Source organism: Actinacidiphila bryophytorum (assembly GCF_016916835.1).
In the GTDB taxonomy this organism is placed as follows: domain Bacteria; phylum Actinomycetota; class Actinomycetes; order Streptomycetales; family Streptomycetaceae; genus Actinacidiphila; species Actinacidiphila bryophytorum.
In genome coordinates this window covers 56,597-171,939 of the sequence record NZ_JAFFIX010000014.1, presented here as the reverse complement: position 1 = coordinate 171,939, position 115,343 = coordinate 56,597, and the positions used below count along the sequence as shown (strand labels likewise).

Sequence of the window (115,343 nt, the reverse complement as noted above, 5' to 3'; positions counted from 1 at the left end):
CAAGAAGGTCGAGGCGCGGATCGCCCCGCCCGGGGGCGCGGCGGCGCCGTACTACACCTCGCCGTCGGAGGACTTCTCCCGGCCCGGGCGCACCTGGCTGCCCACGATGGGGCGCACCCGCTTCCCGGTCTTCGACCTGGTCTCGACCTGGTATCACGAGGGTGTCCCCGGACACCACCTGCAGCTCGCCCAGTGGGTGCACGTGGCGGGCGACCTGTCGCGCTACCAGGCCAACGTCGGCCTGGTCAGCGCCAATGCCGAGGGCTGGGCGCTGTACGCCGAGCGGCTGATGGACGAGCTGGGCTTCCTGTCCGACCCCGAGCGCCGGCTGGGCTACCTGGACGCGCAGATGATGCGGGCGGTGCGGGTGATCATCGACATCGGCATGCACGCGGGCCTGGAGATCCCCGCGGACTCGCCCTTCCACCCCGGTGAGGTGTGGACCCCCGAGCTGGCACGGGAGTTCTTCGGCCGGCACAGCGGCAGGCAGCCGGAGTTCATCGACAGCGAGGTGACCCGCTACCTGGGCATCCCCGGCCAGGCGATCGGCTACAAGCTGGGCGAACGCGCCTGGCTGCTGGGCCGGGAGGCCGCGCGCACCGCGCACGGCGATGCCTTCGACGCGAAGGCCTGGCACATGGCTGCGCTCTCGCTGGGCTCGCTCGGACTGGACGACCTGGTCGCGGAGATCTCCGCGCTGTAGCACCCGCCGCGCCGCGCCCGGGTGGGCGCGGCGCGGTTCCCCCTCCACTCCTGCGCATTCCCGACAAGGCGGTACGGCTGGATGACCCTGCACGCTTCCCTCGACGGCGGACGACTGGTCCTGACCCAGGGCCGGTTGACGCTGCGCGAGCAACTGCCGCAGGACGCAGCGCAGTTGGCGGACGGCAAACCGGCCGGGCTGCGCTGGATCGACGAGGTGCCCGGCGAGGGCACGATAGGTGCGGCCTCGATGACGGTCGCGGCGGCCGCCGCCGGGCTCTACCGGCCCGGCTGGGGCGTCTTCGCGATCCAGCGCACCCTGGACGGCACCGCGCTGGGCGGCGCCGGCTTCCACGGGCCGCCGGACGCCGGCGCCGTGGAGATCGGCTACGACCTGTCGGCGTCGGGCCGCGGCGCCGGATGGGCCACGGACGCGGCGCGCGCGCTGTGCCAGTGGGCGCTGGGCCAGCCCGAGGTGGACATGGTGCTGGCCACGACGGAGCCGGCGAACTCCGCCTCCCAGGCGGTCCTCACCCGGGTCGGCTTCCGCCGGGTCGCCGACCGCGGCGAGCTGTGGGCGTACGAGCTGCGCCGCCTGCCGACCTGAACGGTCAGGCGGCGGAGCCGCGCCCGAGCATCCACCGCCAGCGGCGGAACTGCAGGGCGCAGGCGACCACCGACAGGGCGACGACCACGTAGGCCGCGGCCGGCGGCCATGCGGCGAAGGCGGCGGTGCAGGCGGCGGCCGGCTGGAGCAGTTCGAGGGCTATCGCCGGCCGGGCGGTGATCGCGACCGGCGGGCTGTGCTTCTTGGCAGCCGGCATCCCGAAGGCCGTGGGCAGGCCGATCAGCAGTACGACGGACAGCAGGGCGAGCACGACCGAGTGGCTCCACAGCGCCCAGGGGGCGCCGGCCCAGGCGACGATCTCCACCAGGAAGCGCGGCACGGAAGCGCTCAGCGTGTCCTCCGCGACGGCCGCCCGGGTGGCGGGTGCCTGCTCGTGCGCCGGCGCCGGCACGGGGGCTTGTGTGTCCGACACCGCGTACTCCGCTTCTGTCCGCCTCGCCGGGCACCTGTCCGGTGCCCGTGGCGTGATCAGTACACCGGGCCGGACGGTGATCGGTCCAGCCCGGTGGCGGTTCCGCGTCCCGCGAGGGCTGTCAGCAGCCGCAGTCGTCGGCGGCGAGCGGGGCGGTCAGCGGGTCGGGGTCGCGGCGGGCCGGGCCGTCGGCGGTCTCGTAGCCGAAGCCCTCGCGGATCCAGTACTCCATGCCGCCGAGCATCTCCTTGACCTGATAGCCGAGGCCGGCCAGCAGGGCGGCGGCGCGCGTCGCGCCGTTGCAGCCGGGTCCCCAGCAGTGCACGACGACCGGGACGCCGCGGTCGAGGAAGGCGCCGGCGAGTTGGGGGATCTGCGCGGTGGGCAGGTGGACCGCGCCGGGGATGTGGCCCTGGTCCCAGGCCTCGGTGCTGCGGGTGTCGACCAGGACGAAACCGGGCTCCGTGCCCGATTCCGCGGCCTGCAGCGCCGCGGCGACGTCCGAGACGTCGGTGTGGAATGCCAGGCTGGCCGTGAAGTAGGCGGCGGCCTCGGCGGGAGTGGCCGGGGGCACCCGCAGGACGGCGTTGACGCTGGCCGGAGCGGGTGCGGCGGGTGCGGCGAGGTGCGTTGTCATACCGCAGAATCTACGGTCGGCCGCGGCGGCCCGGAAGGGGAGATCCCCGGGGTTCGGCTTGATCCGCCGGGCTTTCCCCTGGTATCTGTCGGGGATGACCGCGTATTCCCTGGACGCCACCGACTGGCGGCTGCTTGAGGCCCTGCAGAGGGACGGCCGCGCCAGTTACGCCGAGCTGGCCCGTACCGTCGCCATGTCGCCGAGCGCCGTCACCGAGCGGGTGCGGCGGCTGGAGGAGGCCGGGGTGATCAGCGGCTATTCGGCGGTGATCGACCACGAGCGGATCGGCCTGCCCATCCTGGCGCTGGTCAGGCTGCGCTATCCGCACGGCAACTACAAGCCCTTCCACGACCTGCTGGCCGCCACCCCCGAGGTGCTGGAAGCGCACCACGTCACCGGCGACGACTGCTTCGTGATGAAGGTGGCCGCCCGCTCGATGCGGCACCTGGAGGAGACCACGGGACGGATCTCCGGGCTCGGCGCGGTCACCACCAGCATCGTCTACTCCTCGCCGCTGGAGCGCCGCCCGCTGGTGCTGTGAGGGCGGTCAGCGGGTGCGCATCCTGACGGCCGAGCCGTCGCGGCCCTTGGTGACGTGCAGCTGGGCCGGGATGCGGTCCCGCAGGTCGGCCACGTGGCTCACGATGCCGACCGCGCGGTCGCGTTCGCGCAGCCCGTCGAGGACGTCCAGGACCTCGTCGAGGGTCTGCTCGTCGAGGCTGCCGAAGCCCTCGTCGATGAAGAGGGTGTCCAGGCGCATGCCGCCCGCCTCGTCGGTGACCACGTCGGCCAGGCCCAGCGCCAGCGCGAGCGAGGCGAAGAAGGTCTCGCCGCCGGAGAGCGTGGCGGTGTCGCGCTCGGTTCCCGTCCAGGCGTCGACCACCATCAGGCCCAGGCCCGACTTGGTCCTGCCGCCGCCGCGGGCGTCGCTGTGCACGAGGGTGTACCGGCCGCCGGACATGCGCTGCAGGCGTACGCCCGCCGCCGCGGCGACCTCTTCGAGGCGGGCGGCCAGGACGTAGGTCTCCAGCTCCATGCGGTAGCGGTTCTCCGCGGAGGTGGCCGAGGCCAGATCGGAGAGCCGGGCGACCCGCTCGTACGCGGTACGGGCCGGGGCGAGTTCACGGACCAAGGCGGTCGACTCGGCTCCCAGCCGGTCGAGTTCCGCGCGGCGGGTCGCGGCGGCTGACTCGGCGGCGGAGGCCCTGCGCAGCCGCAGGTTCGCCGCGTCCAGGGCGGCCTGCGCCGCGACCGGGTCCGCGGCGGGAAGGGCGGCGGCCGCGGCGGGCTGCGGGGAGGCCAGGTCGGCTTCCGCGGCGGCCTCCTCCTTGTCCCAGGCCGCCACCTCGGCTTCCGCCTCCCACAGCCGCTGCGGCGGCAGCACCGCAGCGACGGCCTCCTGCGCGGAGCCGAAGCCCGCGCGGGCGGCGGCCTCGGCCAGAGCCGACTCGGCCTCGGCGAGCCGCAGTTCGCTGTCGGTGCGCTCCCTGACCGCGTGGGCGGCGCGCTCCAGCAGGCCGACGGCGGCGGCCAGTTGCGCCCTGCGGGCGGCGACGCTCGGGTGCCCGTCGCGTGCCCTGGCCAACTCGTCGCTCAACTGCTCGTACTGCGCGTCGAGTTCCTCGCGGCGCGAGGTGCGGGCCGCGGCGCGGTGCAGGGCGTCCTGCTGCTGCGCCGTACGCCGGTCGCGCTCGTCCTCCGCGCGGGCCAGTGCCGCCCGCGCCTCGGGCGCGGTGGCCGCAGCGCGGGCCGCCCCGTCGTGGGCCGCCCGCACCGCTTCGTGCGCGGCGGCGAGTTCGGCCTGCGGGATGCCGCCCGCGACGGCGGTGGCCGCGTCCAGGGCGGTACGCAGCCGGGTGACCCGCTCGCGGGCCGCGTCGTGGTCGGCGGACCTGCGCTGGAAGCGGGCGTAGGCGGCGTCCTCGTCCGCGCGGGTGACGCGGTCCCGTGCGGGCCGCGCCGGTGCGGGGTGCTCGGCGGACCCGCACACCCTGCAGGGCTCGCCGTCGGCCAACTCGGCGGCCAACTCGGCGGCGATGCCGGTGATCCGGCTCTCTCTGAGGTCCTGCCACGCCTCGCGGGCGTCGCCCGCGCGGTCCCGCGCGTCCCGGGCCGCCTGCTCGGCCGGGGCCAACTCCTGGGTCAGCGTGTCCCGTTCGACCCCGGCGTCACGCCGCTGCCGGGCCTGCGCCAACTCCCCTGCCAGGTCGCCCGCGCGCGCCGCGGCCTCCAGGGCGCCGTCGAGCCGCGCCTGCAACCCGGCCCGCAGTGCGGGCCACTCGGCGAGCCAGCCGTCCGCGTCCCGCACGGCCTCCTCGTCGTCCCGCTCCTCACGCTCCAGCCGCTCCCGCCGCGCCCCGACCTCAGCAACCCGCGCCTCGACCTCCCCACCCGCAGCCAGCCCCCCGACGACCTCCCGCAACTCCCCGGCCCACGCCAGCAATTCCGCCACGCGCTCACCCCCGCGACCCGAACCCGCACCAGCCTCCCCTGCGAGGCCCGCACCACCATCACCCGCCTGCACACCGTCGCCCCGGCTGCGCCCCGGGCCACCAGCCGCGGCACCCGGCAACGGCAGCTCACCCTCACCCGCATCCGCCGCGGGCTGCACGCCCGGGCCGGCGCCACCTCCCGCCGCGCGACCGCCCCCGGCCTGCGACGGCACGGCGGCCGTACCCACGTCACCGCTGACGTCCCGCCCAGCACCACCGGCCACGGCACTCCGGCCGGTGTCCGCGGCGGGCCGCCCGCCCGGGCCTGCGTCACGCGCGCTGCCACCCGCCGGCGACGGCACGGCGGCCGTACCCACGCCGTCGAGTGGGGGCCGCCCGGGGCCACCGGCCACGGCAGCCTGGGCCGGGTCCCCACCGTCGGCCATCGCACCCGGCACCGAGCGGCCACGCGGCACGCCCGCGGACGAGTCTTCGCCGCCCGCCGCGGCCTGCCCGGCGCCGTCGGGCGCCCCCTCCCCCGGTCCGCCCCACTGGCGCGGGAGGGTGGTGGTGGCCAGGGCCGCCAGGGCCTCGCGCTCCGAGGCGAGGGATTCGGCGTGGTGGGAAACGAGTTTGTCGCGGTGGGTCAGGGCCGGGTCGATGGTCGTGGCGCGTCGGGCGCGGGACAGGGTGGTGCGGGCTGCGGCGCGGGTCTCGTGGAGTTCGGCCAGGGACGCGGCGCGGCGGACGGATTGGGCGTGGCGCTGCTGGAGGGCGTACAGCTCGCGCGCCTGGGTGGCCGCGGCCTGGGCGGCGGCGTGGGACAGCTCGGCCTGGTGCAGGGCCGCGCGGGCGATGTCGTGCTGCTCGCGGGCGGTGCAGCGCAACACCGCGGCCTGGGCCAGGAATTCCCCGGGCGCACCAGCGCCGGCATCGGCGTAGGCATCGGTGTCGGCGTCAACCACCGCGTCGCCGGCCGCCTGCCGCATCCGGGCGGCGAGGGAGGCGATCTGCCGGTCGCCGTCCACGAGCCGCTGCGCGGCGGCGTGCTTGCCGTCGCGCAGCCGGTTCTCGACCGCCTTGAAGCGGCGGGTGTCGAAGAGCCGGCCGAGCAGCGCGGCCCGTTCTGTGGCGGTCGCCCGCAGGAAGGTCGCGAACTCGCCCTGCGGCAGCAGCACCACCTGGCAGAACTGCTCGCAGCTCATCCCCACCAGCTGCCGGATCTCCTCGCCGACCTCCTGGTGGGACCGGGACCTGGCCTGCCACTCGCCGTCCCGCTGCTCCCGCAGCAGGGTGACCGCCTTCTCCGTCGTCACCCCGATGCCGCGCAGCTTGGCACGGGGCTGCTCGGGCCGCCGGGTGATCTCCAGCCGCCGTCCTGCGAGGGTGAGTTCGAGCACCACCTCGGTCGGCGTGCCGGCCCGCGCGTGGTCGCTGCGCAGCCGGGTCGCGGGGCGGGCGCCGGGCACCTGGCCGTAGAGGGCGTAGCACACCGCGTCCAGGACGGAGGTCTTGCCGCCGCCGGTGGGGCCGTGCAGCAGGAAGAGCCCGGCGGCCGACAGTTCGTCGAAGTCGACGTCCTGCTCGGCGGCGAAGGGGCCGAAGGCGGTCAGCCTGAGCCGGTGCAGCCGCATCAGTCACGCTCCCCCGCCGCCGCTGCGGCGCGCACCGCGTCGAACGCCTCGCGCAGCACGCGCTGTTCGTGCGCGTCGGGCGCGCTGCCGCGCACGTGACCGACGAAGTCCTCGGCGATCTGCTGGTCGCTGCGGCCCGCGAGCCTGCGCGCGTAGGAGGCGGCGGGGTCGTCGACGCGGCCTTCCGGTTCGAAGCCGAGGCTGAGGATGTGCGGGAAGCGCTCGGCGAGCGCGGCCATCGGCTCGTAGGGGCGCACCGGGTCGGTGAGGACCGCCTCGACCCACGCGCCGGTGTGCTTGTCGTGGGCCGGGTCGGCGAGCAGGTCGGCGAGCCGGCCGCGGAGCCGGGCGAGCCGCCGCGGCACCGGGGTGTCGACGCGTTCCGCGGTGATCTCGCCGCCCGCCCCGAGGTCGACGAGCCACATGCTCTTGCGGTGGTGCTCCTCGGAGAAGGAGTAGGCCAGCGGTGAGCCGGAGTAGCGGATGCGTTCGGTGAGGGCCTGGCAGCCGTGCAGGTGGCCGAGCGCGGTGTAGTCGATGCCGTCGAAGAGGGTGGCGGGCACCGAGGGGACGCCGCCCGCGGTGATGTCGCGTTCGCTGTCGCAGGGTGCCGCGCCGGTGACGAAGGCGTGGGCCAGTACGACGCTGCGGGTGCCGGCGGGGCGGGTCGCGAGGTCGGCGCGCACGCGGTCGGCGGCGGCGCCGAGCACCGCCGGGTGGTCGGCCCGCTCGGCGCCCAACTCGTCGCGCACCAGGGCGGGTTCGAGGTAGGGCAGCCCGTAGACGGCGACGTCGCCGTGTGTGTCGTGCAGGACGACGGGCCGGTCGCAGGTCGCCGGGTCGGTGCGCAGGTGGACGCCGGCCCGGCCCATGAGTCCCGCGCCGACGCCGAGGCGGCGGGCCGAGTCGTGGTTGCCGGAGATCATCACGGTGGGCACGCCGAGTTCGGCGAGCGCGTGCAGCGCCCCGTCGTACAGCTCGACCGCGGCCAGCGGCGGTACGGCCCGGTCGTAGATGTCGCCGGCGACGAGCACGGCGTCCACGTCCCGGTCGCGGACGGTGGCGACGAGGTGGTCGAGGAAGGCGCGCTGGGCGTCGAGCAGGCTCACCCGGTGCAGCGAGCGGCCCAGGTGCCAGTCCGATGTGTGCAGCAGTCTCACTCGGCCGCCCCGACGTGCACGTTCGCCCTCGCCGTTCCTCGATGTCCGCGGTGAGCGGTGGTCCACCGCGGAGTCCGGCCGCTGCGGCCGGCCCGCGGTGATCGCCCCGCGGTGATCCGGATTCTAGGCGGTGGCGGTGTCCCCGCGGGCCGGACCCCGCCAAAGCACGGCGTCGAACCTTTCGTCGGAGGTCTCGAAAACTACCGGTCCCCATGGTTGCCAACTCACCGTATATTCCTGGCATATCACCTGATTCGACGAGGCCTTCGACGGCCTTCGCTCCGATCTCCCGCGCTCCGCGGGCACGTCGGGCCGGCCGATCGCCGCCGGGCCGGCGGTGGCGCGCGGGCGCCGATAGAGCCTGGCCATTGACCGGTTAGCGGGCGCAGCCTAGAGTCCATGAGTATTCGCATTCATGATGAGCGTTCATGTACATGGACAATGTGAGGCTTCAGTGCTCGACGGCGTGCTCTTCTTCCCGGTGACCCCGTTCACCTCAGAAGATTCGGTTGATCTTCCGATTCTTTCGGAACACGTACGGCGGGGAGTGGCCGCCGGAGCCGGCGGCGTGTTCGTCGCGTGCGGCACCGGTGAATTCCACGCCCTGGAGCCGCGCGAGTACGCCGACATCGTGCGCACCGCCGTCGCCGCGGCCGCCGGCCGGGTGCCGGTCTTCGCGGGCGCCGGCGGATCGCTGCCGCTCGCCCGGCAGTTCGCCCGGGCCGCGGCCGAGGCCGGCGCCGACGGGCTGCTGCTCATGCCGCACTACCTGGTACAGGCCCCGCCGGCCGGCCTGGTGGCGTATGTGACGCAGGTGACCGCGGCCACCGAGCTGCCGGTGATCGTCTACCAGCGCGGCGGCGCCCGCTTCGACGTGGCCTCGGCCCTCGACGTGGCGCGGCTGCCGCGGGTGGTCGGCTTCAAGGACGGCCTGGGCGACCTCGACCAACTGTCCCGCATCGTGACCGCGGTCCGGGCCGAGACCGCGGCGAGCGGCAAGGACTTCCAGTTCTTCAACGGCATGCCCACCGCCGAGTGCACCGTGCCGGCCTACCGCGGCATCGGGGTGGAGCTGTACTCCTCCGCGGTCTTCTGCTTCGCCCCGGAGATCTCGCTGGCCTTCCACCGGGCGGTGACCGCGGGCGACGACAAGGCGGTGCAGCGGCTGCTGGCCGGCTTCTTCCACCCGCTGGTCGCGCTGCGCGAGCGTACGCCCGGCTATGCGGTGGCCCTGGTCAAGGCGGCGGTGCGGCAGAGCGGCCTGGACGTCGGCGGGGTGCGCCCGCCGCTGACCGACCCGACACCCGGGCATCTGGCGGAGCTGGCCAGGATCGTCGAGGCGGGCCGGGCCGTCGTCGCCGCGGAGGCCACCCGATGAGCGGCGGGATCCGGATCACCGGTGTGGACATCACCCCGGTCGCCTTCCACGACCCGGCACTGCTGAACGCGGTCGGCGTCCACGAGCCGTACGCGCTGCGGGCGATCGTGGAGGTGCACACCGACCAGGGCATCAGCGGGCTCGGCGAGACCTATGCCGACGAGGGGCACCTGCGGCGGCTGCGCGCGGCCGTGGACGTGATCACCGGCATGGACGTCTACACGCTGGGCGGCATGCACCGAAGGATCTCCGAGGCGCTCGGCGGCGACAGCGGCTCCGACGGGCACGGCCTGACCGGGATGATCACCAGCAGCAGCACCGCCGACCGGGTCTTCTCGCCCTTCGAGGTCGCCTGCCTGGACATCCAGGGCAAGGCGGCGGGGCTGCCGGTCAGCGACCTGCTGGGCGGCGCGGTGCGCGAGCGGGTGCCCTTCAGCGCGTACCTGTTCTACAAGTGGGCCGGCCACCCCGGCGCGGAGCCCGACGCGTGGGGCGAGGCGCTCGACCCGGACGGCATCGTGGGGCAGGCGCGGTGGATGACCGAGCAGTACGGCTTCGGCGCGATCAAGCTCAAGGGCGGGGTGATGCCGCCCGAGGAGGAGATCGAGGCGGTGCGTGCGCTGCACAAGGCCTTCCCCGGGGTGCCGCTGCGGCTCGACCCCAACGCCGCCTGGTCGGTGGAGACCTCGGTCCGGGTGGCGGGTGAGCTGGACGGCGTCCTGGAGTACCTGGAGGACCCCACCCCCGGTCAGCGCGGCATGGCCGAGGTGGCGCGGCGCGCGCCGATGCCGCTGGCCACCAACATGTGCGTGGTCGCCTTCGACGAGCTGTCCTCGGCGGTGGCCCGCGACTCGGTGCAGGTGGTGCTCTCCGACCACCACTACTGGGGCGGCCTGCAGCGCTCGCTGCTGCTCGCCGGCATCTGCCGCACCTTCGACCTGGGCCTTTCCATGCACTCCAACTCCCATCTGGGCATCAGCCTGGCTGCGATGACCCATCTGGCCGCCGCCACGCCGAACCTGACCTACGCGTGCGACACGCACTGGCCGTGGAAGTCGGAGGAGGTCGTGGTGCCCGGGGCGCTGGAGTTCGCCGACGGGGCGGTGCGGGTGCCGACCGCGCCGGGGCTCGGCGTGGAGCTGGACCGCGACGCGCTGGCCCGGCTGCACGAGCAGTATGTGCGCTGCGGGCTGCGCGAGCGGGACGACACCGGCTACATGCAGCGCATCGACCCGTCCTACGAGCGCAGGTCGCCGCGCTGGTGACCGCGGGCCGCCCGCGCCTCACATGTCGACGTAGGCGCTGCCCGCCGCCTCGCAGCGGGCGGCCCCCGAGGTCACGTCGGCCAGCCAGGAGGTGAAGGCGGCGACCTCGCCCTCGGGCACCCCGAGGGCGAGGGTCACGTCCGCCCCGTAGCGGACCTCGCGCAGGACGTGCCCCGCCGAGCGCAGGTCGTTCTCCAGCCGGCCGGCCCTGGCGTGGTCGACGGTGACGGTCAGCAGGGCCAGCCGGCGCCGCTCGACGGTGCCGATCTCGTCCAGGGCGGCCGAGACCGCACCGCCGTAGGCGCGGGCCAGGCCGCCCGCGCCGAGCTGGATGCCGCCGTAGTAGCGGGTGACCACGGCGACGGTGTCGCGTACCTCCCGGCCGAGCAGCACCTGCAGCATCGGGGTGCCGGCGGTGCCGCCCGGCTCGCCGTCGTCGCTGGCCCGGTGCAGCCGCACGTCGGGGCCGATGACGTACGCGAAGCAGTTGTGCGTGGCTGCCGGGTGCCCGCGGCGTACCGCGCGGATCACTGCCTGTGCGGCCTCCTCGTCCGCGGCGGGGGCGAGGGTGCACAGGAAGCGGGAGCGCTTGATCTCGCTCTCGTGGACGCCGGTGCGCGCCACGGTCAGGTACCGGTCGGCCATCGCCCCAGCCTAAGGCGTGTCCGCGGCCGTCTTCCCGGGGGAATGAGCGCGGGCTTGCGCCGGTTGCACCGGACAGGACGAGAGGGCGGAGGACAGCGTGTACGGCGACGCGGCTGCGGTGCGGAAGATCCTGGTCGACAGCGGTGACACCTGGGCGGTGGTCGGCCTGTCGAACAACACCTCGCGGGCGGCGTACGGCGTCGCCGCGGTGCTCCAGCGGTTCGGCAAGCGCGTGGTGCCGGTCCACCCGAAGGCGGAGGTGGTGCACGGTGAGCAGGGCTACGCCTCGCTGGCCGACATCCCCTTCCCCGTCGACGTGGTGGACGTCTTCGTGAACTCCGACCTCGCCGGTCCGGTCGCCGACGAGGCGGTCGCGGCCGGTGCGAAGGCGGTGTGGTTCCAGCTCGGCGTGATCGACGAGGCCGCCTACGACAGGACCAGGGCCGCGGGCCTGGACATGGTCATGGACCGCTGCCCCGCGATCGAGATCCCGCAGCTGGACTGACGCGCTCCCGGCGCCGGCTCAGACGCCGAGGCCGTCCACGACCACCGCGCCGGGCAGCGCGGCGAGCACCTTGCCCGGCACGATGAGCTTGCCGCGGCGGGCGCCGCTGCCGACCAGCACCCACGGGGTGTCCGCCACCGCGGCGTCGACCAGCAGCGGCCAGTCGGCGGGCAGGCCGACCGGGGTGATGCCGCCGTACTCCATGCCGGTGGCGCCGACGGCGGTGTCCATCGAGGCGAAGGACGCCTTGCGCGCGCCCAGGTGACGGCGCACCGCCCCGTTGACGTCGACGCGGGTGGTGGACAGCACCAGGCAGGCGGCCAGGGTGACCTCTCCGCCGCGCTTGCCCGCGACCACGACGCAGTTCGCCGACTGCTCCAGCAGTTCTTCGCCGTAGGCCGCGACGAAGACCGCGGTGTCGGCCTTGGCCGGGTCGGTGTCCACGTGGACCATCTCGGCGGTCACGGCGGCGGCCACGGGTGGCGGCAGCAGCTCGCGGCACTCGGTGGCGGGCAGGGCGTCGTCGAAGTGTCCGATCGGGGCGCGCATGAGCCGAATCTAACAAACCCCGCGGGGCCGCCCGTCTCAGGCCTGCTGCTCCAAGTCACCGGTGTCCAGCAGCTGTTCCGGAGAGGCCTCGGCCGGGAAGGGGACGGGCGCCGGGGTGCGCAGCGGCGGCTGCCAGGTCTCGGCGGCGGCGTCCCAGCGGCGTACGACCCTGGCCGGTGCGCCCGCGACCACCGCGAAGTCCGGTACGTCGCCGCGGACGACGGAGCCGGCCGCGACCACCACGTTCCTGCCGAGCCGGGCGCCGGGCAGGATCACGCACCCGGCGCCGAGCCAGCTGCCCGCGCCGATCTCGACCGGCGCGGTGCGCGGCCACTGCTCGCCGATGGGCCGGGAGACGTCGTCGTAGGAGTGGTTGATGCTGGTCAGGTAGACGTACGGGCCGCAGTAGACCTTCTCGCCGAGCGTGATCGGGGCGAGCGCCACGACATGGCTGCCGCGGCCGAGGACCACCCCGTGGCCGAGCCGCAGCACCGGGTCGGGGCCGAAGCCGGCGCCGGGGTCCTCGGCGTCCGGCCGGGCGTCGGTGGGCATCAGGCCGACGGTGAGGGTGACCTGTTCGCCGATGATGCAGTGGTCGCCGAGGTGGATCCAGCGCTCGCCGAAGACGGTGCCCAGCGGGTGGGCGAGCCGGGTGCCGGGGCCGATGCGGGCGAAGTGCAGCAGCCCGGGCCGCTCGGCGGTGACCGCCCCGGCGTCCTGCGCCCAGCGCCTGGCCCGGTGCACCAGCCGGGACGCGGCTCGGCGCCGCCAGGCCGCGGCGGCGCCCGCGGCCGCGGTCACGGCCCCGGTGGCCGCCCCGGCCACGGAAAAGAACACGTTCTCGTTCCTGGGCACGCAGCCACCGTATACGGTGCCGGAGGACAGCGGCGGACCGGCATGGAGGCGTACAGCGATGACAGACCGTACGGGTGAAGCGGCCGGCCCACAGCATGCGGCGGGCGCCCTGGTCGCGGGCATCCTCGGCACCCGACCGGAGATCGACCCGGCTGCGTATGTCGCCCCCACCGCGGTGGTGCTGGGCCGGGTGTCGCTGGGCGCCGGGGCGAGCGCCTGGTATCACGCGGTGCTGCGCGGCGACTGCGAGTCGATCGCGATCGGGGCGGGCTCCAACGTCCAGGACAACTGCTCGGTGCATGCCGACCCTGGCTTCCCGGTGGTCGTCGGGGAGAACGTCACGGTCGGGCACAACGCGGTGCTGCACGGGTGCGTGATCGAGGACGGCGTGCTCGTCGGCATGGGCGCGACCGTGCTGAACGGCGCCCGGATCGGTGCCGGTTCGCTGGTGGCGGCGCAGGCGCTGGTGCCGCAGGGCATGCAGGTGCCGCCGGGCTCGCTGGTCGCCGGGGTCCCGGCGCGGGTGCGGCGGGAGCTGACCGAGGAGGAGCGGGCGGTGGTCCGGCTCAATGCCGAGCACTACGTGGCGCTGGCCGAGGTGCACAGGGACGCGGTGGGCGACGGCCGGGCCTGAGCGCCCGTCGCCATCCCCGGAGGCGGCCGTCCCCGCGGCTCACTCGCCGGGCTGGGCGACCGCCACCTCGACGTCGTCCGGCGCGGGCTCGGCCATCTCGGCCTGCACCTTGGCGGCGCGGCGCTTGACGAACACCAGCGAGCCGATGCCGAAGAGCACCGCGATCCCGAGCCCGAAGTAGCCGAACCGCTTGAGCCACGGTTCGGCGACCTGGCCGACGTAGTAGATGACGGCGGTGATGCCGCCGGCCCAGACGATGCCGCCCAGCGCGTTGGCGGTCAGGAACCTGCCGTAGGGCATCTTCAGCACGCCCGCCAGCGGCCCGGCGAAGATCCGCAGCAGTGCCACGAAGCGGCCGAAGAAGACCGCCCACATGCCCCAGCGCTGGAAGGAGCGCTCGGCGGTGGCCACATGCCCGGGCGAGAAGTGCGAGGGGAATCTCCTGCCGAGCCGGTCCAGCAGGGGTTTGCCGCCCTTGTGACCGATGGCATAGCCGATGGAGTCGCCGCCGACCGCGCCGGCGATCGCACAGGCGGCGACCAGCCAGGGGTTGGCGTGTCCCTGCGAGGACATCAGGGCCGCGGTCATCAGCACGATCTCACCGGGCAGCGGGATGCCCAGGCTCTCCAGGCCGACCACCAGACCCACCATCAGGTAGACGGCGACCGGTGGGACGTCGTTGAGCCAGTCCTGGACGTGCACAGCCGGTCCCTCCCCACGACGACGCTCGGGCGGCGCGCACCCGGCGCGCCCTCAGGAAGCGTAACCGACCGGCCGGACAAAGCAGTCCGGCCGGTCGCGGCGCCCGTGGCCGGCCGCCGGTGCAGGTCAGCTGTTGGGGCGCAGCGTCCACACGATCGTCATGTGCGAGGTCTCGGCGCCGTCCTCGCGCCGCACGGAGACCTCGACGGGGAACTCCGGGCGGGTGCCCGCGTCCAGCTCCGCGACGACCTCGGCGGCGGGGCGGCCGAGCACGGCGGTGGCGGTGAGCGGGCCCCTGGCGAGCTTGGTCCAGCCGATCTCGGCGCGCACCGGCAGCGGCACGGCCCGGCCGAGCTGGTCGCCGAAGGCCGCGGCCACGACGGCGCCGCTCGCGGACTCGGCGAGGGTGAACATCGCGCCGGCGTGCGGCCCGGCGACGTGGTTGTGGTAGTCGGGGTCGTCGGGCAGCGCGAGCACCGCGCGTTCCGCCGTGGTCTCCCGGTACTCCAGGCGCAGGGTGCGGACCATGGGCACGGTGGCCGTGAGGAATTCGCCTATCGAGGGCAGCGTCTCGGACATGCCCGCATGTTACCAGCCAGTAAGCCGATCCGGCGTGGAACCGCCGCAGCCGCTCCCCTAGTGTTTCCAGCCATGTGGCCAGGAGAGCAGCAGCCCGGGGACCAATCCGGGGGACAGCAGTACCCGTCGGGCAATTCGCCGCAGCAACCGCAGGGGCCGTACGGACCGCCGCCGGGACCGTACTCCCAGCCCGGGCAGCAGCCCGGCTACCAGCAGCCGGGCTACCCCCAGCCCGCGCAGCAGCCGCCGGCCCCGCCCGGGCAGCAGCCGCAGCAGCCGTACCAGCCGACGCAGCCGTACGGGACGGGATCGCCCTACGCGCAGCCCGGCTACCAGGCCCCCGGCCAGGCGCCCGGCGGCTACCCGACCCCGCAGGCGTGGGGTCCGCCGGTGCCCGGCGGGCCCGACGGCGGCCGGCCGCCCGGCGGCCGGAACAAGACGACCGTCGCGGTCGCCATCGGCGCGGCGCTCGCGGTCATCGCCGCCGTGGTGGTCACCGTGGTGCTGGTCTCAGGCAAGGACAAGAAGACCGACGCGCACGACACCACCTCGCCGAGTGTGACGGCCACCACGTCCTCCCCCACCGCCACCCCGACGGCGGCGCCCACGACGCAGGACACCGGCGCGGACGGCGGCTCCGACGGCGGCGAGGACGACCCGCGCGGCCCGGCCGGCTCGAACGACGTCACGCCGGTCATCCCCGGCTGGCAGGCGGTCAAGCGCCAGGAGCGCAACTCGGTCTTCGACGTGCCGCCCGACTGGACGCTGGACAGCGAGAGCATGAGCATCGGCTACGCCGACGACGCCGGCAAGCCGCAGGTCGCGGTCGGCGCACCGGCGTACTACAAGAAGGGCGTCTGCACCGACGGCAAGAACAGCGTCGCCAGTGCGACCGCCGGCACCAAGGGCGGTGCGGGCGCCTCCAGCATCCAGGCGGCAGCCGAGAACGAGGCCAGGGCCTGGGCGAAGTGGGCCTTCCAGGAGAACGGCAAGGGCACCGTCTCCAAGGCGCTGAACAGCAAGGCCTTCCACAACGCCTACGGGATCACCGGCTGGCAGGCGCAGGCCACCATGACCGCCGTCCCCAAGGCCAACAAGTGCTCGTCCAACGGCATCGCCTACGCCGTCGCCTGGCTCGACCCGGCCCAGGCCAAGCCGACCCCGGTGGTGTGGGTGCTGTGGGCACGGCAGGGCGTGCCCGACCAGATCACCCAGTCCGTGATCGACAAGATCAAGAGCTCCATCCGGCCCATGAAGAAGTGAGCGGGTGCGGCCTCCCCGCGGTGGGGGCCGCCGCCGCGCGGGCGCCCGCGTGCGCTGGTGGGCCGACGGCGTCCGATAACCGGTTGGCACGACGCCGGGTGTCGGCGATAGTCCCCTGGTGAGAGAACACGACGACAGGCGCGGGCTGCGCCTCCCGCCGTGGGCCGGGCGGAACTTCCGGCTGCTGGTGGGCGCGTCGTTCGTCACCGGCATCGGCAATTCGGGCGCCACCATCGCCGCGGCCTTCGCGGTGATCGAGTCCGGCGGCAGCGCCACCGACGTCGGCTTGGTGGCCGCCGCCCGCACCCTGGCGATGGTGGTGCTGCTGCTGGTCGGAGGCGCGGTCGCGGACCGGCTGCCGCGGCAGCGGGTGATGGCCGTCGCCAACACCGCCAACGCCGTGTCGCAGGCGCTCTTCGCCGCCCTGGTGCTCACCCACCGCGCCACGCTGTGGGAGATGGCCGCGCTGACGGCTGTCGGCGGCGGCGCCGCGGCCTTCTTCTCCCCCGCGGCCCAGGGCCTGGTCATGTCCACCGTCGACCCGGCGCACGCGGGACCCGCCTTCTCCCTCTACCGGCTGGCCACCAACGCCTCGAACGTCGGCGGGGCGGCGCTGGGCGGGGCACTGGTCGCCGCCTTCGGCTCCGGCTGGGTGCTCGCGCTGGACGCGGCGGGCTTCGCCGCGGCCGCGGCCATGCGGGCCGCCATCGACGTGCCCCACGTCCCGCGGGAGTCCGTGCCCGGCGGCATGCTCGGCGAACTGCGCGCGGGCTGGCGGGTGGTGGCGGCCACATCCTGGCTGTGGGGCATCGTGCTGCAGTTCTCCGTCGTCAACGGGATGTTCGGCGCGGTCGAGGCGGTCTACGGCCCGCTGGTGTCCAGGGAGCAGCTCGGCGGCGCCGGGCCGTGGGGGCTCGCACTGGCCGCGGGCGGCGTCGGCACCGCGTGCGGGGCGGTGCTGATGATGCGCTGGCGCCCGCGCCGGATGCTGCTGGTCGGCACGCTCGGGGTGCTCCCGCTGGCGCTGCCCGCGGTGGCACTGGCCCTGGTGCTGCCCGCGTGGGCGCTGGCCGCGGTGATGTTCACCGGGGGCGTGGCGATCGAGGTCTTCGCGGTGAACTGGATGCTGGCGCTGCACCAGGAGATCCCCGAGGAGTTGATGTCCCGGGTGTCCGGCTTCGACTGGCTCGGCTCGGTCGCGCTGTCCCCGGTCGCGCTGGCGCTCGCGGGGCCTGCGGCCTCGGCCTTCGGGCGGGCGGGTGCGCTGTGGGGTTCCGCCGGGCTGATCGTCCTGCTGACCCTGGCGGTCCTGCTGCTGCCCGACGTCCGGCGGATGGAGCGGGCCGCAGCACCGCCCGTGGCGGCCCCGGTGCCCGCCCCGGCCCATGACGGCACGGTGAGCGGCCCGGCGCGGTGAGCCCTGCCGCGGTCAGCCGACCGTGAAGGCGCCCTGCGGGGGCGCGGGCGAGGCGGTCGCGGAGGCGTCGGTCACCGCCTGCGCCCGGCCGGTCAGGCGTACGAGGTCGGCGCCGTGGACGACGCGGGCGGGGAAGGCGTCGGCGGCGCACAGCCGGGACAGCGCCTCGACCGGCAGTGGGCCGCGGGCGGCGGCCAGCACCGCGTTGCCGAAGCGGCGCCCCCGCAGCACCCCGGGCTCGGCCAGCAGGCACAGGTCGCCGTCGCCCAGCGCGGCCCGTGCCGTGGCCAGTTGCGAGCGCAGGAAGGCGAAGGGTGCGGCGTCCGCGACGTTCGCCAGGTAGAGGCCGTCCGGGCGCAGCACGCGCAGCGCGTCGCGGACGAACTCCACCGACGTCAGCGCGGCCGGCACCCGGGAGCCGCCGAAGACGTCGGCCACCACCAGGTCGGCGGACGCCGCCGCCGCGTCCGCGAGCCAGCCGCGCGCGTCGGCGGTGTGCACGGTCACCGCGGGATCGGGCAGCGGCAGCACCTCGGCAACCAGCGCGGCGAGCCCCCGGTCCGCTTCCACGACCTGCTGGCGCGAGCCGGGGCGCCGTACGCCCAGCCAGCGCGCCAGCGTCATCCCCCCGCCGCCCAGGTGCACCGCGTCCAGCGCCTGTCCGGCCGCGAAGGCGGTCTCGACGGCGTAGGCGATGCGCCGCACGTACTCGAACTCCAGGTGCGCGGGCTCCGCGAGGTCCACGTACGACTGCGGCGCCCCGTCGACGGTGAGCAGCCAGGCCCGGTCGCGGTCGATGTCCGGCAGCAGCCTGGCCGTACCGAAGTCGACGGTCCGCACCACCGGGACCGGCTCGGGCCGGTCGTCGTCCTGTTCCACCCGCCCATTGTCGCCTGCCCCGCGCCCACCGCCCGCCGCTGCCCGGTACGTGACAACGTACCGGGCAGCGGCGGGGCTCAGAGCAGCGCGGTCACCGTGCCCGCGCCGACCGTGCGCCCGCCCTCGCGGATGGCGAAGCCGAGCCCCGGCTCCAGCGGCAGCGCCCGGCCGAGGTCGACGGTGACGTCGGCGGTGTCGCCGGGCAGCGCCATCGCCACCGCGCCGAGGTCGACGTCGCCGACGACGTCCGCGGTGCGGATGTAGAACTGCGGCCGGTAGCCGGTGGTGACCGGGGTGTGCCGGCCGCCCTCGGCCGCGGGCACGATGTAGACGCGCGCGGTGAAGCGGCGGTGCGGGGTGACGCTGTCCGGCGCCGCGACGATGTCGCCGCGCCGCACCTGGCCCCGCTGCACACCGCGCAGCAGCAGCGCCACGTTGTCACCGGCCTGCGCCGAGTCCATCGGCCTGCCGAAGGTCTCAAGGCCGGTGACCACGCTGGTCAGCACCTCCCCCGCGGCCGTGTGCAGCTGCACCCGGTTGCCGGGCGCCACCGTGCCGCGCTCGACCGCACCGGTCACCACCGTGCCGCGCCCGGTGATGGTCAGCACGTTCTCCACCGACACCAGGAACGGCGCGTCGGTGTAGCGCACCGGCACCGGCACGTACGCGTCGACCGCGTCCAGCAGCTCACCGATCGCGGCGGTCCACCGCGGGTCGCCGTCCAGCGCGCGCAGCCCGGAGACCCGTACGACCGGCAGCTCGTCGCCCGGGTAGCCGTGGGCACTCAGCAGCTCGCGCACCTCCAGCTCCACCAGGTCGGTCAGCTCGGGGTCGCCGGCGTCCGCCTTGTTCAGCGCCACCACGATGTGCCGCACCCCGATCTGCCGGGCCAGCAGCACGTGCTCCGCGGTCTGCGGCATCACGCCGTCCAGCGCCGAGACGACCAGGATGGCGCCGTCCAGCTGGGCCGCGCCGGTGATCATGTTCTTGACGTAGTCGGCGTGGCCGGGCATGTCCACGTGGGCGTAGTGCCGGGTCGCGGTCTCGTACTCGACGTGGGCGATGCTGATGGTGATGCCGCGGGCCGCCTCCTCCGGCGCCCGGTCGATCCGGTCGAACGGCACGAAGGTGCCGCTGCCGCGGTCGGCCAGGACCTTGGTGATGGCCGCGGTGAGGGTGGTCTTGCCGTGGTCGACATGACCCATGGTGCCGATGTTCAGGTGCGGCTTGGTGCGCACGTACGCCTGCTTGGACATGACGGTGTCTCCTCCTGTGACGCCGGTTCGGTCGCGGACCCCTGGGCCTGGCCGACCCTCCCCGTGCGGGGTCCTGCCGGACGTCGGTCCGGGGAGGGTCAGCGTCGGGCGCCGTCGAAGGATGCGTTCCGGGCTGCCGGGGCGGCGGATGCGGCCGCGGCAGCGGTTGCGGCCCGGGCGGCGGTTGCGGCCGGGGCGGCGCAGGCAGCCTTCGACGCGACCGCTGCTGCGGTGGCGTCTGCGAGGAAGGCGAGCCGGAACATGGCACTGATCATGCCGGGCGGCGGGGGCGGCGTCGAAGGGTTTTCCGCGCCCGCGGGCGGCGCCCTGCTCCCGCCACCTGGCGGACACCTGCCGGTGACCTGGCGGAACCGGGGAGGTGAGAGTATTTGTTCCGCGGATGAACTTAGATCGCCCGACCGGCGGCCCGCCGTCCCCACCAGCCCGAAGGAAGCTCCATGCCCCTGGCCATCCTCGCCCTCGCGGTGAGCGCCTTCGGTATCGGCACCACCGAGTTCATGATGATGGGCCTGCTGCCCGACGTCGCAGGCGACCTCGGCACGTCGGTGCCCACCGCGGGATATCTGGTCTCGGCCTACGCGCTCGGCGTCGTCGTCGGCGCCCCGCTGCTCACCGCGCTCGGCGCCCGCATCCCGCGCCGGCGCATGCTGCTGCTCCTGATGGCGCTGTTCACCGCGGGCAACGCCTTCTCCGCCGTCGCCCCCGGCTACGGCACGCTGCTGGCGGGGCGCTTCCTCGCCGGACTGCCGCACGGCGCCTTCTTCGGCGTCGGCGCGGTCGTGGCGGCCCGGCTGGTCGCCGAGGACCGCAGGGCCAGGGCCGTCGCCTCGATGTTCCTCGGCCTGACCATCGCGAACATCGTCGGGGTGCCCGCGGCCACCCTGCTCGGCCAGCACCTGGGCTGGCGGGCCACCTTCCTGGTGGTGACCGCGATCGGGCTGCTGTCGCTCGCCGCGCTCGCCCTGCTGGTGCCGCAGGAGCCCGACGAGGAACGCACCGGCGTCGGCCAGGAACTGCGCGCGCTGCGCGAGCCGCAGGTGCTGCTCGGGCTGCTCACCGCGGTGTTCGGCTTCGCCGGCGTCTTCGCCGTCTACAGCTACCTCGCCTCGATGATGACCGAGGTCACCGGTTACGCCGACGGCACCGTCACGGTGCTGCTCGCCCTCTTCGGCATCGGCATGACGCTCGGCGCCCTGGCCGCAGGGCCGCTCACCGACCGCGCCCTGCGCCCCACGCTGTACGGCTCGCTTGCCGCGCTCGCCGTCGTCCTGGTCGGCTTCCACTACGCCGCCCAGTCCAAGGCGACCGCGCCCGTCGCCGTCCTGGTGCTGGGCGCGGTCGGCTTCATGACCACCACGCCGCTGACGATGCTGGTCATGAACAAGGCCCGCCGCGCCCCCACCCTGGCCTCCGCCTCCAACCACTCGGCCTTCAACCTCGCCAACGCCGGCGGCGCCTGGCTGGGCGGCGCCGCGATCTCCGCCGGGTGGGGCTGGACCTCGCCCGCGCTGGTGGGGGCGGTGCTCGCCGTGGTGGGCCTGGCCATAGCCGTCGTCGCGGGTGGGCGCGACCGCGCGGCGCCGGCGGCGCCGGTCGCCGCTGCCCCGGCCGCCGCACACCGGGAGTCGGCGGCGGTGGAGGGGCCGTAGGGGGTACGCAGGTTCGGTCCGGGTGCCGACGCACCGGTACGGCAGGTTCCGCCGCGCGCCGGGCGCCGGGCGTGCCGGTGGGCCGCGCCCCGGCGATCCGTTCTCCGGCGCCGCCCCCGGGCGGTGCGGCCGCGCTGCGGTGGTCCCGGTGGGGGTCGGGGGCGCCTCGGGGCGCCCGTTCAGGAGCGGGGGCGGCCTCGGAGCGGTTACGCTCCCGGGGTGCCGCACCGCGCAGGTCTCGCCGTCCGCTGCTCACGCGCTCTGCTGTCGCCGTGGGCCAGGTTCGCGCTGCTCGTGCTGCTGCTCGCGGCGGCCGGGGCGGCGGTGCTCGCCTGGCACCCGCAGCGGCTGCTGACCGCGCACGGCTGGCAGCCGCACACCTCGGGCGGCACGGCGGTGCTGCTCTTCGCCGTCGCATACGGCCTGGCCACCGTCGCCTTCGTACCGCGCCCGCTGCTCAACGCGGCCGCCGGTGCGCTCTACGGCATCCACGCCGGGCTGCCGGCCGCGATCGGCGGCACCGTCCTCGGCGCGGGCCTGGCCTTCCTGCTCGGGCGCTTCCTGGGCAGGGACGCGGTACGCCCGCTGCTGCGCGGCCGGGTCGCGCTGTCCCTGGACCGGCAACTGAGCAGGCACGGCTTCCGCAGCACCCTGGCGCTGCGGCTCTTCCCCGGGGTGCCCTTCGCCGCCGCGAACTACGCCGCCGCCGTCTCCCGGGTACGGCTGCTGCCCTTCCTCACCGCGACGGCCGCGGGCAGTGCGGCCAACACCGCCGCCTACGTGGTGGCCGGCAGCCGCGCGGCCTCCCCGACCTCACCGGTCTTCCTGCTGGCGCTCGGCTTCCTGGGCGTCACCGGGGTGGCCGCGGCCGTCGTCGCCCGGGGCGCCCGCGCCCGTTCCCGTACCGCGGCGGGCACGGGCGCCCCTGACGACCCGACGGTCAGCGACGCCGGCCCTCCTGCCACTCCTGCACGGAGATCCGCTTGATCTCCATCACCTCGCCGAGCGTGCCCCACTCGTCCTTGCCCAGCCGGGCCAGCGGCCGCAGCTTGTGCACGTCCGGGTGCCCGTCGGTGAGCACGGCCTCCGACACCGCCGCGTGCACGACCCGCCCGAAGACGACGGTGGAGTCCCCCAGCCTGACCGTGCTGTGCAGCTCGCACTCCAGCGCCACCGGCGAGGCGGCCACCCGCGGCGGCTTCACCCGCAGGCTGGGCTCCCTGGCCACCCCCACCTCGTCGAACTCGCTCACCCCGTGCGGGAATTCGGTCCCGGTGGCGTTGATCTCCTCGAAGAGGTGCTCGGGCGCCAGGTTGACCACGAACTGCCCGGTCTCCTCGACATTGCGCACCGAGTCCTTGCGCCCCACCGAGGTGAACTGCACCACCGGGGGGCTCACGCAGGAGACCGAGAAAAAGCTGTGCGGGGCGAGGTTGTCCGTGCCCGCCGCCGACGTCGTGGACACCCACGCGATCGGCCGCGGCACGACCGTCGCGGTGAGCAGCCGGTAGAAGGTGTTGCGGTCCAGGGCGTCCGGATCGAAGTCGATTCGCATGCCAGCCAGTATCCACGCGACGGCGACGGACCCCAGCGGAGGATCGCGGCTCCACCGAACCCTGAGTTCCGCGATCCCCCGCAGACACGGCGCGGCGCCCCGGGGCGTACCTGCGCATCTCCTCGGACCCCTTCGGCCTGGAAGCAGGGGTCGACGGGGAGAAGGACACCTCGGCGTTCAAGAAGCGCAAGGTCATCCGACCGGACGGGTCGATCGACTGGGTCGTCATCCGGCCGAAGTTCCGCCAGTTGCTCGCAGACCTGGCGTCGGGCGTCATCGACGGGGTGAGCTTCTACACCCTGGACCGCCTCGTCCGGCAGCCGCGTGACCTGGAAGACCTGATCGACATCATCGATTACGTCCAGCGCCCAGCGATCGGTGCCACCGGCGGGCGGATGAACCTGATCAACGACAACGACCGGCACATGGCCCGCATGATGTGCGTGATGGCCCTGAAGTCCTCAGAGGACTCATCCCGCCGCGTCGCCCGCATGCACCTATCCGCGGCCCAGCAAGGCAGCATCCAGGGACGCATGGCCTACGGCTGGATCTGCAAAGGCCCGGACAAGGACAAGCTCCTCCACACCGAAGCGGCAATCGTGCGCGACATCTTCTCCGGCTGCCTGAACGGCGAGACCGCCTACAGCCTCGCCACCGACCTCAACCTGCGCCAGGTCCCTCCGCCCGAGGCCCGCACCTGGTCCTCGATCATGGTCAACAAGATGCTCCGCAACCCCCGCTACGCCGGCATGGTCTCCTACGGCGGCAAGCACCGCGTCGACCCCGCCACCGACTGGGAAGGCTGGTCCCGCGTTCCACGTCCCCGTCGACGGAGGCGTCTACCGGATCCGCACCCGCGAGGAACAGACCGCGTTCAACATCGGCCTACCGAGCGGACCCACCTGGTCATGTCACTGTCCGAGACGGAGCAGTAGCGCTCTCCCGAGAAACCTCGTCATCTTCACTTGGTCGACCTGGCGCTTGCAGCTGCACTTGTGCGGGCGAACATCCCTTGCCCGTGACGTGGGGCGTCAGCAACGGATCACCGGTCACCGCATAGAGGGACGTTCGGTGTGAGGCGTCCGGTGAGTTATCGAACCTCTGCCATCCTCAGGCGAGGGGGTCCCGGCGCTACTCCCCCGGAGCGCCGGGGTCTTCCCCGCCGGCAACATCGGGCGTCGGCTGCTGACGGCGTCCGCACCCGTCGGCGGATCGGCCCAACCGCCGATCGGGTGACGCAACAGCCCCGCATCAAGCTGCCGGTGCCCCACCGATGACGACGGTTCCGCGGTCTCGGCGTGCGCTTAGGATGGCGAGGGTGATGGCGGGAACTGGTGACATCGAGAAGGCGGCCGGGGTGCTGCGCGCCGGGGGGTTGGTGGCTCTCCCGACCGAGACCGTCTACGGTCTGGGGGCGAACGCCGAGGATCCCGTGGCTGTCTCGCGCATTTTCCAGGTGAAGGGGCGCCCCCCGTCCCACCCGCTGATCGTCCATCTCGGCGGCGCGGAGATGCTGGATGCCTGGGTCGAGGAGGTGCCGCAGACGGCTCGCCTGCTGGCGGAACGCTTCTGGCCGGGGCCGCTCACGCTGGTCCTGCGGCGGGGTCGCCGGGTGCCCCTGGAAGCGACCGGTGGTCTGCAGACGGTGGCGGTGCGGGTGCCCGACCACCCCGTCGCGCTCGCGCTGCTGGCCGCCTTCGGCGGCGGTGTCACCGCCCCGTCGGCCAACCGCTTCGGCGCCGTCAGCCCGACCACCGCCGACCACGTCCATGCGGAGCTCGGTGATGCCGTCGACTTCGTCCTGGACGGCGGCCCCTGCACAGTCGGCGTGGAGTCGACCATCGTCGATGTCACGGGCGATGCCCCGAGCATCCTGCGGCCCGGCGGGGTCACGCGCGAGGACCTCGAAGGAGCACTTGGGCGCCGGCTCGCGGTCCCGTCGGCGGGTCCTGTCCGGGTGCCCGGACAGCACCCGTCGCACTACGCGCCGCGGGCGCGGGTCGTCCTCGTCGAGCCCGCGAAGGTCGCAGCCGAGGCTGAGCTGGCGCAGCAGTCCGGGCACCGCGTGGGTGTCCTTCTCCCTGCCTCCTTCGCCGGGGCGGCGGTGAAGGTGCACGCCATGGTGACAGTGCCGGGCTCCATGGCCGCCTACGCGCGCGGGCTGTACGGGTTCCTGCGCGACCTCGACCGGCAAGGGTGCGATCTGATCGTCGCGTCCTTGCCGGACGAAGAGGGCCTGGGGTCGGCGATCGCCAACCGGCTCCGCCGTGCCGCGGGTCCCCGGCACACCGGGTGACCGGCGGGGGGCTTCCGCTGCCCTGGGTGCGAGGGCCAAGCGGATCCCCTGCGGTCAGGAAGCGGCGGGTACTTTCGCGTCGAGGCCGTGGCTGGCGACGAGCTGGGCCTTGCCGTCGGCCAGGCGGTAGCGCAGTCCGACGACGGCGGTCTGCCCGGCGGCGACCTTCTCGGCGAGCACGCGGGAGCGGTCCAGCAGCCGGTCGGCGGTGTTGCGTACGTGCTCGGCAGCCCTGGGGAACTTCGCTTCCAGGGCGTTCAACACGTGCGTCATCTGGGCTTTCACCGCGTCGGCGTCGGGTTGTTCGAAGACCGTCCGCAGCAGCGTGGCCACCCAGGGCTGGGCGGATTTCGGAACCTGGGAGAGCAGGTTGCGGGCGTAATGCGTGCGGCAGCGCTGCCAGGACGCGCCGGGCAGCACCGCACCGATCGCGGCCACCAGGCCGGTGTGGGCGTCGGAGACGACGAGCTGGACACCTGCCAGGCCGCGGGCGGTCAGGGATCGCAGGAACGCCAGCCACCCGGCACCGTCCTCGGCGGTGGCCACGTCCAGGCCGAGGATCTCCCGGTGCCCGTCGGCGTTGACACCGACCGCGACCAGCGCGTGGACATTGACGATCCGGCCGCCCTCGCGGACCTTCTGGGTCAGGGCGTCGACCCAGACGAACGCATACGGTCCGGCGTCCAGCGGACGGTTACGGAAGGCCGTGACCTGCTCGTCCAGGTGCTTGGCCATCGCGCTGACCTGCGACATACTCAGCTGCGTCACGCCGAGGGACTCCGCGAGCTTTTCCACCCGGCGGGTGCTGACGCCCAGCAGGTAGGCGGTGGCGACCACGCTGATGAGGGCCTGCTCGGCCCGGCGGCGGCGTTCCGGCAGCCAGGCCGGGAAGTAGCTGCCGGTCCGCAGCTTGGGGATCGCGAGCTCGATCGTGCCGGCGCGGGTGTCCCACTCCCGCGGGCGATAACCGTTGCGGTGGTTGACCCGCTCGTCGCTGACCTGCCCGTACTCGGCGTTGCACATCGCGTCGGCCTCCGCCGACATGAGCGCGTCGGTGAACGTCTTGACCATCGCACGCAGCAGGTCAGGACTCGCCGAGGCCAGGTTGTCCTCGGTCAGGGCGTGCAGGGGCAGACTGTCAGGTGCGGTCATCGTGCTGATCTCCTTCGAGGCTTGACACTTCGAAGATCAGCCGGTGGCCGTCTTGCTATACGGGCACCAACCCGGACGCCGGAGCAAACCCCCGGATCAGGTCCCACCGCTACACCACTTCCAAGGACTCAATCCCCGGCCGGTCACACGGCAGCGGCCCGCAGGTCTGCGGCCGTCAGCAGCGACAACAGTCCGATGCCCTCGGCCGCGAGGGCATCGGCACCGCCCTGCTCACGGTCGATCACGCACAGAGCCTCCTGCACCTGAGCCCCCAGACCCCGCAGGTCCGCGGTCGAGAGCACGATCTGTCCACCACTGGTGACCACATCCTCAACGACCAGCACCCGGCGGCCTTCGACGTCGGCGCCCTCGGCGAGGCGGCAGGTGCCATACGGTTTGGCCTGCTTGCGCACGAAAGCGCAGGGGAGCCCCGCGTGTCGGCCGAGTGCGGTCACCACCGGGATGCCACCCATCTCCAGGCCGGCCAAGACCTCGGTGCCCGGCGGCACCAGCGGAACCATCTCCCGGGCGATCTCGTCCAGCAGGACCGGGTCGCCCTCGAACCGGTACTTGTCGAAGTACTCCATGGCAGTACGTCCGGACCGAAGGGTGAACTGCCCGGTCAGATGGGAGGCAGCATGGATACGGCGAGCGAGATCAGAGTGAGTCACAGGCAGCCAGTCTTCCAGCCCTCCCTCCCAGCCAAGACACCGGTTCTCTCCACGACACCGTGAACACCAAGCCGACACCGTGAACACCAAGAACCCCTGCGGCCTGCGGTCGCAGGGGTCATTTCACACCCGCACGTCATCAACGCCAGTGTCGCCGTCGTGCTCATCCAGCGCGATGATCGTCATTTCGACGGAATACTCCAGATCGCCGTCGCGTCCTGCTTGTCGGAAGTGCGCCAGGACCAGGACCAGGACGCCGTCCAGATCGACCGTCACCTCACCGCTCTGGTCGGGAGCGTCTGTGCCGGCCAGCGACCGGGCGCGGGAGCGGACTTCGGCCCGTGCCCGATGGAGGGCCTGCAGTGCCTTCCCGCCCGAGGCGGCGGAGGTGTCGATCCGGCGGGAGACGGTCGGGTCCGAGGCGACTCCGCCGCAGACGCCGCGCTCGCTCTGCCCGCACGGCGTCTGCGGCGGAACCTCCTGCCTCGCGATGGCGGCGCCGACCCGCCAGGTCAGCGCCCGCCGTGCGCGGCCGCGCACGGCGCCCGCAGAAACGCGATGCCGTAGGGACGACCGCCCGTGCCCGAGGTGCCGCTCGCGATCCACGTAGTGTTGCCTGGGCGAAGGACAATGGTTCCCTCCCGGACAGTGCCGCTGTGGTTGCTCACGACCGAGGAGGTAGTTCCCAGTCCCATTCCTAGTACGTGGCCCGGCAGACCCGGCGGCGTCCTGAACGACGCCGGATGACCCCCCTCTCACTGACACAGGTGGGGGGCGGACGCGTCGACGACCACGTTGATGCCTGCCGCACGGAGTTCGGTCTCCAGTGCCCCCATCTTGGCCCGGTCATCGATGACCTTCAACGCGTCGTGGAAGGTGATCTTCACGGTGCCACCCTTCTGCGCCTCGACCGCGTACGCCGGGGTAGAGCTCCCACCGGGCACAACGGCAAGGATCGCGCCGGCCGCCGCTGCGGCAGCAGGGGCGGGGGTCGTCCCGTCAGGAGACGCGACGGCGCTGCGCAGCCAGGCCCGCTCGTTCCGCGCGGCCGACCGATAGGCATAGTCGCCGGAGTCGACGACAGCGAGGAAGACGTCTGCAACAACGTCGGCCACCGTGTGCGGTTCATCGAAACGACGGCTCACGAAGCGAGTCACATCCTCGACGTGCCGCCGGTAGAACGCCTCCAGATCCCCGAGGTCTCTCTCTGGGGCGCCCCGGCGACGTGCGGATATGTTCACTGAGTCACTCTCCCGACTCGACTGCCCCTCCCGGGCCTACGCCCTTTACGTGGGAGTCAGGACAGAAGGCGTTACACCGCGATTTCATGCCGCACCAAGCACCCCCCGGCTCAAGTGGTCAGCGGGTCGACCGCACCCGGGCCGGACGTCGTGCCCGCGGGGTCGAAGGCGAGGGTCGAGGGGCGGCTGGTGGCGTACAGCCTGCCCGCCGAGGCGCTGCTGACCGGATCGTGCAGGTCGCGGACGTGGCGCTCCCGCGGCCGAGGGCGCAGGACGATTCCCTGTCCCACCTTGCGACGCATGCTTGCACATGCTCCCGGACGACCCCAGGGGACTGCGGGTTGGCCGGCGCCCACATGACCGGCATGCCCGTCGGCGTGCACACCAGGTACAGACGCAGGCCCCAGAAGAAGCGGGAGCGGACCGCGCAGTAGCCGTAGCCGGCCCAGCCCGCCAGGTCAGAACGCTGGACGGTCAGGCGCGACATGCCGCACAGGTGCTTGCGGGCGTAGCGCAGCCGGCGGGCCTCGGAGTGGTAGCCGAGGAGTGCCTGCGCCAAACGAATGGCTCTGACCTCTGAAAATGCTTCAGCGGCACCAGCTGGCGGACGATAGCGTGCCCCCCATGGGGATCAGCGTTCAGGTTCGAACATTCACAGGCGCGGTCGAAGCCACGTGCGTGCATCCATCCATCGCTGACCTGTGCAGACGGGCGGCGAGCCAGAACCTGCCCCTGCTCGGATACGTCGATCCCTACGACGACACCGTGTTCAACCGATCGCAGCTCAGAGTCCTCATCCCCGAACTCCGGGGGCTGGCGAACGGCTCCGCTGCCGAGGAAGTCGAGGCGGTACACCAGATCCTTGCGCTGACCGCTCACGTCGAGCGCAAGGCCCACCGGTATCTCGTCTTCAACGGCGACTGACGGTGTCGAGCCGGCCTACGCCGACTTGAGACCCCGATTGGCGCTCAACCGTGACAGCTGACCTGGCGAGCGCAGGTTTCAGGCGTAGTCCCAGCAGCGGGTGCAGAGGCGCGGTATGCGGAAGACAGAATGGGTGTGCGCTGGATGGCCACCCTGCCGGCGGGTTCCGTACGGCGGAACCGCTCCACAGGATTCCCGGGGACACTGGGGCCGAACGGGAGAGGGGCGGTGGGGGATGCGGGTGCTGGTGGTCGAGGACGACGAGGAGATGGCACAGGTGGTGGCCGTGGGGTTGCGCCGTGCGCAGATGGCAGTGGATCTGGCGTTCGACGGGGAGGCGGCACTGGATCGGATGCTGGGGGCCGGCCGCGATGCGTACGACGTGGTGGTGCTGGACCGGGATCTGCCCCGAGTGCACGGGGACGTCGTGTGCGCGGCGCTGATCGACGCCGGGTGCCGTAGCCGGCTGCTGATGCTCACCGCCGCGGCGGCGGCCGACGACATTGTGGACGGGCTGGGGTTGGGCGCCGACGACTACCTGTCGAAGCCGTTCGACTTTCCCGTCCTGGTGGCCCGGATCGCCGCGCTGGCCCGCCGCGCGCATCCTGCGGTGCCGCCCATGGTCCGGTGCGGCGACATCGTGGTGGACACCGCGCGGCGCACCGCGGTCCGGGCCGGGCGGCAACTGGCTCTCACGCCCAAGGAGTTCGGAGTCCTGGAACTGCTGCTGGCCGCCGGGGGCCGCGCGGTGTCCGCCGAGGAACTGCTGGAGCGAGTCTGGGACGAGGCCGCCGACCCCTTCACCAGCGCTGTGAAGATCACCGTCAGCCGGCTGCGAGCCAAGCTCGGCGCGCCGGCCGTCATCGAGACGGTGGCCGGGGCCGGTTACCGGATCTGAGGAGCCGTTCCGGACCGGCGAGTACGGCCCGCAGCCCAGCCTGAAAGGTCCCTGCACTCGTATGCCCGAACATCCCCACGGAACTGCTGACAGAACCCGCCGTGACACCGCCCGCGCCCCGATGACCGCCCCGCGCGGACTTCGCGGGCTTCGTGTCCTGTCCGCACTCCGCGACCGCGTCGTTCGCCCCGGCCCGCCCCGACGTACGGTGCGGCTGCGGCTGCGGCTGGCCGCCCTGTACGGCGGGCTGTTCCTGGCGTCCGGCGTTGCCCTCCTGGCGGTCACGTACGGCCTGGTGGCCCGCGCTGTCGACCGCCCGCCGACCGTCGTGAAGCACGCGGTGACCGCGGCGCCCGGCGCAGGCGCATACTCGGGTCAGGCGCCCGGCTCGCGGACCGATCCGGCGCCCGTTCCGACGGCGCCCCTGGATGACGACTCCCTGCAGAAGGTGGTCCAGCGGACCGTGGGCCGTCAGAAGTCCGACCTGCTGCACACCCTGCTGGTTCAGTCCGGGATCGCCCTGGGCCTGATGTCCCTGACGTCCGTGCTGCTCGGCTGGATCGTGGCGGGCCGCATCCTGCGCCCTCTGCGGACGATCACCGCCACCGCGCGGGACATCTCGGCCACCAGCCTGAACAGGCGGCTCGCGCTGAACGGCCCGCGGGACGAACTACGCGAACTGGGCGAGACGTTCGACGCGCTGCTGGGCCGGCTCGACACATCGTTCCAGGCACAGCGGCAGTTCGTCGCCAACGCCTCGCACGAGCTGCGTACGCCTCTGGCCCGCCAGCGTGTGCTGGGCCAGGTCGCGCTGGCCGACCCCGAGCCGACCGTGGAGTCGCTGCGCGGCGCACACGAACGGATACTCGCCGCGGGCGACCAGCAGGAGCGGCTCATCGAAGCACTGCTCACCCTCGCCCGCGGCCATGCAGGCATCGACGTGCGCCGCCGGTTCGACTTGGCGATTCTGGTCGAGGAGGCGGTCGCCGGACGCCGTACGGACGCACGCGAGCGGCGGGTGACGCTTCATCCGTCAGCGGGCGAGGCCCTGGCGTCCGGCCACCGTGCACTCGCCGAGCGCCTGATCGCCAACCTGCTGGACAACGCGATCCGCTACAACGTGGCCGGCGGGCACGTCGAGGTCAGCACAGCAACGACGGCGGGCCGCGCCGTCCTCACCGTCGCCAACACAGGCCCCACCGTGCCCGAGGACGCCGTCGAGCGCATCCTGCTGCCCTTCCAGCGCCTCGACCCGGCCCGTGCCGCCCGCGGCTCCCGTATCGATTCCTCATCCCGTAACGATTCTTCAGAGGGTCTCGGCCTGGGCCTGTCCATCGTCGCGGCCATCGCGTCCGCGCACGACGCGTCGCTCACCGCGGCCGCGCGGCCCGGCGGTGGACTGGTCGTCACCATCGCCTTCCCCACCGCTGTCGGGCCGGCAGCGCAACCGTCGTGAAACCGCCTGCTCTGTAGAACTCGACCGACACCCACCGCACCGCACGCGGTGGCGTCGACCCCCTACGAATGACGTCGAGTCCAGGAGCACTCCGCATGAACCGCAAGAGCAACGACACGCCCTCCGGCCCGGCCCTCGCCGCCGACACGCCCGCCACGCGGAACGCGCCCGAGACACCCGCCGGCAGGCCGACGCACCGCCCGTCCCCCCACCGCCGCCCCGGCCTGACCAGCAAGCGACGCATGCTGGCTGCGACCGGGGCCGCAGTCCTGGCCGGGAGCGTCCTCGTCACCCGCATCACGGCCTTCGCCGACCCCCCGGCCACCGCCACGACCGCCGCCGACCGGCCCGCCGCCTGCGAACGGCAGAACCCGGCCCAGCCGCAGCCCCCCACGCAAGAGCCGGTCCCGACATCGGTCAGCACGGTAGAGCAGGCGTATTACTGCATCTTCGGCAACTACTACGGCGGTTCGCGACTCGACGACCGCCCGCTGCTGCAGTACGCCTTCCAGGCCGTCGTCAAGGAGCTGCGCAAGCGTGGGCTCGACCAGCCGGACGCCGTACTGCCGGCGCTGACCGGCGACCGAGGCGAGGACTGGTCACGCTTCGCCGGGCGGCTCCAGACGGTGCTGTCCGCGCTGCCCGTCTCAAGCCCGGCCGTGGGATCGGACGGCGGTCAGACGCTGCGCTCGTCCCTCGCGCTCGCCGCGATCCAGGGGATGCTCGCCGCGCTTCACGACAACCACGCCGGGTATGTGAGCCCGGGGACGACAGGCAGCCCCACGGCGGGCGCACCCACGTGGGGCCTGGGCATCAGCCTGAATATGACCAGCCCGCCGGCCGAGACCGCACCGGACTTCACGGGGCCCCTCTTCCTCACCGCGGTCGGCTCGGGCACGCCCGCCGCGGCGGCCGGACTCAAGCCGGGCGACGTCGTCGAGTCGGTCGACGGCGTCCCGGTCTTCACCGGCGGCAAGCTCAACCCCGGGGTCGTGGACCTGCTCCACCCGGCGTATCCGCAGCGCACCTCGGTGACCATCACCCTACGCAGGCCGGTGACCGGCCGGACCCGGCACGTGCGCCTCGTCCCCGGCGCGCTGCCCTCGCAGCCACAGCCGCAAGTGGACGCTCATCTGATCAACGGCAGTATCGCCGACATCCGCTTCACCGCCTTCTACCCGGGCGTCGCCGAGGACGTCCTCAAGGCTGTCGCCGGCCTGCAGGCGACCACACCCACCAAGATCACCGGCGTTGTCCTCGACGTACGCGGCAACCACGGCGGAGTCGCCCAGGAAGGAAACGTCCTGCTGGGGGCCTTCGTCCACGGCGCCACAGTGGTGTCGTTCTGCGACGCCGACGGCGCTTGCGTCCCTCAACGCGTCGACGACAGCACTCCGCTGCTGCACCTGCCACTGGTCACACTCACCGACGACGGATGTGCCTCCGCCTGCGAGGTGTTCGCGACCGGTGTCAAGGACCTGGATCTCGGCGCCCTCATCGGCACGCGCACCGCAGGCGTCAACGCCGGCCCCGCCCTGCTGTACGCATTGAACGACGGCAGCATGATCCGCATGCCCTCGCAGCACGTGATCGGCGCGAACGGTGAGCTCATCGACGGCGTCGGCGTCCCCCCGGACCACTACGCCCCGCTGACCGCGGCGGACCTGTCCGCCGGCCGGGACCCGGCTCTGATCAAGGCGGCGTCGCTGCTCACGCAGTGACATCCCGGGCTCCTGGGACGCCGGAGCCGTGGGCGACGGTCATGAACTGCCAGGACCGTCGCCCGGTCCAGCGGTCCGCCGCCACCCGCCCCGAGACAAGCTCAGCGCGGCCGCTCAACCGCCGCGCACTCCAGAGGGCCTGTTCGAGGCGGACGAGCGTACGGTTGGCGCCCGCCATGACCCCGCCCGGTGTGATGTGCTGTAGGTCGAGGACGGCAACGTCCTGACCTCTGCCGGGCTGTCCGCCGGCATTGACCTGCGTCTGCACCTGGTCGGTCCGTTCCGACTACGGCGCCGCGACAGCCAACGCCGTCGCCAGGCTTGTGGAGGCGGCACCGGTGCGACCGGGTGGGCAGGCACAGTTCATCGCGACGCCGCTGCCGCCCGAGACGGGCACCTCGCTGGCCGCGACCCGGGCATGGGCGCTCGATCGCCTGCATGAACCGCTGACCCGTGCCGACCTCGCCGCTCACGCGACGACCAGCGTCCGCACGCTGACTCGCAGGTTCCACGACGAGACAGGCCTGAGCCCGCCGCAGTGGCTCCTCCACCAGCGGGTGATCCGTGCACAGGAGCTCCTGGAGACGACGGACCTGCCGATGGACCAGGTGGCCCGGCTCAGCGGCTTCGCCACCACGCACTCCCTGCGCCAGCACCTGTCGAGAAGGACCGGGCTCACCCCCAGCGCGTGACGCGCCGCGTTCACACAGCACCCGGGATCAACAGAACGAGGCGCCACCACGGCTTGAACGTCGGCTGGGCGCTCAACGACGGCGCAGACAGCATTGCGACGACCGGCGTCACCTCCTGGAACGCCACCAACGCCTTCACCATCGGACGAGCCGGGTACAACGGCGCGAACACCGGCTACTTCTCCGGTCGACTCAGCATCGTTCACGCCTGGAGCTGCACACTCGACTCCCTCCAGTTCTCGGCCCTCTACAAGCAGAGATCCACTGACCGTCCACCCGTTTCGACGGCGGGAGGGGCCGCGGAAGGCAGCCCCGGCCACTCCCGCCGTACCTTTGAATCCACCCATGCAAGGAGGAGGCTCGATGAAGCAGGCCCCACCATCCGGGGGTCACACGCCCGGGCCGAACGGCACTCCACCGCGGCGGGGCCGTCGCCCCGGGCGGACGGACACGCGCGACACCATCCTCAGCGCTGCCCGCGAGCAGTTCCTGGCGCAGGGCTACCACGCCGTGACCCTACGCGCGATAGCCGCGGAGGCAGGCGTGGACGCGGCGTTGATCAACTACTACTTCGGCTCGAAACGAGGCCTGTTCGGCGCGGCAATGGCCCTGACAGCCAACCCGGCAGACCTGCTGGAACGCGTGTTCGCAAGCGATAAGCCCACCGTCGTCCCTCGCGCGCTGCGCACCCTCCTGGCCTCCTGGGACTCCGCAGATTCCGGGCCCGGGCTGGTGGCAATGCTCCGCAGCGTCTCGGCCGACGAATCCGCCGCCGCGCTCGTGCGGGAGGTCATGGAGCGCGAGGTCATCGAGCGCGTGGCCGAACGCCTCGGCGGCGCCCACGCGCAGGCGCGGGCCATGGCGTTCTGCGCCCAGATGGCGGGCATCATCACAACCCGCTACCTGTTGCGGCTGGAGCCGATCGCATCGATGACGCCGGATGAGGTAGTGAGGTACTGCGGGCCTTCACTCGCAGTAGCGCTGCGGGAGAAACCGCGGAGCGGCCGCCGGCGCGTAGCGGCCGCCCCGTAATTCATCGCAGGACCCGGAAAGCGGCCGATTGTCGTGGCGGGCACGGCGGAAGGGGGACGTCGTCCTGCGGATCATGCCGATGACCTGGTGTTCGGTGGAGCAACGGAGACGTGTGGGCGTAAGCCTTGAATTCATCGAAGTGGAGAATCGAGCGTGGCAGGCGGGAGTGTGATGGTCAGCGCTGATAGACGCGCGGATCTCGTAGGAGGCTCCCCCATGAACGACAGCGACACCGACGCCCGGGCGGCGGCCGGGCGGAACGGTTCGGTCGACCGCCCGTCCCAGGCTGCGAAAGGCTCTGCCGGAGGGCGGGCGCCCGGCGAACGGCCGATCAGACATGGCCTGGTCCTCTTCCTCACCTGCCTCGCACTCGGTGCAGTGGTCTCGGCCATGGCATCGCTGAACGTCGCACTGCCGAGCCTGGCCCGTGAAACACACGCGAGTCAGATGCAGCTGTCCTGGGTGATCGACGCCTACAGCCTGGCCTTTGCCGCGCTGTTGCTGCCCGCCGGCGCCCTGGGCGACCGCTTCGGCCGCAAGCGCGCTTTGCTCGCGGGCCTCGTCATCTTCGCGACCGGCTCGCTGCTCGCCATGTTCACCACGGACGCACACCAACTCATCGCCCTACGAGCACTGTTGGGTGCGGGAGCCGCCCTGGTGATGCCGGCGACCCTGTCGACCATCACCAGTACTTTTCCGGCTGCGCAGCGGACCCGGGCGGTCAGCGTGTGGACGGCGGTGGCCGGCGCCAGCGCCGTGTTGGGGCTGCTGGTCACCGGCTCACTGCTCGAGCAGTGGTCGTGGCGCTCCGCGTTCCTGCTGAACATGGTGCTCGCGGTGGTCGCCGCGGTCGGCACACTGCTGTTCGTCCCCGAGTCCGCGGAGCCCGACCAGCCACGCCTGGATGTGGTCGGCGCGCTCATCACGGTGGCCGGCCTGCTCGCCCTGGTCTACTCGGTGATCGAAGCGCCGACCCGCGGCTGGTCCGATCCGCTCACCATCGGCGGCATCGTGGTCGGCTTCGTGGTGCTGGCCGGTTTCGTCGCCTGGGAGCTGCGGCGCGAACATCCTTTGCTGGACCCGCGGTTGTTCCGCACCAACCCCCGCTTCGCGGCCGGGTCCCTCTCGATCACCCTCCAGTTCTTCGCCTTCTTCGGCTTCATCTTCGTGGTCATGCAGTACCTGCAACTGGTCCGCGGAGACAGCGCGTTGGTCGCCGCAGTGAGCGCCCTTCCGATGGCCGGGGCGATGGTGCCGGTCACCAGGTTGACACCGAAGCTGATCGAGAAGACCGGCAAGGTGGCAGCGCCGTGGATCGCCGGTCTGCTGCTCATCGCCGTCGCCATGGGAGTCCTCTCGCAGCTGCGGCAGGACAGCTCGTACGGGCTGATCGTGGGCGGCCTCATACCCCTCGGTGCCGGAATAGGCCTGGCCATGACCCCGGCGACCACTGAGATCACCGACGCGCTGCCGCGAGCTCTCCAGAACGTGGGCTCGGCGATGAACGACCTGTCCCGCGAACTCGGCGGCGCACTGGGTATCGCGGTCCTCGGCAGCCTGCTCAACGCGGGTTACCGCGGCAACCTGGACCTGCCCGACAACCTGCCGCCCCAGGCGGCCGCGGCGGCGCACGCCTCCGTTGCCGGAGCGGTGGTCATCGGCGGACCGGTGGCGCAGAGTGCACGTGCCGCCTTCTGCGACGGCCTGGAGCAGGCGCTTCTGGCGGGCGTCGGAGTCGCTCTGCTCGCGGCCCTCCTTGTCGGCCTTCTGCTGCGGGGGACGAAGCCGCAGCCCCCGGAGGGAGCCGAGGACATGACGGCCGGCGAAAGCGAGCGCCTCGGCAGGGCCGTCACCGAGCCGCTCGTACGCGGCACTCGCTGACCTGACCTGTCGAGCGTTCTGTACTCCTCCGCCCGCCCTGGCCGGGAAGGACGTACCTTCCCGAGCGATCGTGTGAAGGCCAGTCCGGCCTCGCCCGGCAAACGCGGCTTCACCCAGCCACCTGACGGCCTGCCCGGCTCCTGACGAAAGCCGGCATGCATCCGAAGACCTGCCACCCGCAATCCGCGCCGGCCCCTGGGCCGGCTGGGGGCCGCGTGGCCGGCGAAGCGAGCAGTGCCGATCACCGGCTGCGTCGCGGCAGGCATCGGTCAGGGCGTGACGAAGTCCTGGCTGGTGCCGGGGGCGTTCCAGCCGGTACTCGTGATGCCCGACGACGTCATCGCGCCCGGCGGTTCATTCCGGGTGGCGGGCCAGGTTCAGCAGGACCAGGGCGCACAGGGTGGCTCCCGCGGCGACCGCGGACAGGACGGTGGTCAAGGAGAGGTGCTCGAAGAGGATGCCGGCGACCGCGTAGGCGATCGGGCTGGCCACGAAGACGGCGGCGCCGAAGACCGGGACGACGTGGGGGCGCAGATGCTCCGGTGGGCGCAGCATCAGCAGCGCGACCGCGGGGGCTGTCACCGCGGGCAGGAACATGCAGCTCGCCGCGACCGTCAGGCCGGCCAGGACGGCCGGCTGGTGCCAGGGCAGCAGCCACAGCACGACGGCGGCGCCCACCCCGCCGCAGGCCGCGAACCGGGTCGGCGGGATGCGGCGCGCGAGCCGTGCGACGACGACGGTGCCGATGGCGGTGCCGCCGCCCCATGCGGCCAGCAGCCAGCCGGCCACATGGGGGTCGGAGTCGTACCGCGCCCTGGCCAGGACCGGCAGGGCGAGCAGCACCACGGGCATGAGGGTGCCGTAGCCGAGGGCGGCGAGCGCCATCGTGCGCAGCACCCTGTCCCGGAAGAGGTGCAGTGCGCCCTCCGCCATCTTGTGGGCCGACAGCGGCTCGGGGTCGACCTCGCGGCGCGGCAGCCCGGTCAGCAGCGCGGCGGACAGCGCGAACGTGGCCGCGTCGAACCACAGCACGTCGAGCGCCCCGAACCAGGCGATCAGGAACCCGGCGATCGCCGGGCCGACCAGTCGCGCCGACGACGTCGCCGTCTCGAACAGGGCGTTGCCCGCGGTGACGGCCCCCTCGTCCGTTCCGATGGTGTCGGTCAGCAGCATGCGCTGCGCGGACAGGTAGCCCGACGCGACGCATCCGATGAGCGCGACGAACACCAGCAGCAGCCAGAACGGCAGCATGCCCGCCAGATACAGCGCGGGCACGGCCGCCATCAGTACCGCGTCGGCGATGTCGCCGACGATGGTGATCCGGCGCGCGCCCCACCGGGCCACGAGCAGCCCGGCGGGCATGCCCAGCAGCGGCACCGGAAGGATCTGCACGACGAACACCAGCCCCATCCGGGCCGGCGAGCCGCTGGTCATCAGCACGAACCAGGGCAGCGCCAGCGTCGTCATCTGGGTGCCGACCGAGGAGATGAACTCCGCGGCGATGACCCGGCGGAACTCCCGGCCGCGCAGCGGCGATGGCTGCACAGCGGCCGTGTCCGGCTCCGGTACGGGGTCTGCGAGGCGGTTCTGCGCGGGAGGGTCCGCGCTGTCCGCCGGACCCTGCACGGAGCCCTTCACCGGACCGTCCGTATCGGCGCCGGCCGCATGTCCGTCCACGCAGCCTCGACATAGCCGGTGCAGGCGTCCCGGGTGTCCGGGCCGAACACCGGTGTCCAGCCGGCCGGCACGGCGATGCCGTCCGGCCAGAGGCTGTGCTGCTGCCGCCCGTTGACCAGCACGCGGTACGCGGCCTCGGGGTCGTCGAACGGATGCGCCATCGTGCTCTCCTCGCTGCGGGGGTTCGCGCTGCCGGCGGTGCCCGGTGCGGCAGTGGCGGGGTTCACCGGTCGCCTCCCGGGCGGCCGTCGTCCCCGTCGGCCCGCAGGAGTTCCCGCAGTTGCGACACCCTCAGCTGCGGCCGGGACGCCACCAGCTCCAGCACCCGCGGCCAGCGGCGTACGAGTGCGCCCATGACCGGCGGCGCGACGGAAGCCGGCTGGTAGACCCACAGGCCGCGCAGTTCGCCGTCGATCTCGCGGGCCACCAGGTAGAGGTCGAGATTGTGCGGCTCGATCGCGGCGACCAGTTCAGGCAGCGGGGTCTCGTCGCCGATCCGCACGTCCAGCGGTGCCACGTCGAGCCCGTCCAGGGTCATGGCGTCGCTGGGCACGCCGAGCAGGTTGAGCATCACCCGCAGCGGCAGCTGGTTGCCGTCGCCGACGACGCCGTCGTGCATCAGCGCTCGCAACGGCACGTTCTGGTGGGAGTACGCGTCGAGTTCGCCGTGCAGGACGCGCTGGGCCAGTTCGTGGAAGGTCGGGTCGTCCGCCATCCGGGACCGGTTGAGGATGATGTTGATGAACGGGCCGACCATCCACTTGGTCTCCGGCCGCTCCCGGCCGGCCAGCGGGTGGCTCACCGCGATGTCCGTGGCACCCGAGTAGGCGTGCAGCAGGACGTGGAAGGCGGCCATCAGCATCATGAACAGCGTGACCCCCTCCCGGCGGGCGGCCTCCCGAACGGCGGCCATGACGTCCGCGCCGACGGTGAAGCTGTGGGTGAAGCCCTCGACGAAGTCGTCCAGTTGGTGCTCGGGAGCGTCGAAGTCCAGCTCACGGGCGGCGCCGTCGAGCTCGTGGCGCCAGTGCGCGACGTGCTCGTCGAGGGCGCCCGCAGCCAGGAGCCCCTGCTCCCATGCCGCGTAGTCCAGGTGCTGGACCGTCACCTCGGGCAACTCGGGCCGCCGCCCGGCCCTGTGGGCCGCGTACAGCTCCGACAGCTCGCGGGCGAGCACGATGAAGCCCCAGTGGTCCACCAGGATGTGGTGGGCGACGAGGACCAGCGCGTGTTCCCGGTCGGACAGCCGTACGAGCAGGCCGCGGACCAGGTTCCCGGCCTCGATGCGGTACGGCGTGGCGAGCTGTGCGGTCAGCAGGTCGCGCAACCGCTCGTGCTGGGACTCCCCCTCGTACACGCTCAGGTCGACGGTCTCCAGCGGCCATACGGACGGGCCGTCGGCGAACTGCACGGTGGCCGAACCGCGGTGGACGTAGCGCGTGCGCAGGATGTCGTGCCGCTGCACCAGGTCGTCCAGGCCGCGGCGCAGGGCTGTCGTGTCGAGGTCGCCTCGCAGGCGCCATGCGGTGACGACGCCGTGGTGCGGGTGGTCCGGGCCGACCGGCTGGAGCAGGAACTCCAGCTGCCCGAAGGACAGTCCGGCGCCGTCGCCGCGGTCGGCCCGCGGGATCGGGGCGTGCAGCAGGTCGGTGGCGCTTGCGGCGACGGCGCGCTGCGTGCCGTCCTCTTCCGCGGGGAGCAGGACCGTACCGTCCTCGATCGCGCGAGCGCACCGGGCGACGGCCCGCAGTGCCTCGAACCAGGCGTCGGCGAGGTCGCGGACGTCGTCCTCGGTCAGCAGCGCTTCCGCCCAACTCCAGTCGGCCACCAGTTGCGGGCCGTCCGGGCCGTCCTGGGTGACGGCGTTGACCTCGATCGGGTAGGGCAGCGGGCGGGCGCCGGTGGCGCCGGGCGCGGTGTCGTCCCGCAGGGGCAGCCACGGTGTCTGCCCGTCGGTGACGGGGACACGGCCGAGGTAGTTGAACAGCACTTGCGGTGTGGGCAGTTCGGCGAGCCGCGGCTCGGACTCCGGGTCGAGATAGCGCAGTACGCCGTAGCCGAGGCCGCGCCCGGGGATCGCCCGGAGCTGCCGGGCGGTGCGTACGACGGCCGCCGCCAGGTCGCCCCCGGCCTCGGTGACCGTCTCCCACGGGAGCCTGGCGCAGTCCAGCCTGACCGGGTGCACGCTGGTGAACCAGCCGACCGTACGGGACAGTTCGGCACCGTCCACCAGGTGCTCGTGCCGGCCGTGGCTCTCGACGTCCAGCACCACCGGGCCTTCCGCCGCGGACCGGCGGGCGCGCCAGCGGCCGGCCGCCAGCCCGAAGGCGGTCAGCAGCACGTCCTGGATGCCGCTGCGGAAGGCCGCGGGCACCCGGCCGACCAGCGGTGCGGTGTCCTCGGCGGGCAGGGTCACGGTCACCCGGCCCTCACCGCCGGCGGCCTCGCACCGGCCGGCGACCAGCGGCACGGCGTCCCGCAGCACGTCCTGCCAGACCGGGAGTTCGGCGCGGTGCCGGACGACGGCGTCGCCGGTGGCCACCCGGGTCGCCCAGCCGCGCAGCGAGGTCGCCACCGGTGCGAGGACGGCTTCGCGGCCCGCGGCGACCGCGTCCCAGGCGACGGCGAGGTCGGACAGCAGGATCCGCCACGACACGCCGTCCACTGCGAAGTGGTGCACGGCCAGCAGCAGTCGGCCCGCCCGTCCGTGCCCGGCGTCGAACCACACCGGCTGGAGCATGCCGTGGGCCGGGTCGAGCCGCTCCTTGGCGGCGGCGGTCTCCGCGGCGATCAGCCCCCGGGCGTCCGACTCCGACAGACCGGAGGTGTCGACACGGCGCAGGACGTCCGCGATCCGCAGCGTGCCCGGCTCGTCGGCGTGCAGCGACCACCGGCCGCCGGGCGCGCCCACCATCCGCATGCGCAGCGCGTCGTGGTGGTCGGCCAGCGCCTGGAGAGCCGCGGTCAGGCGGTCCTGGTCCACGCCGGCCGGCAGGCCGACGGTCGCGGACAGGTCGAAGCCGGTCACCGGGCCGCCGATCCGCCGCTGGCGTTCCACGACGGGCAGCAGCGGGATGCCGCCGGTGCCGGGATCGGTGACGGCCGCCGTGGTGCTCTCGCCTGCGGGCCGGGCGACCCGGGCGAGTGCCGCCACCGTCTGGTGGGTGAACACGTCCCGGACGGTGAACACCAGGCCCGCGGTACGTGCCTGGGCGACGAGCTGGGTGGCCTGGATGCTGTCGCCGCCCACGTCGAAGAACCCTGTCTCGGCGCCGACTTCGGGCACCCCGAGCACGTCCGCGAACACGGCGCCGAGGGTCAGTTCGACGGGGGTGGCCGGCGCACGGGACCCGGCGGTCGCGTCCAGGTCGGGGGCGGGCAGCGCGCGGCGGTCGAGCTTGCCGTTGCCGGTCGTCGGAAAGGCGTCCATGACCACCACGGCGGCCGGCACCATGTACTGCGGCAGCCGCTCGGCCAGGAAGGACCGCAGGTCCGCGGGCTCGGTGTGCGCGCCGTCCGCGAGCACGGCGTAGCCGACCAGGTCCCTGCCGCCGCCGGGCTTGTCCCGTACGACCACCGCCGCGTCCGCCACCGCCGGGTGGCCGCCGAGCGCGGTCTCGATCTCGCCGGGTTCGATGCGGAAGCCGCGGATCTTGACCTGCGCGTCGGTCCGGCCGAGGTATTCCAGGAGCCCGTCGGCTCGCCAGCGGGCCAGGTCGCCGGTGCGGTACATCCGCTCTCCTGGCGGCCCGTACGGGCATGCGACGAACCGCTGTGCGGTCAGGCCGGGCTGGCCGAGGTAGCCGCGGGCCACACCGTCTCCTGCGAGGTAGAGCTCACCGGGGACGCCGACCGGTACCGGCCGCAGCCGCTCGTCGAGGACGTACGCGCGGGTGTCGTCCATCGGGGTGCCGATGGGGACGGTGCCGCCGTGGGTCTGGCGGGCGCGGTGGAGTACGGCGAAGGTCGTCGTCTCGGTGGGCCCGTATCCGTTGGTGAGCACGGTCTCCGGCCACGCGGCGAGCGCTCTGGCGACCACCGGCGGGGACAGCGCCTCGCCGCCGGCCAGCACTTCCCTCATCCCGGCCAGCGCCGACACGTCGCGTTCGACCAGCAGGTTGAACAGCGCCGCCGTGAAGAACGCCGAGGTGATGCCGCGTTCGCGGATGGTGGCCAGCAGCGTGTCGGGGTCGAGTTCGCCCGGTGGGGCGACGACGACCTCGCCGCCGGACAGCAGCGGCACCCACAGCTCGTAGGTGGAGGCGTCGAACGCGGTCGGGGCGTGCATCAGGACGCGGGTGTGGCCGGTGCCGCGCCACCCGGTGTCGGCAGCCAGGCTCGCCACGTTGCGGTGGGTGACGGCGACGCCTTTCGGTCGCCCGGTGGAGCCGGAGGTGTACATGATGTACGCGGTCCGGTCCGGGTCCCCCGCGGGCGCGGCTCCCGGGTCCTCCCGCGTCCCGTCCGCGGCGGCGAGTTCGGCGGACACGTCCAGCACCCGCATGCCGTCCGCCACCGGGTGCGCCGGCCCCGTGCCGTCCACGAGCAGCACGCTCGCCGCGGTGTCCGCCATGATCAGCCGCATTCGTGACTCGGGGTAGCGCGGGTCCAGCGGTACGTACACCCCGCCCGATCTGACCACGGCCGCTATCGCGACCGGCAGCCGAACCGAACGCTCCATGAGCAGACACACCGCGTCTTCGGCGCCGATCCCCAGGGAACGCAGCCGTGACGCCAACCGGTCGGCGCCGTCGAGGAGTTGGCGGTAGGTCAGGCGCTCGTCGCCGCAGCTCACCGCGACGGCGTCCGGGGTGCGGGCCGCCTGCGCGCCGAGCAGCTCGGCCAGGCCGGCCGCGGGCGCCCGGCCGCCGGTGCCGTTCCACTCCTCCAGGACGCGGTAGCGTTCGGCCGGGGTGAGCAGGTCGGTGTCGCCGATCGGCCGGTCGGGGTCGGTGATCGCGGCCAGCAGCACCTGGCGCAGCCGGCGGGACATCGCGCGGATCGTGTCGGGGTCGAAGACGTCGGCGTTGTACTCGATGCCGCCGTCGATGCCTCCCGGGGTGCCGTCGCCTGCCAGGTGCTCGTGCAGCAGGAAGACAAGGTCCATGCGGGCCGTGCCGGTGGCCATGACCATCGGGGCGACCTCGATGCCGGGCAGGTCAAGCGACTCGCCGGTCAGGGTCTGCCAGGACAGCATGACCTGGACCAGCGGGTGGTGGGACATCGTCCGGGCCGGCCGGAGGCTCTCCACCAGGGCCTCGAAGGGGATGTCGCCGTGGGCGAGGGCGTCCAGGGTGTGCTCGCGGACCGCAGCGAGCAGTTCGCGGAAGGTCTGCCGGTCCCGCACCTGGGTGCGCAGCACGAGGGTGTTGGTGAAGAACCCGATCAGGTTCTCGGTGGCCTGGTCGTCGCGCCCGGCGGTCGCCACGCCGATCGGGATGTCGCTGCCGGCGCCGAGGCGGCTGAGCAGCACCGCCAGGGCCGCGTCGAGCACCATGAACATGCTGGCGTCGCAGGCGCGGGCCAGGCGGGCCAGCCCCTCGTGCAGGTCGGCATCCCAGCGGAAGGTGACCGTGTCGCCGTCGTGGGTCGCCTCGGCCGGGTAGGGCCGGTCGGTGGGCAGGGCGATCCGCTCGGGCAGGCCGTCCAGCGCGCCGCGCCAGTGGTCGAGCTGGCGGGACCAGGTGCTCGCGGGATCGTCGGCGCCGCCGAGGTGGCGGCGCTGCCAGAGGGTGTAGTCCGCGTACTGCACGGGCAGCGGCGCCCACCGGGGGGCGTGGCCGGCCAGCCGCGCACGGTAGGCGGTCGTCAGATCGTGCCTCAGCGGCGCGAGCGACCATCCGTCGGCAGCGATGTGGTGGACGACGACGGCCAGCACGTGCACGTCCCGGCCGGTCTCGAACAGCTCGGCGTGCAGCGGGATCTCGGTGGCCAGGTCGAACGGGTACCGCACGGCGGCGGCGACCGCGGCGTCCAGTCCCCCGGCGTCGACCCGGGTCACCGGCAGCACGGGCTGCGCCTGCTCGGGGGCGAGGACGTGCTGGTGGGCGACCGCGGCACCGGAGTCGGGGAAGACGGTCCGCAGCGACTCGTGGCGGGCGACGAGGTCCGCGAGGGCGGCGCGCAGGCTGTCGGCGTCCAGCGGGCCTGTGAGGCGCAGCACCACCGGCAGGTTGTAGGTGGCCGAGGGGCCCTCGATCCGGTGCAGGAACCACAGCCTGCGCTGGGCGAAGGACATCGGCAGCGGGTCCGGGCGGGACTCCCTGCCCAGTGCGGGGCGCGTGTCGCCGCCGCCCTGCCCCAGCAGTGCGGCCAGTTCGGCGACGGTCGGCTTCTCGAACAGGCTGCGCACGGGCAGTTCGACGCCGAGCGCGGCGCGGATCCTGGCCACCAGCCGGGTGGCGAGCAGGGAGTGCCCGCCGAGGGCGAAGAAGCTGTCGTCGATGCCGACGTGGGGCACGCCGAGGACCTGGGCGAACAGCTCGCACAGGGCCTTCTCCCGCGCGTCGCGGGGGCCGGCGTACACGGCCGCCGCGCTGTCCTGGCCGGTCTCGGGCGCGGGCAGCGCGTTGCGGTCGGTCTTGCCGCTGGGGGTGCGCGGCAGCGCGTCGAGGAACGCGAAGGCCGACGGGACCATGTAGCCGGGGAGTTTGCCGGTCAGCGCGGCCCGCAGGCGGCGGCGCAGGTCATCGGCCGGCCCGGCCTGCGGGTCGGGGACGACGTAGGCGACCAGCCGGCGCTCTCCCGGGCGGTCCTCGCGGACCACGACGACCGAATCCTGCACCTGGTCCTGCCACATCAGCACCGACTCGATCTCGCCCAGTTCGATGCGGTAGCCGCGGAGTTTGACCTGGTGGTCGATCCGGCCGAGATAGTCGACGGCGCCGTCCACCCGGCGGCGTACGAGGTCGCCGGTGCGGTAGAGGCGGTCGGCGAGGTCGGAGGGGAAGGGATTGGGGATGAACTGCTGCGCGGTCAGCTCGGGCCGGTTGAGGTAGCCGCGAGCCAGTCCGGTGCCGCCGATGCACAGTTCACCGGGCACGCCGGGCGGCACCGGCCGGCCCGCGGGGTCGAGGATGTGCACCTCGGTGTTGGCGATCGGGCGGCCGATGGTGACGGTGCCGTCCACGATGCGGGTGCCCAGCGAGTAGATGGTGGTCTCGCTCGGGCCGTACATGTTCCACAGCTCCACGCCCTTGGCCAGCAGCCGCCGCGCCAGGTCCGGGGGCAGCGCCTCGCCGCAGATCAGGCCGCGCAGCCCGGGGCGTCCCGGCCAGCCGGCGTCCAGCAGCATCCGCCAGGTGGAGGGGGTCGCCTGCATCACGGTCGCGCCGGTGGCCGCCATCTCCTCGGCAAGCAGCCGGCCGTCGGTGGCGGTCTCCCGGGTGGCGAGCACCACGCGCGCGCCCTCGACCAGCGGCAGCAGCAGCTCCAGCGTGGCGATGTCGAACGACAGCGTGGTGACCGCGAGCAGGCTGTCGCCGGCGTCGATGCCCGGCCACTGCTTCATCGCCCAGAAGAGGTTGCGCAGCGCGCGGTGCGGGAGTTGGACGCCCTTGGGCCGGCCGGTCGAGCCCGAGGTGTAGATGACATAGGCCAGGTCGCCGCCTTCGACCGGCTCGCCGAGGACTTCGGCGGACTCGGCGGCGATCTCCTCGCGCAGCTCGTCCAGGCACAGCGTCACGGCAGCGGACTTCGGCAGCCCGGGGGCGACGGAGCTCTGGGTGACCAGCACCGGCAGGCCGGCGTCCTCGATCATGAACGCCATGCGGTCCTCTGGCAGTCCGGGGTCGATCGGCACGTACGCGCCGCCCGCCTTCAGTACCGCGAGCACCGCCGTGACCATGTCCAAGGACCGCTCGAGACAGACCCCGACCATGACGTCGCGCCCGACGCCGAGGCTCCTGAGCCGGCGGGCCAGCCGGTTCGCGGCGGCGTCGAGTTCGGCGTAGGTGAGGGTCCGGCCCTGGCAGTGGACCGCCTCCGCGTCGGGCCGCTCCCGGGCCTGCTGCTCGAAGCGCTGGTGGGTGAGGAGTTCGTCGGGCCACTGGGTGCGGGTGTCCTCCCGCTCCTGGCGCTGCTCGCGCGCCTCGTCCTCGGTGAGCAGCGCCACGTCGAGGATCGGCTGCTCCGGGTCGGCCAGCAGGTTGTCCAGCAGCACCTTCAGATGGCGGCCCATGCGGTCGACGGTGTCCGCGTCGAACAGCTCGGCGTTGTACTCGAACCAGCCGCCCAGTTCCTCGCCCTGCTCGAACACCTGCAGTTCGAGGTCGAACCGGGCCGTGGAGCCGGCCACTTCCATCATCTCCAGCCGCAGCCCGCCGACCTCGAAGGCGGGCATGGCGATGTTCTGGAACACGAACGACACCTGGAAGACCGGCGACCTGGACAGGTCGCGCTCCGGGCGCAGTTCCTCCACCAGCCGCTCGAACGGCACTTCCTGGTATGCGAAGGCGCCCAGCGCGGCGCTGCGCACCCGGCCCAGCAGCTCGGTGAAGGCGGGGTTGCCTGACACGTCGTTGCGGATCGCGAGGGTGTTGACGAAGTAGCCGATGAGCGGCTCGACCTCGGACTGCCCGCGGTTGGCCACCGGCACGCCGACGACGATGTCCTCCTGCCGGCTGTAGCGGTGCAGCAGCACGACGTAGGCGGCGAGCATGGTCATGAACGGGGTGACGCCGGCGCGCCGGCTCAGCTCGCGGACCCCGTTCATCACGTCGGCGGACAGGCGGAAGGGCCGCGAGCCGCCGGCCGTGCCGAGCACCGCGGGCCGCGGCCGGTCGGTGGGCAGCTCCAGGATCGGCGCCGCGCCCTGCAGGGTCTTCTTCCAGTGCTCGAGTTCGGCGGCGAAGCCTGGGCCGGCCAGCTTCTTGCGCTGCCAGGCGGCGTAGTCGGCGTACTGGACGGGCAGTTGCGGCAGGTCGGCCTTGGTGCCGGTGAGCAAGCCACGGTAGAGGGCGACCAGTTCGCCGAACAGGACGGAGGTGGACCACAGGTCGGCGACGATGTGGTGCATCGTGACCAACAGCACGTGGTCTTCGGCGGCCAGGCGGAGGAACTTCATCCGCATCAGCGGCCCGGTACGCAGGTCGAAGGGCCGGGCGAACTCCTGGCGGGCCAGCTCCTGGAGGACCGGCTCGCTGTCGGGGCCGCGCAGGTGCGGGCACTCCTCGACGGTCAGCTCCAGCTCGCCGGAGTCGTGTACGACCTGGACGGGCTCGCCGTCCGACTCGTCGAAGGTGGTGCGCAGCGACTCGTGCCGGCGGACGATCTCGGCCAGGCTGCGGCGCCACAGCTCCACGTCGAGGGGTCCCCGCAGGCGTACCGCGGCCGGGATGTTGTACGCGGCACTGCCCGGGTTGAGCTGGTCGAGGAACCACATGCGCTGCTGCGGGAAGGACGCGGCGAAGCGGCGTCTGCGCGCCGGCGGCGGGGGGCCGCTCCTGCCGCGCAGCCGCTCCGCCAGCAGCGCGCGCTTCTGCTCCGGGGTCAGGCCGGCCAGGTCGATGTCGGTCATGCGCCGATCTCCTGATCGTCGTTCGCGGCGGCGAGCTGCACTGCGGCGGCGCCGGCGATCACGGCCATGAGCTCGGCGGCGGCGGGGTGGAGGTAGAAGTGGCCGCCGGACACGATGCGCAGCCGTGCCCCGGCGGAGGTCTGGTCGCGCCAGCCGTCCAGGTCACGCACCGGCACCAACGGGTCGTCGGTGCCGCCGAAGACCGTCAGCGGCACCGGCAGCGGCCTGTCGGGGCGGTACTCGTACGTCTCCAGGACCGAGAAGTCGGCCCGGACGGTGGGCAGCATGAGCTGCATCAGCTCCTCGTCGTCCAGGAGTTCGGCCGGTGTGCCGCCGAGCACCCGCAGTTCCTCCAGGACGTCGGCGTCGGGCGCCCGGTGCACCGGCGGCCGGGTGCGCCGCAGGTCAGGGGCGGCGGCGGCAGAGACGAACAGGTGGACGGGCAGCGGCAGTCCGCGGCGGCGCAGGGTCCTGGTGACCTCGAAGGCGAGCAGGCCGCCCATGCTGTGGCCGAACACCGCGTAGGGCCGGTCGGCATACGGCGCGAGCGCGCCGGCGACGGCGTCCGCCATCGGCCGCAGCCGGGTCAGCGGCGGCTCGCCGATGCGGCCGCCGCGACCGGGCAGTTCCAGCGGGCAGACCTCCAGCCGGGCCGGTGCCAGGGCGGGCCAGCCGCGATAGGCGGACGCGCTGCCGCCGGCGTAGGGCAGGCAGAACAGCCGCACCGCGGCTGCCTGTCCGGGCTCGCCACGGCCGAACCACGGGTTGCGCACTTCGGTCCTCCTTCGCCTCGCGGCCGCCGCGTGCTCCGGCGCGTGCCGCTGGTCAGTCCGTCAGTTTCAAGGCGCCCGAGGGACAGCGCCGCACCGCGTCGCGTACGTCGTCGAGCTCCGGGTCCGCCGGAACGGGCCTCAGCACCACGACCGTTCCGTCGTCCTGCGACTGGTCGAAAAGGCCGGGCGCGGTCAGGGCGCACATGCCCGAGCCCACGCAGACCTCGGGGTCGGCCTCGATGGGCATCAGCGGCACCGCCCTTCCCGATGGCGGCCGCCGGGGGGACGCGAACCGTTCACGGCCGTCACCAGGCCACCGGCAGCTCGTGCACGCCGTAGATCGTCATGTTGTCCCGCATCGGGATGGTGTCGGGGTCCACGGCCAGCCGCAGGTCCGGGAACTCCCGCAGCAGCGTGCTGAAGCCGACCTTGAGCTCCTGCCGGGCGAGCTGCTGGCCCAGGCACTGGTGGATGCCGTGGCTGAAGGTGAGGTGGCCGATGGCGCCGCGGGTGATGTCGAGCCGGTCCGGGTCGGGGAACCGCTCGGGGTCGCGGTTGACGCTGGGCAGGTGGATCAGCGCGGTCTCGCCGGCCCTGAGAGTCACCCCGTCGATCTCGACGTCCTCGGTCGGGGTGCGCTGCACGCCGATGTGCACGATGGTCAGGTAGCGCAGCAGTTCCTCGACCGCGTTGTCGATGAGGGACTCGTCGGCGCGCAGCTTGGCGAGCTGCTCGGGTTCGCGCAGCAGCGCGTATGTCCCGAGCGACAGCATGTTGGCGCTGGTCTCGTGGCCGGCCACGAGCAGCAGCAGGGTGACGCCGATGAGTTCGGCCGGCTCCAGTTGGCCGCCGGTGACCAGGCCGGTGAGCAGGTCGTCGCCGGGCTCGGCGACCTTGCCCATGGCGACCTCGACCAGGAGGTTGACGATGGCGTCCAGGACGGCCTTGCTCTCCTCCGCCTTCATGTCCAGGCTCAGCGCCCGGAAGGAGAGCTCCTCGAAGCGCCCGCGGGCGTCCGCGGGCACACCCAGCAGTTCGCAGATGACCTGCGCCGACATGGGGACGGAGAAGTCGCGTACCAGGTCCGCGGGCCGGCCCTTGGCGCGCATGGCCGCCACGCGTTCCGCGGCGATCCGCTCGATCTGCGGCACCATCGCCTTCATCCGGCGCAGCGTGAACTCGCCGGTGAGCAGCTTGCGGAAGCGGGTGTGCTCGGGCGGGTCCATGTGCTCGAACTGCCCGGGCGGCAGGTCCTTCTCGATGTCCAGCCCGGTCGCCAGTTCCGAGGCGAAGGCCAGGTGCTTGAGCGAGCCCTGGGAGCTGAACCGGGAGTCGCTGAGGATCGCACGGGCGTGAGCGAAGCCGGTGATGACCCAGCCGCGGGCGCCGTCGGGGAACGTCATCGGCGCGATGGGCTGCTCGTCCCGCAGCTGCCCGAAGATCGCCGGCGGGTCGAGGGGGCGTTCGCGGACTTTCGGCAGACCGTTGGTGATCGGGCAGACCATGTCGTTCATCGGGTGCCTTTCTGTGGGTGTGCGGGGTGCTGTGCGGGCGATGGGCGGCCGGATCAGGTGGCCATGCCCCCGTCGATCTGGAAGGTGGCTCCGGTGATGTAGCCGGCCCGGTCGGACACCAGGAACGACACGAGGTCGGCGACCTCCTCCGGGCGGCCGAAGCGGCCGAGTGCGATCGTCTGCGCGAACCGGTCCCGTATGTCCTGCGGCAGGGCGAGTACGGGGTCGGTCTCGACGAAGCCCGGCGCGACGGTGTTGGCGCGGATGCCGTAGCGGCCGACCTCGCGGGCCAGGGATTTGGTGAAGCCGACGATCCCGGCCTTGGAAGCGGCGTAGTTGGTCTGCCCGGCGTTGCCGTGCAGGCCGGCCACCGAGGACAGGGTGACGATCGCGCCGCGGCGCCGCTCGATCATGTCGCCGACGACGGCCCGGCAGACGTGGAAGACGCCGTCGAGGTTGGTGCGCAGCACCCTCGTCCAGTCCTCGTCGGCCATCAGCGTCAGCGGCTGGTCGCGCAGCACCGCCGCGGAGGTGACGACGGCGGACACCGGGCCCAGCGTGTCCTCGACGGCGTCGACCAGGTCGTCGACGGCGTCCGGGTCGGCGACGTCGGCGCGGCGTATGAGGGCGCGGCGGCCGAGTGCGCCGACCTCCTTCGCCACCGCGCCGGCCGCGGCGTCGTCGGCGGCGTAGCACACGGCGATGTCGTAGCCGTCCTGGGCCAGCCGTACGGCGACCGCCCGGCCGATGCCGCGGGAGCCGCCGGCCACCAGGGCGACGGGGGCGGCACCGCCGCTGGTCAGCTCGCTCACGCGTTGCTCTCCCCTTCTGCGGCGTCCGCGGCCTCGGCGGCAAGGAGTTCCAGCAGCCGGGCCTCGACTTCCTCGTCGCTCAGTTCGGCCAGCGGGTCGCCGGCGGCAGCCGCGAAGTCACCGGGGCCGTAGTCGGACTCCTCATCCGCTGCGCGGGACAGCACCTCGATCGCGTCTCCCGAAGCGGCCGGCGCGGCGCCGGTGCCCGCGGATTCCAGGAGCTCCGCGGTGCGGGCGACGGTCGGGCGGTCGAAGAAGGCCCGCAGGTCGAGTTCGGCGCCCAGCGACGCCTTGACGCGGGTGCCGATCTGCACGGCGGCCAGCGAGTGGCCGCCCAGGGCGAAGAAGTCGTCGTCGACGCCGACCCTGTCCACGCCCAGGATGTCGCGCCATATCTGCGCGACGGCCTCCTCCCCCGGGGTGCGCGGCGCCACGAAGGGGGTCGGCAGGTCGGGGCGGGGGTGGGTGACACCGGGCGGGGCGAGCTGGTCCATCTCCTGGGCGAGCAGCGCCGGGTTCAGGGAGCGGGCCAGGGCGCGTACGCCGCCGAAGTCCCGGTGCGAGACGACGACATGGCCTGGCAGGTCCGCGGCGGCCAGCAGCCGGGCGAAGACGTCCTTGCCCTGCTGTTCTGTGATGCCCTCCGCGAGGGTGCGCAGCGCCCCGGCCCCGGCGCCGGGGTCCCTGCCCGGAACGGGCGCAGGCGGCTCGGCGGCGCGGGCGATCTGGTCGCGCAGCCCCTCCGTGTCGTTGATGCGCTTGATGGTGAAGTCCGCGATCTGCACCAGGACCCGGCCGCCGGGGTCGAGGATCTCGATGTCGCAGGTGCTGGTCTCCCCCGCGGAGTCCTCCGAGCCCTTCAGCTCGACGTAGGCGCGGACGGTGCTTGTCAGGCCGTGCCGGAAGCGCACGCTGCGGTAGCTGAACGGCAGGTAGTAGGTGTCGGTGACGTGGACGCGGGCGGTGCCGCCGGCCGCGTCCAGCAGCGCCGGGTGCAGCAGGTAGTGGTCGAGGTCGCCGTGGTGCTCGTCGTCGAGCCGCAGGGTGGCCAGCACCCGCCGCAGTCCGACCTGGATCTCGCGCATGCACGTCCAGCGCGGCCCGAAGGAGAACTCGATCGGGCCGCCCTTCTCGAAACGGTCGAGGCGCAGCCCGCGCCGGATCGTCTCGCCGGTGTCCAGGACCTCCGTGACACCGACGCCGGCCAGCAGCGCGTCCAGGTCCCGTACGATGTCGGGCTCGGGTTCGGGGAAGGCGACGGTGCCCCGCGCGTGGTCGGTCCACACTGCGGCCCCGGGCGGGCCGGTGCGGCTCTGCACGGCGAAGTGCCAGCGGCCTTCGCGCTCCTCGACGGTGGTGAAGACCTCCCGGGTCTGCCCGTCCGGCACGACGACCGGGACGGTGTACTGCACCTGGCCGATCTCGATGTGCCGCCCGGCTGCCTGTTCTGCGACCGCGGCCCGCACCAGCTCCAGATAGGCGGTGCCGGGGACGAGGCCGTGCTCCTGGATGCGGTGGTCGCCGACGATCCAGCTGGTGTCCGTGCTGAAGACGCTGGCGTAGGTACGGGAGGCCGGCGTGCTGCGGACCAGGCGCTGCAGGAGGGGGTGGCCGGTCAGCGGGGTGCCGGTGCCGGCGCCGAAGCGGCTACCGAGACCGGCGGCCATGCCGGTCTCCTGCCAGGTGTCCCAGCCGACCGCGGTGACGGGCAGCCCGCTCTCACGGCGCTTGGCCTGTGCCCACGCGTCGAGGAAGGCGTTGGCGGCGGCGTAGTCGCTCTGGCCGGGGCCGCCGAGGACGGCGGTGACCGAGGAGCACAGCAGCAGGAAGTCCAGGTCGTCCTCGGCGCAGACCTGGTCCAGGACGAGCAGGCCGCGTGTCTTGGCAGCCAGCACCGCCCCGGTGTCGGCCGGGGACCGGGTGACGATCATGCCCTGGGAGGGCAGACCGGCGGCGTGGACGACGCCGTCGACCGGGCCGGCCGCCGCGGCGCGCAGCTCGCCCACGGCCCGTCGCATCTGCTGCTCGTCGGTGACGTCGGCACGCAGCAGGACGACACGGGCCCCGAGGTCGGCCAGTCGCCGCAGCCGCCGGATGCGGACGCTTGTGGCGTCGTCGGCGCCGTATGCGGCCCGCCACGCGTCCCACTGGTCGGGCGGAGGGAAGGCGGAGCGGCCGAGCAGGCCGAGCACCGGCTGCGCCACCGCGGCCGCGATGTGCTCGGCCATCGCCAGGCCGAGGCCGCCGAGGCCGCCGGTGATCAGGTAGACGCCGCCGTCGCGCAGGCCGGTGCCGCCGTTAGCGAGCGGGGTCGGCTCGAAGGTGCGGCGCCACCAGTGGCGGCCGCGCAACGCCAGTTCCGGCTCGTCGCCTGCGACGGTCAGGGCTGTCAGCAGGGCGCGTACGGCGGTTTCGTGCGGCGCGCGGGGGTCGGTGCCGGCGATGTCCAGCACCCGGCAGGCGGTGTCGGCGGTCTCCTGCGGGATGACGGCGGCGGCGCCGAGCAGGAGTGCGTGCTCGGGGGCGAGGGGTTCCTCGCCGGTCACGTCGTACACGCCGCGGCAGAGCACGTCGAGGGTGACCGGGGCGGGCGGCCGGGATGCGCCGAGCGCCTGGGCGAGAGCGAGCAGGCTGTCGAAGCCGGTGCGGCGGGCGGCGTCCAGGCGCTCGCCGGTGAGCGGGCCGTCAGAAGGCTCCTCGGCGGTGCTCCACAGGTGGACGAAGCGCAGGCGCCCCCCGTCCCCCGCGGCGGCGGGCGGTGCGGCCAGTGCGGAGACCAGTGCGCTCAGGTCGTCCCGGGAAGCCGGGTCGAGCGTCCACGTGTCGTCACCGGTACGGGCCGGCTCCGCACCCGCGGTGACGCGTACGACGCGGTCGCCGGTGGCCGCGAGGCGGTCGGCGAGGGCGTCGCCCAGGGCGAGTCCGGCGCCGAGGACGACCCACACGTCGCCGGTGGCCTCGGCGGTGCGGCGGGCGGGCAGGGTGAGCCGCTGCCAGCCGGGGGCGTAGAACCAGCCGTCCGGGCCGGTGGCGCGCGCGGCGGTACGGGGCGCCTGGGCGGGTTCCACCCAGTAGCGGCGGCGCTGGAAGGGGTAGCCGGGCAGCCGTACCGCGGGGTGCCGGTCCGGGCCCTGGACGGCGGCCCAGTCAACGGATGCGCCGGCGCTCCACACCGTGCCGAGGGCCGCCTGCAGATGCGCGTCGTCGGGGGTGCGGTCCCCGGGGTGCCGCAGGGACGCGGCGGCGGCGCGGCCCGGGGTCCACGAGTCGTGGGCACGGGCGAAGTCGGTGAGGTTGCGACCGGGGCCGACTTCCAGCGGGACGAGCCCGGGATCGGCCAGCAGCACGTCGAGGGCGTCGCGGAACCGCACCGGCTGCCGCAGGTGGGTGCCCCAGTAGTCGGGGCTGGTGGCCTGCTCCGCGGTGATCCAGGTGCCGGTGACGTTCGAAAGGAACGGTACGGACGGGGGCTTGAGGGCGGTGCCGCGGACCTCGTCGGTGAAAGGCGCCACGGCGGGGTCCATGGCGGGCGAGTGGAAGCCGTGCGAGGTGTGCAGCCGTCGGCACCCCACGCCGGCGTCCTTCAGCCGCCGCTCAAGGGCGTCGACGGCCGCCGCGGCGCCCGCGACGACGGTGAGCGCGGTGGAGTTCACGGCGGCCAGGGCCAGGCCGTCGCCGAGCAGGGCGGCGGTCTCCTGCTCGGGCAGGAAGACGCTCAGCATCGCGCCGGCCGGCATCTGCTGGACCAGGCGGCCGCGGACCGCGACCAGGCGTGTCGCGTCCTCCAGTGAGAACACGCCCGCCAGGCAGGCCGCGGTGTACTCCCCCACGCTGTGCCCGGCCATCGCGCGCGGCCGTACGCCCCAGGACTGCCACAGCTTGGCCAGTGCGTACTCGACGGCGAACAGCGCGGGCTGGGCGATCCGGGTCTGCCGCAGCCGGCCGGCGGACAGCGCGGTGTCTTCGGCGTCCTGGGCGTACGGCGGGCCGAGCACGAGCGGGCGCAGGTCCTCGCCCAGGTGCGGGGCTAACAGGTCGGCACAGCGGTCGAATTCGGCGGCGAAGACGGGCTCGCTCCCGTACAGGCCGCGGGCCATGCCGGGGTATTGCGCACCCTGGCCGGGGAAGAGGAAGGCCACCGGGGCGCTGTCGGGTGCCGGGGCCGCCGGGCCGCCGGTGGCGAGCCGCCGCAGCGCTGTTACGGCCTCCTCGGCGGTACGGGCGACCGCCGTGCCGCGGTGCGGGAAGCGGGCGCGGCGCCGGGCCAGGGTGTGGGCGACGGCGTCCAGCGGGGTGCCGGGGTCTGCCTCCAGCCGGTCGGCCAGGCGGGCGGCGGCCTCGGCGAGCGCGGGCGCGGACTTCGCGGAGAGCGGCAGCAGCAGGGCCGCAGGCCCGGCCGCGGTGGTTTCCGCGAGGCCCACCGGGGGTTGCGCGGGAGCCTCCTCCAACACGACGTGGACGTTGGTGCCGCCGATGCCGAAGGAGCTGACGCCGGCCCGCCGCGGTTCGTCCGTGCGCGGCCAGGCGCGCAGTGCGGTGTTGACGTAGAAGGGGCTGGTGTCGAGTTCCAGGCCGGGGTTGGGGCGGTCGCAGTGCAGGGTCGGCGGGATGGCCTCGTGCTTGAGAGCGAGGACCGCCTTGATCAGCCCGGTGACGCCGGCGGCCGCGTCCAGGTGGCCGACGTTGCTCTTGACCGACCCGATGGCGCAGAAGCCCCGGTCGTCGGTGCCGGCGCGGAAGGCCCGGGTGAGGGCGGCGATCTCGATGGGATCTCCGAGCGGGGTGCCGGTGCCGTGCGTCTCGACGTAGCCGACGGTGGCCGGGTCGACGTCGGCCAGCGCCAGCGCCTCCGCGATCACGTCGGCCTGCCCGTCCACGCTGGGCGCGGTGTAACCGGCTTTCAGGGAGCCGTCGTTGTTGACGGCGGTGGCGAGGATGACCGCGTCGACGCGGTCGCCTTCGGCCCTGGCGTCGGCCAGGCGGCGCAGCACGACGGCGCCGACGCCGTTGCCCGCGACCGTACCGGCGGCGTCGGCGTCGAAGGCGCGGCAGATGCCGTCCGGGGAGAGGATGCCGCCGGGCTCGTACTGGTAGCCGCCCCGCAGCGGGGACGTCACGGCGACGCCGCCGGCCAGTGCGATGTCGCATTCGCCGTTGACCAGGCTCTGGCAGGCCAGGTGCACCGCGGTCAGCGAGGTGGAGCAGGCGCTCTGCACGGTGACGGCCGGGCCGGTGAGGCCGAGCTTGTAGGCGGCGCGGGTGGCCAGGAAGTCCTTGTCGGAGGCGAGTACGACCTGGTGCATCCCGGACGACTCGACGACCGGCTGGTTGTTCATCAGGTTGAACAGCAGGTACGTGTTGAGCCCGGCGCCGGCGAAGACGCCGATCCGGCCTTCGAAGCGGGCCGGGTCGATGCCGGCCGACTCCAGTGCGTGCCAGGCGCATTCGAGGAAGACCCGGTGCTGGGGGTCGAGGAGTTCGGCCTCGCGGTGGCTGTAGCCGAAGAAGCCACCGTCGAAGAGATCGGCGCCCTCCAGCACGCCCTTTGCCTTGACGTAGCCGTCGCGGGCCAGCAGTTCCGGGCCGGTGCCTGCGGCGGCCAGTTCCTCGTCGGTGAAGGAGGTGATGCCGTCCTTGCCCTGTTCGAGGTTGGCCCAGAAGGCGTCCACGTCGCCTGCACCGGGGAAGCGACCGGCCATGCCGACGACGGCGATGCGATCGAGGTCCCGGTCCCCTTCCTGATCCACCTCCTGGTCCCCCTCGTACTGCGACGCGAGCTGCGGCTGTGGCTGCGGGTGTGGCTGCGGCACTGCTATCACCTGTCTCCGCGGGAGGACGCCCGGCGTCCGGCCGCCTGCTGCCGCCGGTCGCGGGACTGACGACGGTTCGCGGCGCGCTGCCTGGCGCCGCGCGCGGCGGTCTCATGCCCGGTGCGGGCGCCACCGAGGTACGAGGCGAGCGACCCGACGGTGGGGTGCTGGAACAGCTCCACCATGGTCAGTTCGTGGCCGAGCGCGGCCAGTGCGGCCCGGAGTTCTGCCATGAGCAGGGAGTGGCCGCCGAGGTCGAAGAAGTTGTCCTGCGTCCCGACCCGTTCGACACCGAGCAGGCCGCACCATATGCCGGCGAGCGTGTGCTCCAGGCCGTCCTCGGGCGCGACGAACCGGGTCCCGGACTCGGGCCGCTCGGATGCCGGTTCTGGCAGTGCCTTGCGGTCCGTCTTGCCGCTGGGGGTCAGCGGCAGGGCATCGAGCACGGTCAGGGACGCCGGGACCATGTAGTCGGGCAGGTACTCGCGCAGGTGCGCGGCCAACTCTGCGGAAGCCGGTGTGTGCGGCCCGGCGGCGGTGACGTACGCGGCGAGGCGGATGTCACCGGGCACGTGCTCGCGGGCGGTCACGACGGCTTCCCGCACCGTGCCGTGCCGGCTCAGGACGGCCTCGATCTCACCGAGTTCGAGGCGCTGGCCGCGCAGCTTGACCTGGTGGTCGAGGCGGCCGAGGAACTCCAGGGCGCCGTCGGCGCGGTGGCGGGCGAGGTCGCCGGTGCGGTAGATGCGGGCGCCGGGCAGGAAGGGGTCGGCGGCGAAGCGCTCGGCCGTCAGATCCGGGCGCCCGAGGTAGCCGCGGGCCAACCCGCGCCCGCCGATGCACAGTTCACCGGCCGCGCCGATCGGCACGGGCCGGTCGTTGCGGTCAAGGACGTACGTGCGGAGGTTGGCGATCGGCCGCCCGATGGGGACCGGTCCGGGTTGGCCGCCGGGCCTGCAGTGCCAGGCGGTGACGTCGATGGCCGCCTCGGTCGGGCCGTAGAGGTTGTGCAGTTCGGCCCGGTGCAGGGCGAGGAATCTGTCGTGCAGGTCGCGGGGCAGTTCCTCGCCGCTGCAGAACACCCGGCGCAGCCCGGCCGACCGCTCGGGGGGCTCGGTGAGGAAGAGCCGCAGCATCGACGGTACGAAGTGGACGGTGGTGATCCGCTCGACGGCGATGGTGTCCGCGAGGTAGCCGCTGTCGCGGTGGCCGCCGGGCCTGGCCATGACGAGGGTGGCGCCGGCCATCAGCGGCCAGAAGAACTCCCACACCGAGACGTCGAAGGAGAAGGGCGTCTTCTGCAGCACCCGGTCGGTGGCGTCCAGGCCGTGGGCGTCCTGCATCCACAGCAGCCGGTTGCGCAGCGCTGCGTGGACGTTCAGCACGCCCTTGGGCCGGCCGGTGGAGCCGGAGGTGAAGATGACGTACGCCAGGTCCTCGCCGTCCACCACCACCCCGGGGTCCTGCGGGGACTGCTCGGCCAGTTCGGCGGCGAGGTCCTCCGTCCGCAGCACCGGGCAGTCCAGCGCGGGCAGTCGCCCGGCCGCAGGACCGTGGGTGAGTACCGCGGACAGCCGGGCGTCCTCGGCGATGGCGGCGAGCCGGGCGGGCGGCAGGTCCGGGTCGAGCGGTACGTACGCGCCGCCGGCCTTGAGGACGGCGAGCAGCGCGACGACCAGGTCGAGGGAGCGCTCCATGGCGACACCGACCAGGACGTCCCGGCCGACATCCCGGCCGCGCAGCAGGTGGGCGAGCCGGTTGGCGCGCTCGTTCAGCTCGGCGTAGCCGAGGCTGGCGCCCTCGTGGCGGACGGCTTCGGCCCCGGGCGTGCGGCGGACCTGGGCCTCGATGCACTCGTGGACCAGGCCGCCGGTGAACTCCCGCTCGGTGGCGTTCCATTCGGTGACCACACGGTGGTGCTCGGCCGCGTCGAGGAGGTCCAGATCGCCGATGGCCGTGCGGGGGGCGGCGGTGACCTGCTCGACCAGCCGGCGGAAGCGGGCGGCGAGGCGGACGATCGTGGCCCGGTCGAAGAGGTCGCGGTCGTACTCGAACCAGCCGGTGAGGCCGCCGTCGGTGTCGAACGCCTGGAGTTCCAGATCGAATCGGGCGCCCTCGCTGCGCACCTGCAGCCGGGTCAGGCGGGCGCCGGCCATGGCGCGGGTGGGCACGGGCTCGCGGCCGTAGCTGAAGCTGACCTGGTAGAGCGGCGGACGGCTGAGGTCGCGGGGGGTGTTGAGGTCGGCGACGATCAGCTCGAAGGGGACGTCCTGGTGCTCGTACGCCCCCAGGCACGCGTCGCGCACCCGGGTGAGGACCGTCTCGGCGGCGGGGTTGCCGCTCAGGTCGCCCCTGATCGGCAGGGTGTTGACGAAGTAGCCGATGAGCGGCTCGACTTCGGCGCGCCCGCGCAGCGCCGTGGGCACACCGACGACGATGTCGTCCTGGCCGGTGAGGCGGTGCAGCAGGATGTGGAAGACGGCCAGCAGTGCCATGTACGGGGTGGCGCCGTGCCGGGCGGCGAGGGCGGCCAGCCCGCGGACCAGGGCGGGCGGCAGGTCGATGGGCACGGAGCCGCCGTTGAAGCCCTGGACGGCCGGGCGGGGGCGGTCGGTGGGCAGGTCGAGGACGGGTGGCGCGCCGCTCAGGTGGCCGCGCCAGTAGTCCAGGTCCCGCCGCCAGCCGCCGTCTTCCAGCTGCTGGTGCTGCCAGGCGGCGAAGTCCCCGTACTGGACGGTCAGTTCGGGGAGCACCGCAGGCCTGCCCGCGGTGGACGCCTCGTACAGCTCGGACAGTTCGGCCAGGAAGACCTCGGAGGACCAGCGGTCGGAGATCAGGTGGTGCATCCCCATCACGATCACCGACCGGCTGGGGCCGGTGCGCAGCAGCCGGACCCGGACCAGCGGCGCGGTGTCGATGTCGAAGGGCTCGGCGAGGGCGTCATCGATCCACTTCTGCCGGTCGGCCTCGGTGTGGCCCGGGCCGGTGAGGTCGGTCTCGGGGACGTCGACGGCCACATCGCGGTGGACGACCTGGACGGGGACGCCGTCGCGCAGCTCGAACGTGGTCCGCAGGGCTTCGTGGCGCCGGACGACCTCGGTGACCGCCGCGCGCAGCAGGCCGCTGTCGAGGGGGCCCTCGACGCGGACCGCACCGGGCACGATGTAGCCGGGGTTGCGGGGGCGGAGCTGTTCGAGGAACCAGGTGCCGCGCTGCAGGACCGCCAGCGGGAAGACGTCCTCGGCGGGGGCGCGCTCGGCGAGCAGCGCCTCGAAGCGGGCGCGCTGCTCGGGGGTGAGGGCGGCCAGCCGAAGGGCGAGGTCGTCGTCGGTGGCGCCGGTCACGGACGCGCCTCCGTGCCGGGCTCGTGGGCGGCGGAACCGGTGAGTTCGGCGAGGAGTCCGGCGGCCACGTCGGCGCTGACGTCGGCGGCGCGGGGCACCCGCCGGATCGCCTGGGGCGCTTCGGCGCCGTCGCGCGGTGCGGTGCCCTCCGCGGCGAGCCCCTCGACGATGCGCCCGGCGACGCTGCGGATGGTCGCGCCGCCGAGGAAGTCGGTGATCTGCAGGGTGATGCCCAGCGTGTTCTGGATCTCGTTGCGCAGTTCGACGGCCATCAGCGAGTCCAGGCCGAAGCCGGTCAGCGGCTCGTCCAGGCCCACGTCGGTCGAGGTGGAGCCGAGAACGTCCTTGACGGCGAGCAGGAACCGCTGCGCGAGGGCGTCCAGCCGCTCGGCGTCGGCCAGCGCGAGCAGTTCAGGGGCGGAGGGGATGCGGCCCGTCCGGCGCCGGGCGCGGCGCGAGGCGCGCGTCTGGCGGGCGGGGGCGCCTCCGTCCGGCGTCGGGGCGCCGTCGGACACGGCGCTCTCGGTCGCCGGCGCCCCGCCCTCCCCGCCCTCCCACGGTTGCGGCTCCTGCCGGCAGTGGACCGGGTCGAAGGCGTACGTGGGCAGCGGCGCCTTGGCGCGGACGTAGTCGGCGTCGAAGCCGGCCCAGTCCACAGCGGCGCCGGCCGCGTACAGCTCGGCGACGGTCGGCAGCAGCACGTCCCAGTCGTCCTGCCTGGGCCGCAGGCTGGGCAGCAGCAGGTCGTCGTGGCCGGGAGGCAGGGCGTCGCTGATGACGCCCAGCAGGGTCGGTGCGGGGCCCACTTCGAGGAAGGTGTGATAGCCCATGGCGCGCAGCGTGCGCACGCCGTCGGAGAACCGTACGGTCGAACGGACGTGCCGGGCCCAGTAGTCGGGGCCTGGGGCCTGGTCCCAGGGCCACAGTTCGCCGCTGACGTTGGACACCAGCGGGATGCGCGGAGCGGTGAAGCTGATCTTCTCCGCGGCGCGGCGCAGCGGTTCGACGGCCGGTTCCATCAGCGGCGAGTGCCCGGCGGAGGCGATGCGCAGCGGTTTCGTCTTGACGCCGCGGGCGGCGAAGGCGGCGCAGACGGTTTCCACCAGTTCCCGGACTCCCGAGATCGTGGTGGCGGACGGGCCGTTGACGGCGGCGACGCCCACCCGGTCGCGGTGGGCGGCGATCTCCGCGGCGACCTCTGCCTCGGGTGCGAAGACCGCGGCCATGGTGCCGGGCAGCGCGTACTCCTGGATGACGCGGGCGCGTTCCACCGCGAAGGCCAGCCCGTCCTCCAGGGACATCGCGCCGGCGACGCAGGCGGCGACGCACTCCCCGAAGCTGTGGCCGAGTACGGCCGCGGGGGTGATACCCCAGGACTGCCACATCCGGGCCGTCGCATACTCGACGGCGAAGGTGGCGGGCTGGGCGTAGGCGGTCTCGTCGATCGGGGTGTCCGCGGGGTCGTCAGGGAACAGCACCTCCAGCAGGGGCATGTCGAGCAGCGGTCGCAGGATGCGGGCGCACTCGTCCACCGCGCGGCGGAAGGTGGGCTGGGTGTCGTACAGGCCGCGGGCCATGCCGGGGCGCTGGGCGCCCTGCCCGGTGAAGAGGAACACCACGTCGGGGCTGCCGGCCTCGCCCTGGACCAGGCCCGGCGCGTTCTCGCCCTTCACGAAGCCGTTGAGCAGGTCGGCGACGCCCTTGCGGGTGGCGCCGACCGCGGCGAGGCGGTGGCGGAAGTGGGAGCGGCCGGTGCCGGCCGAGTGGCACAGGTCGGCCAGCGGGGTGGCGTCGCCGTCGGTGAGCCGGTCGGCGTAGCGGCCGGCGAGTGCTGTCAGCGCGCTCTCGGTGCGGGCGGACAGGACCAGCACGCTGCCGGGCCTGCGCTCGTCCGGTTCCGGCGCCGGCGGCGCCGGCGGCGCCTGCTCCAGGATCAGGTGCGCGTTGGTGCCGCTGAGCCCGAAGCTGCTGACCCCGGCAGCCCGGGGGCCGTCGGTCCGCGGCCAGGAGGTGACCTCGGTGGGAACGGCGAAGGTGGTGCCGTCGAAGGAGATGTTGGAGTTCAGCCGGGTGAAGTGCAGGTTCGGCGGGATGACGGCGTGCGACAGGCACAGCGCGGCCTTGATGAGCCCGGCGATGCCGGCCGCGGCCTCCAGGTGGCCGATGTTGGTCTTGACCGCGCCGAGGTAGACAGGAGAGCCGTGGTCGCGGCCGTACACCTCGGCCAGCGCCTCGGCCTCGATGGGGTCGCCGAGGCGGGTGCCGGTGCCGTGCGTCTCGATGTAGCCGACCTGCTCCGGGCGGACCCCGGCGGCGGCCAGCGCCCGGCGGAAGACGTCCGCCTGCGCGGCGCCGTTGGGTGCGGTGATACCGGCGCTGCGTCCGTCCTGGTTGACGGCGCCGCCGCGGACGACGGCCAGCACCCGGTCCCGGTCGCGTACCGCGTCCGACAGCCGCTTGAGCACCACGACGCCGCAGCCCTCGCCGCGGACGTAGCCGTCGGCGGTGTCGGAGAAGGTCATCGCACGGCCCTGCCGGGACACCGAGCCGAACTGCGACTGGGAGATCATCAGGACGGGTGACAGCACCGCGTTGACGCCGCCGGCCAGCGCCAGGTCGCTCTCCCCCGACCGCAGGCTCTGGCACGCCTGGTGGACGGCCACCAGCGAGGAGGAGCACGCGGTGTCGACGGTGATGTTGGGGCCGCGCAGGTCCAGCAGGTAGGCGATGCGGGCCGGCACGAAGCTGGCGGCGGCCCCGGAGCTGGTGTAGGCGGTGATCTCCTCGGGGCGGCGGATGCGCGAGGTCACGTAGTCGGAGCTGGCCGCGCCCATGAACACGCCGGTGCGGCTGCCGGCCAGGCCGGACGGGGCCTGCCCTGCGTCCTCCAGGGCCTCCCAGGCCACCTGGAGGGTGAGCCACTGGTGCGGGTCCATCGCCATCGCCTCGCGGCGGGAGATCCCGAAGAAGTCGTGGTCGAAGCGGTCCAGGCCGTCGATGAACCCGCCCGAGCGGGTGTAGATCTTGCCGGGCCTGCCGGCCTCCTCGTCGTAGAACCTCTCGTGGTCCCAGCGGTCGGCGGGGATCTCGCCGACCGCGTCGGTGCCGCCGAGCAGCATCGACCAGTACGAGGCCGCATCGGTGACCCCGCCGGGGAAGCGGCAGCCGACGCCGACCACGGCGATGGGCTCGGTCCTGGCCCGCTCGTACTCCTCGACCTGGCGTTGCAGCCGTTCCATCGTCAGATAGGCGCGCTTGAGCGTGTCGGCCGACACCGTGCCGGCTCCGGGCGGCGTCATCGCTGGTCCTCTCCGTTGATCTGCTGGGTCCTGGCCAGTAGCAGCGCTTCGAGTTCGGCGGCGGACATCGCGTCCAGGTCGGGGGCGTCCGCCGGCTCTTGAGCTGCCCCGGCAGCGGCGGCCGGCACGCGGACGGGCTCCTCGGCGGGCTCCGCCGCGTCGGCCCGGCCGGGCTCCAGCTCGATCTCCATCCGCTCGGCCAGATACGGCACCAGGGCGTCGATGGTCGGGAAGCGCCAGGTGACGGTCGAGGGGAGCTGCACCCGCAGCGAGGACTCCAGCGACTTGCGCAGTTCGAGGGACAGCAGCGAGTCGAAGCCCAGGCCCGTGATGGGGGCGCTGGTGTCGATCCGCTCCGGCTCGATGCCGACCACCCGGGCGGCGGCAGCACGGCAGTGCTCGGTCAGGACCGCCCTGCGGCGGCGGCCCGGCTCGACCGCGAGCATCCGGCGTCGCACCCCGTCCAGCGGCGGGCGGTCGGCCTCGGCGTCCGCGAGCAGGGTGCGCAGCAGGCCGCCGCCGAGGTGGCCGCGCAGCTTGTCCCGGTCCAGCGGCAGCACGCACACATGGGCGGGGCAGGCGCGCAGCAGCAGGTCGAGGGTCGCGATGCCGTCGCGCGGACTGATGCTCCCGATACCGCGGGCGGCCAGCGCGCCGCCGCGGTCGGGACGGGCGGCCAGGCCGATCTGCGACCACGGGCCCCAGCCGATACTCAGCGCGGGCAGTCCGCGCGAACGCCGGTGGTGGGCGAGCGTGTCGAGGAAGGCGCTGGCGGCGGCGTAGCTGCCCTGGCTGGCCGAGCCGAGTGCGGCGGCGGCAGAGGAGTACAGGACGAAGAAGTCCAGCGGGCGCTCCGCTGTGGCCTGGTGCAGGTGCCAGGCGGCGGCGGACTTGGGGCCGGCGACCGTACCGAACCGCTCCCGGTCGAGGCCGGTCAGCATGCCGTCGTCCAGGATGCCGGCGGCGTGCACGACCCCGGCCAGCGGCGGCATGACCGCGTCGATCCGGTCCAGGAGGGCGTCGACGCCCTCGCGTGCGGACACGTCGGCGGCGACCACCGCGACCTCGGCGCGGCCGCGCAGTCCGGCGAGGGCCTGTTCCGCTGCCGCCGAGGGCGCACTGCGGCCCGCCAGGACCAGGTGCCGGGCGCCCTGGTCGGCCAGGTAGCGGGCCGTCTCAAGGCCGAGGGCGCCGAGGCCGCCGGTGATCAGATACGTCCCATCCGGCCGTACGGGGGCGGCGCCCGGCGCGGTGGTGATCCGCTCGCCCGTCTCGGGGCGCAGCACCAGCTTGCCGGTGTGCCGGGCCTGCGCCATGGTGGCGAAGACGGCGGGGGCCTCGCCGAAGGGGTGGACGGTGACGGGCAGGGCGGTGAAGTCGCCGCGCTCGAAGCCCGCGACGACGTCGGCGAAGAGGTCCGCGACGTCCGCCGGCGCCTCACGGATGGTGCGTTCCAGGTCCACCGCGAGGAAGGCGCGGCCGTCCTTGAAGAAGTCCAGGCCGATGTGGCTGCTGCCGTGGATGTCCCGCTTGCCGATCTCCACGAAGCGGCCGCCGGGCGCCAGCAGCCGCAGGCTGCGAGCCAGTGCCTCGGCTGAGGTGGAGTTGAGGACGACGTCGACACCGCGCCCGCCGGTGCGTTCGGTGATCTCGTCCGCGAAGGCGAGGGTGCGCGAGTCCATGGCGGCTTCCACGCCGAGGCCGCGCAGGAGTTCGCGCTTGTCCTCGGTGCCGGCGGTGGCGTAGACGCGGGCGCCGCGGCGGCGGGCGATCTGGAGGGCGGCCAGGCCCACGCCGCCGGTCGCGGAGTGGACCAGGACACTCTCGCCCCTGCGCAGCCGGGCCAGCCGTTCCAGGGCGTGGACGGCGGTGAGGAAGGCGATGGGCACAGCCGCGGCCTCGTCCTCACCGAGGGACGCAGGCGCGGGGGCGACCAGGTGTTCGCTGACCGTGGTGAAGGCCGCCAGGCAGCTGCCGCCGACCGCGATCACCCGGTCGCCGACCGCGTGGCGGGTGACGCCCTCGCCCACGGCGGTGACGCGGCCCGCGCATTCGGCGCCGAGCGGGACGACGCCCTGCGCGCCCGGGTAGCTGTCCAGCGCCTTGAGGACATCGCTGAAGTTGATTCCGGCGGCGGCGACTTCGATCTCGACCTGGCCGGGGCCGGGCGGGGTGCGCTGCCACCAGGTGGCCGTCACGCTCGCCAGGCTGCCGGGCCGGGCCGCCAGGAGCCGGTGGTTGCCGTCGCGGCCGGCGTCGAATGTCCAGGCGGGCCGCGCTTGGGGTGTGGTGGCGGGCGGTGTCCAGCGCTGGAGCGCCGGGGTGAGCCGCTCGGCGCCGCGCAGCGCGACCTGGTCGTCGTCGCCGGGGCGCAGCAGCTCGGCCAGCAGCAAATCGGCTTCGCCCGCAGGACGGGCGGGGTCCAGGTCCACGACGGTGGGGCGCAGTTCGGTGTGCTCCAGGCCGATCACCCGGGCCAGTCCCCACAGCGGCGACTGCCCGGGCGCCAACGTGTCGTCGGACGCTGCCCGCTGGGCGCCGCGGGTGAGCAGCACCAGTCGCGGCGCGGGATCCTGCCCGGCCCGGGCGAGCTCCTGCACCAGGTGCAGTACGGGGCCGGTGGCGGCGTCCTGCGCGGCCGGCAACTGCTGCGGGCCGCCGTCGTCGGTGAGTTCGGCGTCCAGCGCCCAGGCGTGCACGATCCCGTCGAGCCGGGTGCCGGCCGCGGCCAGGTCGGCCAGCAGGGCGGCGACGTCCTCGCGCCGCGCCGGGTCCAGCTCGTAGCGGCCGACGTCCAGTTGCCGGTAGGCGGCGCCGGCAGTGGCGGTCACGCAGCTGCCGCCGGCGCCGCCCAGTGCGGTGGCGAGCGCTGCCCCGGTCCCACCGGCGTCGGCGAACAGCAGCCAGCTGCCGGGCGGTTGTGCCGCGGGCTGCTCGGCGGAGGCGGGCAGCCAGTCGATGCCGTACAGGGACCCGGTGACCGGGTCGGCGTCCTGGCCGCGCTCCAGGCGCCGCAACGCGATCCCGGTCATCTCGCCGACGGCGGCGCCGTCCTCGGCGTAGAGCACGACCGAGGCGCCGGCGATCTCCGCGGCGCCCGGCTCGGGTGCGGTGACCGAGGCATGCGCCCAGCGGGGTTCGGCGCGGTCGGTGTGGAGGGTGAAGCCGCCCACCCGCACCGGCAGATAGGTCGCGGGCGGCTCTTCGGGGGTGCCGAGCGCGGCGGAGAGCACCTGCAGGGCGCTGTCGAGCACGGCCGGGTGGACCAGGTGCCCGCCGCGGGCTGCGGTCAGGGCGGCAGGGTCGCGAAGCCGGCCGACCGCCTCGCCGTGCCCGCGCCACAGCTCTTCGACACCCTGGAACGCGGGCCCGTACTCCAGCCCGGACCGGTGCAGCACGGCGTAGTGGTCGTCGGCCGCGACTGCGGTCGTGCACCGGTCGCGTGCCGCGGACAGCGGCTCGGCGCCGGGGGCGGGGGCGGGCAGGGCGCGGCGGAAGGCGCCCCGGGCGGCCTCGGTCCAGTCGTCGTCGGCGCCTGCCCGGGTGTGGACCCGTACCGAGCCGGTGCCCTCGGTCTCGGGGACGAGCACCAGTTGCAGTGTGGTGTCGTCGGCCTCCTCCGGTACGACGGTCAGCCGGCCGAGGTCCACGTCGGTGAGCACGGCGCCGCCGCCCAGGTGGAGGCGGGCGGCGGCCAGCGCCGCGTCCAGCACCAGAGCGGCGGGCAGGACGGCGCCGCCGCCGACCCGGTGGTCGGCCAGGTAGGGGAATCCGGCCAGGTCCACCGGCGCGGTCCAGTGGGCGGCATGCGGTGCGAGGGCCGAGCGCACGTGGGAGCGCAGCACGGGGTGGCCGCGACGGCGCCCGACCGGCCGGCGCCGGGTGCTCTCCTCGAACCAGTGCCGGGAGCGCTGCCAGGGGTAGGTGGGCAGGTCGGCCATCGGGCCGGCAGGCCCGTACACCCGGGTCCAGTCGACCTGGCAGCCCGCGGTGTAGAGGCGGCCGAGTTCGGTGCGGACGGCGGCGCGGCCGGGCTGGTCGCGGCGCAGCGAGTGGACGGCGGCCGTATGCCCGTACGAGGACAGGCGCTCGGTGACGGCGTCGGTGAGCATCGGGTGCGGCGACAGCTCGACGAACACGTCGTGGCCGGACTCGGCGAGCGCGGTCACGGCGGCGTCGAACAGCACCGGCTGGGTGAGATTGGACGCCCAGTACTCGGCGTCGAGCCCGCCGCCGTCCACGGGCCGCCCGGTGACCGTGGAGACCATGGGCAGGGCGGCGGTACGCGGCCGCAGGTCGGCCAGCAGACGCCACAGCTCCTGGGCGACCGGCTCCATCAGCGGGCAGTGCGAGGCGAATTCGACCGACTCCAGGACCCGGCAGTAGACGCCGTCGGCCTCCAGGGACTTGGCCAGCGCCTCCACGTCGGGGCCCGCACCGGAGAAGACGGTCGAGTTCGGGCTGTTGCCCGCGGCCACCCACACCGCGCCCGGGGGGCGCTCGGCGAGGATCTCCCGCGCCCGGTCCAGCGTGACTCCCGCGACGGCCATACGGCCCTTGCCCGTGGCCGCGTGCAGGGCGACACCCCGGTGCAGCGCGACGACGAGGGCGTCCTCCAGGGTGAGCGCCCCGGCCACATGGGCGGCGGCGATCTCGCCGACGCTGTGGCCGACGACGGCGGCCGGCTCGACGCCCCAGGAGCGCCACAGGGTGGCGAGCGCGATCTGCACCGCGGTCAGTGCGGGCTGCCCGACGGCGGTGTCCAGCAGCCGGGAAGCAGCGGGGTCGGCGTTGAGCTGCTCCATCAGGGACCAGTCGGCGCGGCGGCGCAGCAGCGCGTCGCAGCGTTCGAGAACCGCACGGAAGACCGGCTCCCCGTCGAGCAGGTCGGTGGCCAGGGGCCACCAGCGCGGGCCCTGCCCGGAGAAGACGAACACCGTCCTGGGCCGCCAGCCCACCCGCCGGACCCCGCTGGACAGGCCGTCCGCCTCCTCACCGCGGGCGAACGCGCCCAGCGCGGCGCGCAGTTCCCCGGCCGATGAGCCGGTGACGGCCAGCCGGTGCTCGTGGTGGGTGCGGCGGACCGCGGCGGCGCAGGCGAAGGCGGACAGGTCCAGGCCGGGGGCGGCGAGCTTGCCGGCATAGGCCGCGGCGAGGTCGCCCAGCGCCCGCTCGTCGCGTGCGGAGACCGTCAGCAGCACGGCGCCGTCCGTGCTCCGCGGCGGGGCCGCCGGGGCGGGCGGCTGTTCCAGCACCAGGTGGGCGTTGGTGCCACCGAAGCCGAAGGAGCTGACGCCGGCCAGCGCGGGTGCGCCGTCCGCGCCCGGCCACGGCTGCAGGGTGTCCGCGACCCGCACCGCGAGGTCGTCGAAGGGGATGTGCGGGTTGGGTTCGCGGTAGTGCAGGGTGGCCGGCACGGTACGGTGGCGGACCGCCAGCGCGGTCTTGATCAGCCCGCCGATGCCGGCGGCGGCCTCCATGTGGCCCAGGTTGGACTTCACCGAGCCGATGAGGCACGGCTCGGCGGGGTCGCGGCCGTCGCCGAGGACCGCGCCGAGCGCCTTGGCCTCGATCGGGTCGCCGAGGATCGTGCCGGTGCCGTGCGCCTCGACGTACCCGATGTCCGCGGAGCGCACGCCGGCCCTGCGGTGGGCTGCGCGCAGCACCGCCTCCTGGGCCTGCGGGTTGGGCGCCATGAGGCCGTTGCTGGCGCCGTCCTGGTTGACCGCGCCGCCGCGGATCACCGCGTACACCGGGTCACCGTCCGCCAGCGCGCGCTTGAGCGGCTTGAGGACGACGACCCCGGCGCCCTCGGAGCGCACATATCCGTCGGCGCGGGAGTCGAACGGCTTGCAGCGGCCGTCGGCGGACATCACGCCGGCTTTGCTGAAGTTGATGGCGAAGGCCGGGGTGAGCACCAGGTTGACGCCGCCGGCCAGGGCCAGGTCGCACTCACCGCGCTCCAGGCTCACGCACGCCTGGAGCACCGCGACCAGCGAGGAGGAGCAGGCGGTGTCCAGCGCCATGCTGGGGCCGCGCAGGTCCAGCAGGTACGACAGGCGGTTGGCGGCGATACTCGGGGCGCCGCCGGTGCCGCTGTAGCGGTCGACGGCGTCGAGATCGCGGAACTGCTCGGTTGCGTACTCGAAGGTGGAGATGCCGACGAAGACGCCCGTGGCCGAGCCGGCCAGCCCGCCGGTGGGCACCCCGGCGTTCTCCAGCGCCTCGAAGGCGACCTCGGCCAGCAGCCGCTGCTGGGGGTCCATGCGGGCGGCTTCCTGCGGTGGGATGCCGAAGAAGGCCGCATCGAACTGGTCGATGCCGTCGAGGAATCCGCCCCAGCGGCTGTTGGTCCGCCCAGGGGCGGACGGGTCCTCGGAGGTGAACTCGTCCACGTCCCACCGCTCGGCGGGCACCTCGGTCACCGCGTCCCTGCCCTCGCTCAGCAACCGCCAGAAGCTCTCGGGTCCGTTGACACCTCCGGGGAAGCGGCAGCCGATGCCGATGATGGCGACGGGTTCGGCGGGGCCCGGGGCGTCGGGGGTGCCGGGGACGCCGCGGAGGGCGGCGGCCGCAGTGACCGCCGTGACGGCGGGGGGAGCCGGGGTGACCGTGTCGGCGGGCGCCTGCTCCGGGGTGCCGCCGGCCAGGTACCGGGCGAGCTTGGCGGGAGTGGGGTGCTCCCAGACCACGGTGGACGCGAGCGTCGCCCCGAAGCGCCGTTCGAGGTCCCCGACCATCGTGACCATCTCCACCGACCGCAGCCCGTACGCGGCGAAGGGCAGCCCGGGATCGACGGCTTCCGGCTGCACGCCGGTTGCCGCGGCCAGCGCCCCGCGCAGCCACAGCTCGACCTCGGCGGCGTCCAGGGCAGGTGCGGCAGCGGCGCTGCGCGCCGTACCGGGCTCCCGCGCGCCGGCGTCCGCGGCCCCGTCCGGGGAAGAAGGCGCACCGCCGTCCGCCCGCCACTCGTACAGCGGGTTCAGCGTGCCGGCCAGGACCGCGTCAAGGCAGGCCCGCCGCTGGAGCTTGCCGCTGGAGGTCTTGGGGACGGTGCCGCTGCGGGCGAGCACCACGATGTAGACCTGCAGGCCGTGCTCGCGGGCGACCTCGGCGCGGATCTCGGCGGCGACCCGGGACGGTCCGTCGGACGCGCGGCCCCCGCGGTACTCCTGGACGACGATCAGACGTTCCTCGCCGTCGATCTCCCGGACCCCCGCCACGCCGCAGCCGGGCCGCAGGCCGCTGCCGACGCCCTCCACGGTGCGCTCGATGTCCTGCGGGTAGTGGTTGCGGCCCGCGACGATGATGACGTCCTTCATGCGGCCGGTGACGTAGATCTGATCGCTGTCGGTGAAGCCGAGGTCGCCGGTACGGAGGAAGGGGCCGTCGCCGCTGCCCGCCAGGCGGGCACGGAAGGTCTCCTCGGTCTCCTGCTCGCGCCTCCAGTAGCCCTGCGCGACACTGGGCCCGGCGACCCACAGCTCGCCGACCCGGCCGTCGGGCAGCAGAAGACGGGTCTGCGGGTCCACCGCGACGACCCGCTGGTCGTTCACCGACATGCCGCAGCTGAGCAGGGTCCGCGCGGGCTCGTCCGGCCCGGCGTCCTCGGCGGTGCCTGCCAGCAGCCCGGCCGTCCGCAGCCTCCTGCCGGCGGGCGGGGACAGCGGGTCGCCGCTGGAGACCATCAGCGTGCCCTCGGCCAGCCCGTACGAAGGGGCGTGCATGGCGGGCCGGAAGCCGCTGGGGGCGAACGTGCGGGTGAAGTGCTCCAGCGTCTGCGGCCGGACCGGCTCCGCGCCGTTGGCCGCCAGTCGCCAGGTGCTCAGGTCGAGGGTCTGCCGCTCGGCCTCGGTGATCTTCGCGGCGGCGAGGTCGTACGCGAAGTTGGGAGCCGCGCTGGCGGTGCCGCCGACGTCGGAGATCGCCCGCAGCCAGCGCAGCGGCCGCTTGAGGAAGGAGAAGGGCGACATGAAGGTGACGGGGAAGCCGGCGTAGGGCGGGGTGAGCAGCCCGAAGATCAGGCCCATGTCGTGGAAGGGCGGCAGCCAGCTCACGACGTGCTGGTCGCGCTCGCCCAGCAGCACCCTCTGGAAGATGGCCCCGATGTTGTGCAGCAGGTTGGCGTGGCTGACCATCACCCCCTTGGGGCGGCTGGTGGAGCCGGAGGTGTACTGGAGGAAGGCCAGGTCGTCGCGGCGCGTGCCGGGGTGGCGCCAGGCGTCGGCGGCCGCGGTGTCGAGTTCGTCCACGGCCAGCCAGGCGATGTCCCGCAGCGCCGGGGCGAGTTCGGCGAAACGGTCGGCCAGTGCGGTGGTCTCGGCCGGCGCGAGTACGACGGCCGGCAGTGCGTCCTCGATGACCCCGGTCAGCCGCGGCAGGGTGCGCATCAGGAAGGCCGGGTCGGGCGGGTAGACGGGCACTGCGACGAGGTCGGCGTAGAGGCAGGCGAAGAAGGAGACCACGTAGTCCAGGCCGGCCGGGCACATGATCAGCGCCCGCTCCCCGGCCGGGAAGCGCTCCCGGAGCACCGCGGCGATCGTGCGGGCCCGCAGGTCGAACTCGGCGTTGGTCAAGGCATGCGGCTCACCCTCGCCGTCCACCAGGAACCGGAAGATCTGTTGCTCCGGATCCTTACCGAAGACCGTACGGAAATGGTCGACAAGCGATTCGGAATCGCGGCCCAGCATCCGACCGTCCTCTCAGTGCTCGACACCTGCGCGCCTGTGCACGTCGGAACAGGCACATGTCCCGGCTCTTCCACCGAATTCACCGCGGCGGCACCGGACGCCTGTCGTGGATTACCGCACATCGTTCTCGAACTTCGCTGCTGGAATCGGCTGTCGCAGCCGAGGAGATCGCACCGCCGACCGTTCACGGGGGCGGTGCGCGAATACCGATCCGGTGTTACCTGAGGTTTACCGATTCCTCTGGTGTTTCCCGCCATTCGCGATTCAGCTTCCCCGACGCCCTGCGGTCCGTCAAGGCGCCGCCATCCGCTGCCGTGCCGACCGGAGCCGGTCGGCATGTTCAACTGACCGGACCGGACAGTTGAACTTCCTTTGACACAGGTGGCCGGGCTGTGACGGCTGGACGCCACAGTCGCCGGGTGCCAGCATGAATCACGCTCGCGCCCCCACAATTCGGCAGGATGACAGCGAAACGGACATCCCCGAGCGGCTGATTTCATTTTCTACTCCTGGTGAACGACACCACTCGTTACCCGTGTCCCGTTTGTTCGCGGACCGGGCCGGAAAGAGAGCCGGACATATGCAGGAGATTCTTGAGGCGATCCTCGCGGGCGCACCGGGCGACCTGGGGCGGCTTCCGGTGCCGGAGTCCTACCGGGGGGTGACGCTGCACTCCGACGAGGTGGCGATGTTCGACGGGCTGGCCGGCCGGGACAAGGACCCGCGCCGGTCGCTGCACCTGGAAGAGGTCCCCACACCGCAGCCCGCCGCGGGCGAGGTGCTGGTCGCCGTGATGGCCAGCGGCATCAACTACAACACGGTGTGGTCCTCGATCTTCGAGCCGCTGCCGACCTTCGGCTTCCTGTCCCGGTACGGGAAGACCTCACCGCAGGCCGCCCGGCACGACCTGCCCTACCACGTGCTGGGCTCGGACCTGTCCGGGGTCGTGCTGCGCTGCGGCGACGGGGTCGCCGGCTGGCAGCCGGGCGAGGCGGTCGTGGCGCACTGCCTGTCGGTGGAGCTGCACCACCCCGACGGCCACGCGGACACGATGCTCGACCCGGAGCAGCGGATCTGGGGATTCGAGACCAATTTCGGCGGGCTCGCCGAACTCGCGCTGGTGAAGGCCAATCAGCTCATGCCGAAGCCGGAGCACCTCTCGTGGGAGGAGGCCGCCGCCTCCGGGCTGGTGAACTCCACCGCCTACCGGCAGTTGGTCTCGGACAACGGCGCCCGCATGAAGCAGGGCGACACCGTGCTGATCTGGGGCGCCACCGGCGGTCTCGGCTCGTACGCCACCCAACTTGCGCTGAACGGCGGGGCGACCCCGGTGTGCGTGGTGTCCAGCCCGCAGAAGGCGGAGCTGTGCCGGCGGATGGGCGCGACGCTGGTCATCGACCGGGCCGCGGAGGGCTACCGGTTCTGGAAGGACGAGCACACCCAGGACCAGCGGGAGTGGAAGCGGTTCGGGGCGCGGGTACGGGAGCTGACCGGCGGCGAGGACCCGGACATCGTGTTCGAGCACCCGGGGCGGGAGACCTTCGGTGCCAGCGTGTACGTGGCCCGCCGCGGCGGCACGATCGTGAGCTGCGCCTCCACGTCGGGCTACGAGCACACCTTCGACAACCGCTACCTGTGGATGCACCTCAAGCGGATCATCGGGACGCACTTCGCGAACTACCGTGAGGCGTGGGCGGCCAACCGGCTGGTCGCCAAGGGGCAGGTGCACCCAACCTTGTCGGCAGTGGTGCCGCTTGAGCGCACCGCGGACGCCGTGGAAGCCGTCCACCAGGGCCGCCACCAGGGCAAGGTCGGCGTGCTGTGCCTGGCGCCGCGGGAGGGGCTGGGCGTCACCGACCCGGAACTGCGGGCCGACCACGAGCCGGCCATCAACCGCTTCCGCACCGGCAAGCCCGTATCGGCGGCGCTATAGCGCATGGGCCGACCACCGCCGCCGCAGCGGTACGGCGGCCGGCCCGCCGCAGCTACCTTGTCACACCCGCGACTTCAGCACCCCGGCGACAGCGAGGTCACCCTCACCGCGCGCCGGCGACCGCTCTGCGCCCTCGGCCCGCCGTACTTCGAGGTCGCTGGCGAACTGCAGCCAGCGGTCGGCGCACAGCCGCGCCGCGTTGGCGACGTCGGCCGCCCGGTGTGCGGGAACGCCCGCCGCCAGGTCCTGCCGCTGCGCGTCGGTGAGCAGGTGGGAGGCGAGCAGGTGCAGCAGTTCCCGGCCGGCCTGCGACATGCGCAGGCTCGGGTCTCGGCGCATGCGGGCCAGCACCTTCTCGGACAGCATGCCGGCAGCTGCCGGCTCCGGTCGGGCGGCCTCCTGCCGGGCAGGTTCCGGTCGGGCGGGCTCGAGCGGCGCGGGCGCGGCAGGCTCCAGCGCCGCGTCCTGCTCCAGCTGCCCGGCGGCAGGTCGGAGTTTGGGCGGCACGGGGTCCTGCCCCAGCCGCATGCGGTTGCGGACGTCCCGGGCCGTGGCGAGGGCGACGCCGGCTCGTCTGGCGATCTCCCGCAGCGGGGCGTCCGGGCTCTCCGCGATCGCCTTGCTGGCCGCGATGCGGCCGGCGGCGCCGTTCACCGGGCGGTTGCGGCCGTCCAGTCCTGTCCGCAGCCCGAACTGGGGCATGGCCACGGCGGCCCGGGTGCGCAGACTTCCCACCGCGCCCGGCGACAGACCCGTCACCGAGGCGATCCGGCGGTCCGACCAGTGCGGATGGCTCTCAGCGATGCGGACCGCCGCCGCCGTACGGTCCTGGCGGGACAGCGGCAGACCGTGCTCGGCGTTGAGCTTGACGGCGAGGACGAAGATGTCCTCGTCCGTGCCGTCCACCAGCCTGGCCTCGATGTACTCGTCGCCGCGCAGGACCGCGGCCAGCAGCCGGTGCGTGCCGTCCACCACCCGCATCGTGGCGCGGTGGACGACGATGGGCGGCAGCGGCGCCTGCGACTCCGCCAGTGCGCGGGCGTGCTCCGCCGTCTCCCCCGCCAGGCGCGGCGAGTCGGCGGGCAGCAGGGAACTGATGGGAACTACCTGTGTACGGCGGCGTGAGGGTCTCTCGGAGAGGGAATCCCAAGAGCCGTCGCCGTTCGGTAATAAAGACACGTGGCCCCTTCTTGGCGCTTGTGAGCGCAGCCGTCCGGACGGCCGGACGCATGCGCTCAAGAACCGGGCAAAGCCTTCGGTCGGTGGGTCGACAACCTCCCTTCTCCCCCTGGCGCACGCGTACCCGCGGACGTTACGTTCGCGCCGAACCGGCTGGTGCCCGTGCACCGACCGCAGGACAGGCCGCCCCGCTCGGTCTGCGGCTGACGGCCCGTCGGTTCACCGCATGCCTACGATGTCGATCGCCGGCCCGGGCAGCACTGCACCGGCCCGGAGCACCCGTGGTCGGAACGTTCATACGGCTTCTTAGCGACAGCTCCGCGGGGGTGTCAACCGTCTCCCGCCTTGCCCCGCCCGGCCGGGATCTACGCGCGTCCCGCGGCACCGGTTGCGGCGCCTGGTACCCGTGACCCGCGGACCCGTCTCGGACAACCTCCCGTTGAGCGCCGGTTGCCAGGGGGAAAGGGCTCGTCTAACTTTGAGCCGCCGATACTGCTTTCCACCGGACGTCGCGGGCGCGAGGTTTTCCGTGCCCGACCCCGCACAGCGGAGCCACGGACGCCGAGGACACCGTCGAAGCCACACGTGTGCACACCGGCGGCACGGGCGCCGACATCAATCTCGACCCCGCGGCGGTACGGCGCGTAGCGGCGTTCCTCTTCGCCGGCCTGCGCAGCGGCGCGCTCAGCCGCCCCCGCATCGCTGCGGAAACGGCATCCGACCTGCGAAGCGACGCGAACGGGCAGGTGGTCGTGGACGTCGACGGGGTGCCGACGCGCCCGCGCCGGAACCGTGGAATCCGGCGCCGGCACCCGACACGACAGCCGGGCCACCGGCCGGCCCGCCACGGTCCGCCGAAGAAGCCGGCGGGCCGTCACGAAGACTCCGCTTCAGGGCGGTTCAGGGCCAGCCGGCGTAGCCTTCCAAGCATTCAGCCGGCCCGTACCAGTAGTTTTGAGTGCCGGCGAAAGCCGCTGATGCCCAGCCTTTCATGCCGTTGTCGGCGACGGGGGCGGCGTAGTCGCGTGAGGTGTAGCCGTCGGCGGAGTAGGTGCGCCCGGCGGTCCAGTTGCAGAGGAACCAGTTGGACGAGCCTCCGTAGTTCAGGTACCCGACGACGTTGCTGGGATTGACGTAGCCGCCTGCGAAACAGGAGCATGCCTCACCGCTTTCAGTCCGCCGACGTCACACCGGCCACCATCTGCCCCACGCTCCTCGGCTCATACGCCCCCGGCCGCCATTTACACGTTCTTGAAGCGGGCTTCACCCCTTCGGACGCCTCCGCACCGCCACCCGGAAGACCTGACACGATCGCGGTTCGCCCATGGCGGCGCCTACGACCACTGACCCCCGCCTGGGAGGTGGTGCTTCGGGTCCGAAGGTCTCACCTTCAACCAAACGGTCTCCTTGGGCTACCGTTCGTTCGGAGGTGGCCATGCTCGAAGTTCTCGGTCTGGATCAGCCGACCGAAACGCTGTATTTCGTCCTCGTCGACAACCTGCCCCTGCCCATCGAGGAGTTGGCCCACCGCACCGGCATCGAGCCCGAGGCGGTCGCCGCGGCCATGCTCCGGTTGGAGGACGGTGGACTGGTCTCCCGGCTGCCCGGCAGCCCGGCGTGCTACACGGCGCTGCCGCCCGGGCACGCCCTCGAGGTGCTCCTGCTGGCCAGGGAGCGGGACATCCACCGGGTGCGCGCCCTGACCGAGCTTCTGACCGAGCGACACCGCGACGCGCGCCGGGATCGCGACTCGGCCTCGCTGATCCAGGTCATCAACGGCCGTGACGGCGTCGCCCGCTGTGGGCAGCAGCTGTTCAACCGCGCCGAAAGGGAGATCCGCGGCATCGACGCGCCGCCCTACGCCGAGGCCCGCGACGGCGCACGCGTCAACTCCGCGTCCGTGATCACCAGTCGCGGCGTGCGCAGCCGGTTCATCCACGCCCGCGACAGCCTCAACATCCCCGGAGCGATGGAGCGGGCGGAGGAGGACATCGCAGCAGGTGAAGAGGTACGTTTCGTTCCGGAGGCGCCGATGAAGCTGATCATCGCCGACGACCAGGCGGCGCTGATCCCGCTGATGGCCACCCCGCAGGTGCTCGACGCATGCATCCTGGTCCACCCCTCGGCGCTGCTCGATGCCTTGTCCTCGCTGTTCGAGTCGCTCTGGGCTCAAGCGCAGCCGTACATGCCGGGACGCATCGCGCCGGTCGGCGAAGACGAGTTCGTCAACGACGAGGAGCGGCGGATCATCTCGATGCTGGCCATGGGGATGCCGGACGAGACCATCGCACGCCAGCTCGGCATCGGGCACCGCACGGTGCAGCGCAGGGTGCAGGCGCTGCTCACCCGGCTCGGAGCCGCCAGCCGTTTCCAGGCGGGGGTGCTCGCCGCCAGCCGCGGCTGGTGGCTTCCGGAAGCGCCGACGGGCGCCCCCCGCGCTGACGGGCGGGGACCGGACCGCTGAGTCGGGGCCGGCCCCCGCCTGCCGTGGCCTGCGGAGACCGGCCCGATTGCCGGACGGTCCTGCGGACATGCACCGGCGGCCGCACCGCGGGTGCGGCCGCCGGGCAAGCTACTGGCGCAGCAGGGCGAAGTCTGCCGTCACCGCACCGTCCTTGACGACGCGCACGGTGCGGGTCGCGGGGCGGTAGCCGGTCGCGGCCACGATGACCGTGAGCGGGTTGTTCCTGGCCGGCAGCCACAGTGCGTAGCTGCCGTCGCGGCCCGTGGTGAGGGACACGTCGCCGTTCTTGGAGTCGACCTCGACCACCGCACCCGCCAACGGCGCGTTCGTTCCGTCGGCGAGCGGGCCGGTCACCGTGCCGCTCAGCAGTCCCCAACCGGCGGGCGGGACCACCGTCATGGAGACCGGCAGCGAGACCGAACCGTACGGGGTGTCGCTGTCGACGACCAGGGCGGCCCGGTGGGTGCCCGCGTCCGCCGAGGTCATCGCCCCGGCGTCCAGGGTCAACCGCACCGTGACCTGGCCGCCGCCCTTGACCGTCAGCTTCGTCGCCGACGGGGTGAGCCACGGCACGTCGGCGTGCGGCTGGTCGTAGCCGGCCAGCTTGTGGACCGACGCCTGCGGGACGTTGTACGCGTTGGTCCCGCCGATCGCGTACCAGCCCGGCGCGGACTGGGCGTCGAGCACCGGCTCGGCCAGGTTCGGCAACGCCGACCAGGAGTCGGTGGCCGGGTCGTAGGCGCGGGCCTCGTTGGTGAGGGCGCCTGTGCTCACCTGCGCGCCGCCGCCCACCAGCAGCCTGCCGCCGGCGGCGGTGCCGGTGGCGCCCCACACGTCGGTGGGCGCGTCGGCGACCCGGCGCCAGGAGGTGCCGGAGGGGTCGAGCGCGTAGGTGTGGACCGTGTCCTGCGGGGCCTGGCCGTCGGGCTGGTACACCCCTCCCGAGCAGTAGACGACCCCGTCGGCGGTGCCGCACGCCGGGAAGGAGATCGGCTCCGGGTAGGGCGCACCCGCCGACCAGGTGTCGGTCGCCGGGTTGTAGACCTGCACGTCGTTGGAGCCGCAGGTGAACTGGACGCAGCCGCCGATGACGTACAGCTTGTCGCCGGCAACGGCCGAGCCCGAGGCCCCGTACCCGGTGGGCACGTCGGCGATCTGGGACCAGGTGTCGGTCGCCGGGTCGTAGACCTCGCTGCCCGGGATCGGGTTGCCCGCCGCGTCGCGCCCGCTGGTGACGTACAGCTTGCCGCGGATGAAGCCGTAGGCGGGGGCGAAGCGCTTGGTCGTGGGGGCGGCCAGCGTCTTCCACCCGCCCGCCGCCGCGTCGTAGGAACCGAAGGAGCCGCTCCATACACCGCCCGGCGACTCGCCCAGACCTGCGTAGAGCGTGCCGTGGTCCACGGCGGCGACGCCGCCGAAGGAGCCGGCGGGCAGGTCGGCGAGCGGCTGCCAGGCCTGGTCGTCCGGCGCGGCGGGGGCCGACGAGGAGGTCGCCGCCGGCGCGGTGTCGAGCAGGGTGTCGGGCGTCAGTGCCGTGGGTGTCCTGCGTGCCGCGGGACCGGCCGCGCCGGACTTCGGCCCTGCCAGGTTCTGCTCGCCCAGCGAGAAGGTGGCGGGCGAGCCGCCGGTGTTGCGCACCTTGACGTCGACGGTCCTGCTGTCCGCCCAGGCCACGTTCGCGCTCACCGCGGAGACGCTGTACTGGAGTTGCGCGGGGTGCAGTGCGAAGTCGGCCGAGGTGACCGCGCCGGGCCGCACGTCGGCCTTGGCGGTGACCGCCGGGTAGCCGAAGCCCGGCAGGCCCGCGGTGAACTGCTGCTTGCCGGTCCGGCCGGAGAACAGCCAGTACAGGCCGTCGCCGACGGCCGGGTCGCCGGGCGAGGCCACGCTCCGGCCGGAGTCGGACGGGACCGCGACGCCGCTGACCGTCGCGCCGAGCACGCCGGCACCGGTGTTGGCGTCGGTGACCCGGCCCACCACCAGCCCGCCGGGCCGGGTGACCAGGGTCGGGGTGCCCACGGCCACGTCGTCGATCTGCCAGATGCCGGTGAGCGAGCCGGTGAAGTGGAAACGCAGCCGCACCGAGGACTTCCCGGCGTAGGCGTCCAGCGACACCTCCTGGTGCGAGGGGCCGCCGATGATGTCGGTGTGGTGCCACAGCGTGGTCCACGTGGCGCCGCCGTCGGTGCTGGCGTCGACGTCGGCGGTCAGGTCGCCCAGCCGGTACAGCGAGGGCAGAGCGGTCTCGAACTGCAGCTCGGGCCTGGTCTGCGCGCTGAAGTCGTAGGCGGGGCTGATGAGTTCGGTGTCGGCGGGTGACCAGCCCAGCGCGTAGTCGTCGACCTCGGCGAAGCGGCCGGTGGCGCCGGTCTGGTTGCCCCGGTTCAGCGGGTCGTCGAACTGCCAGCCGCCGGCGGCGGTGTTGTTCTTGACCGTCCAGCCGCCGGGGGTCGCGGAGGTGGCGAAGGACTCCAGGCCGCCGCCGAGGTAGTCCTTCCGGTAGCCGGGCGGGAGCGTGCCCGTGGCCTTGACCGGCAGGGCGAGGTCGACGGTGTCGGGGCCGGCGCCCACGGCGACGGTGGCGTCGGCCGGCTGGTAGCCGGGATAGAGCGAGGTGGCGTGCAGGGTGTAGGTCCGGTTCATCGGTACCCGCAGCGAGTAGCGGCCGGTGGCCGGGTCGGTGAACACCGTGCCGGGCACGCCGTCCACGCTGAGCTTGGCGTACAGGCCCCAGCCGTGCTGCCCGCCGTCCTTGACCGTTCCGGAGATCGTCTGTGAGGGCACGGCCACCAGGCCCGCGTCCTCGGTGAGCGCCGCGCCGTCGTCGACGCGCACCTGGCCCAGGTCCTTGTCCGCATACCCGAACGCCGAGATGCTCAGCGGGTAGGAGCCCGCCGGGATGTCGAGCCGGTAGCGGCCCTGGGCGTCGGCGGTCGCCCGGTAGTCGCCGAGGCTGATCTCCGCGCCGGATACCGCCGCCCCCGTGGCCGCGTCGGTCACGGTGCCGCTGACGCTGCCGTGCGGGCCGGGCTTGAAGGCGGCCGCTCCGTCGGGCGTGCCGAGGCCGGTCGGGCCGTCGTAGCCGGGCTGCGCGGCGCAGGTGAACGCAGGTGTGCAGTCCGGCACCGGGCCGTAACCGCACAGCGCGCTGTCGGAGCAGCTGGCGTCGTCGCCGCGTGTCACGTCGTTGAGCGCGCCCGGCTGCTGGTACGGGTACGCGGCCGGGTAGGTGCCCTCGACCGGCGTGCCGGCCAGCGCGTACACGCCGGCGATGATCGGCGCCGACGCGGACGTGCCGCCGTAGACGTTCCAGCCGCCGTCGGAGAAGGTGTTGTAGACCGCCACGCCGGTGGCCGGGTCGGCGACCGCGCTGACGTCGGCGACCGAGCGCCCGGCGCAGTCGACGCCGGACTGGAAGGGCGGCTTGGGTTCCACGTCCGAGCAGCCCGAGCCGGTGGCGCCCCAGTGCGGTCCGTCGGCGTTGTAGGTCACGCCGTTCCAGACGGATTCGCCCCAGCCGCGGGCGCTGCCGTCGCGGACCAGCGAGGTGCCACCGACCGACGTGACGTAAGGCGATGACGCCGGGTAACTGACGCCGTAGCCGTCGTCGCCGGAACTGAAGACCACCGCGACGCCGGGGTGGTTGAAGTACGCCTCGTCGTAGGCCAGGTTGTCGGTGCTGTCGTAGTACGCGCCCCAGGAGTTGGAGACGTACTTCGCGCCGAGGGACACGGCCGTGTTCACCGCGGTGCCCAGGTCGTCGGACGTCGTCGCGTCGGCCTCGACCAGCAGGATGTGGGCCTGCGGCGCGATGGCCGAGACCATGTCCAGGTCCAGCGAGATCTCGGCGGCCCAGCCCTCGTCCGCCGCGGGATAGGCGGCGCCGCCGTGCTCATCGGCCTTGCGGAAGCAGCCGTTGTCGGTCGTGCAGGCCGGAAGGCCGTACTGCCGGCGGTAGATCGCGAGGTCGGACTCGGCGTTCGGGTTGTCGTAGGCATCGACGATCGCGATCGTCGCGCCGGCTCCGCCGTCGGCCGGCAGGTCGTAGGCCGACCGCAGGTCGGCGGGCGCGTAGCCGTCCGGCGCCAGGGCGGCCCCGGCGGCGTCGCGCTTCACGCCGAGCGCGGCGGTGTGGTCGGTGCGGCGGAGCGTGAAGCACGTGAAGTGGCCGGGTTTCGGCGTTCCGCAGGCCGGTTCGGCGGTCGGCTTACCGGTGGCGGTGGCCGGCGGCGGAGCGGCGAGTGCCTGCTGGGGCAGCAGGACCGCGAGGACGGCGAGGACGGCAGCGGCAGCTATGCGCCGCAGCATGCGCGCTCGGCCCGCGGAGGAGCGTTGGGCTCGCAAAGATGACTCCAGAAAGTGACGACAGGTGAGGCTCACGGCTGATCGGTGGGGCACGGGGGGATGTACGCAGAGCGCTGGGACGCGCGGAAGCAGACTGACCAGCACAAAGTTCCAACCGGCACGATCCGCCGGTCAATGCGGACCCCTGGCGGCTTGCCGCCGTGACGTGTTCACGCCCCGAGAGGGACAGCTGGGAAACAGGGGGCTTACCGGTGCGTCAACCGGCCTGGCCCACCACGGGGTTCACACCGTATTCCCACAGAAACCCCCACCAACTCCCGTCCGTTCGCGAGTAGTTCAGCTCACACCGCTGACACACGGTCATGTAACATCACGGTACGTGATCGTTGACATGGCTTGAACATGCCTCGCCTAATAACTCCCGGTGATTGCACGTGCATTCACCGTCGCCCCAGATCCGTACACGGGTCGACCCCTGCAAGAACGCATGGAGTCACGCGTTGCGCATTTCGACGAGAACCAGACCACCTCTCCGGCGGACGATCTTCGCCGGCCTGGCCGTGGCCAGTGCCACCGCACTGGCCGTCCTGGGCGTGCAGGCTCCGGCCGGTGCCGCGGCGCCCGCCGCCGCGGCCCCGGCCGCAGCCACCGACGCACACCCGCTCCTGGAACCGTCCTGCACCACGCCCGGCAAGGACGAGTTCACCTGCTACGCCCTGCGCCGTGCCGACATCAAGCCGGTCAAGGGCCTCACCGCGGCCGCCGTCACGCCCAACGGCTGGGGGGCGAACGACCTGCAGAGCGCCTACAGCCTGCCGACGGACGGCGGCGCGGGACAGACCGTCGCCATCGTCGACGCGTTCGACGACCCGAACGCCGAGGCCGACCTCGCGATCTACCGCCAGCAGTACGGGTTGCCGGCCTGCACCACCGGCAACGGCTGCTTCAGCAAGGTGGACCAGCGCGGCGGGGCCAACTACCCCTCCCCCGACCCCGGTTGGGCCGGTGAGATCTCTCTCGACCTGGACATGGTCTCCGCGGTCGCGCCCTACGCGCACATCCTGCTGGTCGAGGCCGACGACAACAGCTTCGAGAACCTCGGCTCGTCGGTGAACGAGGCCGTCGCGCTCGGCGCGAAGTTCGTCTCCAACTCCTACGGCAGCGACTACCGCGGCGGCAACGGCGAGGACCCCTCCGAGACGACCGCCTTCGACGCCTACTTCAACCACCCCGGCGTCGCGGTGACCGTCTCGACCGGCGACTACGCGTACGGCGTCGGCTACCCCGCCGCCTCGCAGTACGTCACCGCCGTCGGCGGCACCACGCTGACCCGCGACGCCGGCACCGCCCGCGGCTGGACGGAGTCGGCGTGGGACGACGCCGGCTCGGGCTGCTCCCTCTACGAGCCCAAGCCGGCCTTCCAGAAGGACACCGGCTGCGCCAACCGTGCGCTCGCCGACGTCTCGGCGGTGGCCGAGGGCGTCGCGGTCTACCAGACCTACGGCGCCGGCGGCTGGTCGGTCTACGGCGGCACGAGCGTCTCGTCGCCGATCATCGCGGCCGTCTACGCCGACGCCGGCACCCCGGTCGCCGGCTCGTACCCCAACGCCTACCCCTACGCGGCGGCTTCGGGGATCAACGACATCACCACGGGCTCCAACGGCTCGTGCTCCCCGGCGTACCTGTGCACCGGCGGCGCCGGCTACGACGGCCCGACCGGCCTGGGCACCCCCAGCGGCCTCGCGGCCTTCCGCAGCGGCCCGCACGGTGAACTGACCGGCACCGTCACCGACTCCGCCACGGGCAAGCCGATCTCCGGCGCCACGGTCAGCGCGGGCACCGACGTCGCGCACACCGACGCGGCGGGCACCTACGACCTGTCCGTCCCCGTCGGCACCTACGACGTGACCGTGGACGCGTTCGGCTACGCCACCACGACCGACAAGGCCGTGGCCGTCGCCGACGGCTCCACCCTCACCAGGGACTACAGCCTGACCCCGGTGCCGAGCCAGACCGTCTCCGGCAAGGTCACCGACGGGTCGGGACACGGCTGGCCGCTCTACGCCAAGATCACCGCGGACGGCGTCCCCGGCTCGGTGTGGACCGACCCCGCCACGGGCTCGTACTCCCTGCCGCTGCCCCAGGGCCACGACTACACGCTGCACGTCGCGGCGAACGACCCCGGCTACCAGACCGTCACCAAGACCCTGACAGTTGGTGACAGTTCGGCCGGACTGAGCTTCTCCGTGCCCGTCGACACCTGGGCGGGCACCGCCCGCGGGTACACCCAGCAGCTGAACGGCACGACCGAGCCGTTCGACTCCACCGACGCCGCCCCGCAGGGTTGGAGCGTCGTCAACGCCGAAGGCACCACCGGCGGCTGGGAGTTCGACGACCCGGGTTCGCGTGGCAACAAGACCGGCGGCGAAGGCGCGTTCGCGGTGGCCGACAGCGACCACTTCGGCGGGGCCGCCACTCAGGACACCCAACTGATCAGCCCCGTCTACGACTTCACGGGCAAGAACTCGCCCGAGCTGGCCTTCGACACCGATTACCACGCGATCGGCGGGCAGACGGCCGAGGTGGACGCCACTTCCGACGGCGGCGCGACCTGGACCCAGGTCTGGTCCACCGCCTCGGGCATCGACGGACCGGCCAGGTTCGAGGTGCCGCTCACCGACTTCGCGGGCAAGGCGGCGGTGCAGGTGCGGTTCCACTTCACCTCGCACTTCGGCTGGTGGTGGTCCGTCGACGACGTCTTCGTCGGCAACCGTGAACTGACCACCGTCCCCGGCGCCCTCGTCGTGGGCACCGTGACCGACGCCAACACCTCCGACGGCGTGGTCGGCGCGAAGGTCGCCGGCCAGGACGACCCCGACCAGAGCGCCACCACCGTCGCCACTCCCGACGACCCCGACCTCGGCGACGGCTTCTACTCCCTGTTCTCCACCGGCTTCGGCAGCCACGCCTTCGACGCCGCCAAGGCCCGCTACGCCACCACCGCCAAAACGGTGAAGGTGAGCGCCGACAGCGCCGTGGAGGCGGACTTCGCACTCAAGGCCGGACAGCTCACGGTCACCCCGGGCACGGTCGACGCCACCGTCGGCTGGGGCGGGAAGACCAGCCGGCAGCTCACGGTGAAGAACACCGGCGGTGCTCCCGCCACGATCAAGCTGAGTGAGCGCTCCGGCGGCTTCCAGGTCCAGGAGCAGGGCGCCCCGCTCAGGACGGTCGAGGGCACGTTCTCCCCGCTGTCCAGCAAGGCGCACCCGTCCGGCAGCAGCCCGGCACCGGCCGCGGGACCGTCGGACGACGCATGGCAGACGGCTCCTGACGTCCCGAGCGCCGTGATGGACAACGCCGTCGGCACCTACGACGGCAAGGTCTACTCCGCCTTCGGCTACACCGGCTCCGCCGACAGCAAGGACCTCTACGTCCTCGACCCGACCGCCGGCAGCTGGACGAAGCTCGCCTCGGCGGCGGACACCCGGGAGGCCGCGGCACACGGCTTCATCGACGGCAAGCTCTACGCCGTCGGCGGGTGGGGCGCGTCCGGCAACCCGGACCCGAAACTGGAGGTCTACGACCCCGCCGGCGACACCTGGGGCACCGGCGCCCCGGCGCCCAAGGCCTACGCGGGATCGGGCACCGCGGTCCTCGGCGGCAGGCTCTACATGATCGGCGGCTGCGGCGCGAGCGCCTGCGGCACCACCGACGCAAGTGCCTACGACCCGGCCACCAACAGCTGGTCCGCCATCGCCGCCTACCCGGAGCCGATCTCCTGGCAGTCCTGCGCGGCCATCGACGGCCTGCTCTACTGCGCGGGCGGCTTCTCGGGCGACTCCGAGGTCGCGCACGCCTACGTGTACGACCCGGCCGGCGACAGCTGGTCGCCGGTGGCCGACCTGCCCGCTCCGCAGTGGGCATCGTCGTCCGCCTCGGCCAACGGCCTGCTGCTGCTCTCCAGCGGCGTCAGCCAGAACGCCCTGACCAATCGCGGGTACGCCTTCGACCCGAAGTCCGGCACGTGGAGCGCACTGCCGAACGCCAACGTCCCGACCTACCGGGGCGGCGGCGCGGCCGGCTTCTACAAGGTCGGCGGCGGCGACGCACCCGGCTCACCGGTGGCTTCGGTGGAGTTGCTCCCGGGGTACGCGCAGGAAGGCGCCGCGGACGTCAGCTGGCTGAGCGAGAGCACGCAGGAACTCACGCTGCAGCCCGGCGCGAGCTCGACGGTCACCGTCACACTGGACGGATCGGTTCCCGAGGTCACCCAGCCCGGTGACTTCACCGCCGAGGTCACCGCGGGCAGCGACACCCCCTACCCGGTGGCCGCGATCCCCGTCGGCCTGCATGTCAGCCCGCCCAAGACCTGGGGCAAGACGAACGGCACCGTCTACGGCGTCACGACGACCGGCGGCGCCGCCCCGCTGGCCGGAGCCACCGTCCAGGTCGACAGCTGGGCGTCGACGTACACCCTGACGACGGCGGCCGACGGCACCTACGCCCTGTGGCTGGACACCCGCAACAACCCGCTGACGGTCATCGTCGCCAAGGACGGCTACCAACCGACCGTGGCAACGGTGAAGATCAAGAAGGGAGTAGCGGTCATCACGGACTTCACACTCAAGAGGAAGTAGCGCGGGCCGGGCGGTGGGCGCATCCCCACGGGATGCGCCCACTCGCCGTCCGCGGCCGCCGGCCCACCGCGTCGCTGACCATCGGAGGACCGCCACCGGTCAATGCCGGAGATGCCGGCGGAGGACCGGTCGGTGCCGTCGTGGGCGGCGAAGGCACCGCGGTCGGCGCAGTCGGCGCCACGGCATCCGCACGGATCACCGGAAGGAAGGCAGAGCAGCAAGCCGAAAAGTCCGCTTCCGTTCAGCTGGTGGCAGCCGCCCGAGAAAGCCGGATGGGTGGTGCCCACACCGTGTGGTGCGGGCACCACCCCCTTGCGTTCGACCGCGACCGTCGCCGGGACGCCCCGGTCAGACCTGCCCGCGCCACGCCCCGGACTCGGTGCCTCGGGCCTCGATGTACTGCTTGAATCGCTTGAGGTCGCCCTGGGCCTGGCGGCGGACGAAGCCGAGCTTGTCGCCGACGGTCTCGACGATGCCCTGCGGGTCGTGCTCCAGCTGCAGCATGACCTTGGTGCGCGTGTCGTCGAGCCGGTGGAAGGTGACGACCCCTGCCTGGCGGGCATCGCCTTCCACGGTCGTCCACGCAACCCGCTCGTCCGGTATCTGCTGGGTGATCTCCGCGTCGAACTCGCGGGTGACCCCACCGACGGATGTCACCCAGTGGGTGAGGGTGGGGGTGCGCTGCTCGATGCGCTCGACTCCGTCCATGAACCGAGGGAACTCCTCGAACTGCGTCCACTGGTCGTAAGCGGTGGTCAGCGGTACCTGGACCTCGACCGATTCCTCGACGACCGACATGGTCGTGTTCCTTCCTGTCGTGCCGGATGCGTACCTGGGGCGCGTGCCCGGTATGCCGCTGACGATGCGGGTGACCCGCCGTTCCGCATAGGCGAGGCAAACTTGTTGTCATCGGATCAGCACGCTGCTTGGGTGGGCAGCGCGCTGTCCATCGGCTCCATCGGCTCTTCGATGTCCGTCGGCTCGATCGGCTCGGCGATGCCCCTGGTGTCACTGGCATCCATTCAGAGCAGCGCAAGTGCGCTGTCGACTGAACCGCAGAGGTGGCGTAGGCGTGGTCGGCGCCCACGACATCAACCGGCGCCGGCTTGCCGTGGCGCCGCCCGGTACTCCAGTCCGCGCAGGAGGGCGTCCCGTACGCTCGCCTTCAAGTGCCGGGTCCACGGCGGGTCGGTCTCGCCACGCATCGTGCTCCAGCAGGCGAGGGCGTAGCCGTACTCCACGGGGCTCAGGTACCCCATCCGGTGCAGGGGCTCGTCCCTGCGGCCGGTGAGCATCCGGTCGGTGAGCTCACCGACCGGCATCACCGAGTACCCGGCCGCCTTCACGTAGTCGTCCGCGGCATTGGCCGACAGGACGCCCATGCCGAGGTAGACGGTCACCAGGTCGGTGAGCCGCTCCTCCTCGCCGTGGGAGATGCGCAGCCCGGCGACGCGCCCCTCGCCGACCAGCCGGGCATGCGCCAGCTCGTGCGCGACCAGCCCCGCGAACGAATCCGGCCGGGCCGCCACGCGGCGGTCCAGTTCGATCACCGCCCGGCCGAGTACCCGGCGGTACTCACCGACCTGGTGCTTCCTGCCCTGGACCTCCTCGGGCGAGTCCACCAGCAGCACACCGATGCGGGAGACGTCGGCGCCCATCACCGCGCCGACCTGCCGCACCAGCAACTCGGCCTCCTCCTGCGTGCCGGTGAAACCTGCGGGGACGAAGCCCGGGAGGGCGATCTCGCGGCGCGGCGCCGCGGGCCCGAACTCCTGGGCACACCAGTGCAGCCACCGCTCGGTCCAGGTCCGCTGTTCCTCCGGTACGGGGCATGTTCCCCGAGAGTCGGTCCGCAGCCACGGTTTCTGCCCCGTCGTGCTGATTCCGGCCGACGGCCGGTCGCTGCCACGTAGCCAGTCCACCATCCGGCCCGGCACCCAACCGCCCATGACACCCCCCCGCGATCCCGCGGGCCGGCCCCGGCCCGCCCTCTCGTCCTGACATGGGACGTGCCGCGATCCCACAACGGTTGCACCAACCGGGGCAAGCGGTCGCGAACCGCCCATGGTCGCATGTCGCGGTGCGGGAAGCCGTTTCGAGCTACCGCCTGTTGAAGCAGGCGGTGCTCCGGGCGTACTGGTACTTGGGCAGGATCGCCCCCGGCCTTGACGAACAGCGGGGTCTCGCCGGTACGCGCCCTGTAGACGAAGGCGTCAGCGTCGGATCCGGCGTGCCGCCCTGACCGACCCCCGCGCCGGTCATCGGCTGCGGCGACGACCTGCGCCACCTCCCGACGCAGGCCACCGCAATGACCTGAGCAGCGGCGGCCGCCCCGTGCCGGCGAGCACGGGGCGGCCCTGCTGTGCGTCTGGTGGATGCCTGGTCAGGCGGCGGCTTGGAGGTCGGCGCGGCAGAACAGGAGTGCGTAGCCGCGCGGCAGTCCGGCAAGGATGCGGTCCGTGAGAGACTGCCCGGCGACCTCGGCGAGGGCGGCGAGAGCAGAGGTCGTGTGCCAGCGGGCCTGGGCCGGGGCGGCGTTGAGTGCGTCTGCCACGGTGGCGACGAAGGCGGGGGCGTCGGCGTGCTCGGTGAGGGGGATCTGTGCGGCGAAGTGCGTACGGGCCTCGACGGGGAGCACGGCCGCCAGTTCGCAGCGTTCCTCACCGACGAGCCGGCCGCCGAGCGCGGCCAGGACAGCGCGCAGGACGTCGGCGGCTTCCTGGTCGCTGTCGTAGCGGCCGCGGTCGCGAACCTGCGCGATGAGGTGGTTCCAGGTCATCTGGAGCCTTTCCGTGATGTCGGTCAGCGCTGGAGGCGCTGCGGGTCAGGGGGGGTGGTCGGACTGCGGGCGGCCGAAGAGAGCGCCGTAGCCGGAGGGACAGCCGGGTGCGGACGTCACGTGGTCACAGCGCGCGCCGCGGAAGGTCCGGGCGCAGGCGGCGGTCCAGGCCGGTGAGGCGGAGGAGCCGGAGCACCGGGGCGCCGGCTCCGCGGAGGATCAGGTTGCTGCCGCGGCGGTCGGCCTGGTTGCGGGCGTTGACGAGTTCGCGCAGGCCGGCGCAGTCCATGAAGGTCACCTCTGACAGGTCGAGCGTGACCTCGCGGTGGGTCCGCAGCGCTGCGAGCAGTGCGAGACCGAGCGCCGGCGCCGTGTCGATGTCGATCTCGCCGCACGCCGTCACCACGGCGGTGTCCTGAAGCTCACCCTGCATCGGCTTCTCGCCTCCGCGCGCATCGCGTCCGACGCGTGCGCAGGACCGCGGAATCCGCCCGGGCGGGCGCCCCGGCCCGGTCCCGTGGGACCGTGTCGGGGCGCCCGCGGCCGCGGTCGGGGCGGTCAGGCCTGGATCTGCTTGCGGTCGTCCTTGCGGTTGACGGCGATCCTGCGCGGCTTGGCCTTCTCGGCCACCGGGATCCTAAGGGTCAGTACGCCGGCGTCGTAGTCGGCGCTGATGCCGTCCGGGTCGAGGGTGTCGGACAGCACGACCTGGCGGGAGAAGACCCCGAGGGGACGCTCGGACAGCTCCCACTTCACGCCGTCGCTCTCGTGGCGGGGCCGCCGCTCCGCCTTCACGGTCAGCATGTTCCGCTCGACGTCGATGTCGATCGCCTGCGGGTCCACGCCCGGCAGGTCGAAGCACATCACGTACTCCTCGCCGGTCCGATACGCGTCGAGCGGCATCGGAGTGGGCCGGGACCAGGTTCCCGTGGAGCCGAGGAACTGCTGGGTCAGGCGGTCGAGTTCCCGGAACGGGTCAGTGCGCATCAGCATCGCGAACACCTCCGTTTGCTCTGTACAAGGTGCCAGTGCGCTTCACCTGAATCCGTTGTAACATGTCATCCATCGGATGACAAGTCGAGATGTCATGGAAAGGGTGACGCCACTGTGAGTGGGGAGACAGAACCGTCCGCGCCGGGGGGCGGCGCCCCGGGCGAGCCCGTGTCGTTCATGGCGGCGGTCGCCGCGCTGTCCGCGATCGAGGACGCGGTACGCGGCGCCCAGGACCCCGCCGGACGCCCCCGCGGTGAACCGCCGACCGCCGCCCACCAGGCCATGGCCGCCCTCCTCCTGCTGCGTGAACTGCGTACCCAGCTCGCCGGCTGGGAGGCCGGCATCGTGGAAGCCGCCAGGGCCGCCGGCGCCACCTGGGCCGACCTCGCCCCGCCCATGGGCGTTGCAAGCCGGCAGGCCGCGGAGAACCGCTACCTACGGCTGCGCCCCTGGGCGCCAGGCACGACGCAGACCGGCGCCGAGCGCGTGAAAGCCGTACGCGACCGCAGGGCAGCCGACCGCACGGTCACCGACTGGGCCCGCACCAACGCCGCCGACCTGCGCACGCTCGCCGCACGGATCACGGCCCTCACCGACCTGCCCGCCGCGGCCGACCCGGCACTGCACGCCCTGCACACAGCCCTCGGCGCCACCGACGCCGCCGACCTCATCGCACCGCTGACCCGCATGCGCCCCCACCTCGGCACCGGCCACCCGGACCTCGCGACCGGCATCGACACCCTCACCACCCATACCGACAACCTCCGCCAGGCCAGCAAGCGCCGCCGCTCCTGACCCCCGGCAACCTCCTCACCCGAGCGCCACCTCACCGCCCCACCCGCGCGCTCCGGACAAGCGCCGCCGTGGACGAGTCCCGTGCCCGACTACGTGCGACCGGGTGTGACCACGTCGGAACTTCCCCTGGGGCCGACTCCCCAAAAGCAGTGTCCGGCAGCTGAGTTGCCCCACGACGGACAGCCCGCCCGCCAGATGCCGCAGCACATCGTCCTGGCGATACGAGAGCGAACCCTGCACCGCATCGACGAAAGCGGTCGCCCCCGACCACGCGTCGTCGTAGAGCGCAATGTACGTGCCCATCCAGCGCAGCGTCCCTGGGAGTCCGCACTGCCGAGGGGCCTCCGGCACGGCCACGCAGCCGGCCCCCATCACCCGTAGGGCGCCGCTCGGAATGCGGCACGCCGCGGCGGGGGGCAGTGTGGACTTCCAGTCGCCGGGCGTAACCGCGTCCTGTGCAGGGAGGACACCGATGCGCAGTTTGGCCGGGATCGGTCTGGCGGCGTTGCTTGTCACGACGGCGGTCGGTTGCGCCGGCAACCCAGAGGCCGCCGGGACGCCGAGCAGCACGCCGCCACAGGGATCGGCCTCGTCAGGGCCGAAAAGCCCGATTGCGGCGGCCTCTCATTCCCCCGTACCCGTAGGCCACACGCTGAGCCTGACCGGCATCAACGCCGGCGAGAAGCTCGACGTCACCGTCGTGAAGGTGGTGGATCCGGCACACGGGACAGATTTGTCCAGTCCCCCGCCGGGGAAGCGGCTGGTCGCGGTCCAGTTCCGCCTGCACAACACGGGGTCCACGACCTACAACGACTCCCCCGCCAACGGTGCCAAGGTCGTCGACACCCAAGGCCAGGGGTTCGACTCGGCGATCACGGACACGACGTCGGCGGGACCGAACTTCCCCGCGACCACGACGATCTCCCCAGGCGGCAAGGCCCTGGGATTCATCGTCTTCGAAGTCCCGGCCGGCTCAAAGGTCGCCATGGTGCAGTTCGCCCTGGACAGCGGATTCTCCACCGATGTCGCTCAGTGGAAGGTGCATTGAGCAGGCTCGGGGCGAAGGTTGCGGTTTGCGTCAGGCTTCCTCCAACCGGGACAGGGCTTCGGTGATCATGCGGGTGGCGAAGTCGGGGTCGTCGGTGATGCGGTTGATCTGCTCCGCGAGCAGGACGGTGGTGGCTTCCAGGGGGTTCATCTCCTCCTCCGTCCAGTCTCCGTACTGTCTGCGCCACAGGCTGGGGCTCAGGCCGGTGCCCGCAGCCACGACGAGACCGGCCATGGTGGGGATGGCCTCGGGCCGGATGCTCCTGGGCATCATGCGCAGCGTGGCCACGAGGTTGGGCACGACGTACTCGATGACGTCCTTGTCGTGGTCCTCATGAGCCTTCCGCAGCCAGGTCATGAACATGAAGATGAGCGTGCACGCGCCGTCCAGGAGGTCGTCGACCTCCTCCGGTCCCATCGACGCGGTGAACTGGTCGACCATCACCTGTTGTTCGGGGTCGATCCCGGTCTTGCCCTCGTGGATGCCTTTGAGCCGTGAGTCGATCATCATGAGTGCTGCACCTACATCGCCGACGGGAGCGTGTTGTGGGTCGTAAGGCGATGACACAGGATTCTCCTCGTGCGGCGGCGATGACGTCGGTCCACGGACAGGGGCGGGCGACGTCGATGAAGTTCCACAGGGCAGGCTCGTCCGTCGCCGCGATCTCGGACGGCTCGACCAGACCGGGCAGCATCGCGTACGACCGCGGCGCAGGCACCCGCAACCACTCCTCGATGCGCATCCAGGCGGCTGTCGTCCGCTCCGCACGAGACGGGTCGTAGTCCATGACCTGAGGCTACAAGGGCCTGGCCCGGCGGATCACGGTTGAAGCCGGCCGAAGAGTGCGGGAGCCTCGGGCTCTTCAGGAAGTCGAGGCGATGGTGCTCGTCACGGCGCGGCGACGGACCTCAGCGGAGGGTCGCAGCGCCGCCGAGCCGCGGACGGGCGTCGTCCTTGTCGCCGTTCTGGCCGCGTGACGTTGCGCTGCCCGGCTGACAGGCGGGCCGCATGAGGGTGTCCGGGCGGCCCTGGCGGCTGGGGGTGGCGATGCTGGGGCGTCCCTTCGCAACGCTCATCCCTGGGAGTCCTGATGAAACGGGCTTTTCCGGTCGCCGCCTGCGCGACCGTCCTGCTGGTGTCCGCGCTGAGCGGATGCGGAGGCACGTCCTCGACCGGCAGCGGCACCGCTGACGCCACGGCGTCCTCTCCGGCCGACAGCCCCGCCGCCGCCGTGGCCGCCACCTCCGGCCCCACGGCCCAGAGCACCGTGGCCACCCACAACGCCGGCGGCCGGCTCGGCACGATCCTGGTCGACGGGAAGGGCCGCACGCTCTACCTGTTCGTGGCCGACAAGACCGAGAAGTCGACCTGCAACGGCGCGTGCGCGGCAGCCTGGCCGCCGCTCCTCAGCAAGGGCGAGCCGAAGGCGGGCAGCGGCGCCAAGAGCAACCTGCTCGGCACCAGCAAACGGTCCGACGGTACGACCCAGGTCACGTACAACAAGCACCCGCTGTACCTCTTCGTGGGCGACACCGACCCCGGCCAGACCAACGGCCAGGGCCTCAACCAGTTCGGGGCGCTGTGGTACGTCCTGGACCCGGCGGGCAAGCAAGTGGTGATGTGACCGGTCCGGACTCGTCCGGTGCCGGTGGGCCTTCGGCGGAGGGCACCGGTTCCGGTCCGGGCGCCGGTTCCGGTCCAAGCCCCGGGTCGGACCGCCCGGAGCGGCGGCCGGCGGTACGGGCCGCTCTGATCGCGCTCGTCGCGTTGCTACCGTTCGCGGCGGGCGTCGGCGTGTACGAGTGGAGCAGCCATCTGACCCCGGACTACAACGTGGGCCTTTTCGGCGTCCACGGCCTGGACACCTACGACCTCAAGGCACGCATGGGCACCGCCCTGCTGGGCCTCGCCCTGGTGCAGCTCGGCCTGGCGCTGTGGATGTACGGCCTGGTGCCCGGCACCGGCCACGCCTCCCGGCCGGTGCGTACATCGCACCGGATCATCGGTCTCGTCGCGTTCCTGCTGTCCCTGCCCATTGCCTTCCACTGCATCACCGCGTACGGGTTCGAGACCTCTGACACCCGCGTCACCATCCACTGCATCACCGGCTGCGTGCTGTACGCGATGTTCGTCACCAAAGTGGTGGTCGTCCGCAGCAAACGCCTGCCCGGGTGGGCGCTGCCGGTGGCCGGCAGCGCCCTGATCTGCGGGATCGCCCTCATGTGGTACACAGCGGCGCTGTGGGTGCTCAACGGCGACACCGTCCCGGGCCTGTCATAGGCCGGCGCTACTGGTGCAGCATGTCGAGGTCGACGGCGTCGGCCAGCGCCTGCATGCCGGCCGCGTTCGGGTGGAGGTGGTCGCCCGAATCGAAGCGGGGGTCGAGCGCAGTGGGGTCGGCGGGGTCGATGACGGCCTTCTCGAAGTCGACCACCCCGTCGAAGGCGCCGCTGGTGCGGATCCAGGTGTTGGCCGCCTGCCGGAGGGCTTCGGCGGATTCGCTGTAGTAGCCGTTGCCCCTGTCCGGCAGGAGGGTGGCACCGATGATCCTGACCCCGGCTGCGTGGGCCTGGCCGATCAGGTTCCGGTAGCCGTCGATCAGGTCCTGCGCGGTGAGGGGGCCGCCGCCGGGTCCGGCGTTGTTGCCGATGTCGTTGATGCCCTCCATGAGGATCACATCGCGCACCCCGGGTTGGCCGAGCGCGTCGTGGGCGAAGCGTTTGGTGGCGCTGACGCCCTGCCAGATGTTGGGCACGTCGGTCAGGACGCGGTTGCCGCCGATGCCCGCGTCCACCACGCCCATCGCCTTGCCTGCGGCTGCCAGCCGGCGGGCCAGGTCGTCGGGCCAGCGCTGGTACGTGCCCGTCGGGGTGTTGTACCCGTCGGTGATGGAGTCGCCGAAGGCGACCACGGCGCCGCGGGCGTCGGGCGAGACGACGTCGAGCCCGGAAAGGTAGTACCAGGACGTGGTCGACGCCGTGTAGTCGCCGTCGCCCGACTCGGCCGTGTGGTCGCCCGCAGCGGACAGGTAGGTGGTGTCGAACGCGTCGGAGTGCCAGGTCGCGGAGCTGGTCGCGTGCGGCAGGTAGATGCTGGCCAGGATGTTGTGGTCGGCGGTGACCGTCATCGGGACCGGGTCGCTGACGGCCTCCGCGCCCGCGGCGATCGTCACCGAGGTGCGGCGCCCGAAGGTGACCGCGTGCTCGGTGTGCGGGACCGCGGTGGCCCGGTCGGCCTGGACGGCCACGCTCGTCGACCCGATCGTGAGCGGGGTGGTGCCGCGCAGGTTGGACAGGTGGATACGCAGGGAATGCCCGCTGATGCTGGAGTGGACGACCATCCGGATGGTCCGGTCGTCGAAGTCGGGGCCGCCGATCGTCATACTGGGCGACCACGCCGCCAGCCGCCCGCTGCTGGGCGCCGAGCCGCTCTCGGCTGGCGCGGCGGGTCCGCCGGGTGAGGCAGGCGCGGTGGGTGCGGCGCCCAGCAGGGCGGCCACGACCGCGGTCACCGCCGCCAGCACCGGCGGCGTTCTTGTCTTGGCGAGGAACATTGTCTGCCCTTCTTCGGCCGATGACGGCCGGTCAGCTCAGGGTGAATCCGTCCACCAGGAGGTAGCTGCCGCTGAGCTTGGTCACCGTCAGCGTGTGCGGAGCGTCGGTCAGGCCGGAGACGGACCAGAGCGTCTGGCGGCTGTGCCGCTGCGGAGTGTCGGCACTGACCGTGCCCTTGGACACGCCGTCGAGTGCGATGCCGATGTCACCCTCGTCGGAGTTGGTCTCGGTGAGGAAGCCGATGCCGGTACCGGTGAAGCTGATCGTGGCGGCCGCACCGTTCTGCTGGGTGTAGTGCACACCGTTGTCGAGGTCGCCGTCGCCGCGGGAGCCGCTCGACGACCAGCTGCCGGTGTAGGCGATGCGGAGGTCGTCGTCGTCGGCCGTGCTGCCGGGCGGGGTGCCGGGACCTGCCGCCTTGACGATGGCCAGTGCCGCGGCCGGCCAGTTGCCGTCGCTCACCACGGTGGCCTGCTGGAAGGTGATGTCGGTGCCGTTGTTGTTGTAGGAGGCGGTGTCGCTGTAGTTGTCGTGGATCGAGTCGTCGTGGATGCTGGGCGTCCACAGGTTCGTCCACAGCGACCCGTTGCCGAAGCGCACCACGTTGTCGTGGGTCTCCCACAGCGAGCTTCCCTCGTCGTGGTAGATCATGTTGCAGCCGTCGATGCACTCCGACAGGACGTTTCCGGTGAACTCCGAGGGTGCGGACTGGCCGCCGAGGGTGTAGATCGGACCGCCGTCGAACAGCGCGCCCATCACGCTGTGCACGTGGTTGCCGACCACCTGCTCGCCACCCGCGTAGGTGGTGCCGTGCAGGCACGGGTCCGGCAGCCCCTGCTTGGCCTGGAGCGTGCAGGACGAGGCCCAGCCCCAGCCCCAGCCGATGGAGATGCCCGAATACGGGGTGTAGCCGACGTCGTTGTGCGACAGCGTCGTTCCCCGGCTGTGGCCGACCCAGATGCCGACCGCGTCCGCGTACTCCTGGCCGGGGAACTGCACCACGGTGCGGGAGACCGTGTTGCCGCTGGTCATCAGGCCCGGCTCGGTCTGGTAGTAGTCGTCGGCCTCGCCGACCGCGACGCCGATGCCGGAGGTGTCGGTGATCGTGCTGCCGGTCACCGTGGAGTCCTGGGTCTGGTCGGCCAGGTCTATCCCGCTGGTGCCGGTGTGCGTGACGGTGTCTCCGGCGAAGGTGATCCGCTGTCCCCTGTGCACCTGCACGGCGGCCGGGATACGGGCCGGTGTGCGCGTGGTCGGGTCCCAGACGACGCCGGCCTGGTTGTCCACGTAGCCCTCGGCGGTGGGGGCGGTCCAGGTGGCGCCCTGGAAGGTGAGGCCGGAGAAGGTGATGTCGTGCACCGGTGCGATCGGGTCCGGGATCACCGTGAAGCCGTCGACCAGCAGGTACGACCCGCCGGTCTTGACCACGCGCAGGGTGTGGGACCCCTTGGGCAGCCCGGTGACGGAGACCATGGCCTGCTGGGCCAGCCGCACCGGCCCGTTGCCGGAGACCGTGGACACCTTGGTGCCGTCGATGAGGACGTCAGCGCTGCCCTCGTCGCCGTTGGTCTCCGAGAGCATCTGGATGCCGGTGCCGTCGAAGGTGTAGCTGACCGCGTCACCGTCGGTGGAGGTGTAGTGCACGTCGGCGTCGAGGTCGCCGAGGTGCCGGCCGCCGGAGTAGCCCCAACTGCCGGTGTAGACCGCCCGCCAGTCGGTGTCGTTCAGCGGCGCGAGGTGGCCGGGGGTGCCGGAGGCGTCCACCAGCTGCGGGGCCAGCGGCAGTTCGACGTCGGCGGTGGCCAGGTCCTCGCCCGGTCGCGGCACGTAGTAGAGGTAGCCGGCGTTCGGGTCGATGTAGAACTGGCCCGGGGTGCCGAGGAGTTGGTAGGCGTTCTCCAGCCAGGTGATGCCGTCGAGGGTGGGCAGGCCGGCGCCGTTGAAGGGGAAGCCCGGATGGGGTACGGAGGAGTGGTTGTTGTTCCAGCAGCCGGGGTCCACGGTCAGGTCCGAACCACCGGACGCGGAGGGCGTGATGGAGGCCAGCGGGCAGCGCATCTGCTTCCAGCCGCTGTTGCGCACGACTTCGACCCGGGCGGGGTCGGTCCACCCGGTGTACTTCGGGTCGGCGGTGGTGAAGCCGGTGGCGGTGACGGAGAATCCGGACGGGTCCCGGGTACCGCGGTCGCGGTCGGCCCGCACTCCGTTGACGAACAGTTCCCGGCTGTCGGCGCCCGCAGGTATCTTCGCGCGGTAGACGTCCTTGTCCGCGTCGGTCCTGGTGAAACCGGTGAGCCTGACGGCGCCGGTGAGCACCGGGGTCTGGCCCGCGGCGGCCCGGTAGACCACCGGATGTCCGGGCCGGCCGGAGTCCTCGACCCCGAGCCGGAACGGACCGGTCAACCGGTAGGTGCCGCCGAGCAGTTCGACGACGACGTCTCCTTCGGCGCCGGGGACCAGCTTCCTGGCCCGGTCCCTTGCGGTGTCCAGCGAGCAGGGACTCCGCGCGGTACAGGCGGTCCCGTGCCCGTCGGGCGCGACGTGCAGCACATCAGTGTGCGGAGCGGCCTCGGCCGAACCACCGCTCGACACCCCGAGGGTGGCGGCGACGGCCGTGAGGCAGGCAACAACAGCCCTGCGCATGTACTTTCTCCAGACGGCGGGCGGCAGTGGAGGTGAGACGTCCCATGAATGTACGGGAGAACTTGCCAACTTCCCAGATCTCCCGGCACTTTTCCCGAAGGAGATCGGACCTTTCGGAGATTAGCCCTCCACTCCATGGGCCCGGTGAGTCGCTCCGGGCGGCAGCGGCTATAGTCCGGCAGATCGATTCCGGGGGAGGAAGCAGTGCATCTGCTGGCGGTGGAACAGGAGTTCAGAAGCCGGTCGGACCGGTTGAAGGCGTGGGGCATCGGCCTGCTGGTCGTCGCGGGGCTGTTGTGGGTGTACGCGGCCTGGAGCATGTTCGTGCCGTACACCGACCACCACTGGAGCAAGGGCTGCGCCGCGCCCGCCTTCGCCGACCGCAAGGACCTCTACGTCGACGACGGCCTGCCCGACGGCGATCGGCAGGACCACCTGGAAAGGTGTGCCGCCTCCCGCGACTGGCCGGGGCCGGTGAGCGCGCTGGTCCTGTCCACCCCGCTGGGCGTCGGCGGCGCCCTGCTCTTCGCAGTGGGCGCAACCGCGGTCCGCCTCCGCGAGCACGACGATCTGCGGGCACGCGCCGAGACCTGACGTACGCTGCGACCGTACGGCTACCAGGGAAGGCGGTCACCTTGCTCACGCTCGATCTGCACCCGATCTTCCGCAGCAACCGCGACCTCGACGTCGCACTGCGCCAGGCGCTCTTCAGGGCTGCCGCCACCGGGGTCGACGTGCTTCAGGTCATCCCGGGAAAGGGGACGGGCGCGCTCAGGCAGCGGGTGCTGACCACGCTGGCGCAGACGCATCTGAAGAAGCTCTACGCCCGGGTCGAGATCGACCCCGCCAACCCCGGGCGGATCCTGGTCCACCTGCGCTGAACCACGGCGGCAGCCGAGTCTCAACCGCCGGTTCCGTAGGCGGCCATGAACATGTCCAGCAGTCCGTCGACGGCATCCTCGTCGATGGGTCGGGTCGACAGCAGGCTGCGGTAGTACAGCGCGCCGCACAGCACCTCGGCGGCGAATTCCAGGTTCACTTCCGCGACCAGTTCACCGGTGCGCTGGGCGCGGGTGATCCGGTCGAGAGTGCTCTGCTCGACGGTGGCCAGGAATCGTTCGTGCACGGTCGCCCGCAGCGCGGAATCGGCCTGCGCCTCGGCGATGACGGCGCGGTAGACGGGGCCGATCGGCGGGCTGGACAGGGCCAGGCCCGACCGCAGGAACTGTTCGCGCAGGTCCGCGCGGACGTCCCCGGTGTCGCGGTAGTCCAGGTCGCTGGTCCACGCGCGGTTGAGCGCGTCGAGCAGCAGCGCCGGCATGGAGGGCCAGCGCCGGTAGATGGTGTGTTTCCCGACCCCGGCCCTTCGGCTGACCGCCTCGATGCTCAGGCCGGCGTAGCCGGCTTCCGCGGCCAGATCGAGGGTTGCCTGCAGCAGCTCCTCGGTGCGAGCGGCACCGCGGCGCCTCGGCGTGGCGGGCGAGTCGGTCATACCACCACCCTAACGGCACCGGTCGTGCCGTTGACAACCGCCGAGGATGTCGCGCAGTATTCAGGCTCGATCGGCACACTGCGTGCCGTTATGGAGGGGAGATCCGCCATGAGCACCGACGAGAACAGCACGCACGAGGGATTCACAGCCGAGGAGCGGGCCGCGATGAAGGAGCACGCTCAGGAGCTGAAGACGGCCAGACGCCGTGGCTCGCGTGCGGACAAGGCGGCGGAGGCGGAGCGGGACGTGCTCGCGAAGATCGCCGAGATGCAGGACTCGGACCGGATCATGGCCGAGCGCGTCCACGCCGTGATCTCGGCCGGCGCCCCGGTCCTCGCGCCGAAGCTCTGGTACGGGATGCCCGCCTACGCCCTGGACGGCAAGGTCGTCTGCTTCTTCCAGAGCGCGGAGAAGTTCAAGGCGCGCTACGCGACGCTCGGGTTCAGCGACCAGGCGAAGCTGGACGAGGGAGTGATGTGGGCGGCCGGTTTTGCCCTGACCGAGGTCACACCAGAAGTGGAGAGGCGGATCGCTGCACTGGTGAAGCGGGCGGTGAGCTGACGACGGCAGTCCACGACCGGCCGGCGCGACGAAGGCCGGGGGCTCGCCGTCTCGCGACGGCCCCCGGCCCTCGTCGTCCGCGCCGTCCCGGTCATGGTGTCCCGGGTGTCGGTGCAGCCGAGTGTCCACTGCTGGTTCGCGCCGCCGTTGCAGTCGTAGATGTCCACCGGCGTGCTGTTGGTCTGCGCCCCCCGGCACATCCAGGCACTTGCCCGCGCCCACCGCGTGCACCGGCGAACCGCCGCCGGTCGGCCCTCGAGTCGTGCCTCCGGACGTGGTCGTGCCGCCGGACGGCACCAGGGTGAAGTCGTCGACGTTCACCCAGTTGCCGGCGTTCGCATTGGAAGACTCGCCTACCTGGATCGTTCCGTTGGTCACGGTGATGCCGGGGACGCTGACCTGCTTCCAGCTGCCGATCGCCTGGCTGACCGAGGCGTCCATCTCGCTTCCGCCGAAGTTCTTGTCGAAAGACGTGCGCCGGATTCTGCCCGCCCTGCTATTGACCCAGGCTGACAGTGTGTAAGTCCCGTTCGGATGAGCAGTTCAGCGACACCTTCCCGCCGACCCGGCCAGCAGGGCGCGCAATACGGGCGCCCTTTTCGCTCGGATCCGTACAGAGACGAACATCGGCTTCCCGTCAGACTCCTTGACGGCCCGTCACCAGCGGACCTCACCTCCCCTCCCGTGGGAGCGTTCCCACACCGACTGGAGACGGTTGACGGGCACACCGCTGCGCGGGCCGGCGGCCACATGCCGGGCACAGGGGCACGATGCGGCGGCCGGCGCAGAGCGCCGGCCGCCGCATCGTGCGCTCAGCCGTGGGTCGCGGGTTGTGCGGGGTCTACTGGCGGGACCACTTCTGGTTGCTGCCTCCGGTGCACGTCCACAGTTCGACGAGCGTTCCGTTGGCGGTGCCTGCTCCGGTGACGTCCAGGCAGAGGCCGGACAGCGCGTTGGTGACGGTGCCGTCGCTGTTGAGGGTCCACTGCTGGTTGGCGCCGCCGTTGCAGTCGTAGATGATCACGGCGGTGCCGGCCGTGGTCCCTGAGCCGGAGGCGTCGAGGCACTTCGTGCCGTAGACGACCAGTTCCCTGCTGGAGTTGAGGGTCCAGGACTGGTTGGCCCCGCCGTTGCAGTCCCAGATCTCGGTGCGGGTGCTGTTCGCGGTGCTGGAGTTCGGCACGTCGAGGCACCGGTTGGATCCGGCGCCGCGCAGCACCGCCGAGGTACCGCCACCGCCGCCCGAGCCGCCGCCGGGGTTGGTGCCGGTGCCCCAGCCCCACTGGAGCCGGTCGAGGCCCGACTGGTTGGTGACGCTCACGGACAGGGCGGTGCCGCTTCCGTTCAGGGAGGTGATGGCGCAGGAGGCGTTCTCGCAGGGGCCGGGGCCCTGGGTCTGGTTGGTCTGCTTGACTCCCGTCCACAGGACGGAGCCCATGCCCAGGTTGCGTACGGTGTCGGTGATCGCGTAGAGGTAGGACAGGTCGTTGTTGCCGTCCTTGGGGCCGTTGTAGTTGGCTCCGGTGTTCATGGGGACGCCGAACTCCGTCAGGACGGCCCGGTCGGCGTGGCCGCACAGGTTGCCGGTGAAGTCGTTGACCCAGGCGGCCTCGGTGGTGTGGGAGTCGCCGAACATGCCGTAGATGTGGATCGACAGCAGGGTGCCGGACAGCCGGGAGTCCGAGCCGACCGCGCAGAGGTTGCCGTCGGAGTACAGGCCGGGCACGATCACGTGGCCCCGCGGGAGGCTGGGGTAGCGCGCCAGCCAGGAGGCCTCGAAGTTGGTCAGGTCGGTCGCGTTGTACCCGTACGGCTCGTTCATGATGTCGAAGTAGAAGTTGCTCTTCGCGCCGTACTTGTTGATCATCGTGTCCCACATCTGGTTGAACGACGTGGTGTCACCGACCTTCCCGCCCTGCAGCCAGGGGGCGACGATGACGTTCATGCCCAGCGCGGTGGCGGCGTCCAGGGCCGCGGTGTAGCTGTTCCACCATGTCCCCGACGTGGTGGCCGCGTTGAATCCCAGGCGGACGGTGTTGGCGCCCAGGCCCTGGAAGCCCTTGAGGATCGCGGTGGACTTCGTGTACACGGTCGCGTAGCTGTCGGACGTCGACAGGCCGACGGGGACGTTCGGGCCGGTGATGAAGTTGTCGTTGGGGTCGGCCCAGTTCACCCCGTGGAACTGTCCGGTGGACGCGGCCGCCGCCACCGGAGCGGCCTGCGCCGCGCTGCTCCCGGTCAGCAGTCCGACCAGCATCAGGGCTGCGGTGAGTATTCCGGCGGTCAGGCGCGGAATTCCTCTGTTCACTGTGATCTCCTGGCGGTGGGGGGTGACGGCCAAGGCATGTGCAGTGGGACAGGTTTTTGTGAGCGCTAACACTCCCTCAGGCGGCGAAGTACCGTTGCTCTGCGGAGAGATGGGATGTCCCTGAGGGCGACGGCGGCAGCGTGCACCAGCCGCCCACGGCCTGTCAACCCTCGTCACAGCAGGCACGCCGGCCGCGGCCGTCCCGTACGGGACGGGACGTCCCGGTCAGTGGATGCCGGGCTGCGTGAAGTCGCGGAACCGGCCGCTGTCGTAGAGCAGGCCCAGCATGTAGAGCATGCCGTCGTAGTATCGCGCCTGGCCGGACGGGGTGGCGGTGTTCCACATGTCCTCGACGAACGCCCTGCTGCCGGGGTCGGTCGCCGAGATCGCGGAGGTGGAATTCATCGCCACCAGGCCCTGGGCGTGCGCCGGTTCGTAGGTGTTCTGCCCCGAGGGCAGCGGCGTGCCGTCCAGGTGGTAGCGACTCACGTAGGTGGTGACGCCCTGGCCCTCGAAGAACCTCTCCAGCCGGTTGGAGAACTGCGTCTCCCAGGGCTTCACGCCGTTCCAGGCGGCGTCCACGTTAGCGTTCGCAATGACCCGCCAGGCGTCCTCCTGGAAGTTGTGGGAGTAGGCGTTGTCGTCCGCCGTCTCCCCGGGCCACATGAACGGCGTGCCGTCGAAGTTGGCGTAGCAGGGCGACAGGCCGGTCGTCGCGTTCGGTGCGTCCTGGAGGAGTTTCTCGCCTGCTGCGTACGCCTTGTCCCACAGCGCCTTGTCGGACGGGTCGGCCTTCGCGAAGACCTTGTAGAAGGCGGGCAGCGCGTAGGAGGGGTCGGAGAAGCCGACGGCGCCGGGCGGGGAGAACGTCGGCAGGTGGCTGGCCGCGTCGAACATGTTCACGCCGCCGCTGTCGGAGGCGTGCCACATCGCGTGCAGGATCTGCTCGGCCTGCCGCCCGTAGTCGTACGTGCCGGCGCCGTCGTGCCAGCGGGCCGAGGCCTCGGCCAGCGCCGCCGCCATCCACTGGTCGCCGTCGGGCGCGACACCGGTGTCGATGACCTTGCCGGTGGTGTCGGCGTGCCAGGCGAAGTAGTACTTCTCGCCGCCGCTCTTGATCTGCATGTTCGTCTGGGCGAAGTTCCACAGGGAGTCGAACTCGTGCCTGTGGCCCAGCTGCACCGCGATCATCATCGCGTAGCCCATGCCCTCGCTGCGGACGTCCTGGTTGCCGATGTCCTCGACGTACGCCATGTCGGGCGACAGCTGGTAGTAGATGCTCTGCCCGTCGGCGTGGGTCGGTGCCGTGCCCGGGTCGCCGTGGAAGAGCTGCCGCCAGGCGGCCTGGATCTTCGCGTCGACCGCCCGGGCGGGGTAGCCGGCGCGGGCGAACACGTCCGGCAGCTTCCCCTTGGGGACAGCGGGCGCAGGGGCCGGCCTGCCGTGCCCGGGCGGGACCGCCGCCAGCGCCGCCGAGGGGGTGACCGCCACCAGCGCGGCGGCCGACAGCAGTGCCACGGTCAGTTTGCGTGTCCTGTTCACACGACCTCCAAGTGTCGCCCGCCGGCGTGGTGCAGGTTCCGGCAGCAGCCGCGCGGACGCGCACCGCAGGCGGGGAGCTTCCAGCGCCCCACCGGTGCGGTGGGCACTGCGGCGCCTTGCTCTCGGGCGGAGCCGGGCAACAGCCCTTCACAGGGCGGGCGGCAGGGTTCGGCGTGTACCCGGCACTGGTGATCGGCAACGTAGTCGACGCCCCGCAATTACGTCAACGGTTGAACAAATACGGGGACTTGGAGGTCGCATCGCACTCAGGGGCGTACCCGGATGACGGTCTTGCCCTTGCGCCGCTCGGTCGGGTTCAGCGCGGGGATGGCGTCGTCGAGGGTCGCGACCGTTCCGATGTGCGGACGCAGCCGGCCGTCCCGCACGCGGTCGGCGATCTGCACCAGCTGGCTCGGGACGGACTCGACGACGAAGTCCACCGCCAGACCGTCGGCGGGGCGGGCCTCGACGGGTCCGACCACCGACACCAGGGTTCCGCCGGGACGGACGACGGCCGCAGAACGCCGCTGGACCTCACCGCCGATGACGTCGAAGACCAGGTCGACCCTGCCGAGGGCGTCGAGGTCGTCGCGGCCGAGGTCCAGGAACTCGTTCGCGCCGAAGTCGAGCGCCGCGCGGCGGTCCGCGGCCCGGCCCGTACCGATGACGTAGGCGCCGAACTCGCGGGCGAGCTGCGTGACCACCGACCCGACGGCGCCCGCGGCGCCGTGCGCGAGGACGGTCTGCCCCGCCCGCAGACGGCCGTGCTGGAAGAGGCCCTGCCAGGCGGTCAGGCCGGAGATCGGCAGACTCGCGCCCACAGTGAAGTCGACGTTCCCCGGCAGCGGCGCGAGGTTGCGGGCCTCGACGGCCGCGTACTCGGCCAGAGTTCCGTCGCGGTGCCAGTCCGTGATCCCGAACACCCGCTGCCCCACCGAGAGTCCCGTCGTGCCGTAGCCGAGCGAGGAGACCACACCGGCGAACTCGTGGCCGATGACCGCCTGGACGCGGTCATGGCCCGAGCGGTCGACCCACGTCGAGGGCCACTCCCACTCCGCGGGGACGAAGCCCGACGCGTGGACCTCGACGACGACGTCGTTGATGGCCGGCGTCGGCTCCGGCCGCTCCGCGAGGGTGATGCCGGCCGCTTCCGCGGCCTGGTCCGTAGCGACGACTGCCTTCATGGGGTGCCTCCGTACCTCTCGTGCCCGGCGGGTCCACCGGGCTTTTTGGGCTTCCCAGCCCACTACAGGCAGTGAACACGAGACAGATATGGGCTGTCAAGCCCATTCCGGGTTATCGTGGGTGCCATGGAAGCGACGACGCAGGCCAGGGGGCCGCAGAAGCTCACCGGCAAGGGGCAGGCGACCCGTGCCCGGATCCTGGAGCACGCCGCGGAGCTGATGTACGCAAACGGCGTCCACGCGACGAACAACGAGCAGCTCAGACGTGCCGCAGGCATCAGCGGGTCGCAGCTCAACCACTACTTCCCGACCAAGGAGAGCCTTGTCCTCGCGGTGGTCGAGTGGCAGGCCGAGCGCGTCCTGGCCTTCCACCGCAGCGAGCGCTTCACCGGCTTCGACAGCCTCGACTCGCTCCGGGAGTGGGCGCACTTCTACGTCGCCTACGAGCGCTCCTGCCGGGAAGGCTGCAGCCTCGGCTCGCTCGCCGGCGAGATCGTCAAGGCCGACCTCGACGTCCGCGCGGACCTCGCGCACGCCTTCGAGCAGTGGCGGGACGTCTTCCGCGACGGACTCCGGCGGATGCAGCAGCTCGGCCGCATCAGCGATGCGGCCGACCCCACCCGGCTGGCCCACCTCCTGCTCTCCGCCTTCCAGGGGGGCATGCTCCTCTCCCAGGTCGCCCGCGACATCACCCCGCTGGAGGACGCCCTGCGGGCAGCCATCGACCACGTGGAGACGTTCGCGATATCCCCGGCTGCCGCACCCTGAGGGGTGCGGCCCGGCGTGTCAGGCGGCCGGCGCCGACCAGTTCTCCCGCACCCAGGGCTCCAGGGTGGTCAGCCCGGGGTGGATCTTCCGCAGCGCCGGGATGTCGGCGCGATAGCCCTCGCGGTTGAACCAGCCGAACATGATCGCCGCCTCCTCGCTGAAGGAGCGCACCTCCTCGAGCGACTGCTGCCGGAAGGTGCAGGTCTCGCCGCAGGCGCGGCTGAAGACCGCGGCCATCTGCGCACCGGTCAGCGCGTCGCCGGCGATCTCGGTCCGCCGCCCGAGGTAGCGCTCGGGGTTGTCGAACGCGTCGGCGGCGAAGAAGCCGATGTCCTCCGTGGTGATCATCTGCAGTTCCGTGTCCGGCTCCAGGGCGAGCGAGAGCACCAGGCCGCCGTCCGCGCGCGCGGGGCCGATCCCGGTGAAGTTGCTGATGAACATGGCCGGTTGGAGTATCGAGACCGGCAGGTCGAGCTTCTCCAGATGCTGTTCGACACGGCCCTTGCTCTCGAAGTGCGGCACCCCGCTCCCCCGGTCGGCGCCGCCGACCGAACCGTAGACGAAGTGGCCGACCCCTGCCCGGACCGCGGCGTCGGCCACCGCCTTGCCCTGGCGTTCCTCGCCCTCGACCCCGTCGGGGCCGGTGAAGGTCTGGACGCTGTAGACCCGGCTGACGCCCCGCATCGCCGCGTCCAGCGACTCCGCGTCCTCCATGTCGCCGGTCACCAGCGCGGCTCCCGCGTCCGCCAGCCGCTGGGCGCCCTCGGCCAGCGGATCCCTGACCAGCGCCCGCACCGCCTCCCCGCGCCGCAGCAGCTCCCTGGCCACAGCACCGCCCTGACGGCCCGTCGCTCCGAAGACGAGGATCTCGTCGCCTGCCGACATCACGCCCACCTCTCGTCGATTTACTTGGTCCGCCAAGATGTTACTTGGCCCACCAAGTAATCGACAACGCCGCTGCCTGGCCTGCGTCAGGGCGTGGATGAAAGGAGTCGAAAACTCGACAATGTGACGGCCGCATCGGGCACCGGCGCCCCGACCGAGTGCGGAGCGCGCCGCCACTGCCCCGCAGCGGTGAAGGGGGGTGCCGAAGCGGGGCGCCTTCAGCGGCGCGACGCGGCGGATCTCAGGTTCGTCTCCATGCGCCGCAGCAGGCGCAGGGCTTCGGCACGCGGCCGGTCGGGCATTCCCGCCGTCGTGATCTCCGCCAGGGTGCCCCACGCCTTCTCGACCTGGGCGCGGAGGGCGTTGCCCGCGGGGGTGAGCGACACGATGAGCGAACGGCGGTCCGTCGTCGAGGGGTTGCGGGTGATGAAGCCCTGCTGCTCCAGCCGCTGGACGGTGCGCGTGACGGTGGAGGGGTCGAGCTGCAGCGACTCCGCGAGCGCGGTCTGCGACTGGTGGTCGGACTCCCACAGGCGCATGAGCAGCAACTCCTGGCCGGGGTAGAGGCCGAGTTCCTGCAGGAGGGTCGCGGCAACCGCGCGGTGGGCGTGGGCCAGCCGCAGGATCATGTGGTTGATCTGGCCGGACTCGTCCATGGAACTCCCCTACCGGCCGGTGGCCGAACTGCCTGGCACCCCAGGTCATCATGCCAGAAGGCCGGCGGACCCGGCGTGCGCCGTGGCCGGAAGAGGCCGCTGGACGGCGCGCGGGGCGGGAGAGTGTGGACAGCGGGTGCGGGCACGGGGTAATCGAGGGTGAGAGGTGGCGGCCGGCGCGGCCGCCGAAGGGGGAGACGTCCGATGAGCGGCCTCAGCAAGGGCATCGAACGGGCCGAGGCACGGCTGAAGTGGGATCCGAGTCCGCTGGGGGCTCCGCCGAGCGATCTGGACCTGATCGCCGCGACCTACCGGGCCGGGGCGGAGCACGGCGAGCCGGCGTATCTGGTCGCCTTCGACAGCCGGTTCTCGCCCGACGGCACGATCTGGCTCAACCGCGACAGCACCGACGGCAAGGGCCTGGGCTTCGACGAGGTGCTGACCCTCGAACTGGACCGGCTCGGCTCGGACTACACCAGGGTCGTGCTCGCCGTGGCGATCCAACAGGGCTTCGGCCGGAAGGAGTTCCAGGCGGTGGCGAACCCGGCCTACCAGATCGTGACGGGCTACACCGTGCTGGCCGAAGGCGACTTCACCTCGGTCGGTGCCGCGACGGCGGCGACGGTGGCGGAGTTCACCCGCACCGCATCGGGCGCGTGGGAGTTCCACAGCCTGCTGGCCGGATTCGACACCGACCCCGACACCTTCAGCCGGACGATGGGCCGGCGCCCGTCCTGAGCGCCGGCCGCCGCAAACCGGCCCGTCCGGGCCGCTGTTGCCGGCTCAGTCCGTCCGGCCGGCGGGACGGCGGGTCACCAGGGCACCTCTCCCCCGTCGTCGAAGAAGCGGCCCGTCGGCCCGTCGTCCGGTACGGTGGCAAGCCGGATCGCGACGGCTGCGCCCTGCCGGGGGGTGCGCACTCCGCGGAAGCCGTTGAGGTCGGTCGCGGTGTAGCCGGGGCAGACGGCGTTGATCAGGATGTTCGTGCCGGCCAGTTCCTTGGCGTACTGCACGGTGACGGCGTTGAGGAACGTCTTGGACGGGGCGTAGGCGACCGCGATCGGGCCCGTCTCCGCGCCGGGCGTGGTCTGGAGCGCGAGGGAGCCGACGCTGCTGGAGACGTTGACGATCCGCGGCGACGGCGAGCGGCGCAGCAGCGGCAGCAGGGCGTTGGTGACGCGGATGACGCCGATCACGTTGGTCTCCACGGCCGCCCGTACCCGCTCCACGTCGACCGTGGTGGGCTCCTGCGGTCCGCCGCCGGTGATCGCCGCGTTGTTGACGAGCGCGTCGAGCCGCCCGGCCTTGCCCTCGATCAGCCGGGCCGCTGCCGTCACGCTCGCGTCGTCGGTCACGTCCAGCGGTACGCCGAAGGCGTCGGCCCCGGCCGCACGCAGCTTGTCCACGGCGGCTTCGCGGCGCCCCTCGTTGCGGGCGCCGACTGCGACGGACCAGCCGAGGGCGCCGAGCCCGGCCGCGATCTCGTACCCGATGCCCTTGTTGGCCCCGGTCACCAGCGCGACCCCAGGGTGGTTCACGGTGTTCGTCTCACTCATGGCACCGATGCTCGCCCCCCGCCGGGCAGCGCGTCCAAGACCGACTGGGTGGACGGCGATACCGGACGGGTATCGCTCCTGGTCGGGCGGGTTAGGCTGGCGGGGTGGAGACACGTGAGCTGCGGTACTTCGTGGCGGTCGCCGAGGAACTGCACTTCGGGCGGGCCGCGCAGCGGCTCGGGATCGCCCAGCCCCCGCTGTCGCGCGCGATCGGCGGGCTGGAGCGGCGCCTGGGCACCCTGCTGCTGGAGCGCGGCAGCCGGGGGGTCGCCCTGACCGCGGCAGGGGCGGTGCTGCTGCGGGAGGCGCGGGCGGCGCTGGACGCCGTCGAGGCGGCGGAGCGGCGCACCCGCCGGGCGGCGCTGGCCGGCACCGGCCGCCCCGCCGTGGTCCTGGCCGCCAAAGCGGGCGCCTCCGGCGAACTGCTGGCGAAACTCCTGGACGCCTACGCCGCCGAGCCCGGCGCCGCCGCCGTGGACGTCGTGCTGTGCGGGCCGGGCGAGCAGGCGCGGCTGCTGAGCGACGGCCGGGCCGACGTGGCGCTGCTGCACCGGCCGTTCGACGACACGGCCGGCTTCGACACGGAGGTCCTGCTCTCCGAGGGCCAGGTCGCGATCCTCCCGGCGGGGCACCCGCTCAGCACCCGCCCCCATGTGCGGCTCGCCGAGGTCACCGGCCTTCCCGACCTGCCCCTGCCCCGCTGGCCCCGGCCCGACGGCAGCTTCCCCGACGGACCGGGGCCGCAGGTGCGCGACCACACGCAGCTCACCCAGCTCATCGCCCTCGGCCGCGCCTGCGCGGTCGTCCCGGAGTCGGGGCGTACCGGCCTGCGTGAGGGCCTCACCGCCGTGCCGGTGCCCGACGCGCCGCGGGTCACCACGGTCATCGCCTGGCCCCCGCACAGCCGCTCGACCGCGGTCGCGGGACTGGTCCGGGCCGCCACCGTCCTGTGACCGACCGACCGGCTGAACCGCCGGCTAGGCCGTGTTTTGGAAGTCCCGCCTGCCCCGCGACGCCTGGCACGCACGCTCGCTGCGTTGTCGGAGTCGTCCGAGTAGGCCCACTACGAGGACGACCCTCCGCCTTGCGATCGCACGCACCAGACGCCGCGGGGCCCGCCCTGTGGGCGGACGGCGCTACTTCCAAAACACGGCCTAGGCGATGATCTCGATACAGGCCCTGCCCGGGTAAGTGCCGGGGAGGGTGTTGGTCGTCATGCCTCCGCAGAGAACGCTTCCGTTGGGGAAATTGGCGTTGACGGCGAGAACCACCTTGGAGACGCCACTCACCCTGGCGCTGGTATTCCAGTAGCCGTTCGCGTTGTCGAGCACGTAGCCGTAGCCGCTCACCGTGCCGCTCCTGGCGGTGATGGTGACGCTGCTGACGTACGTGCTGGTGCCGACGACGCTGACGCAGTACGTGCTGCCGCAGGTGCTCGCCGACATCGGGTGCACGGTGGCGGCGCCCGCCGGGGCCGCCGTGAAGGCCAGAGCGCCGACCGCGGCCGCGGCCGGGAGGGTGAATCGCGTCAGGGCAGTACGAAACTTCACGGACCTACCTCTTCCACTTGACTCCCGGCCGGATTGTTCTGACCAGGTGAATTCACACTATCGACCGCCCGACGCCCCGACAAGAGGTGATTAATTGATTCCGCTTTCCCGCACATTTTATTTGGACTTCGTAGCAATTATTCCCTTGGGGCAACGGTGAATGGAGCAGCCAGGGTGCCGCCCGGGGCCCGGGTGCTCCAGCCGGCTGCCCACGGCCTGACCGGCCGTCACCCTCCGGCCGCCGTACGGTCGATCCGAAACTTTCGCTGCGATCGTGACTGCTGATCAGGGAAGTCGTCGCAGCACAGGGCTCATTGCCGACAGAAAGATTCGAAAGTTCCACCGAAAGTGTTGACAGTGGTCATGTGCGGGCCAGACTGTTCGACGTCGCCGGTGACTGGTCGCCGGCGGTCCGGGTTGCACCTTCCCCCCACGTCTGTACCAGGAGGACACACCCATGAGGACACCGATCCGGGAGCTGCGGCGCAGACGCTCCCTCGTCGCTGCGCTCCGCGGCCTTGTCGCCGTGGCCGCAGCGGTCATGGTCGCCTTCGCGCTGCCCGGCGCGGCTCAGGCCGACACGACCGTCAACTCGAACAGCACCGGCACCAACAACGGGTACTTCTACTCGTTCTGGAGCCAGAACAGCGGCCAGGCCTCCATGACCATGGGCTCCGGCGGCCAGTACAGCACCACGTGGAACAACGTCACCAACTTCGTGGCCGGCAAGGGCTGGAACCCCGGCACGACGGCGCCGGTGACGTACTCGGGCACGTGGAACTGCAACGGCAACTGCTACCTGTCGCTGTACGGCTGGACCACGAACCCGCTGATCGAGTACTACATCGTCGACAACTACGGGAACTACAACCCCAGTTCCGGGTCGACGAAGCTCGGTTCCGTCACCAGTGACGGCAGCGTCTACGACCTGTACCGGACGCAGCGGGTCAACCAGCCCTCCATCGAGGGCACCGCGACCTTCTACCAGTACTGGGCGATCCGCCAGGCCAAGCGCACCGGCGGCACGATCACCGTGGCGAACTTCTTCAGCGCCTGGGCGCAGGCGGGCCTGAACCTCGGCACCCCGAACTACGAGATCCTGGCCACCGAGGGCTACGGCTCGTCCGGCAGCTCCAACATCACCGTGGGCTCCAGCAGCGGCGGTACGACCGGTGGCACCACGGGCGGCACCACCACCGGCGGGACGACCGGCGGCACCACCAGCGGCGGTACGACGGGCGGCACCACCGGCGGCAGCGGCAGCGGGTGCACGGCGACCTTCTCCAACGCCTCCGACTGGGGCGCCGGCTTCACGGGTGCGGTCAACGTCAAGAACACCGGCTCCTCCGGCATCAACGGCTGGACCGTGAAGATGACCTTCCCCGGCAACCAGACCGTCACCAACCTCTGGAGCGGCAGCTACACCCAGTCCGGCAACACCGTGACCGTGAACAACGCCAGCTACAACGGCTCGGTGGCGGCGGGCGCAAGCACGTCCTTCGGGTTCAACGCCAACTACTCCGGCAGCAACGGCGCTCCGGCGCTCACCTGCACCGCGAGCTGACACCCCGCTGACCGCGGCGGTCCGCCCTCCCCCGGGAGGCGGACCGCCGTCGGCGGTTGCGCCACCGTCCGGCTCAGACCCCCTCCGGGGCGTCCGGAACGGGGTGCACCTCGACCGGGTCGCTGCCGGGCTTCCCGCCAGGGCCGGGACACGCGGACGCCCGTGCGGCGATCTCCAGGGCGCGGTCCTCGCTCGCCACGTCGACCAGCCAGTAGCCGGCCAGGATGTGCCCCGCGTGCGCCGGCCCGTCCGCGACCTGCGGCTGCCCGTCCGCCCCCGCACGCACCGTCTTGACCCGCGACGGCCCGCCGAGCCCCTGCGCGTCCACCCACTCCCCGCGCTCGGTGATCTCGGCGTTGAGCGCGTTCATGTGTGCGAACATGACCTGCATGTCGTCCTTGGAGTACGACGCCATGACGGCGTCCCACTCGTCAGCGGGCACGTTCATCTGGATCATGTACTTCATCTTCCCGTCCTTCCCGTTACGGCTTCCCTCGCTCGGTGAGCCTGCACGGGGATAGACGGCCACCCGCCCCGAAACTCATCGGTGCCCACCGCACCGGCGTCCTGCGCAACCGCAACTTCCTGCTCCTGTGGTCCGGCAACGGCGCCTCGCTGATGGGCACCTTCGGGGCCAGGCTGTGCTACCCGATCCTGACCCTGGACATCTCCGGGTCCCCGGTGCTGGCCGGCTGGACGACCTTCGCGGCCACGGTGCCCGGCCTGCTGTTCTACGCGCACGCCGGGGTCGTCGCCGACTTCTGCGACCGCAGGAGGACGATGCTGCGCTGCCAACTCCTGGGCGCCGCCGCATCCGCGGTGCTGACCGGGTGGATCCTCGCCGGCGGACCGGCGCTGGCGGGTGTCGTCGTCGGGGTCGCCCTGGTCGAAGGGGCCGCCTTCGCGTACTTCGGGCTTGCGGAGGTCGCGGCCGTACGCGACCTGGTGCCCGAGGAGCAGTATCCGGCGGCGTTCTCGCTCTACGAGGCCGAGCAGCCCGCGGCCATTTTGATGGGAAGGGTGGGGGGTGCGGCTCTGCTCGGTGCGGCACGCTGGGCGCCCTTCGCGGGCAACCTCGCCTCCTACGCCCTGTCCCTCGGGGCCGTCTCGGCCATGCGCGGTGACTTCAGCCCCGTCGCGGACCGGCGGGCCGAGCGGCGGGAGCCGTGGTGGACCCGTATGCGCGACGGGTTGGCCTGGGTGCGCCGCTCCCGCTACCTCGGGGCCTCCACCCTCGCCACCGCCGCGGCCAACGCCCTCTTCCAGGTGACGATCCTGCTGCTGATCGTGCAGTCCCACCAGGACGGCCGACCTGCGTGGTCGGTGGGCGTCACCCTGGCCGGCGCGGGCGTCGGCGGGGTGGCCGGGGGCGGCGCTCGCGCCGCGGGTCACGCGGGGGCGCGCGCCCGGGTCGGTGTTCGTCGCCGGGCTGTGGGCCTGGGCACTGGTGCTCACGCCGATGGCCTTCACCTCCGACCCGGTCGTCATGGCCGTCTCCTGGTCCGGGGTGGGGGCGGTCGGGACGGTGGTCAGCGTGGTCAACACCCTGGGCCGCATCGCTGCGGCACCGCCCGAGGCGCTGGGTCGGGTGGTGGGGCTGGTCTCGCTCGTCACGGACGGGGCGGTGCCGGCGGGGGCCGTGGTGGGGGGCTATGCGCTCGGCGCGTGGGGTGCCCGTGTCACCGGGTGGGTGGTGCCGGTCGTGCTGGGGGTGGTCGCGGGCGTTGGTGCGGTGGCGTTGCGCGGGAGTGGCAGGCGCCGCGGCGCGGAGGGCTAGCCGGGGGGGGCGGGGGGGGGGGGGGGGGGGGGGGGGGGGGGGGGGGGCGGGGCGGGGGGGGGGGGGGGGGGGGCGGGGGGGGGGCGGGGGGGGGGGGGGGGGGGGGGGGGGGGGGGGGGGGGGGGGGGGGGGGCGGGTGAAGTGGGCGTGCGGGGCCTGCTCGGAGTAGTAGGTGCGGCCGCCGTGGGAGCGGCGGGGCCAGCGGTGCTCGCTGGCGAGGCGGTAGACCGTGCCGACGGGGGTGTTCCACAGGCGGGCGATGTCCTGGGCGGTGAGCCAGCTCTCGCCGGCCGGGGCGCCGGGGACGGCGCGGCGCAGCAGCGTCCACTCGGCGGTGGCCCACGAGTGGTCGGGGTCGGCGTCGCAGCGGATGCGGGTGCGCTCGTCGAGGCCGCCGCTGCGGAAGGTCGCCACCAGGCGGCCGCGGCAGCCGGTCTCGACGCAGCCGCCGACCTGGACCCTGCGTACCGGGTCGGCGGTGAGGGTGCGGCGGGCGGCCCTGGCCAGCTGGGCGACCTCCGCGGCGGCGTCGCCCGCCGCGGGGTGCGCGGCGAGCCAGCGCAGGTGCCGCAGCAGGAAGCCGGCGAGCCGGGCGACCTGCCGCTGCGGGGCGCTCACCCCGCGCTGCTCGGCGACCAGGCCGCTCCACGCGCTGAGCGTGCCGAGGATCTCGGTACGCACCTCCATCGCGGTGCCGTTGATGGTCATGCCGGGCAGCGGGCCGCCCGAGGTGTGCTCGCGCACCCCGCCGGGCGCCGCACCGCCGAGTGCGCGGCCGCACTCCTCGTACATCTGCGGAAGGTCCTGGATCCTGCGGGCCAGCAGGCGGGCGCAGGGTGCGCACAGCCGCAGGCCGTCGAGCGCCAGGCCGGGGGTGCCGTTGTCGGGGCCGCGCCTGCAGGCCTCGCACAGGACGGTCGTCGGCATGCGGCTCACCCCTGCCCGAGCCGGAAGCCGATGCCGCGGACGGTGACGATCCAGTCGCTGGAGCCGAGTTTGCTGCGCAGGCT

General features: G+C 72.7%; 84 protein-coding genes and 5 pseudogenes (2 of these 89 running past the window's edge). 39 read left to right on the top strand and 50 right to left on the bottom strand.

Features of this window, described 5'->3' with window-relative positions; translation table 11 throughout:
• Together JT723_RS21215 and JT723_RS21210 are read left to right on the top strand one after the other, a co-directional pair.
• Positions 1 to 703, top strand: the final stretch of a protein-coding gene (locus tag JT723_RS21215; RefSeq protein ID WP_205046304.1) for a DUF885 domain-containing protein. 986 nt of this gene lie to the left of the window's left edge; only the last 703 of its 1,689 coding nucleotides appear in the window; its start codon lies off the left edge, out of view; the stop codon is at positions 701 to 703.
• An 81-nt stretch (positions 704 to 784) separates the two neighbouring features.
• The gene (locus JT723_RS21210) at positions 785 to 1,309 is read left to right on the top strand and encodes a GNAT family N-acetyltransferase (protein WP_205046303.1); all 525 of its coding nucleotides are present in this window, start codon (positions 785 to 787) and stop codon (positions 1,307 to 1,309) included.
• Positions 1,310 to 1,313: 4 nt separating this feature from the next.
• Here JT723_RS21210 and JT723_RS21205 read toward each other — a convergent pair whose 3' ends face one another.
• On the bottom strand, positions 1,314 to 1,742 hold the full coding sequence (locus JT723_RS21205; RefSeq protein WP_251513889.1) for a hypothetical protein: 429 nt from the start codon (positions 1,740 to 1,742) through the stop codon (positions 1,314 to 1,316).
• 121 nt (positions 1,743 to 1,863) lie between these two features.
• Positions 1,864 to 2,379 carry a rhodanese-like domain-containing protein gene (locus tag JT723_RS21200; RefSeq protein ID WP_205046302.1) on the bottom strand — a complete coding sequence of 172 codons (516 nt, stop codon included), beginning with the start codon at positions 2,377 to 2,379 and terminating at the stop codon, positions 1,864 to 1,866.
• A 94-nt stretch (positions 2,380 to 2,473) separates the two neighbouring features.
• Between JT723_RS21200 and JT723_RS21195 the strand changes: the two genes are divergently transcribed.
• On the top strand, positions 2,474 to 2,920 hold the full coding sequence (locus JT723_RS21195) for an Lrp/AsnC family transcriptional regulator (protein WP_205046301.1): 447 nt from the start codon (positions 2,474 to 2,476) through the stop codon (positions 2,918 to 2,920).
• A 6-nt stretch (positions 2,921 to 2,926) separates the two neighbouring features.
• On the opposite strand, the gene JT723_RS21190 is transcribed toward JT723_RS21195, so the two are convergent.
• Both JT723_RS21190 and JT723_RS21185 read right to left on the bottom strand, forming a co-directional pair.
• A complete protein-coding gene (locus JT723_RS21190; protein WP_205046300.1) occupies positions 2,927 to 6,445 on the bottom strand; it encodes an AAA family ATPase in 3,519 nt (1,172 codons plus the stop codon).
• Positions 6,445 to 7,605, bottom strand: a complete 1,161-nt coding sequence (locus JT723_RS21185) for an exonuclease SbcCD subunit D (protein WP_205046299.1) — start codon at positions 7,603 to 7,605, stop codon at positions 6,445 to 6,447. The genes JT723_RS21190 and JT723_RS21185 overlap by 1 nt, the downstream gene beginning before the upstream one ends.
• Before the next feature lie 418 nt (positions 7,606 to 8,023).
• On the opposite strand from JT723_RS21185, the gene JT723_RS21180 reads away from it, so the two are divergent.
• Positions 8,024 to 8,983, top strand: a complete 960-nt coding sequence (locus tag JT723_RS21180) for a 5-dehydro-4-deoxyglucarate dehydratase (protein WP_205046330.1) — start codon at positions 8,024 to 8,026, stop codon at positions 8,981 to 8,983.
• Positions 8,980 to 10,248, top strand: a complete 1,269-nt coding sequence (locus JT723_RS21175; RefSeq protein WP_205046298.1) for a glucarate dehydratase family protein — start codon at positions 8,980 to 8,982, stop codon at positions 10,246 to 10,248. Before JT723_RS21180 ends, JT723_RS21175 begins: the two co-directional genes overlap by 4 nt.
• 18 nt (positions 10,249 to 10,266) lie before the next feature.
• Here the strand turns inward: JT723_RS21175 and JT723_RS21170 are convergent, their stop codons facing one another.
• A complete protein-coding gene (locus JT723_RS21170; RefSeq protein ID WP_205046297.1) occupies positions 10,267 to 10,893 on the bottom strand; it encodes a YigZ family protein in 627 nt (208 codons plus the stop codon).
• A 97-nt stretch (positions 10,894 to 10,990) separates the two neighbouring features.
• Between JT723_RS21170 and JT723_RS21165 the strand changes: the two genes are divergently transcribed.
• On the top strand, positions 10,991 to 11,398 hold the full coding sequence (locus JT723_RS21165; RefSeq protein ID WP_205046296.1) for a CoA-binding protein: 408 nt from the start codon (positions 10,991 to 10,993) through the stop codon (positions 11,396 to 11,398).
• Between the two features lie 18 nt (positions 11,399 to 11,416).
• On the opposite strand, the gene JT723_RS21160 is transcribed toward JT723_RS21165, so the two are convergent.
• Entirely contained in the window at positions 11,417 to 11,947 is a 531-nt protein-coding gene (locus JT723_RS21160; RefSeq protein WP_205046295.1) for a YbaK/EbsC family protein, read from the bottom strand.
• Between the two features lie 36 nt (positions 11,948 to 11,983).
• Positions 11,984 to 12,802: an acyltransferase gene (locus tag JT723_RS21155; protein WP_372441347.1), complete on the bottom strand. Its 819-nt coding sequence runs from the start codon at positions 12,800 to 12,802 to the stop codon at positions 11,984 to 11,986.
• A 58-nt stretch (positions 12,803 to 12,860) separates the two neighbouring features.
• Here JT723_RS21155 and JT723_RS21150 point away from each other — a divergent pair, with 58 nt between their 5' ends.
• Complete coding sequence (locus tag JT723_RS21150) at positions 12,861 to 13,436, top strand: gamma carbonic anhydrase family protein (RefSeq protein WP_205046293.1); 576 nt, start codon at positions 12,861 to 12,863, stop codon at positions 13,434 to 13,436.
• A gap of 39 nt (positions 13,437 to 13,475) precedes the next feature.
• On the opposite strand, the gene JT723_RS21145 is transcribed toward JT723_RS21150, so the two are convergent.
• Together JT723_RS21145 and JT723_RS21140 are read right to left on the bottom strand one after the other, a co-directional pair.
• A complete protein-coding gene (locus JT723_RS21145; protein WP_205046292.1) occupies positions 13,476 to 14,138 on the bottom strand; it encodes a DedA family protein in 663 nt (220 codons plus the stop codon).
• Between the two features lie 126 nt (positions 14,139 to 14,264).
• A complete protein-coding gene (locus tag JT723_RS21140) occupies positions 14,265 to 14,717 on the bottom strand; it encodes a DUF4442 domain-containing protein (protein ID WP_205046291.1) in 453 nt (150 codons plus the stop codon).
• Positions 14,718 to 14,789: 72 nt separating this feature from the next.
• Here JT723_RS21140 and JT723_RS21135 point away from each other — a divergent pair, with 72 nt between their 5' ends.
• Together JT723_RS21135 and JT723_RS21130 are read left to right on the top strand one after the other, a co-directional pair.
• Positions 14,790 to 15,980: a DUF8017 domain-containing protein gene (locus JT723_RS21135; protein WP_205046290.1), complete on the top strand. Its 1,191-nt coding sequence runs from the start codon at positions 14,790 to 14,792 to the stop codon at positions 15,978 to 15,980.
• Between the two features lie 118 nt (positions 15,981 to 16,098).
• Positions 16,099 to 17,397, top strand: coding sequence for an MFS transporter (locus JT723_RS21130; protein WP_251513886.1), 1,299 nt, complete (start codon positions 16,099 to 16,101; stop codon positions 17,395 to 17,397).
• Between the two features lie 12 nt (positions 17,398 to 17,409).
• Here JT723_RS21130 and JT723_RS21125 read toward each other — a convergent pair whose 3' ends face one another.
• Together JT723_RS21125 and tuf are read right to left on the bottom strand one after the other, a co-directional pair.
• Positions 17,410 to 18,276 carry a spermidine synthase gene (locus tag JT723_RS21125; protein WP_206247878.1) on the bottom strand — a complete coding sequence of 289 codons (867 nt, stop codon included), beginning with the start codon at positions 18,274 to 18,276 and terminating at the stop codon, positions 17,410 to 17,412.
• 77 nt (positions 18,277 to 18,353) lie between these two features.
• Positions 18,354 to 19,532 (bottom strand): elongation factor Tu, encoded by a 1,179-nt coding sequence (gene tuf, locus JT723_RS21120; protein ID WP_205046289.1) that lies wholly within the window; start codon positions 19,530 to 19,532, stop codon positions 18,354 to 18,356.
• A gap of 458 nt (positions 19,533 to 19,990) precedes the next feature.
• Between tuf and JT723_RS21115 the strand changes: the two genes are divergently transcribed.
• Entirely contained in the window at positions 19,991 to 21,202 is a 1,212-nt protein-coding gene (locus tag JT723_RS21115) for an MFS transporter (protein WP_205046288.1), read from the top strand.
• A gap of 219 nt (positions 21,203 to 21,421) precedes the next feature.
• Positions 21,422 to 22,189 carry a TVP38/TMEM64 family protein gene (locus JT723_RS21110; protein ID WP_251513883.1) on the top strand — a complete coding sequence of 256 codons (768 nt, stop codon included), beginning with the start codon at positions 21,422 to 21,424 and terminating at the stop codon, positions 22,187 to 22,189.
• Here JT723_RS21110 and JT723_RS21105 read toward each other — a convergent pair.
• A complete protein-coding gene (locus JT723_RS21105; RefSeq protein ID WP_205046286.1) occupies positions 22,143 to 22,757 on the bottom strand; it encodes a flavin reductase family protein in 615 nt (204 codons plus the stop codon). The two genes, JT723_RS21110 and JT723_RS21105, sit on opposite strands and share 47 nt — an antisense overlap.
• Before the next feature lie 110 nt (positions 22,758 to 22,867).
• On the opposite strand from JT723_RS21105, the gene JT723_RS21100 reads away from it, so the two are divergent.
• The gene (locus JT723_RS21100; protein WP_307864009.1) at positions 22,868 to 23,692 is read left to right on the top strand and encodes a recombinase family protein; all 825 of its coding nucleotides are present in this window, start codon (positions 22,868 to 22,870) and stop codon (positions 23,690 to 23,692) included.
• A gap of 386 nt (positions 23,693 to 24,078) precedes the next feature.
• Positions 24,079 to 25,053 (top strand): L-threonylcarbamoyladenylate synthase, encoded by a 975-nt coding sequence (locus JT723_RS21095; RefSeq protein WP_240165939.1) that lies wholly within the window; start codon positions 24,079 to 24,081, stop codon positions 25,051 to 25,053.
• A 192-nt stretch (positions 25,054 to 25,245) separates the two neighbouring features.
• Here JT723_RS21095 and JT723_RS21085 read toward each other — a convergent pair.
• From JT723_RS21085 to JT723_RS21060, 6 genes and pseudogenes are all read right to left on the bottom strand, one after another.
• Positions 25,246 to 26,205, bottom strand: a pseudogene (locus JT723_RS21085) (IS256 family transposase); the annotation flags it as partial.
• 143 nt (positions 26,206 to 26,348) lie between these two features.
• Positions 26,349 to 26,792, bottom strand: a complete 444-nt coding sequence (locus JT723_RS21080) for an orotate phosphoribosyltransferase (RefSeq protein ID WP_240165938.1) — start codon at positions 26,790 to 26,792, stop codon at positions 26,349 to 26,351.
• A gap of 284 nt (positions 26,793 to 27,076) precedes the next feature.
• A pseudogene (locus tag JT723_RS35295) lies at positions 27,077 to 27,308 on the bottom strand (IS1380 family transposase); the annotation flags it as partial.
• 323 nt (positions 27,309 to 27,631) lie between these two features.
• The gene (locus JT723_RS21070) at positions 27,632 to 28,117 is read right to left on the bottom strand and encodes an RNA polymerase sigma factor (protein ID WP_205046283.1); all 486 of its coding nucleotides are present in this window, start codon (positions 28,115 to 28,117) and stop codon (positions 27,632 to 27,634) included.
• Between the two features lie 110 nt (positions 28,118 to 28,227).
• Positions 28,228 to 28,419, bottom strand: a complete 192-nt coding sequence (locus tag JT723_RS21065; RefSeq protein ID WP_205046336.1) for a hypothetical protein — start codon at positions 28,417 to 28,419, stop codon at positions 28,228 to 28,230.
• A 32-nt stretch (positions 28,420 to 28,451) separates the two neighbouring features.
• Positions 28,452 to 28,610, bottom strand: a pseudogene (locus JT723_RS21060) (IS982 family transposase); the annotation flags it as partial.
• 131 nt (positions 28,611 to 28,741) lie between these two features.
• Between JT723_RS21060 and JT723_RS21055 the strand changes: the two are divergent.
• The 7 genes and pseudogenes from JT723_RS21055 to JT723_RS21025 all read left to right on the top strand — a co-directional run bounded on the left by JT723_RS21055 (position 28,742) and on the right by JT723_RS21025 (position 36,721).
• Complete coding sequence (locus JT723_RS21055; RefSeq protein ID WP_205046282.1) at positions 28,742 to 29,041, top strand: hypothetical protein; 300 nt, start codon at positions 28,742 to 28,744, stop codon at positions 29,039 to 29,041.
• A gap of 235 nt (positions 29,042 to 29,276) precedes the next feature.
• Positions 29,277 to 29,939, top strand: coding sequence for a response regulator transcription factor (locus tag JT723_RS21050; RefSeq protein WP_205046281.1), 663 nt, complete (start codon positions 29,277 to 29,279; stop codon positions 29,937 to 29,939).
• 121 nt (positions 29,940 to 30,060) lie between these two features.
• Complete coding sequence (locus tag JT723_RS21045) at positions 30,061 to 31,395, top strand: sensor histidine kinase (RefSeq protein ID WP_205046280.1); 1,335 nt, start codon at positions 30,061 to 30,063, stop codon at positions 31,393 to 31,395.
• Between the two features lie 95 nt (positions 31,396 to 31,490).
• Positions 31,491 to 33,116 (top strand): S41 family peptidase, encoded by a 1,626-nt coding sequence (locus JT723_RS21040; RefSeq protein ID WP_205046279.1) that lies wholly within the window; start codon positions 31,491 to 31,493, stop codon positions 33,114 to 33,116.
• A 205-nt stretch (positions 33,117 to 33,321) separates the two neighbouring features.
• Positions 33,322 to 33,808: pseudogene (locus JT723_RS21035) on the top strand (GlxA family transcriptional regulator); the annotation flags it as partial.
• 363 nt (positions 33,809 to 34,171) lie between these two features.
• A complete protein-coding gene (locus JT723_RS36195) occupies positions 34,172 to 34,840 on the top strand; it encodes a TetR/AcrR family transcriptional regulator (RefSeq protein WP_205046278.1) in 669 nt (222 codons plus the stop codon).
• Positions 34,841 to 35,056: 216 nt separating this feature from the next.
• On the top strand, positions 35,057 to 36,721 hold the full coding sequence (locus JT723_RS21025) for an MFS transporter (protein ID WP_205046277.1): 1,665 nt from the start codon (positions 35,057 to 35,059) through the stop codon (positions 36,719 to 36,721).
• A gap of 354 nt (positions 36,722 to 37,075) precedes the next feature.
• On the opposite strand, the gene JT723_RS21020 is transcribed toward JT723_RS21025, so the two are convergent.
• The 11 genes from JT723_RS21020 to JT723_RS20970 form a co-directional block, all read right to left on the bottom strand.
• Positions 37,076 to 38,266 (bottom strand): MFS transporter, encoded by a 1,191-nt coding sequence (locus JT723_RS21020; protein WP_205046276.1) that lies wholly within the window; start codon positions 38,264 to 38,266, stop codon positions 37,076 to 37,078.
• Between the two features lie 89 nt (positions 38,267 to 38,355).
• Positions 38,356 to 38,625: an MbtH family protein gene (locus JT723_RS21015; protein ID WP_372441346.1), complete on the bottom strand. Its 270-nt coding sequence runs from the start codon at positions 38,623 to 38,625 to the stop codon at positions 38,356 to 38,358.
• Entirely contained in the window at positions 38,622 to 47,915 is a 9,294-nt protein-coding gene (locus JT723_RS21010; RefSeq protein WP_205046275.1) for a non-ribosomal peptide synthetase, read from the bottom strand. The genes JT723_RS21015 and JT723_RS21010 overlap by 4 nt, the downstream gene beginning before the upstream one ends.
• Positions 47,912 to 48,688 carry a thioesterase II family protein gene (locus JT723_RS21005; RefSeq protein ID WP_205046274.1) on the bottom strand — a complete coding sequence of 259 codons (777 nt, stop codon included), beginning with the start codon at positions 48,686 to 48,688 and terminating at the stop codon, positions 47,912 to 47,914. Before JT723_RS21005 ends, JT723_RS21010 begins: the two co-directional genes overlap by 4 nt.
• A gap of 52 nt (positions 48,689 to 48,740) precedes the next feature.
• The gene (locus tag JT723_RS21000; RefSeq protein WP_205046273.1) at positions 48,741 to 48,935 is read right to left on the bottom strand and encodes a ferredoxin; all 195 of its coding nucleotides are present in this window, start codon (positions 48,933 to 48,935) and stop codon (positions 48,741 to 48,743) included.
• 58 nt (positions 48,936 to 48,993) lie between these two features.
• Positions 48,994 to 50,202 (bottom strand): cytochrome P450, encoded by a 1,209-nt coding sequence (locus JT723_RS20995; RefSeq protein WP_205046272.1) that lies wholly within the window; start codon positions 50,200 to 50,202, stop codon positions 48,994 to 48,996.
• Between the two features lie 53 nt (positions 50,203 to 50,255).
• Positions 50,256 to 51,014: a 3-oxoacyl-ACP reductase FabG gene (gene fabG, locus JT723_RS20990; protein WP_205046271.1), complete on the bottom strand. Its 759-nt coding sequence runs from the start codon at positions 51,012 to 51,014 to the stop codon at positions 50,256 to 50,258.
• Positions 51,011 to 56,761 carry a type I polyketide synthase gene (locus JT723_RS20985; protein ID WP_251513881.1) on the bottom strand — a complete coding sequence of 1,917 codons (5,751 nt, stop codon included), beginning with the start codon at positions 56,759 to 56,761 and terminating at the stop codon, positions 51,011 to 51,013. The genes fabG and JT723_RS20985 overlap by 4 nt, the downstream gene beginning before the upstream one ends.
• A gap of 68 nt (positions 56,762 to 56,829) precedes the next feature.
• Entirely contained in the window at positions 56,830 to 60,168 is a 3,339-nt protein-coding gene (locus tag JT723_RS20980) for a non-ribosomal peptide synthetase (RefSeq protein WP_205046270.1), read from the bottom strand.
• The gene (locus JT723_RS20975) at positions 60,165 to 63,467 is read right to left on the bottom strand and encodes a type I polyketide synthase (protein ID WP_205046269.1); all 3,303 of its coding nucleotides are present in this window, start codon (positions 63,465 to 63,467) and stop codon (positions 60,165 to 60,167) included. The genes JT723_RS20980 and JT723_RS20975 overlap by 4 nt, the downstream gene beginning before the upstream one ends.
• A complete protein-coding gene (locus JT723_RS20970) occupies positions 63,464 to 72,157 on the bottom strand; it encodes a type I polyketide synthase (protein ID WP_205046268.1) in 8,694 nt (2,897 codons plus the stop codon). The genes JT723_RS20975 and JT723_RS20970 overlap by 4 nt, the downstream gene beginning before the upstream one ends.
• A gap of 580 nt (positions 72,158 to 72,737) precedes the next feature.
• Between JT723_RS20970 and ccrA the strand changes: the two genes are divergently transcribed.
• Positions 72,738 to 74,090 carry a crotonyl-CoA carboxylase/reductase gene (gene ccrA, locus JT723_RS20965; RefSeq protein ID WP_205046267.1) on the top strand — a complete coding sequence of 451 codons (1,353 nt, stop codon included), beginning with the start codon at positions 72,738 to 72,740 and terminating at the stop codon, positions 74,088 to 74,090.
• 60 nt (positions 74,091 to 74,150) lie between these two features.
• On the opposite strand, the gene JT723_RS20960 is transcribed toward ccrA, so the two are convergent.
• A complete protein-coding gene (locus JT723_RS20960; RefSeq protein WP_205046266.1) occupies positions 74,151 to 75,269 on the bottom strand; it encodes a ParB/RepB/Spo0J family partition protein in 1,119 nt (372 codons plus the stop codon).
• Positions 75,270 to 76,704: 1,435 nt separating this feature from the next.
• Between JT723_RS20960 and JT723_RS20955 the strand changes: the two genes are divergently transcribed.
• Positions 76,705 to 77,733, top strand: coding sequence for a helix-turn-helix transcriptional regulator (locus tag JT723_RS20955; protein WP_240165959.1), 1,029 nt, complete (start codon positions 76,705 to 76,707; stop codon positions 77,731 to 77,733).
• Between the two features lie 108 nt (positions 77,734 to 77,841).
• Here JT723_RS20955 and JT723_RS35850 read toward each other — a convergent pair whose 3' ends face one another.
• Positions 77,842 to 82,041: a carboxypeptidase regulatory-like domain-containing protein gene (locus tag JT723_RS35850; RefSeq protein ID WP_205046264.1), complete on the bottom strand. Its 4,200-nt coding sequence runs from the start codon at positions 82,039 to 82,041 to the stop codon at positions 77,842 to 77,844.
• A gap of 575 nt (positions 82,042 to 82,616) precedes the next feature.
• Between JT723_RS35850 and JT723_RS20945 the strand changes: the two genes are divergently transcribed.
• Positions 82,617 to 86,678, top strand: a complete 4,062-nt coding sequence (locus JT723_RS20945; protein WP_205046323.1) for a carboxypeptidase regulatory-like domain-containing protein — start codon at positions 82,617 to 82,619, stop codon at positions 86,676 to 86,678.
• A gap of 348 nt (positions 86,679 to 87,026) precedes the next feature.
• On the opposite strand, the gene JT723_RS20940 is transcribed toward JT723_RS20945, so the two are convergent.
• The 5 genes from JT723_RS20940 to JT723_RS20920 form a co-directional block, all read right to left on the bottom strand.
• Complete coding sequence (locus JT723_RS20940; protein ID WP_205046263.1) at positions 87,027 to 87,476, bottom strand: SRPBCC family protein; 450 nt, start codon at positions 87,474 to 87,476, stop codon at positions 87,027 to 87,029.
• Between the two features lie 293 nt (positions 87,477 to 87,769).
• Positions 87,770 to 88,627 (bottom strand): hypothetical protein, encoded by an 858-nt coding sequence (locus JT723_RS20935; RefSeq protein ID WP_205046262.1) that lies wholly within the window; start codon positions 88,625 to 88,627, stop codon positions 87,770 to 87,772.
• 434 nt (positions 88,628 to 89,061) lie between these two features.
• Positions 89,062 to 89,457, bottom strand: a complete 396-nt coding sequence (locus JT723_RS20930) for a DUF2267 domain-containing protein (RefSeq protein ID WP_205046261.1) — start codon at positions 89,455 to 89,457, stop codon at positions 89,062 to 89,064.
• Positions 89,458 to 89,581: 124 nt separating this feature from the next.
• Positions 89,582 to 89,890: an STAS domain-containing protein gene (locus JT723_RS20925; RefSeq protein WP_205046260.1), complete on the bottom strand. Its 309-nt coding sequence runs from the start codon at positions 89,888 to 89,890 to the stop codon at positions 89,582 to 89,584.
• Between the two features lie 125 nt (positions 89,891 to 90,015).
• Positions 90,016 to 90,450 carry an Hsp20/alpha crystallin family protein gene (locus tag JT723_RS20920; RefSeq protein ID WP_205046259.1) on the bottom strand — a complete coding sequence of 145 codons (435 nt, stop codon included), beginning with the start codon at positions 90,448 to 90,450 and terminating at the stop codon, positions 90,016 to 90,018.
• A 114-nt stretch (positions 90,451 to 90,564) separates the two neighbouring features.
• On the opposite strand from JT723_RS20920, the gene JT723_RS20915 reads away from it, so the two are divergent.
• Together JT723_RS20915 and JT723_RS20910 are read left to right on the top strand one after the other, a co-directional pair.
• Positions 90,565 to 91,245: a hypothetical protein gene (locus tag JT723_RS20915; RefSeq protein WP_372441345.1), complete on the top strand. Its 681-nt coding sequence runs from the start codon at positions 90,565 to 90,567 to the stop codon at positions 91,243 to 91,245.
• 472 nt (positions 91,246 to 91,717) lie between these two features.
• Complete coding sequence (locus JT723_RS20910) at positions 91,718 to 92,293, top strand: DUF4352 domain-containing protein (protein ID WP_205046258.1); 576 nt, start codon at positions 91,718 to 91,720, stop codon at positions 92,291 to 92,293.
• Between the two features lie 30 nt (positions 92,294 to 92,323).
• Here the strand turns inward: JT723_RS20910 and JT723_RS20905 are convergent, their stop codons facing one another.
• Complete coding sequence (locus JT723_RS20905; RefSeq protein WP_205046257.1) at positions 92,324 to 92,860, bottom strand: hypothetical protein; 537 nt, start codon at positions 92,858 to 92,860, stop codon at positions 92,324 to 92,326.
• Between the two features lie 59 nt (positions 92,861 to 92,919).
• Here JT723_RS20905 and JT723_RS20900 point away from each other — a divergent pair, with 59 nt between their 5' ends.
• Positions 92,920 to 93,075, top strand: a complete 156-nt coding sequence (locus JT723_RS20900) for a hypothetical protein (RefSeq protein WP_205046256.1) — start codon at positions 92,920 to 92,922, stop codon at positions 93,073 to 93,075.
• A gap of 126 nt (positions 93,076 to 93,201) precedes the next feature.
• Here the strand turns inward: JT723_RS20900 and JT723_RS20895 are convergent, their stop codons facing one another.
• Complete coding sequence (locus JT723_RS20895; protein WP_205046255.1) at positions 93,202 to 93,369, bottom strand: hypothetical protein; 168 nt, start codon at positions 93,367 to 93,369, stop codon at positions 93,202 to 93,204.
• 14 nt (positions 93,370 to 93,383) lie between these two features.
• Between JT723_RS20895 and JT723_RS20890 the strand changes: the two genes are divergently transcribed.
• Complete coding sequence (locus tag JT723_RS20890) at positions 93,384 to 93,917, top strand: COG4315 family predicted lipoprotein (protein WP_205046254.1); 534 nt, start codon at positions 93,384 to 93,386, stop codon at positions 93,915 to 93,917.
• 143 nt (positions 93,918 to 94,060) lie between these two features.
• A complete protein-coding gene (locus JT723_RS20885; protein ID WP_240165935.1) occupies positions 94,061 to 94,573 on the top strand; it encodes a DUF6529 family protein in 513 nt (170 codons plus the stop codon).
• Positions 94,574 to 94,580: 7 nt separating this feature from the next.
• Here the strand turns inward: JT723_RS20885 and JT723_RS20880 are convergent, their stop codons facing one another.
• The gene (locus JT723_RS20880) at positions 94,581 to 95,846 is read right to left on the bottom strand and encodes an SGNH/GDSL hydrolase family protein (RefSeq protein ID WP_205046253.1); all 1,266 of its coding nucleotides are present in this window, start codon (positions 95,844 to 95,846) and stop codon (positions 94,581 to 94,583) included.
• 31 nt (positions 95,847 to 95,877) lie between these two features.
• Positions 95,878 to 98,490: a hypothetical protein gene (locus tag JT723_RS20875; protein ID WP_205046252.1), complete on the bottom strand. Its 2,613-nt coding sequence runs from the start codon at positions 98,488 to 98,490 to the stop codon at positions 95,878 to 95,880.
• Positions 98,491 to 98,694: 204 nt separating this feature from the next.
• Here JT723_RS20875 and JT723_RS20870 point away from each other — a divergent pair, with 204 nt between their 5' ends.
• Together JT723_RS20870 and JT723_RS20865 are read left to right on the top strand one after the other, a co-directional pair.
• Positions 98,695 to 99,084 carry a hypothetical protein gene (locus tag JT723_RS20870; RefSeq protein WP_205046251.1) on the top strand — a complete coding sequence of 130 codons (390 nt, stop codon included), beginning with the start codon at positions 98,695 to 98,697 and terminating at the stop codon, positions 99,082 to 99,084.
• Between the two features lie 41 nt (positions 99,085 to 99,125).
• Positions 99,126 to 99,371, top strand: a complete 246-nt coding sequence (locus JT723_RS20865) for a Smr/MutS family protein (RefSeq protein ID WP_205046250.1) — start codon at positions 99,126 to 99,128, stop codon at positions 99,369 to 99,371.
• 20 nt (positions 99,372 to 99,391) lie between these two features.
• Here the strand turns inward: JT723_RS20865 and JT723_RS20860 are convergent, their stop codons facing one another.
• Positions 99,392 to 99,982, bottom strand: a complete 591-nt coding sequence (locus JT723_RS20860; protein WP_205046249.1) for a TetR/AcrR family transcriptional regulator — start codon at positions 99,980 to 99,982, stop codon at positions 99,392 to 99,394.
• A gap of 108 nt (positions 99,983 to 100,090) precedes the next feature.
• Between JT723_RS20860 and JT723_RS20855 the strand changes: the two genes are divergently transcribed.
• Together JT723_RS20855 and JT723_RS20850 are read left to right on the top strand one after the other, a co-directional pair.
• Entirely contained in the window at positions 100,091 to 100,543 is a 453-nt protein-coding gene (locus JT723_RS20855) for an iron chaperone (RefSeq protein WP_205046248.1), read from the top strand.
• 262 nt (positions 100,544 to 100,805) lie between these two features.
• Entirely contained in the window at positions 100,806 to 101,066 is a 261-nt protein-coding gene (locus JT723_RS20850; protein WP_205046247.1) for a hypothetical protein, read from the top strand.
• Positions 101,067 to 101,384: 318 nt separating this feature from the next.
• On the opposite strand, the gene JT723_RS20845 is transcribed toward JT723_RS20850, so the two are convergent.
• The 3 genes from JT723_RS20845 to JT723_RS20835 all read right to left on the bottom strand — a co-directional run bounded on the left by JT723_RS20845 (position 101,385) and on the right by JT723_RS20835 (position 105,577).
• Positions 101,385 to 102,851 (bottom strand): RICIN domain-containing protein, encoded by a 1,467-nt coding sequence (locus JT723_RS20845; protein WP_251513878.1) that lies wholly within the window; start codon positions 102,849 to 102,851, stop codon positions 101,385 to 101,387.
• A 225-nt stretch (positions 102,852 to 103,076) separates the two neighbouring features.
• Entirely contained in the window at positions 103,077 to 104,393 is a 1,317-nt protein-coding gene (locus JT723_RS20840; protein WP_205046246.1) for a family 8 glycosyl hydrolase, read from the bottom strand.
• 266 nt (positions 104,394 to 104,659) lie between these two features.
• The gene (locus JT723_RS20835; protein ID WP_205046245.1) at positions 104,660 to 105,577 is read right to left on the bottom strand and encodes an NADP-dependent oxidoreductase; all 918 of its coding nucleotides are present in this window, start codon (positions 105,575 to 105,577) and stop codon (positions 104,660 to 104,662) included.
• Positions 105,578 to 105,703: 126 nt separating this feature from the next.
• Between JT723_RS20835 and JT723_RS20830 the strand changes: the two genes are divergently transcribed.
• Positions 105,704 to 106,345 (top strand): TetR/AcrR family transcriptional regulator, encoded by a 642-nt coding sequence (locus tag JT723_RS20830; protein ID WP_205046244.1) that lies wholly within the window; start codon positions 105,704 to 105,706, stop codon positions 106,343 to 106,345.
• Positions 106,346 to 106,363: 18 nt separating this feature from the next.
• Here JT723_RS20830 and JT723_RS20825 read toward each other — a convergent pair whose 3' ends face one another.
• Entirely contained in the window at positions 106,364 to 107,230 is an 867-nt protein-coding gene (locus JT723_RS20825; protein WP_205046243.1) for an NmrA/HSCARG family protein, read from the bottom strand.
• A gap of 218 nt (positions 107,231 to 107,448) precedes the next feature.
• Positions 107,449 to 107,886 carry a MarR family winged helix-turn-helix transcriptional regulator gene (locus JT723_RS20820; RefSeq protein WP_205046242.1) on the bottom strand — a complete coding sequence of 146 codons (438 nt, stop codon included), beginning with the start codon at positions 107,884 to 107,886 and terminating at the stop codon, positions 107,449 to 107,451.
• Between the two features lie 204 nt (positions 107,887 to 108,090).
• Here JT723_RS20820 and JT723_RS20815 point away from each other — a divergent pair, with 204 nt between their 5' ends.
• Entirely contained in the window at positions 108,091 to 108,624 is a 534-nt protein-coding gene (locus tag JT723_RS20815; protein WP_205046241.1) for a TerD family protein, read from the top strand.
• Positions 108,625 to 108,698: 74 nt separating this feature from the next.
• Here the strand turns inward: JT723_RS20815 and JT723_RS20810 are convergent, their stop codons facing one another.
• Positions 108,699 to 109,442 carry an SDR family oxidoreductase gene (locus JT723_RS20810; RefSeq protein ID WP_205046240.1) on the bottom strand — a complete coding sequence of 248 codons (744 nt, stop codon included), beginning with the start codon at positions 109,440 to 109,442 and terminating at the stop codon, positions 108,699 to 108,701.
• A gap of 104 nt (positions 109,443 to 109,546) precedes the next feature.
• Between JT723_RS20810 and JT723_RS20805 the strand changes: the two genes are divergently transcribed.
• On the top strand, positions 109,547 to 110,395 hold the full coding sequence (locus JT723_RS20805; protein ID WP_205046239.1) for a LysR family transcriptional regulator: 849 nt from the start codon (positions 109,547 to 109,549) through the stop codon (positions 110,393 to 110,395).
• A gap of 201 nt (positions 110,396 to 110,596) precedes the next feature.
• Here the strand turns inward: JT723_RS20805 and JT723_RS20800 are convergent, their stop codons facing one another.
• Positions 110,597 to 110,992 (bottom strand): hypothetical protein, encoded by a 396-nt coding sequence (locus JT723_RS20800; protein ID WP_205046238.1) that lies wholly within the window; start codon positions 110,990 to 110,992, stop codon positions 110,597 to 110,599.
• Between the two features lie 457 nt (positions 110,993 to 111,449).
• Between JT723_RS20800 and JT723_RS20795 the strand changes: the two genes are divergently transcribed.
• Positions 111,450 to 112,556, top strand: a complete 1,107-nt coding sequence (locus JT723_RS20795; RefSeq protein ID WP_205046237.1) for a glycoside hydrolase family 11 protein — start codon at positions 111,450 to 111,452, stop codon at positions 112,554 to 112,556.
• A gap of 73 nt (positions 112,557 to 112,629) precedes the next feature.
• Here JT723_RS20795 and JT723_RS20790 read toward each other — a convergent pair whose 3' ends face one another.
• Positions 112,630 to 113,022 carry a YciI family protein gene (locus JT723_RS20790; RefSeq protein ID WP_240165934.1) on the bottom strand — a complete coding sequence of 131 codons (393 nt, stop codon included), beginning with the start codon at positions 113,020 to 113,022 and terminating at the stop codon, positions 112,630 to 112,632.
• A gap of 35 nt (positions 113,023 to 113,057) precedes the next feature.
• Between JT723_RS20790 and JT723_RS36460 the strand changes: the two are divergent.
• The 3 genes and pseudogenes from JT723_RS36460 to JT723_RS20780 form a co-directional block, all read left to right on the top strand.
• Positions 113,058 to 113,933, top strand: a pseudogene (locus tag JT723_RS36460) (MFS transporter); the annotation flags it as partial.
• Between the two features lie 37 nt (positions 113,934 to 113,970).
• Positions 113,971 to 114,333, top strand: coding sequence for an MFS transporter (locus JT723_RS35260; RefSeq protein WP_240165933.1), 363 nt, complete (start codon positions 113,971 to 113,973; stop codon positions 114,331 to 114,333).
• Between the two features lie 259 nt (positions 114,334 to 114,592).
• Positions 114,593 to 115,306 carry a hypothetical protein gene (locus tag JT723_RS20780; RefSeq protein ID WP_205046235.1) on the top strand — a complete coding sequence of 238 codons (714 nt, stop codon included), beginning with the start codon at positions 114,593 to 114,595 and terminating at the stop codon, positions 115,304 to 115,306.
• On the opposite strand, the gene JT723_RS20775 is transcribed toward JT723_RS20780, so the two are convergent.
• Positions 115,266 to 115,343 carry the final stretch of a response regulator transcription factor gene (locus JT723_RS20775; RefSeq protein WP_205046318.1) on the bottom strand. It continues 621 nt past the right edge of the window, so the window shows 78 of its 699 coding nt (coding positions 622-699); the start codon falls outside the window, past its right edge — the gene reads right to left on this strand; its stop codon occupies positions 115,266 to 115,268. The two genes, JT723_RS20780 and JT723_RS20775, sit on opposite strands and share 41 nt — an antisense overlap.

What these genes read in the sequence shown, in the direction of transcription:
- JT723_RS21210 (WP_205046303.1), top strand. Translation starts at nt 785, where the DNA reads ATGACCCTGCACGCTTCCCTCGACGGCGGACGACTGGTCCTGACCCAG.
- JT723_RS21200 (WP_205046302.1), bottom strand. Translation starts at nt 2,379, where the DNA reads ATGACAACGCACCTCGCCGCACCCGCCGCACCCGCTCCGGCCAGCGTC.
- JT723_RS21195 (WP_205046301.1), top strand. Translation starts at nt 2,474, where the DNA reads ATGACCGCGTATTCCCTGGACGCCACCGACTGGCGGCTGCTTGAGGCC.
- JT723_RS21190 (WP_205046300.1), bottom strand. Translation starts at nt 6,445, where the DNA reads ATGCGGCTGCACCGGCTCAGGCTGACCGCCTTCGGCCCCTTCGCCGCC.
- JT723_RS21180 (WP_205046330.1), top strand. Translation starts at nt 8,024, where the DNA reads ATGAGCGTTCATGTACATGGACAATGTGAGGCTTCAGTGCTCGACGGC.
- JT723_RS21175 (WP_205046298.1), top strand. Translation starts at nt 8,980, where the DNA reads ATGAGCGGCGGGATCCGGATCACCGGTGTGGACATCACCCCGGTCGCC.
- JT723_RS21170 (WP_205046297.1), bottom strand. Translation starts at nt 10,893, where the DNA reads ATGGCCGACCGGTACCTGACCGTGGCGCGCACCGGCGTCCACGAGAGC.
- JT723_RS21160 (WP_205046295.1), bottom strand. Translation starts at nt 11,947, where the DNA reads ATGCGCGCCCCGATCGGACACTTCGACGACGCCCTGCCCGCCACCGAG.
- JT723_RS21150 (WP_205046293.1), top strand. Translation starts at nt 12,861, where the DNA reads ATGACAGACCGTACGGGTGAAGCGGCCGGCCCACAGCATGCGGCGGGC.
- JT723_RS21140 (WP_205046291.1), bottom strand. Translation starts at nt 14,717, where the DNA reads ATGTCCGAGACGCTGCCCTCGATAGGCGAATTCCTCACGGCCACCGTG.
- JT723_RS21135 (WP_205046290.1), top strand. Translation starts at nt 14,790, where the DNA reads ATGTGGCCAGGAGAGCAGCAGCCCGGGGACCAATCCGGGGGACAGCAG.
- tuf (WP_205046289.1), bottom strand. Translation starts at nt 19,532, where the DNA reads ATGTCCAAGCAGGCGTACGTGCGCACCAAGCCGCACCTGAACATCGGC.
- JT723_RS21115 (WP_205046288.1), top strand. Translation starts at nt 19,991, where the DNA reads ATGCCCCTGGCCATCCTCGCCCTCGCGGTGAGCGCCTTCGGTATCGGC.
- JT723_RS21105 (WP_205046286.1), bottom strand. Translation starts at nt 22,757, where the DNA reads ATGCGAATCGACTTCGATCCGGACGCCCTGGACCGCAACACCTTCTAC.
- JT723_RS21095 (WP_240165939.1), top strand. Translation starts at nt 24,079, where the DNA reads ATGGCGGGAACTGGTGACATCGAGAAGGCGGCCGGGGTGCTGCGCGCC.
- JT723_RS21080 (WP_240165938.1), bottom strand. Translation starts at nt 26,792, where the DNA reads ATGGAGTACTTCGACAAGTACCGGTTCGAGGGCGACCCGGTCCTGCTG.
- JT723_RS21065 (WP_205046336.1), bottom strand. Translation starts at nt 28,419, where the DNA reads ATGCGTCGCAAGGTGGGACAGGGAATCGTCCTGCGCCCTCGGCCGCGG.
- JT723_RS21055 (WP_205046282.1), top strand. Translation starts at nt 28,742, where the DNA reads ATGGGGATCAGCGTTCAGGTTCGAACATTCACAGGCGCGGTCGAAGCC.
- JT723_RS21050 (WP_205046281.1), top strand. Translation starts at nt 29,277, where the DNA reads ATGCGGGTGCTGGTGGTCGAGGACGACGAGGAGATGGCACAGGTGGTG.
- JT723_RS21045 (WP_205046280.1), top strand. Translation starts at nt 30,061, where the DNA reads ATGACCGCCCCGCGCGGACTTCGCGGGCTTCGTGTCCTGTCCGCACTC.
- JT723_RS21040 (WP_205046279.1), top strand. Translation starts at nt 31,491, where the DNA reads ATGAACCGCAAGAGCAACGACACGCCCTCCGGCCCGGCCCTCGCCGCC.
- JT723_RS36195 (WP_205046278.1), top strand. Translation starts at nt 34,172, where the DNA reads ATGAAGCAGGCCCCACCATCCGGGGGTCACACGCCCGGGCCGAACGGC.
- JT723_RS21025 (WP_205046277.1), top strand. Translation starts at nt 35,057, where the DNA reads ATGAACGACAGCGACACCGACGCCCGGGCGGCGGCCGGGCGGAACGGT.
- JT723_RS21010 (WP_205046275.1), bottom strand. Translation starts at nt 47,915, where the DNA reads ATGACCGACATCGACCTGGCCGGCCTGACCCCGGAGCAGAAGCGCGCG.
- JT723_RS21000 (WP_205046273.1), bottom strand. Translation starts at nt 48,935, where the DNA reads ATGCCCATCGAGGCCGACCCCGAGGTCTGCGTGGGCTCGGGCATGTGC.
- JT723_RS20995 (WP_205046272.1), bottom strand. Translation starts at nt 50,202, where the DNA reads ATGAACGACATGGTCTGCCCGATCACCAACGGTCTGCCGAAAGTCCGC.
- JT723_RS20975 (WP_205046269.1), bottom strand. Translation starts at nt 63,467, where the DNA reads ATGACGCCGCCCGGAGCCGGCACGGTGTCGGCCGACACGCTCAAGCGC.
- JT723_RS20970 (WP_205046268.1), bottom strand. Translation starts at nt 72,157, where the DNA reads ATGCTGGGCCGCGATTCCGAATCGCTTGTCGACCATTTCCGTACGGTC.
- ccrA (WP_205046267.1), top strand. Translation starts at nt 72,738, where the DNA reads ATGCAGGAGATTCTTGAGGCGATCCTCGCGGGCGCACCGGGCGACCTG.
- JT723_RS20955 (WP_240165959.1), top strand. Translation starts at nt 76,705, where the DNA reads ATGCTCGAAGTTCTCGGTCTGGATCAGCCGACCGAAACGCTGTATTTC.
- JT723_RS35850 (WP_205046264.1), bottom strand. Translation starts at nt 82,041, where the DNA reads ATGCTGCGGCGCATAGCTGCCGCTGCCGTCCTCGCCGTCCTCGCGGTC.
- JT723_RS20940 (WP_205046263.1), bottom strand. Translation starts at nt 87,476, where the DNA reads ATGTCGGTCGTCGAGGAATCGGTCGAGGTCCAGGTACCGCTGACCACC.
- JT723_RS20935 (WP_205046262.1), bottom strand. Translation starts at nt 88,627, where the DNA reads ATGGGCGGTTGGGTGCCGGGCCGGATGGTGGACTGGCTACGTGGCAGC.
- JT723_RS20930 (WP_205046261.1), bottom strand. Translation starts at nt 89,457, where the DNA reads ATGACCTGGAACCACCTCATCGCGCAGGTTCGCGACCGCGGCCGCTAC.
- JT723_RS20925 (WP_205046260.1), bottom strand. Translation starts at nt 89,890, where the DNA reads ATGCAGGGTGAGCTTCAGGACACCGCCGTGGTGACGGCGTGCGGCGAG.
- JT723_RS20920 (WP_205046259.1), bottom strand. Translation starts at nt 90,450, where the DNA reads ATGCTGATGCGCACTGACCCGTTCCGGGAACTCGACCGCCTGACCCAG.
- JT723_RS20910 (WP_205046258.1), top strand. Translation starts at nt 91,718, where the DNA reads ATGCGCAGTTTGGCCGGGATCGGTCTGGCGGCGTTGCTTGTCACGACG.
- JT723_RS20900 (WP_205046256.1), top strand. Translation starts at nt 92,920, where the DNA reads ATGAAGTTCCACAGGGCAGGCTCGTCCGTCGCCGCGATCTCGGACGGC.
- JT723_RS20895 (WP_205046255.1), bottom strand. Translation starts at nt 93,369, where the DNA reads ATGAGCGTTGCGAAGGGACGCCCCAGCATCGCCACCCCCAGCCGCCAG.
- JT723_RS20890 (WP_205046254.1), top strand. Translation starts at nt 93,384, where the DNA reads ATGAAACGGGCTTTTCCGGTCGCCGCCTGCGCGACCGTCCTGCTGGTG.
- JT723_RS20880 (WP_205046253.1), bottom strand. Translation starts at nt 95,846, where the DNA reads ATGTTCCTCGCCAAGACAAGAACGCCGCCGGTGCTGGCGGCGGTGACC.
- JT723_RS20875 (WP_205046252.1), bottom strand. Translation starts at nt 98,490, where the DNA reads ATGCGCAGGGCTGTTGTTGCCTGCCTCACGGCCGTCGCCGCCACCCTC.
- JT723_RS20860 (WP_205046249.1), bottom strand. Translation starts at nt 99,982, where the DNA reads ATGACCGACTCGCCCGCCACGCCGAGGCGCCGCGGTGCCGCTCGCACC.
- JT723_RS20855 (WP_205046248.1), top strand. Translation starts at nt 100,091, where the DNA reads ATGAGCACCGACGAGAACAGCACGCACGAGGGATTCACAGCCGAGGAG.
- JT723_RS20835 (WP_205046245.1), bottom strand. Translation starts at nt 105,577, where the DNA reads ATGAAGGCAGTCGTCGCTACGGACCAGGCCGCGGAAGCGGCCGGCATC.
- JT723_RS20830 (WP_205046244.1), top strand. Translation starts at nt 105,704, where the DNA reads ATGGAAGCGACGACGCAGGCCAGGGGGCCGCAGAAGCTCACCGGCAAG.
- JT723_RS20825 (WP_205046243.1), bottom strand. Translation starts at nt 107,230, where the DNA reads ATGTCGGCAGGCGACGAGATCCTCGTCTTCGGAGCGACGGGCCGTCAG.
- JT723_RS20820 (WP_205046242.1), bottom strand. Translation starts at nt 107,886, where the DNA reads ATGGACGAGTCCGGCCAGATCAACCACATGATCCTGCGGCTGGCCCAC.
- JT723_RS20815 (WP_205046241.1), top strand. Translation starts at nt 108,091, where the DNA reads ATGAGCGGCCTCAGCAAGGGCATCGAACGGGCCGAGGCACGGCTGAAG.
- JT723_RS20810 (WP_205046240.1), bottom strand. Translation starts at nt 109,442, where the DNA reads ATGAGTGAGACGAACACCGTGAACCACCCTGGGGTCGCGCTGGTGACC.
- JT723_RS20795 (WP_205046237.1), top strand. Translation starts at nt 111,450, where the DNA reads ATGAGGACACCGATCCGGGAGCTGCGGCGCAGACGCTCCCTCGTCGCT.
- JT723_RS20790 (WP_240165934.1), bottom strand. Translation starts at nt 113,022, where the DNA reads ATGAAGTACATGATCCAGATGAACGTGCCCGCTGACGAGTGGGACGCC.
- JT723_RS20780 (WP_205046235.1), top strand. Translation starts at nt 114,593, where the DNA reads ATGTCCTGGGCGGTGAGCCAGCTCTCGCCGGCCGGGGCGCCGGGGACG.